At 69.4% G+C, this 115,343-nt stretch carries 100 protein-coding genes, 1 tRNA gene, 1 pseudogene and 1 riboswitch (2 of these 103 running past the window's edge); of the genes and pseudogenes, 34 read left to right on the top strand and 68 right to left on the bottom strand.

The annotated features are described in order from the left end of the window. The 20 genes from atpA to ACWGKS_RS03655 all read right to left on the bottom strand — a co-directional run. Positions 1-116: the 5' end (the start) of a F0F1 ATP synthase subunit alpha gene (gene atpA, locus ACWGKS_RS03750; RefSeq protein ID WP_358512216.1), read on the bottom strand. Its footprint begins 1,525 nt before the window's first position; the window shows 116 of its 1,641 coding nt (coding positions 1-116); the start codon lies at positions 114-116; its stop codon lies beyond the left edge, outside the window. A gap of 74 nt (positions 117-190) precedes the next feature. Further along, positions 191-1,012, bottom strand: coding sequence for a F0F1 ATP synthase subunit delta (locus ACWGKS_RS03745; protein ID WP_358512218.1), 822 nt, complete (start codon positions 1,010-1,012; stop codon positions 191-193). After that, entirely contained in the window at positions 1,012-1,557 is a 546-nt protein-coding gene (gene atpF, locus ACWGKS_RS03740) for a F0F1 ATP synthase subunit B (RefSeq protein ID WP_358512288.1), read from the bottom strand. Before atpF ends, ACWGKS_RS03745 begins: the two co-directional genes overlap by 1 nt. 55 nt (positions 1,558-1,612) lie before the next feature. Then, positions 1,613-1,840, bottom strand: a complete 228-nt coding sequence (gene atpE, locus ACWGKS_RS03735; protein ID WP_211714590.1) for an ATP synthase F0 subunit C — start codon at positions 1,838-1,840, stop codon at positions 1,613-1,615. Between the two features lie 125 nt (positions 1,841-1,965). Then, complete coding sequence (atpB, locus tag ACWGKS_RS03730) at positions 1,966-2,796, bottom strand: F0F1 ATP synthase subunit A (protein WP_358512291.1); 831 nt, start codon at positions 2,794-2,796, stop codon at positions 1,966-1,968. Between the two features lie 105 nt (positions 2,797-2,901). Next, complete coding sequence (locus tag ACWGKS_RS03725; RefSeq protein WP_358512222.1) at positions 2,902-3,132, bottom strand: AtpZ/AtpI family protein; 231 nt, start codon at positions 3,130-3,132, stop codon at positions 2,902-2,904. A 105-nt stretch (positions 3,133-3,237) separates the two neighbouring features. Continuing rightward, the gene (locus tag ACWGKS_RS03720; protein WP_358512225.1) at positions 3,238-3,660 is read right to left on the bottom strand and encodes a hypothetical protein; all 423 of its coding nucleotides are present in this window, start codon (positions 3,658-3,660) and stop codon (positions 3,238-3,240) included. 224 nt (positions 3,661-3,884) lie between these two features. Then, on the bottom strand, positions 3,885-5,051 hold the full coding sequence (locus ACWGKS_RS03715) for an MraY family glycosyltransferase (RefSeq protein WP_358512228.1): 1,167 nt from the start codon (positions 5,049-5,051) through the stop codon (positions 3,885-3,887). 11 nt (positions 5,052-5,062) lie between these two features. Continuing rightward, complete coding sequence (locus ACWGKS_RS03710) at positions 5,063-5,896, bottom strand: L-threonylcarbamoyladenylate synthase (RefSeq protein WP_358512231.1); 834 nt, start codon at positions 5,894-5,896, stop codon at positions 5,063-5,065. 83 nt (positions 5,897-5,979) lie between these two features. After that, on the bottom strand, positions 5,980-6,843 hold the full coding sequence (gene prmC, locus ACWGKS_RS03705; protein ID WP_358512233.1) for a peptide chain release factor N(5)-glutamine methyltransferase: 864 nt from the start codon (positions 6,841-6,843) through the stop codon (positions 5,980-5,982). Further along, a complete protein-coding gene (gene prfA / locus ACWGKS_RS03700) occupies positions 6,840-7,910 on the bottom strand; it encodes a peptide chain release factor 1 (protein WP_358512236.1) in 1,071 nt (356 codons plus the stop codon). Before prfA ends, prmC begins: the two co-directional genes overlap by 4 nt. A 114-nt stretch (positions 7,911-8,024) precedes the next feature. Beyond that, complete coding sequence (gene rpmE, locus ACWGKS_RS03695) at positions 8,025-8,234, bottom strand: 50S ribosomal protein L31 (RefSeq protein WP_358512239.1); 210 nt, start codon at positions 8,232-8,234, stop codon at positions 8,025-8,027. A gap of 197 nt (positions 8,235-8,431) precedes the next feature. Then, entirely contained in the window at positions 8,432-10,252 is a 1,821-nt protein-coding gene (locus ACWGKS_RS03690; RefSeq protein ID WP_452521642.1) for an L-lactate permease, read from the bottom strand. A gap of 200 nt (positions 10,253-10,452) precedes the next feature. Next, positions 10,453-12,474 carry a transcription termination factor Rho gene (rho, locus tag ACWGKS_RS03685; protein ID WP_452521640.1) on the bottom strand — a complete coding sequence of 674 codons (2,022 nt, stop codon included), beginning with the start codon at positions 12,472-12,474 and terminating at the stop codon, positions 10,453-10,455. Positions 12,475-12,912: 438 nt separating this feature from the next. Then, positions 12,913-13,851: a homoserine kinase gene (thrB, locus tag ACWGKS_RS03680; RefSeq protein WP_452455834.1), complete on the bottom strand. Its 939-nt coding sequence runs from the start codon at positions 13,849-13,851 to the stop codon at positions 12,913-12,915. Between the two features lie 51 nt (positions 13,852-13,902). Beyond that, positions 13,903-14,961: a threonine synthase gene (gene thrC / locus ACWGKS_RS03675; RefSeq protein ID WP_358512294.1), complete on the bottom strand. Its 1,059-nt coding sequence runs from the start codon at positions 14,959-14,961 to the stop codon at positions 13,903-13,905. 233 nt (positions 14,962-15,194) lie between these two features. Then, positions 15,195-16,481 carry a homoserine dehydrogenase gene (locus ACWGKS_RS03670; RefSeq protein ID WP_358512250.1) on the bottom strand — a complete coding sequence of 429 codons (1,287 nt, stop codon included), beginning with the start codon at positions 16,479-16,481 and terminating at the stop codon, positions 15,195-15,197. Positions 16,482-16,552: 71 nt separating this feature from the next. Beyond that, positions 16,553-17,938 carry a diaminopimelate decarboxylase gene (lysA, locus tag ACWGKS_RS03665; RefSeq protein WP_358512253.1) on the bottom strand — a complete coding sequence of 462 codons (1,386 nt, stop codon included), beginning with the start codon at positions 17,936-17,938 and terminating at the stop codon, positions 16,553-16,555. A gap of 121 nt (positions 17,939-18,059) precedes the next feature. Next, positions 18,060-19,166, bottom strand: coding sequence for a DALR anticodon-binding domain-containing protein (locus ACWGKS_RS03660; protein WP_358512256.1), 1,107 nt, complete (start codon positions 19,164-19,166; stop codon positions 18,060-18,062). Beyond that, complete coding sequence (locus tag ACWGKS_RS03655; protein WP_358512259.1) at positions 19,163-19,561, bottom strand: response regulator transcription factor; 399 nt, start codon at positions 19,559-19,561, stop codon at positions 19,163-19,165. The genes ACWGKS_RS03660 and ACWGKS_RS03655 overlap by 4 nt, the downstream gene beginning before the upstream one ends. Before the next feature lie 119 nt (positions 19,562-19,680). Here ACWGKS_RS03655 and ACWGKS_RS03650 point away from each other — a divergent pair. Both ACWGKS_RS03650 and ACWGKS_RS03645 read left to right on the top strand, forming a co-directional pair. Further along, positions 19,681-19,752 (top strand) — tRNA-Arg (locus ACWGKS_RS03650). Positions 19,753-19,840: 88 nt separating this feature from the next. Further along, the gene (locus ACWGKS_RS03645) at positions 19,841-20,302 is read left to right on the top strand and encodes an SgcJ/EcaC family oxidoreductase (protein WP_358512262.1); all 462 of its coding nucleotides are present in this window, start codon (positions 19,841-19,843) and stop codon (positions 20,300-20,302) included. 19 nt (positions 20,303-20,321) lie between these two features. Here the strand turns inward: ACWGKS_RS03645 and ACWGKS_RS03640 are convergent, their stop codons facing one another. Continuing rightward, the gene (locus ACWGKS_RS03640) at positions 20,322-21,023 is read right to left on the bottom strand and encodes an exonuclease domain-containing protein (protein ID WP_358512264.1); all 702 of its coding nucleotides are present in this window, start codon (positions 21,021-21,023) and stop codon (positions 20,322-20,324) included. Between the two features lie 159 nt (positions 21,024-21,182). Here ACWGKS_RS03640 and ACWGKS_RS03635 point away from each other — a divergent pair, with 159 nt between their 5' ends. After that, entirely contained in the window at positions 21,183-21,626 is a 444-nt protein-coding gene (locus tag ACWGKS_RS03635; protein WP_358512266.1) for a hypothetical protein, read from the top strand. 9 nt (positions 21,627-21,635) lie between these two features. Further along, a complete protein-coding gene (locus ACWGKS_RS03630) occupies positions 21,636-22,133 on the top strand; it encodes an LURP-one-related/scramblase family protein (RefSeq protein WP_358512268.1) in 498 nt (165 codons plus the stop codon). Positions 22,134-22,375: 242 nt separating this feature from the next. Here the strand turns inward: ACWGKS_RS03630 and ACWGKS_RS03625 are convergent, their stop codons facing one another. The 4 genes from ACWGKS_RS03625 to ACWGKS_RS03610 all read right to left on the bottom strand — a co-directional run bounded on the left by ACWGKS_RS03625 (position 22,376) and on the right by ACWGKS_RS03610 (position 26,361). Then, positions 22,376-23,275 carry a bile acid:sodium symporter family protein gene (locus ACWGKS_RS03625; RefSeq protein ID WP_358512271.1) on the bottom strand — a complete coding sequence of 300 codons (900 nt, stop codon included), beginning with the start codon at positions 23,273-23,275 and terminating at the stop codon, positions 22,376-22,378. Positions 23,276-23,463: 188 nt separating this feature from the next. Further along, positions 23,464-24,015 carry an ATP-binding protein gene (locus ACWGKS_RS03620; protein ID WP_452455816.1) on the bottom strand — a complete coding sequence of 184 codons (552 nt, stop codon included), beginning with the start codon at positions 24,013-24,015 and terminating at the stop codon, positions 23,464-23,466. A 217-nt stretch (positions 24,016-24,232) separates the two neighbouring features. After that, complete coding sequence (locus ACWGKS_RS03615) at positions 24,233-25,756, bottom strand: glycerol-3-phosphate dehydrogenase/oxidase (protein WP_358512276.1); 1,524 nt, start codon at positions 25,754-25,756, stop codon at positions 24,233-24,235. Further along, entirely contained in the window at positions 25,753-26,361 is a 609-nt protein-coding gene (locus tag ACWGKS_RS03610; RefSeq protein ID WP_452521635.1) for a TetR/AcrR family transcriptional regulator, read from the bottom strand. The genes ACWGKS_RS03615 and ACWGKS_RS03610 overlap by 4 nt, the downstream gene beginning before the upstream one ends. 17 nt (positions 26,362-26,378) lie before the next feature. Between ACWGKS_RS03610 and ACWGKS_RS03605 the strand changes: the two genes are divergently transcribed. After that, a complete protein-coding gene (locus tag ACWGKS_RS03605) occupies positions 26,379-28,025 on the top strand; it encodes an FAD-binding oxidoreductase (RefSeq protein ID WP_358513292.1) in 1,647 nt (548 codons plus the stop codon). A gap of 54 nt (positions 28,026-28,079) precedes the next feature. Here ACWGKS_RS03605 and ACWGKS_RS03600 read toward each other — a convergent pair whose 3' ends face one another. Together ACWGKS_RS03600 and ACWGKS_RS03595 are read right to left on the bottom strand one after the other, a co-directional pair. After that, positions 28,080-28,754: a hypothetical protein gene (locus ACWGKS_RS03600; protein ID WP_358513294.1), complete on the bottom strand. Its 675-nt coding sequence runs from the start codon at positions 28,752-28,754 to the stop codon at positions 28,080-28,082. 91 nt (positions 28,755-28,845) lie between these two features. Continuing rightward, the gene (locus ACWGKS_RS03595; protein ID WP_358513296.1) at positions 28,846-29,754 is read right to left on the bottom strand and encodes a hypothetical protein; all 909 of its coding nucleotides are present in this window, start codon (positions 29,752-29,754) and stop codon (positions 28,846-28,848) included. 242 nt (positions 29,755-29,996) lie between these two features. Between ACWGKS_RS03595 and ACWGKS_RS03590 the strand changes: the two genes are divergently transcribed. Both ACWGKS_RS03590 and ACWGKS_RS03585 read left to right on the top strand, forming a co-directional pair. Beyond that, positions 29,997-32,540, top strand: coding sequence for an ATP-binding protein (locus ACWGKS_RS03590; RefSeq protein WP_358513298.1), 2,544 nt, complete (start codon positions 29,997-29,999; stop codon positions 32,538-32,540). Then, positions 32,521-33,198 carry a response regulator transcription factor gene (locus ACWGKS_RS03585; protein ID WP_358513300.1) on the top strand — a complete coding sequence of 226 codons (678 nt, stop codon included), beginning with the start codon at positions 32,521-32,523 and terminating at the stop codon, positions 33,196-33,198. The genes ACWGKS_RS03590 and ACWGKS_RS03585 overlap by 20 nt, the downstream gene beginning before the upstream one ends. A 44-nt stretch (positions 33,199-33,242) precedes the next feature. Here ACWGKS_RS03585 and ACWGKS_RS03580 read toward each other — a convergent pair whose 3' ends face one another. Then, a complete protein-coding gene (locus ACWGKS_RS03580) occupies positions 33,243-34,163 on the bottom strand; it encodes an aminoglycoside phosphotransferase family protein (protein WP_358513302.1) in 921 nt (306 codons plus the stop codon). 253 nt (positions 34,164-34,416) lie between these two features. After that, a complete protein-coding gene (locus tag ACWGKS_RS03575; RefSeq protein ID WP_358513304.1) occupies positions 34,417-35,094 on the bottom strand; it encodes a sirohydrochlorin chelatase in 678 nt (225 codons plus the stop codon). 844 nt (positions 35,095-35,938) lie between these two features. Between ACWGKS_RS03575 and ACWGKS_RS03570 the strand changes: the two genes are divergently transcribed. The 3 genes from ACWGKS_RS03570 to ACWGKS_RS03560 all read left to right on the top strand — a co-directional run bounded on the left by ACWGKS_RS03570 (position 35,939) and on the right by ACWGKS_RS03560 (position 38,609). Then, a complete protein-coding gene (locus ACWGKS_RS03570; RefSeq protein ID WP_358513306.1) occupies positions 35,939-36,751 on the top strand; it encodes an aminoglycoside adenylyltransferase domain-containing protein in 813 nt (270 codons plus the stop codon). Between the two features lie 86 nt (positions 36,752-36,837). After that, entirely contained in the window at positions 36,838-37,395 is a 558-nt protein-coding gene (def, locus tag ACWGKS_RS03565; RefSeq protein WP_358513308.1) for a peptide deformylase, read from the top strand. A gap of 257 nt (positions 37,396-37,652) precedes the next feature. Further along, positions 37,653-38,609: a coiled-coil domain-containing protein gene (locus tag ACWGKS_RS03560; protein WP_358513310.1), complete on the top strand. Its 957-nt coding sequence runs from the start codon at positions 37,653-37,655 to the stop codon at positions 38,607-38,609. A gap of 77 nt (positions 38,610-38,686) precedes the next feature. Here ACWGKS_RS03560 and ACWGKS_RS03555 read toward each other — a convergent pair whose 3' ends face one another. Genes ACWGKS_RS03555 through ACWGKS_RS03545 form a run of 3 tightly spaced genes read right to left on the bottom strand, consistent with a single transcriptional unit; the run spans position 38,687 to position 42,194 of the window. After that, positions 38,687-39,934: an MFS transporter gene (locus ACWGKS_RS03555; RefSeq protein ID WP_358513312.1), complete on the bottom strand. Its 1,248-nt coding sequence runs from the start codon at positions 39,932-39,934 to the stop codon at positions 38,687-38,689. Positions 39,935-39,966: 32 nt separating this feature from the next. After that, positions 39,967-40,785 carry an alpha/beta hydrolase gene (locus ACWGKS_RS03550; RefSeq protein ID WP_358513314.1) on the bottom strand — a complete coding sequence of 273 codons (819 nt, stop codon included), beginning with the start codon at positions 40,783-40,785 and terminating at the stop codon, positions 39,967-39,969. Between the two features lie 20 nt (positions 40,786-40,805). After that, positions 40,806-42,194 (bottom strand): CPBP family intramembrane glutamic endopeptidase, encoded by a 1,389-nt coding sequence (locus ACWGKS_RS03545; RefSeq protein WP_358513316.1) that lies wholly within the window; start codon positions 42,192-42,194, stop codon positions 40,806-40,808. A 182-nt stretch (positions 42,195-42,376) separates the two neighbouring features. Between ACWGKS_RS03545 and ACWGKS_RS03540 the strand changes: the two genes are divergently transcribed. After that, positions 42,377-44,524, top strand: coding sequence for an elongation factor G-like protein EF-G2 (locus ACWGKS_RS03540; RefSeq protein WP_358513318.1), 2,148 nt, complete (start codon positions 42,377-42,379; stop codon positions 44,522-44,524). A gap of 6 nt (positions 44,525-44,530) precedes the next feature. Here ACWGKS_RS03540 and ACWGKS_RS03535 read toward each other — a convergent pair whose 3' ends face one another. Both ACWGKS_RS03535 and ACWGKS_RS03530 read right to left on the bottom strand, forming a co-directional pair. Further along, positions 44,531-45,250: a M48 family metallopeptidase gene (locus ACWGKS_RS03535; RefSeq protein ID WP_358513320.1), complete on the bottom strand. Its 720-nt coding sequence runs from the start codon at positions 45,248-45,250 to the stop codon at positions 44,531-44,533. A gap of 84 nt (positions 45,251-45,334) precedes the next feature. Beyond that, positions 45,335-47,263 carry an amidohydrolase gene (locus ACWGKS_RS03530; RefSeq protein WP_358513322.1) on the bottom strand — a complete coding sequence of 643 codons (1,929 nt, stop codon included), beginning with the start codon at positions 47,261-47,263 and terminating at the stop codon, positions 45,335-45,337. A gap of 481 nt (positions 47,264-47,744) precedes the next feature. On the opposite strand from ACWGKS_RS03530, the gene ACWGKS_RS03525 reads away from it, so the two are divergent. Then, positions 47,745-48,911: an acyltransferase family protein gene (locus tag ACWGKS_RS03525; RefSeq protein WP_358513324.1), complete on the top strand. Its 1,167-nt coding sequence runs from the start codon at positions 47,745-47,747 to the stop codon at positions 48,909-48,911. A 60-nt stretch (positions 48,912-48,971) separates the two neighbouring features. On the opposite strand, the gene ACWGKS_RS03520 is transcribed toward ACWGKS_RS03525, so the two are convergent. Continuing rightward, entirely contained in the window at positions 48,972-49,895 is a 924-nt protein-coding gene (locus tag ACWGKS_RS03520) for a CDP-alcohol phosphatidyltransferase family protein (protein ID WP_358513326.1), read from the bottom strand. A 244-nt stretch (positions 49,896-50,139) separates the two neighbouring features. Between ACWGKS_RS03520 and ACWGKS_RS03515 the strand changes: the two genes are divergently transcribed. Next, positions 50,140-51,579, top strand: coding sequence for a GuaB1 family IMP dehydrogenase-related protein (locus ACWGKS_RS03515; RefSeq protein ID WP_358513328.1), 1,440 nt, complete (start codon positions 50,140-50,142; stop codon positions 51,577-51,579). Positions 51,580-51,642: 63 nt separating this feature from the next. Here ACWGKS_RS03515 and ACWGKS_RS03510 read toward each other — a convergent pair whose 3' ends face one another. Together ACWGKS_RS03510 and ACWGKS_RS03505 are read right to left on the bottom strand one after the other, a co-directional pair. Continuing rightward, entirely contained in the window at positions 51,643-52,419 is a 777-nt protein-coding gene (locus tag ACWGKS_RS03510) for an endonuclease V (protein ID WP_452521627.1), read from the bottom strand. Positions 52,420-52,506: 87 nt separating this feature from the next. Beyond that, positions 52,507-53,343 carry a M23 family metallopeptidase gene (locus tag ACWGKS_RS03505; RefSeq protein WP_358513333.1) on the bottom strand — a complete coding sequence of 279 codons (837 nt, stop codon included), beginning with the start codon at positions 53,341-53,343 and terminating at the stop codon, positions 52,507-52,509. 191 nt (positions 53,344-53,534) lie between these two features. Here ACWGKS_RS03505 and ACWGKS_RS03500 point away from each other — a divergent pair, with 191 nt between their 5' ends. The 4 genes from ACWGKS_RS03500 to ACWGKS_RS03485 are packed head-to-tail and all read left to right on the top strand — an operon-like array spanning position 53,535 to position 57,433. Further along, positions 53,535-54,233 (top strand): ATP-binding cassette domain-containing protein, encoded by a 699-nt coding sequence (locus tag ACWGKS_RS03500; protein ID WP_358513335.1) that lies wholly within the window; start codon positions 53,535-53,537, stop codon positions 54,231-54,233. Between the two features lie 52 nt (positions 54,234-54,285). Then, on the top strand, positions 54,286-56,328 hold the full coding sequence (locus ACWGKS_RS03495; RefSeq protein ID WP_358513365.1) for a YhgE/Pip domain-containing protein: 2,043 nt from the start codon (positions 54,286-54,288) through the stop codon (positions 56,326-56,328). A gap of 12 nt (positions 56,329-56,340) precedes the next feature. Continuing rightward, positions 56,341-56,985 (top strand): TetR/AcrR family transcriptional regulator, encoded by a 645-nt coding sequence (locus ACWGKS_RS03490; RefSeq protein ID WP_358513337.1) that lies wholly within the window; start codon positions 56,341-56,343, stop codon positions 56,983-56,985. Positions 56,986-57,028: 43 nt separating this feature from the next. Next, positions 57,029-57,433, top strand: coding sequence for a DUF3592 domain-containing protein (locus ACWGKS_RS03485; RefSeq protein ID WP_358513339.1), 405 nt, complete (start codon positions 57,029-57,031; stop codon positions 57,431-57,433). Between the two features lie 3 nt (positions 57,434-57,436). Here the strand turns inward: ACWGKS_RS03485 and ACWGKS_RS03480 are convergent, their stop codons facing one another. After that, positions 57,437-58,537: an antibiotic resistance protein VanZ gene (locus tag ACWGKS_RS03480; RefSeq protein WP_358513341.1), complete on the bottom strand. Its 1,101-nt coding sequence runs from the start codon at positions 58,535-58,537 to the stop codon at positions 57,437-57,439. A 458-nt stretch (positions 58,538-58,995) separates the two neighbouring features. Here ACWGKS_RS03480 and ACWGKS_RS03475 point away from each other — a divergent pair, with 458 nt between their 5' ends. From ACWGKS_RS03475 to ACWGKS_RS03455, 5 genes are all read left to right on the top strand, one after another. Further along, positions 58,996-61,545 (top strand): sensor histidine kinase, encoded by a 2,550-nt coding sequence (locus tag ACWGKS_RS03475; protein WP_358513343.1) that lies wholly within the window; start codon positions 58,996-58,998, stop codon positions 61,543-61,545. A gap of 2 nt (positions 61,546-61,547) precedes the next feature. Next, positions 61,548-61,988, top strand: a complete 441-nt coding sequence (locus ACWGKS_RS03470; RefSeq protein WP_358513345.1) for a roadblock/LC7 domain-containing protein — start codon at positions 61,548-61,550, stop codon at positions 61,986-61,988. A gap of 8 nt (positions 61,989-61,996) precedes the next feature. Next, positions 61,997-62,431: a DUF742 domain-containing protein gene (locus tag ACWGKS_RS03465; protein ID WP_358513347.1), complete on the top strand. Its 435-nt coding sequence runs from the start codon at positions 61,997-61,999 to the stop codon at positions 62,429-62,431. Then, complete coding sequence (locus tag ACWGKS_RS03460) at positions 62,412-62,996, top strand: GTP-binding protein (RefSeq protein WP_358513349.1); 585 nt, start codon at positions 62,412-62,414, stop codon at positions 62,994-62,996. Before ACWGKS_RS03465 ends, ACWGKS_RS03460 begins: the two co-directional genes overlap by 20 nt. Positions 62,997-63,149: 153 nt before the next feature. After that, positions 63,150-64,097, top strand: coding sequence for an oxygenase MpaB family protein (locus ACWGKS_RS03455; protein ID WP_358513351.1), 948 nt, complete (start codon positions 63,150-63,152; stop codon positions 64,095-64,097). Positions 64,098-64,164: 67 nt separating this feature from the next. On the opposite strand, the gene ACWGKS_RS03450 is transcribed toward ACWGKS_RS03455, so the two are convergent. Then, on the bottom strand, positions 64,165-64,875 hold the full coding sequence (locus tag ACWGKS_RS03450) for a TetR/AcrR family transcriptional regulator (protein WP_358513353.1): 711 nt from the start codon (positions 64,873-64,875) through the stop codon (positions 64,165-64,167). Between the two features lie 110 nt (positions 64,876-64,985). Between ACWGKS_RS03450 and ACWGKS_RS03445 the strand changes: the two genes are divergently transcribed. Further along, on the top strand, positions 64,986-66,416 hold the full coding sequence (locus ACWGKS_RS03445) for a DHA2 family efflux MFS transporter permease subunit (protein ID WP_358513355.1): 1,431 nt from the start codon (positions 64,986-64,988) through the stop codon (positions 66,414-66,416). A 3-nt stretch (positions 66,417-66,419) separates the two neighbouring features. Here ACWGKS_RS03445 and ACWGKS_RS03440 read toward each other — a convergent pair whose 3' ends face one another. From ACWGKS_RS03440 to ACWGKS_RS03425, 4 genes are all read right to left on the bottom strand, one after another. Continuing rightward, positions 66,420-67,172 (bottom strand): decaprenylphospho-beta-D-erythro-pentofuranosid-2-ulose 2-reductase, encoded by a 753-nt coding sequence (locus ACWGKS_RS03440; protein ID WP_358513357.1) that lies wholly within the window; start codon positions 67,170-67,172, stop codon positions 66,420-66,422. Between the two features lie 29 nt (positions 67,173-67,201). Then, the gene (locus tag ACWGKS_RS03435; protein ID WP_358513359.1) at positions 67,202-68,560 is read right to left on the bottom strand and encodes an FAD-binding oxidoreductase; all 1,359 of its coding nucleotides are present in this window, start codon (positions 68,558-68,560) and stop codon (positions 67,202-67,204) included. Further along, positions 68,557-69,483 carry a decaprenyl-phosphate phosphoribosyltransferase gene (locus tag ACWGKS_RS03430; protein WP_452521621.1) on the bottom strand — a complete coding sequence of 309 codons (927 nt, stop codon included), beginning with the start codon at positions 69,481-69,483 and terminating at the stop codon, positions 68,557-68,559. The genes ACWGKS_RS03435 and ACWGKS_RS03430 overlap by 4 nt, the downstream gene beginning before the upstream one ends. 127 nt (positions 69,484-69,610) lie before the next feature. Continuing rightward, complete coding sequence (locus tag ACWGKS_RS03425) at positions 69,611-70,525, bottom strand: DUF3068 domain-containing protein (RefSeq protein ID WP_358513361.1); 915 nt, start codon at positions 70,523-70,525, stop codon at positions 69,611-69,613. A gap of 159 nt (positions 70,526-70,684) precedes the next feature. Between ACWGKS_RS03425 and ACWGKS_RS03420 the strand changes: the two genes are divergently transcribed. Next, the gene (locus ACWGKS_RS03420) at positions 70,685-72,031 is read left to right on the top strand and encodes an acyltransferase family protein (RefSeq protein WP_452521618.1); all 1,347 of its coding nucleotides are present in this window, start codon (positions 70,685-70,687) and stop codon (positions 72,029-72,031) included. A 4-nt stretch (positions 72,032-72,035) separates the two neighbouring features. Here the strand turns inward: ACWGKS_RS03420 and ACWGKS_RS03415 are convergent, their stop codons facing one another. Beyond that, positions 72,036-74,039, bottom strand: coding sequence for a hypothetical protein (locus tag ACWGKS_RS03415; protein ID WP_358515954.1), 2,004 nt, complete (start codon positions 74,037-74,039; stop codon positions 72,036-72,038). Positions 74,040-74,209: 170 nt separating this feature from the next. Here ACWGKS_RS03415 and ACWGKS_RS03410 point away from each other — a divergent pair, with 170 nt between their 5' ends. Continuing rightward, entirely contained in the window at positions 74,210-74,950 is a 741-nt protein-coding gene (locus ACWGKS_RS03410) for a class I SAM-dependent methyltransferase (protein ID WP_358515957.1), read from the top strand. Further along, a complete protein-coding gene (locus tag ACWGKS_RS03405) occupies positions 74,947-75,726 on the top strand; it encodes a class I SAM-dependent methyltransferase (RefSeq protein WP_358515960.1) in 780 nt (259 codons plus the stop codon). The genes ACWGKS_RS03410 and ACWGKS_RS03405 overlap by 4 nt, the downstream gene beginning before the upstream one ends. Before the next feature lie 7 nt (positions 75,727-75,733). Here the strand turns inward: ACWGKS_RS03405 and ACWGKS_RS03400 are convergent, their stop codons facing one another. Further along, positions 75,734-77,020 (bottom strand): hemolysin family protein, encoded by a 1,287-nt coding sequence (locus tag ACWGKS_RS03400; RefSeq protein ID WP_358515975.1) that lies wholly within the window; start codon positions 77,018-77,020, stop codon positions 75,734-75,736. A 477-nt stretch (positions 77,021-77,497) separates the two neighbouring features. Beyond that, the gene (ligD, locus tag ACWGKS_RS03395) at positions 77,498-78,412 is read right to left on the bottom strand and encodes a non-homologous end-joining DNA ligase (protein WP_358515963.1); all 915 of its coding nucleotides are present in this window, start codon (positions 78,410-78,412) and stop codon (positions 77,498-77,500) included. Positions 78,413-78,760: 348 nt separating this feature from the next. Between ligD and ACWGKS_RS03390 the strand changes: the two genes are divergently transcribed. Next, entirely contained in the window at positions 78,761-79,888 is a 1,128-nt protein-coding gene (locus ACWGKS_RS03390) for an outer membrane protein assembly factor BamB family protein (RefSeq protein WP_358515966.1), read from the top strand. A gap of 100 nt (positions 79,889-79,988) precedes the next feature. Here ACWGKS_RS03390 and ACWGKS_RS03385 read toward each other — a convergent pair whose 3' ends face one another. The 8 genes from ACWGKS_RS03385 to ACWGKS_RS03350 form a co-directional block, all read right to left on the bottom strand. Beyond that, positions 79,989-80,933 (bottom strand): electron transfer flavoprotein subunit alpha/FixB family protein, encoded by a 945-nt coding sequence (locus ACWGKS_RS03385; protein WP_358515969.1) that lies wholly within the window; start codon positions 80,931-80,933, stop codon positions 79,989-79,991. Positions 80,934-80,966: 33 nt separating this feature from the next. Further along, a complete protein-coding gene (locus ACWGKS_RS03380) occupies positions 80,967-81,746 on the bottom strand; it encodes an electron transfer flavoprotein subunit beta/FixA family protein (RefSeq protein ID WP_358515972.1) in 780 nt (259 codons plus the stop codon). A gap of 434 nt (positions 81,747-82,180) precedes the next feature. Beyond that, positions 82,181-84,436, bottom strand: coding sequence for a protein kinase domain-containing protein (locus ACWGKS_RS03375; RefSeq protein ID WP_358514355.1), 2,256 nt, complete (start codon positions 84,434-84,436; stop codon positions 82,181-82,183). Positions 84,437-84,826: 390 nt separating this feature from the next. Then, positions 84,827-85,627 carry an enoyl-CoA hydratase/isomerase family protein gene (locus ACWGKS_RS03370; RefSeq protein WP_358514357.1) on the bottom strand — a complete coding sequence of 267 codons (801 nt, stop codon included), beginning with the start codon at positions 85,625-85,627 and terminating at the stop codon, positions 84,827-84,829. 51 nt (positions 85,628-85,678) lie between these two features. Further along, the gene (locus ACWGKS_RS03365) at positions 85,679-86,404 is read right to left on the bottom strand and encodes an energy-coupling factor transporter transmembrane component T family protein (protein WP_358514359.1); all 726 of its coding nucleotides are present in this window, start codon (positions 86,402-86,404) and stop codon (positions 85,679-85,681) included. After that, positions 86,401-87,942, bottom strand: coding sequence for an ABC transporter ATP-binding protein (locus ACWGKS_RS03360; protein WP_358514361.1), 1,542 nt, complete (start codon positions 87,940-87,942; stop codon positions 86,401-86,403). The genes ACWGKS_RS03365 and ACWGKS_RS03360 overlap by 4 nt, the downstream gene beginning before the upstream one ends. Positions 87,943-87,944: 2 nt before the next feature. Beyond that, positions 87,945-88,586: an ECF transporter S component gene (locus ACWGKS_RS03355; RefSeq protein ID WP_358514362.1), complete on the bottom strand. Its 642-nt coding sequence runs from the start codon at positions 88,584-88,586 to the stop codon at positions 87,945-87,947. A 74-nt stretch (positions 88,587-88,660) separates the two neighbouring features. Continuing rightward, a riboswitch (TPP riboswitch) is annotated at positions 88,661-88,768 on the bottom strand. A 75-nt stretch (positions 88,769-88,843) separates the two neighbouring features. Next, positions 88,844-91,009: a transglycosylase domain-containing protein gene (locus tag ACWGKS_RS03350; RefSeq protein ID WP_358514364.1), complete on the bottom strand. Its 2,166-nt coding sequence runs from the start codon at positions 91,007-91,009 to the stop codon at positions 88,844-88,846. Positions 91,010-91,751: 742 nt separating this feature from the next. On the opposite strand from ACWGKS_RS03350, the gene ACWGKS_RS03345 reads away from it, so the two are divergent. From ACWGKS_RS03345 to glgB, 4 genes are all read left to right on the top strand, one after another. Continuing rightward, a complete protein-coding gene (locus ACWGKS_RS03345; RefSeq protein WP_358514365.1) occupies positions 91,752-93,719 on the top strand; it encodes an alpha-1,4-glucan--maltose-1-phosphate maltosyltransferase in 1,968 nt (655 codons plus the stop codon). Between the two features lie 99 nt (positions 93,720-93,818). Then, the gene (gene treS / locus ACWGKS_RS03340; RefSeq protein WP_358514366.1) at positions 93,819-95,735 is read left to right on the top strand and encodes a maltose alpha-D-glucosyltransferase; all 1,917 of its coding nucleotides are present in this window, start codon (positions 93,819-93,821) and stop codon (positions 95,733-95,735) included. A gap of 1 nt (position 95,736) precedes the next feature. Continuing rightward, complete coding sequence (locus ACWGKS_RS03335; protein WP_358514368.1) at positions 95,737-97,116, top strand: maltokinase N-terminal cap-like domain-containing protein; 1,380 nt, start codon at positions 95,737-95,739, stop codon at positions 97,114-97,116. Between the two features lie 331 nt (positions 97,117-97,447). Then, a complete protein-coding gene (glgB, locus tag ACWGKS_RS03330) occupies positions 97,448-99,589 on the top strand; it encodes a 1,4-alpha-glucan branching protein GlgB (protein WP_358514382.1) in 2,142 nt (713 codons plus the stop codon). A gap of 63 nt (positions 99,590-99,652) precedes the next feature. Here the strand turns inward: glgB and ACWGKS_RS03325 are convergent, their stop codons facing one another. Continuing rightward, positions 99,653-100,255 (bottom strand): TetR/AcrR family transcriptional regulator, encoded by a 603-nt coding sequence (locus tag ACWGKS_RS03325; protein ID WP_358514370.1) that lies wholly within the window; start codon positions 100,253-100,255, stop codon positions 99,653-99,655. Positions 100,256-100,326: 71 nt separating this feature from the next. Here ACWGKS_RS03325 and ACWGKS_RS03320 point away from each other — a divergent pair, with 71 nt between their 5' ends. Both ACWGKS_RS03320 and ACWGKS_RS03315 read left to right on the top strand, forming a co-directional pair. Then, on the top strand, positions 100,327-101,487 hold the full coding sequence (locus ACWGKS_RS03320; protein WP_358514372.1) for an alpha/beta hydrolase: 1,161 nt from the start codon (positions 100,327-100,329) through the stop codon (positions 101,485-101,487). A gap of 204 nt (positions 101,488-101,691) precedes the next feature. Then, positions 101,692-103,206: a methionine--tRNA ligase gene (locus ACWGKS_RS03315; RefSeq protein ID WP_358514374.1), complete on the top strand. Its 1,515-nt coding sequence runs from the start codon at positions 101,692-101,694 to the stop codon at positions 103,204-103,206. Here ACWGKS_RS03315 and ACWGKS_RS03310 read toward each other — a convergent pair. The 6 genes from ACWGKS_RS03310 to rpsB all read right to left on the bottom strand — a co-directional run bounded on the left by ACWGKS_RS03310 (position 103,178) and on the right by rpsB (position 108,945). Next, on the bottom strand, positions 103,178-104,335 hold the full coding sequence (locus ACWGKS_RS03310; RefSeq protein ID WP_358514384.1) for a pyridoxal phosphate-dependent aminotransferase: 1,158 nt from the start codon (positions 104,333-104,335) through the stop codon (positions 103,178-103,180). The genes ACWGKS_RS03315 and ACWGKS_RS03310 overlap by 29 nt on opposite strands. A gap of 161 nt (positions 104,336-104,496) precedes the next feature. Then, complete coding sequence (locus ACWGKS_RS03305) at positions 104,497-105,435, bottom strand: phosphatidate cytidylyltransferase (protein ID WP_358514376.1); 939 nt, start codon at positions 105,433-105,435, stop codon at positions 104,497-104,499. A gap of 3 nt (positions 105,436-105,438) precedes the next feature. Beyond that, positions 105,439-105,996, bottom strand: a complete 558-nt coding sequence (gene frr / locus ACWGKS_RS03300; protein ID WP_358514378.1) for a ribosome recycling factor — start codon at positions 105,994-105,996, stop codon at positions 105,439-105,441. An 86-nt stretch (positions 105,997-106,082) separates the two neighbouring features. Continuing rightward, a complete protein-coding gene (gene pyrH, locus ACWGKS_RS03295; protein ID WP_067601899.1) occupies positions 106,083-106,826 on the bottom strand; it encodes a UMP kinase in 744 nt (247 codons plus the stop codon). A 174-nt stretch (positions 106,827-107,000) separates the two neighbouring features. Beyond that, positions 107,001-107,837 carry a translation elongation factor Ts gene (gene tsf, locus ACWGKS_RS03290; protein WP_358514380.1) on the bottom strand — a complete coding sequence of 279 codons (837 nt, stop codon included), beginning with the start codon at positions 107,835-107,837 and terminating at the stop codon, positions 107,001-107,003. Between the two features lie 151 nt (positions 107,838-107,988). Further along, positions 107,989-108,945: a 30S ribosomal protein S2 gene (gene rpsB / locus ACWGKS_RS03285; protein ID WP_358514387.1), complete on the bottom strand. Its 957-nt coding sequence runs from the start codon at positions 108,943-108,945 to the stop codon at positions 107,989-107,991. 298 nt (positions 108,946-109,243) lie between these two features. Between rpsB and ACWGKS_RS03280 the strand changes: the two are divergent. After that, a pseudogene (locus tag ACWGKS_RS03280) lies at positions 109,244-109,639 on the top strand (peptidoglycan DD-metalloendopeptidase family protein); the annotation flags it as partial. A 190-nt stretch (positions 109,640-109,829) separates the two neighbouring features. Here the strand turns inward: ACWGKS_RS03280 and ACWGKS_RS03275 are convergent. From ACWGKS_RS03275 to lepB, 7 genes are all read right to left on the bottom strand, one after another. Continuing rightward, positions 109,830-110,714 (bottom strand): tyrosine recombinase XerC, encoded by an 885-nt coding sequence (locus ACWGKS_RS03275; RefSeq protein ID WP_358515212.1) that lies wholly within the window; start codon positions 110,712-110,714, stop codon positions 109,830-109,832. After that, positions 110,711-111,070: a RidA family protein gene (locus ACWGKS_RS03270; RefSeq protein ID WP_358515209.1), complete on the bottom strand. Its 360-nt coding sequence runs from the start codon at positions 111,068-111,070 to the stop codon at positions 110,711-110,713. Before ACWGKS_RS03270 ends, ACWGKS_RS03275 begins: the two co-directional genes overlap by 4 nt. Before the next feature lie 79 nt (positions 111,071-111,149). Further along, a complete protein-coding gene (gene dprA / locus ACWGKS_RS03265) occupies positions 111,150-112,265 on the bottom strand; it encodes a DNA-processing protein DprA (RefSeq protein WP_358515206.1) in 1,116 nt (371 codons plus the stop codon). A 109-nt stretch (positions 112,266-112,374) separates the two neighbouring features. Then, on the bottom strand, positions 112,375-113,892 hold the full coding sequence (locus tag ACWGKS_RS03260; RefSeq protein ID WP_358515203.1) for a YifB family Mg chelatase-like AAA ATPase: 1,518 nt from the start codon (positions 113,890-113,892) through the stop codon (positions 112,375-112,377). Further along, a complete protein-coding gene (locus ACWGKS_RS03255) occupies positions 113,892-114,266 on the bottom strand; it encodes a YraN family protein (protein WP_358515200.1) in 375 nt (124 codons plus the stop codon). The genes ACWGKS_RS03260 and ACWGKS_RS03255 overlap by 1 nt, the downstream gene beginning before the upstream one ends. 82 nt (positions 114,267-114,348) lie before the next feature. Beyond that, positions 114,349-114,681: a DUF2469 domain-containing protein gene (locus ACWGKS_RS03250; RefSeq protein WP_304072742.1), complete on the bottom strand. Its 333-nt coding sequence runs from the start codon at positions 114,679-114,681 to the stop codon at positions 114,349-114,351. Between the two features lie 248 nt (positions 114,682-114,929). After that, positions 114,930-115,343: the final stretch of a signal peptidase I gene (gene lepB, locus ACWGKS_RS03245; RefSeq protein ID WP_358515197.1), read on the bottom strand. It continues 456 nt past the right edge of the window; the window shows 414 of its 870 coding nt (coding positions 457-870); its start codon lies beyond the right edge, outside the window; it ends in the stop codon at positions 114,930-114,932.

The raw sequence follows: 115,343 nt of genomic DNA, 5'->3' as shown, positions 1-115,343 counted from the left end.
CCGGAGTAGGTGACGGTTCCGACCTCTTCCGCGCGGGTGGTGTCAGGCTCGTACGACTGGACGAAGCGCTGTAGCGCGTCCCGGATCTCATCCGGCCGGATCGTCAGCTCCGCCATCTCTACGTTGTCCTTGCTCTCAAATGGCGCCGGGCCGGCGCCGTGCGTGCTTGCCTTGCGTATATTCGCGTGTGTCAGCCGGCCAGACGGCGCTGAACCTCAGCGATGCGCCCGGCGATGGTGCCGTCGATGACCTCGTCGCCGACCTGGATGGAAAGTCCACCCACGATCTCGGGGGCGACCTCGGTGTTCAGGTGGATCTCACGGCCGTACTTGCGCCGCAGAAGCGTCCGGAGACGGTCCTGGTGAGCCTCGCTCAGCGGGACGGCGCTGCGCACCACCGCGATGTAGCGCTGGGCGCGCTCGGCGACCAGCTGCCCGAAGTTGTCGAGCGCCTGTTCCAGGGTACGTGCCCGAGGACGGGTGACCGCTTCGTCGACCAGAGCCAGCGTCGCGGAGTTCACCTTGCCCGAGAGCAGGTTCTCGATCAGGGTGTGCAGGTGCGAGGCGGCCACGCCCTCACGGGTGAGGGCCGCACGCAGCTCCGGCTCGGCGACGACGATCCGCTCGAACCGGAACAGCTCGTCCTCAAGCTCGTCCAGACGGGTGCCCTCCACGGAGGCGACGGTCGCGTAGACCGCCAGGCGCTCCAGAGCGTCCACCATGTCGCGGGGGCCGGCCCACGGCTGGGACACGACGTCGTTGACCACGATGACCGTGGACGGCGACACCTTGCCCTCAAGGATCTGACCGATCAGGCCGGTCTTCTTCTCCACCGGGTTGGCCTGGTCCGCGAGCCAGCGGCGCAGGGAGTGCTCGTTGCCGAGCAGGGCGACGACCTCGAAGAGCTCGCCACCGAGGGAGACCGCGTGCTGGGCGGCGTCCGCCGACGCCAGGACGTTCTCGTCCAGGCGTCGGGTCGCCTCAGCCAGGGAGTTACGGCTGATACCACGCATCAGCGCACCCCGGCTTGCTTCGCGCTCTCGTCCTGCTGCTCCAGGTCCGCGAGGAACCGGTCCACCACGCGGGTCTGCGCCGCGCCATCGCTGAGCGACTCCCCGACGATGCGGGTCGCGAGCTCAGTGGACAGGGCACCGATCTCACCGCGGAGCTGGGCCATGGCCTGCTGCCGGTCGGCTTCGATCTGGGCCTTGCCGGCCTCGATGATCCGCTGGGCCTCGACCTGGGCCTCTTCGCGAGCCTCGGCGATGATCGCCGCGCGCTGCTCCTTGGCCTTCTCGAGTTCCTGCGCGTACTCGCGGTGCGACTCTTCGAGCTTCTCGCGGTACTGCTGGCGGATCTCCTCGGCCTCGGCCTCGGCGCGCTTGGCCCGCTCGATGCCCCCCTCGATGGCGTCGTGACGCTCGTCGAGGACCGTCATGACCTTGGGGACCGCCTTGCGGGCCACAAAGAAGTAGACCACGGCGAGCGCGATCGCACCGAAGGTGAACTTCACCCAGTCGATCCGCAGAATGTTGTACTCGGCTGCCAACTCCACCAACATGGTCAGCCCTCCTTCGCGTCAGTTGCCATCAGAAAACGGTTGGCAAAACGCCTTAGGCGCCGGGGGCGGCGAAGGCGAGAACGAAGCCCAGGATGGCGAGGGCCTCGACCAGCGCGAAGCCGAGGTAGATGTTGGTCTGCAGCGGGCCGCGGGCCTCGGGCTGGCGGGCGATGGCCTGCATACCGAGACCGAACACGATACCGACACCGATACCGGCGCCGATGACGCTGATGCCGTAACCGATGGTGTTGATGTTGCCGGTGATCGCAGCGATGTCCATTGTGTTTCCCTTTACTCGACGTCCGGCGTTGCGGTACGCAATAGGTCAGTTCGCCGGTTTGGACGGGTCTTAAGCACTCCTCGTCCCTGTTCCGATCGGGGGACCGGGGGAACTCGGAGGGGGTCTTAGTGAGCCGCTTCGAGCGACTGGTTGAGGTACAGGCTCGCGAGCAGAGTGAACACGAAGGCCTGGATCAGCATGATCGCGATCTCGAAGAGGAAGAAGGCGACGTAACCGAGCAGCGCGGCGCCGGAGAAGACCACGGAGACCGCGGCGAGGACCGGCTCGGCCGAAAGGTTCAGCATGTACCAGCCGCCGTAGGCGAACACGGCCAGAAGCAGGCTGCCCGCGAACATGGTCGCGAACAGACGCAGGGCGTGCGTGACCGGGCGGATGAGGAAGACCGAGAGGATCTCGATCGGGGTGACCAGGACGTAGATCCACTTCGGCATCCCGGGCGGGAAGATCTGGTTACGGAAGTAACCCCAGCCGCCCTGGTTCTTGATACCGATCACGATGGTCATCACGTAGATGACCAGTGCGAACATCGCGGTGAAGGCGAGGTTGCTGTTGACCGGCAGCATGCCGGGGATCAACCCGGTGAAGTTCATGGCCAGGATGAGGGTGAAGACGCCCGTCATGAACGGGATGAAACTGTCGCCCTTGGCACCCATGGTGGGCCGGGTGATGTTGTCCCTGATGAACAGGACCAGCATCTCCCCGACACTCTGCCTGCGGCCGGGGACGAGGCTCAGCTTCTTGCTGAACCACGACCACAGGAGCAGGACGGCACCGACCGCGACGAGCAACAGAACCAGGTACAGGTCGATGCCCGTGCTGAGGGGGATATTGGCGAACCACGGTTCGGGGAAGAACATCCCGATGGTGGGGGCCTCGAACCCGCACCCGTTGTCACCGAAGAGATGGCAACCCGGTTCGGCCGCGAGAATGCGCACGTCAGCACTCACGGCGAATCCTTTCGTCGTGACGCAAGAAAGCCTCGTTGATGGTTGTTACTGCTAGCGTCGTCGCGGAACGGGCGACGCGGGACTGCGGGGTGCTCAGATGTGACGCGTCTTGGCGACGATCAGATAGATCGAGCCGGCCATACCGAGAACCGCCCCGATGGGCAGGAAGAGGGCCTGGAAATCCAGGAGCCTGTCCGCACCCCAGCCGATCGCGCTCCACACGAGAACACCCGAAAGCAGAGTGGAGAAGAGCGCCCAACCATCGGCCTCGCGTGGCGCGGGTAGCGCTTCGGGGCCCTTCTTCTCGGTTGGCTCGCTGCTCATCTCGCTCCGGAATATAGCATGTGGGGCGCGGCTGGAAGGTGGCCTTCCGCCTGCCGTGGAACAGGTTATAACGCCCGCTCCAACGGAACGCGGCGGGGCACCCCATCACGAGTTCTCCGAACTCTCACTGGGGTCCACGTGGAGGATCTTCGCCTGGGAGGTGGCCCAGGTCTGCCCACCAAGCCATGCCAGCACCACGACCAGCGCGCTGTAGACGAAGGCGTTGGTGCTGAGGTCGGCGATGAGAGGGCTTCCTCCGAGGGTCACCAGCAGGATGCCCAGCAGCGCCATCTTGACCACGAAGCCGATGAGGTTCGCGGCAAGGAACAGGTCCTTGTTGCGCCGGGTGACCAGGATGACCGCCCACTGCCCCAGACCGAAACAGGCGATGACGATGGCCACCGCCAGGGCCGAACCGAGAGCTCCCGCGGTACCTGCGAGCAGGGCCGAGATCGCAATGGCCAGGGCTCCGCACGCGGCGCTCGGAAGCGCGGCGCCGCGGAGGATCCGGGCGTCGTGTCCCTGCATGACGAAGCTCCGTGGGGTTAAGTGGTTACCTGCTCGTGAAAGCTATCACAAGGTTTTCGGTACGAAATCCAGGGACCCCTTAACGCACCCTTAACGCGGCGCGAAAGGCCCGTACCGGGGCCTCTTCGGACCTTGTGTCACCTTGAACACACTCGGCTCGACCTTCACAAGCAGGCACATTCGGACCGCCCGAGAGGACCTCCGTCCCGAACGTGATCGGCCTTTTATCCATCGGTTGACGAATGGTGATCTGTTCGCGATCGAGAAGCCTTCCGCCGGCTCCCGGGCAACAACCCACGACGGTGCAGACGCGGCAGGGCGATGAGACCGACCGCACAGGTGGCCACCAGCACGGTGACCGAGAGGACGATGAGCGCGGAGTCGAAGATCGACAGGGACACCGCGGCGAACGCGACGATGCCCGCCCACAGGTACATCAACAGCACCGCGCGGGTATGGGTGTGCCCCATGTCCAGTAGACGGTGGTGCAGATGCCCCCTGTCCGGGGCGAAGGGGGACTTGCCCGCGAGTGTGCGCCGCACGATCGCCAGCACCATGTCGGCGAGGGGCAGCGCGATCACCAACAGCGGCAACAGGATGGGAAGGAAGACGACCAGGCCGGAGGAGTTGAACTCCTCCCTGGCGGTGTTCGCGTCGAACTGACCCGTCACCGTGATGGTGATCGAGGTGAGCAACAGACCCAACAGCATCGAACCGGTGTCGCCCATGAACACCCTGGCCGGGTGGAAGTTGTGGCAGAGGAATCCCAGGCAGGTGCCCGCCAGGATGATCGCGATCATCGCCGGGTAGGACTGGCGCTCGAACCCCTGGTCCACCGCGACCACGTAGTAGTAGGCGAAGAACGCCAGCGAGGAGATCGCGACGATACCGGCTGCCAGGCCGTCCAGGCCGTCGGCGAAGTTGATCGCGTTGATGGTCGCCACGATGAGCAGGATCGACACCATCGCCCCGAGCCACGGGCCCAGGGACAACTGGGTGCCGGGCAGTGGCAGCCACAGCAACTGCACGCCCTGCCAGACCAGGATGCCCGCGGCGGCGGTCTGGCCCGCCAGCTTGCTCAGCGCGTCCATCCCCCATCGGTCGTCGATGACGCCGATGACGGTGATGAGCCCGCCGGCCAACAGCAGGCCGATCCAGGTCTTGGCCACGAACACGTTCTGCAGATGCGGTAGCTGCGCCGAGATGAGCAGCGCCGCGGCGAACCCGCCGTAGATGGCGAGTCCGCCCAACCGTGGAATGGGTTCGGTGTGCACGTCACGGTCGCGCACGGGGGGCGCCGCGCCGAAGGCGATCGCCAACCGACGTACCAACGGCACGAGCAGGTAGGTCACCGCGACGGCGATGACGAAGGTGAGCGCGTACTCCCGCACGGCCGGCCCCTCTAGTTCTTGTCGCTACCGGACGTGTCGGACTCGGTGCCGGTGGACGACGACTCGGCGGTGTCCTCGGTCTTGCCGGAACCGTCTGTCTCGCCGTCGTTGTCGGCGTCGTCGAGGGCCTCGGCGGCGGCGGTCTCCGCGTCGATCTCGGCGGCGTCGTCCTTCTTCGGTTTGGCCCGACCCTTGCGCAGCTCACCGATGACGGTGCCGCACACGGCCCGCAGCTCCTCGATGGAGATGGCGCCCGACCGCAGCACACGCGGTACCGCGTAGGTCAGGTCGACGATGGTGGAGGCCACCGGATTGTCGCTCTCACCACCGTCCAGGTAGACGGCCACGTCCTCGTCGCCGAGCTGCTCGATGGCCTCACCGGCGTTGGCGGCGGCCCGCTCCCCCGACTTGTTGGCGCTGCTGACCGCCATGGGGCCGGTCTCCTTGAGCAGCTCCAGGGCCACCGGGTCCATCGGCATGCGCACGGCCACGGTCCCCTTGGTGTCGCCCAGGTCCCAGGACAGGCTGGGGGTGGCGGTGCACACGAGGGTGAGCGGACCGGGCCAGAACTCCTCCATGAGGTCCCGGCCGTGGTTGCCCAGGTCGTCGATCAGGGCACTGGCGGCCCGGATGGAACCGACCAGCACGGGCGGTGGCATGTCCCTGCCGCGCCCCTTGGTCTCCAGCAGGCGCGCGACCGCCTTCGGACTGAAGGCGTCGGTACCGATGCCGTACACGGTGTCGGTGGGCAGTACCACCAGGTCGCCTCGGCGTACCGCGGACGCGGCGTCGGCGATGCCGTCCTTGCGGGCGGTCTCGTCCGCGCAGTCGTAGATGCGGCTCACCCTGGGTTCACCTCGATCTCGAACGGGTCGACCGGACAGATGTCGGTTCGACGGTGGGGTTGGGGGGTGAGGGCGAAGGGCGGCTAATCGTCCTCGTCGGCTCGGCGCATGACCACGAAGCGGTCGCGCCTCGCCATGTCCTTGCGGTTGAGGACGTCACGCCAGCCCTTGTCCTCGGGGAACAGCCGGGGAATGTCGATGCCCTGACCGTCATGGTGTTCGATGGCCATGGCCCCGCCCGGACGCAACAGCCTACGGCCGACCGCCTCCAGGTCGCGGATCATGTCCAGACCGTCCTCGCCCGACCACAACGCCGGGGCCGGGTCGTAGTCGCGTACCTCCGGCGGGATGACGTGCGCCTCCCGGGTCGGGACGTAGGGCGGGTTGCTGATGAGCAGGTCCACCCCGCCATCGAGCTCGGGCAGGGCGGTACGCATGTCACCCTCGTGGGCGGTCACCCGATCGGCGTGCCCGCTGGACTCCACGTTGCGGCGGGTCCAGCGCAGCGCTTCGGGATCGATCTCGACCGTGTGCACCCGTGAACGCGGCACCTCCTGGGCGATGGAGATGGCGATGGCCCCGGAACCGGAGCCCAGGTCCACGACCAGTGGGTCGGCCACGTCCATGGACCGCAGTGTCTCGATCGCCCAGTCCACCATGATCTCGGTCTCGGGTCGGGGCACGAAGACACCCGGCCCGACCTGGAGTTCGAGGTAGCGGAAGTAGGCGCGTCCGGTGATGTGCTGGAGGGGTTCGCGGGCCTCTCTGCGGGAGACGCACTCCCAGTAACGGGCGTCGAAGTCGGCGTCGGCGACCGAGTGCAGTTCCCCTCGACGGACACCATGCACGAACGCCGCGAGTTCCTCGGCGTCGGTGCGGGGTGAGGCCACGCCCGCCTCGGCCAGCCGGAGCGTGGCGCGGGCGACCTCGTCGAGTAGGAAGTTCATGATGTTTGGGCGGCTTCGAGCCTCTCCTTGGTGTCCGCGTCCACCAAGGCCTTGATGACCCCGCCCAGTTCCCCGTCGAGGACCTGGTCGAGGTTGTAGGCCTTGTAACCGACCCGGTGGTCGGAGATACGGTTCTCCGGGAAATTGTAGGTGCGCACGCGCTCGGAGCGGTCGACGGTACGGACCTGGCTCTTGCGTTCGGCGCTGGCCTCGGCGTCCGCGCTGGCCTGGGCCTCGGCGTAGATGCGGGCGCGCAGGATACGCAGGGCCTGCTCCTTGTTCTGGAGCTGGCTCTTCTCGTTCTGGCAGGAGGCGACGATGCCGGTCGGCAGGTGGGTGATGCGCACCGCGGAGTCGGTGGTGTTGACGCTCTGCCCGCCGGGGCCGGAGGAACGGTAGACGTCGACGCGAAGATCCTTCTCGTGGATCTCGATCTCGATCTCCTCGGCCTCGGGCACGACCAGGACACCGACGGCGGAGGTGTGGATACGCCCCTGGGACTCGGTGACGGGCACCCGCTGCACCCGGTGGACACCGCCCTCGAACTTGAGCATGGGCCACGCGCCCGAGCCGGGCTCGGGGTTGCCCTTGTTCTTGAAGGCGATGGTGATGTCCTTGTAACCGCCCAGGTCCGAGTGGGTGGCGTCGATGACCTCGGTCTTCAAGCCCTGCCGTTCGGCGTAGCGCAGGTACATGCGGACCAGGTCGCCGGCGAACAGGGCGGACTCGTCGCCGCCCTCACCGGCCTTGACCTCCATGATGAGGTTCTTGTCGTCGGCGGGGTCGCGCGGGATGAGGAGGAAGCTCAGGCGCTCGGTGAGCTGCTCGGCCTCCTCGGTCAGCCGGTCGGCCTCCTCGGCGAAGGAGGAGTCCTCGGCGGCCAGCTCACGGGCGGCCTCGATGTCGTTCTCGACCGCCTTGAGCTGCCGGTAGGCCTCGATGATCGGGGTGAGCTGGGAGTAGCGCTTGCCCAGCCTGCGCGCCTCGGCCGGGTTCGCGTGCACCTCGGGGTCGGCGAGCCGCTGTTCCAGCTCGTAGTACTCCCCGAGTAGGTCGTCCAGCTTCACTATCCCATTCCCGTCTTCTCGTCCGCCCTGGCTGTTCCCCCGGATGAGGGGGCTGCGACCGGTCCGGTGGCGCGCCCCGCGAACGGAGCGGTGCCACCGGGCCGAAGGGCAGCGCTACTTGCGCTTGCCGAAGCGCTTCTCGAAGCGGGCGACCCGACCACCGGTGTCCAGGATCTTCTGCTTGCCGGTGTAGAAGGGGTGGCACTCGGAGCACACGTCGGCGCGCAGCTTGCCCTCGGTGAGGGTGCTCCGGGTGACGAAGTGGGCGCCACAGGTGCAGGTCACCTCGGTGGCGACGTACTCCGGGTGGATGTCGGCCTGCATGTGTTCTCCTTGCTAGTGCGCGACCGCCGGACGCATGACCACGGCACCCACCTCACAGGTGGGGCCGTGTCGAAACCATGCGCGAACCGGTGCCGCGGCGATCCAGGTGATCGGGTGGCGTGCTCTCCCGGTGACAGGAGGACGAACCTACCCTCACTACCAGTTTGCCAGATCGACAACCATGCCGGGACCAGTACCTATTCCCGAGCCCCCTTCCGGGACTCGGCGTCGCGCATCGCGCTGGACGGTGGTTTGTTCGCGTCGGCCCGTCGCAGTAGCAGGACCAGGCCGACCAGCACGGCCAGGAGCAGGGCCAGCACGATCGTGCCCGCGTTCGCTCCGAGGCCGTAGATGAACACGTAGCTCACCGATCCGGCCAGGACCGCGTAGTAGGTCAACGGGATGAACGTCTGGCGGATGAGGTCACCCTCACGACCGACCAGGCCGACCACCGCTGAGGCGGCCACGATGTTGTGCACCGTGATCATGTTCCCGGCCGCGCCACCGACGGCCTGGGTGGCCACGACGGTCTCCGGTGGGACCCCGATCTGTTCGGCGGTGGAGAACTGGAAGAGGGAGAACATCAGGTTGGAGACGGTGTTGGAGCCGGCGACGAAGGCGCCGAGTGCGCCGATCCACGGGGCGTAGAGAGGCCAGGCGGTGTCGCCGAGCTCCGCGGCGCCGGTCGCCAGGGTCAACGGCATGCTGTCCAGGGTGGTTCCCCCGAAGTCCGCTCCGGTGTTGATGAAGACACGGACCAGCGGCACGGCGAACAGCAGGGCGACGGCCGCCCCCGCGAGATGGGAACCCGCCATCTTCCAGGAGGCGAGGATCTCCGAGCCCTTCATGCGGTGCAGTCCGTAGGTGATGAGGCAGACCAGGATGAAGGTCGCCCCGGGTGAGTAGAGGGGTTCGACGGCCTGAGCGATGGAGGTGCCGAGGATGTCGTCGGAACCGATGGTGATGCCGGACAACCATTCCTGGACGGGGGCGATGGTGCGGCTGCCCACCAGGATGGCGGCGACCAACAGGTAGGGAGCCCAGGCCTGGAGCAGCCCCATGCGACGACCGACGACCTCCTCCCCGTTGCCGGACTCGATCCGGCCGGTCCAGCGGGCGAGCCAGTCCTCCCGCGGCGGGAAGTCCCAGATCCTCTTCGGCATCAGGAAGCCCTTACGGGCGGCGAGGACGACGATGACCAGACCGGTCAGGCCGCCCAGGAGGCTGGTGAACTCGACCCCGAGGAAGTAGTTGTACAGGATCGACGGGATCGTCATGGCGAAGGCGCTGAACAGGGCGAACCTCCAAACGCCGAAGCCGTCGGAGAAACGCCTGTTCTCCCCGTAGAAGCCGCAGAGCATGCAACAGATGAAGAGGGGGATGAGGGTTCCCGCCACGGCGTGCAGGAGCACGGTCTGAAGGCCGATTTCGCTGACGAACCCGGGCAGGGTGAGGCCGAGGACGGAGGCGCGTTCGGCGACCTGCTCCGAGCCGTCCAGGCCACCGGCGACCCCGACGAGGATCGGGGTGCCGACCGCGCCGAAGCTGACCGGAGTGCTCTGGATGACCAGCCCCACCATGACGGCGGCCATGGCCGGGAAACCGAGGGCGAGCATGAGGGGCGCGACCACGGCCGCAGGGGTGCCGAACCCGGAGGCGCCCTCTATGAAGCTGCCGAACAGCCAGCCGATGATCACCGCCTGGATACGCCGGTCGGGGCTGATGTCGGTGAAGGTGGCCCGGATGGTGGCCACGGCGCCGCTCTTGGTGAGGGTGGAGAGCAGGAGCAACGCGCCGAAGATGATGTAGAGCAGGCCCGCGGCGAGGATCAGGCCTTGGAGGGTGGAGGCCGCGATGGCCATCCAGTCGGTCTGCCAGAACAGGACCGCGATGCCGACCACGACTACGTACCCGGCGGGCATCGCGTACATGGCGGGGAGGCGGAACCCGACGAGCAGGACTCCGACCACGAGGATCGGGGTGAGCGCGAGGAGACTGAGCAGGGCGAGGTTGTCCATTCCAGACGGCTCCCTGATACGGGGTGTGCACTCGGCTGGCGCGACACTAGATCCGCCGGAGCGCTCCCACCATCCCCCTTTTGTGATCTGCAACACAGTAGTGATATTCGAGTTCCGTATCCCGAAAAGAACTCGGTCGACCGGCCCCGGACACACGAAAGGCCCCCTCCCCGAACCCGGGAAGGGGGCCTGACGTTCGGTTACGAGCGCTCCGGCCCCACCGTGGTCTTCTGGATCTGCATGAGGAACTCGGCGTTGCTCTTGGACTCCTTCATCTTGTCCAGGAGCAGCTCGATCGCCTGTTGCGTGTCCAGGGCGTGCAGCACCCGGCGGAGCTTCCATACGACGTTCAGCTCTTCCGGCGACATCAGGATCTCCTCCTTACGGGTGCTGGAGGCGTCCACGTCCACGGCCGGGAAGATCCGCTTGTCCGCCAGGGACCGGTTGAGCTTGAGCTCCATGTTGCCGGTGCCCTTGAACTCCTCGAAGATCACCTCGTCGGCGCGCGAACCCGTCTCGACCAACGCGGTGGCCAGGATGGTCAGCGAACCGCCGCCCTCGATGTTGCGGGCCGCACCGAAGAACCTCTTCGGCGGGTACAGGGCGGTGGAGTCCACACCACCGGACATGATGCGTCCGCTGGCGGGAGCGGCCAGGTTGTAGGCGCGGCCCAGGCGGGTGATGGAGTCGAGCAGGACGACCACGTCCATGCCCATCTCCACGAGGCGCTTGGCGCGCTCGATCGCCAGGTCCGCGACGACCGTGTGGTCCTCGGCCGGACGGTCGAAGGTCGAGTGGATGACCTCGCCCTTGACCGTGCGCTGCATGTCGGTGACCTCCTCGGGACGTTCGTCCACGAGGATCACCATGAGGTAGCACTCCGGGTTGTTCTCGGTGATGGCGTTGGCGATCGCCTGCATCACCATCGTCTTACCGGCCTTGGGCGGAGAGACGATCAGACCGCGCTGGCCCTTACCGATCGGGGCGACCAGGTCGATGATCCGCGTGGTCAGCACGTTCGGCTCGGTCTCCAGTCGCAGGCGCTCCTGCGGGTAGAGCGGGACGAGCTTGGAGAACTCCTGGCGCCCCTTGGCCTGGTCCGAGGACATGTTGTTGACCGAGTCCAGGCGCACCAGGGCGTTGAACTTCTCGCGTCGCTCACCGTCGCGAGGCTGACGGACCGCACCGATGATGTGGTCGCCCTTGCGCAGGCCGTACTTGCGGACCTGGGCCAGGGACACGTACACGTCGCTCTGGCCGGGCAGGTAGCCGGTGGTACGAACGAAGGCGTAGTTGTCCAGGATGTCCAGGATGCCCGCGACCGGCAACAGGACGTCGTCCTCACCGATGACCGGCTCGGTCTCCGGACCGCTGCTACGACCCCGACGGTCCCGCCGGTCCCGACGCCGACCGCGCCGGCGGCCGCCGCCGAAGTCGTCGTCATTGCCGCTGTTGCTGTTGCTGTTACCGCTGTTGCTGTTACCGCTGCTACTGCGACCCTGGTTCTGGCCGTCGCCGCCGCCCTGCTGACGGTCGGTGTTGTTGGTGTTCTGGTCGTCACCGCCACGGTTGCGGTTGCGACGGTTGCGCTGGCGTTCGCGACCCTGCCCGGACCTGTTGTCACGGTCCTCGGAGTCGGGGCCGTTCTTCTGGGGGGTGCTGGATGTCTTGGTCACGCTGCTCGCGGAGGTTGAGGAGTCGGTGCCGTCCACCGAACGGGGCTGGTCACCGGATTCGTCACCGCGTTTGCGGGACGAGCGGCGGTTGCGGGAGGGCTTGTCGCCCCTCCCACCCTGGGACTCGGTCACGGCCTGGTCCGATGACCGAACACCCGAACCCTTGTTCCCCACCTCGTCGGAACCCGACGGGGTGGACGAGGCGGGTTCGGTCCGGTCGTCGGTTCCTTCGACCTTACCGGCCTCAGGGGCGGCGTCGGACTTCTTTGCCGACTTCGATTTGGCCGGGGCCACGGGACCGCCCTGCTTGGCTTCGATCGCGGCGATCACGTCGCTTTTGCGCATGCGCCCCGTACCGGTGATGCCCATGCTCGACGCGAGCTTTTGGAGCTCGGGGAGCTTCTGGGCGGCGAGACCGGTGCCGCGCGAGGCCGCACGCGACCTCGACGCGCCCGTTGGTGCGGCTTCGCCGGCCTCCGTGGAGGCGTCGGCGCCGTTCTTGCTGTCGACCGCCGCGTCCGTTCGGAGTTCGGTGGTGTCGCTCACTAAGGGTCCTTCCCAAGGAGCGGGCTTCGGCCGTCAGCGTTGTGCTTGATCGGCCGGCCCGATGGTGCGAACCGGCAGGGGCCGGGTAGGGCGTGCCCCACGTGGATGTCGGAAACCGGCGTTGTCGGTCCCCTACCCGATCGCGGCGGGCTCTGGGTACAGCCAGACGTCAGGGCGGATAGCTCGGAGGTGATGCCCGTCAACCGTCGTGGCACGCTCATCCGAGGAGGAGCGGACTTCGAAGACGTGGGCACAGTCGCGGGGAGACCGCTGACTCGACACATTGGCCGCCGCTTCCGACTGATCGTGAGATCGGACCGCCGGAGTATGGGATGCGGAAGCCGCTGTGGCGGATGAGCACACGCCCCGTGACGGGGCATCTGGTGCTTCACCAAGCCTAACATCACCTGAGGCCACGGCTATTCCTCGACACAGATGCTACGGATGGGGAGATGGGGTCCGCACCCCCGCCGGCTCAACGTGCAGGGGGCGTATGTCCCAATCATTACCCGCCCACCGAGCGATCGAATCAATCTGTCGGGCGATTTCCGGCGAATTCACCTCCGCGCGTCCCTCGGCGACCGTGCACAGCACCAGCGCCGTGGGCCCCGCACCGGAGACCACCGCGGCGAGTTTCTCGTGTTCTCGCAGGTCTTCGACGAGGGAGAGGGTGCGCGGCATGGCGGGCGAGCGATAGGACTCGTGCAGCCGATCCCGGGTGGCCGAGAACAAGGATTCCGGTTGGCCACATACGGCCGCGGTCATCAACGCGGCGCGTCCGGCGTTGAAGGCGGCGTCGGCGTGGGGAACCGTCTCCGGCAACAGCCCGCGGGCGCGTTCGGTGGACAGCTTCCAACCCGGCACGCACAGTACCGGCAGGATCCGTTCGTCCGGGGTGAGCCGGGCGACGCCCCAGGTGTCGTCGTCGCGATAGGCCACGGTGTAACCGCCGAAGACACAGGGGGCCACGTTGTCGGGGTGACCCTCCATGTCCGCGGCGATCTGGTAGATCCAGTCGCGGTCCGGGCCGCCGTCTGGCCCGGCCCTGCCGAGCAGTGCCGCCGCCGCCGCGACCCCGCCGACGATCGCCGAGGACGAGGAACCGAGTCCGCGCGCGTGCGGGATGTCGTTCTCACAGCGCAGGTCCAGGCCGGGAAGTTTCTCCCCGACCCGGTCGAAGGCCTCGGCCATGGCCCTGATGACGAGGTGACGCCGGTCGAGCGGCACCTCTCGGCAGCCCTGCCCCGCGGCGAAGACGTGGAGCTCGTCGTCCTCGCGCAAGGAGACGTCGAAGCGGTTGTACAACCGGACGGCCAACCCGAGGCTGTCGAACCCGGGCCCGAGGTTGGCGCTGGTGGCCGGGGCGTCGACGGACACCCGGCGCGGACGTGGTGAGGTCACTGGTGGCTACCTAGGTCGGTACGGAGCTCAGATCAGGTCCAGGGCCTTGGCGGCGGCCTGGGCGTCGACGGGGACGGTGATGGCGGAGGAGGCACCGGCCAGGGCCCAGTCGGGGTCCTTGAGGCCGTTTCCGGTGACGGTGCACACCACGCGGCTGCCCTTGGGGACCTCTCCGGCCTCGACGGCCTGTAGGAGGCCGGCGACGCTCGCGGCCGAGGCGAGCTCGACGAAGACGCCCTCTTGGGAGGCGAGGAGCTTGTAGGCGGCCATGATCTGCCGGTCGGTGACCTTGTCGATGGCGCCACCGGACTCGTCGCGCGCCTGTTCGGCGAGCTTCCAGGAGGCCGGGTTGCCGATGCGGATGGCGGTGGCGATGGTGTTGGGGTTGGTCACGGGCGCCCCGTCGACGATGGGCGCGGAGCCGCTGGCCTGGAAGCCGAGCATGCGAGGGGACCTGGTGGACATCCCGTCCTTGGCGTACTCGGTGTAGCCCATCCAGTAGGCGGTGATGTTGCCGGCGTTGCCGACGGGGATGCAGTGAACATCGGGGGCGTCGCCGAGGGCGTCGACGATCTCGAAGGCGGCGGTCTTCTGCCCTTGGAGACGGTAGGGGTTGACCGAGTTCACCAGGGCGACCGGGTAGTCGACGCTGAGCTTGCGGGCGAGTTCCAGACAGTCGTCGAAGTTGCCGTCGACCTGGAGCAGGCGGGCACCGTGCACGAGGGCCTGGGCGAGCTTGCCCATGGCGATCTTGCCCTGGGGCACCAGGACGGCGCAGGCCATGCCCGCGCGGATGGCGTAGGCGGCGGCGCTGGCGCTGGTGTTACCGGTGGAGGCACAGATGACGGCCTTGGCGCCGTCCTCGGCCGCCTTGGAGATCGCCATGGTCATGCCGCGGTCCTTGAAGGAGCCGGTGGGGTTGAGGCCCTCGACCTTGAGGAAGACCTCGCAGCCCGTGAGCTCGGACACGCGTGCGGCGGGCAACAGCGGGGTGTTGCCCTCCTGGAGGGTGACGACCGGGGTGTTCTCGTTGACGGGAAGGCGGTCGCGGTATTCCTCGACGAGGCCTCGCCAGGCCCGTGCCATGCTCACGACGGTGTCCCTTTCGGGTGGTTGCTGTTCGCTTGACGCGCGCCCTCGGCGGGCGCGCGGGAAAGTCGTCCCTCTAGGGAAGACGGGTGTGGGGGTCTCGCCGCGGCGGAGCGTCCCCACTGGTGACGAGTGTACGACCCGACCTGCGAGGTCTTGCGTCGCGGCACTGTGATCTCAGTATCCGGACACCGGGGGTCGCTTTCCGCCGAGCGACCCCCGGCCCTCGATCAGTCCTGGAAGTTCTCCACGCGCATCACGCTGGCCACCTCGCGGACCATCGGGTGCGTGCTGAGCCGTTCGACCGTGCTGCTGAGCGCGGAATCGGGTGCGGGGTGGCTGACCAGCACGAGCTGAGCGTCGTCCCCGCTGCCCTCCTGACGCACGTTCCTGATGGAGACACCGTGGTCGGCGAAGACCTCGGCGACCTGGGAGAGCACGCCCGGACGATCGGCCACGTCCAGCGCCACGTGGTAGCTGGTGATGGTGCGGCCCATGTCGTGCACCGGCAGGCCGGTGTCGTGGCCTCCCTCGGCCACGGACGTGCGGGCCATCCGGTTACGGGTCACGCCCACGATGTCGCCCAGGACCGCGCCCGCGGTGGGGGTGCCCCCCGCCCCGGCGCCGTAGAACATCAGCCGGCCGGCCGACTCGGCCTCCACGAAGACCGCGTTGTAGGCCTCCTTGACGCTCGCCAGCGGGTGCTCCAACGGCAGCATGACCGGGTGGACGCGTACGCCCACGGACTCGCCGTCCTCGGAACGCTGACAGATCGCCAGGAGCTTGACCACGCACCCCATGTCCCGGGCACTGGCGATGTCGCCGGCGGAGACTCCCGTGATGCCTTCGCGGTGCACGTCGGCGGCGGTGACGCGCTGGGTGTGGAAGGCCAGCCGGGCCAGGATCGCGGCCTTGGCCGCGGCGTCGAAGCCCTCCACGTCGGCGGTCGGGTCGGCCTCGGCGTAGCCCAGGCTCTGTGCTTCCGCCAAGGCCTCGGTGAAGGACGACCCGGCCGAGTCCATGCGATCCAGCACGTAGTTGGTCGTGCCGTTGACGATCCCCAGGACCCGGTTGACCTTGTCACCGGCCAGGGAGTCGCGCAGCGGGCGCAGCAGCGGGATGGCCCCGGCCACGGACGCCTCGTAGTACAGGTCGACCCCGGCCTCGCGGGCCGCGGCGTGCAGGGTCTGTCCATCCTCGGCCAGCAGCGCCTTGTTCGCGGTCACCACGGACTTGCCGGACTTGATCGCCGAGAGGATCAGCGAACGGGCCGGCTCGATCCCGCCGATGACCTCCACCACGACGTCGATGTCCGGGCGGGTGACCAGCGCCGTGGCGTCGGTGGTCAGCAGCGCCGGGTCGACCCCACGGTCGCGGTCGAGCCTGCGTACCGCGATCCCGCCGATCTCGATCGGCGTGCCGATCCGCGCGGCCAGTTCCTCGGACTGTTCGTTGACCAGGCGGACGACTTCCGAACCCACAACGCCGCATCCGAGCAGCGCCACCTTCATCGCCATTTGGGCGTGACTCCCACTTCTCTCGTGTCCGACCCCTCCGGACGCCGGTCGACGCCCGTGTGACGAACGTTTCAGCCTACGTCGAGGCGGAGGAGGTCCTCCTCGCTCTCCCTTCGCACGATGACCCGTGCGTTCGCGTCCCGAACCGCCACCATGGCGGGGCGGGGCAGGTGGTTGTAGTTACTCGCCATGGAGTAGCAGTAGGCGCCGGTGGCGGCGACCGCCACCAGGTCGCCCGGCCGCAGGTCGGCGGGCAGGTACAGGTCGTGCACGATGATGTCACCGCTCTCGCAGTGCTTGCCGACCAGACGGGAGAGCATGGCCTCGGCGTCGCTCTCGCGAGAGACCAGCCTGCCGGTGTACTCCGACCCGTACAGGGCGGTGCGGATGTTGTCGCTCATCCCACCGTCGACGCTCACGTAGGTGCGGATGCCCTCCACGTCCTTGACGGTGCCGACCTCGTAGAGGGTGACCCCGGCGGGACCCGCGATGGCACGGCCGGGCTCGACCGCGATACGCGGCATGGGCAGGCCCGCCTCGGCGCACTCGCGGCGCACGATCGCGGTGAGGCTCTCGGCGATGGTCTTGGGGTCGAGGGGGTCGTCGTCGGAGGTGTAGGCGATGCCCAGTCCGCCACCGAGGTCGAGTTCGGCGAGGGTGACGTCGAGTTCCTCATGGATCCGGGTGAGGAACCGGGTGACGCGGCGGGCCGCGACCTCGAACCCGGAGGTGTCGAAGATCTGCGAACCGATGTGCGAGTGCAGCCCGACCAGTTCCAGGTGGTCGGCGGCCAGGACCCGACGGACCGCCTCGGCGGCGGCGCCGGTGCTGAGCGCGAACCCGAACTTCTGGTCGTCGTGGGCGGTGGCCACGAACTCGTGGGTGTGCGCCTCCACGCCGGTGGTGACGCGGATCAGGACCTTGGGGCGGGCGCCGATCTCGGCGGCGACGGTCGCCAGACGGTCGATCTCGTCGAGGGAGTCGACGATGACGCGGCCGACTCCGACCTCGACGGCACGGCGCAACTCGGCCACCGACTTGTTGTTGCCGTGCATGGCGACGCGGTCGGTGGGAACGCCGGCGGCCAGGGCCACGGCCAACTCACCGCCGGAGCACACGTCGATCTTGAGCCCTTCCTCGATCACCCAACGGGCGACGGCCTTGGTCAGCAGGGCCTTGCCGGCGTAGTACACGTCGGCGTCGGTGAAGGCGGTGGAGTAGTCGCGGGCGCGGGAGCGGAAGTCCTCCTCGTCCATGACGAAGAGCGGCGTCCCGTACTCGGCGGCGAGGGCGCGCACGCCGATGCCACCGATGGTCAGTTCTCCGTCCAGACGGCGCGAGGTGGCGGGCCACACGCGTTCGTCGAGGGAGTTGAGGTCCTCGGGCGGCAGCGGTGGGTTGTCCTCCGGCAGGATCTCCGCGTGGCGGGATCCTGCGGGGTGGGCGTAGCGGCTCATGGCGGGTCTTTCGGCTGGACCTTCGTATTGCTGTTCAGGGGGGACCCTGCCCATTGTCCATCAAGAAGATCGGAACACAGGGGTTGGGATCTCCCCCTGGGACCCGCGGCGGACGAAGTGTCTACAGCCTTGTGGGCGCCGACACCCCGAGCAGGAAGAGTCCGGTGCGGAGCACACCGGCGACGGCCGCGGGCAGGGCCGGGTCCAGGGCGGCCCGCGTGGGTTCGTCCCCGCCGGCACCGACGGTGGAACCCGTCCGCCACTCATCGTAGGCACTGCTCAACGCTTCCAGGTATCTGACCAGGATATGGGGTTCCTCTCGGCGCGCGGCGGTGTCCAGGACACCGGGGCCGTCGAAGAGCAGCGCGCGCACCTTGGCGTTGGCGCCATGGCGGCATTCGGCCGCCGCGAGCCCGGTGTCGCGGGCCCATCTCAGGCTGGTCAGCGCGTGCGCGTGGGCGTAGCGCAGTCGGAAGGCCGGGTTGGCGTCGGTGAGGCGGGCCCAGGCCCCGGGGTGCTCGGCCGAGGGCAGCACCGGTAGGTCCCTACCCGTGGACTCGTTCTCCCTGGGTCTGTCGGGCACCGAGCGGCAGAACGCCACCCGGGCGCTGTCCTCGCCGATGCGTCCCAGGGTGCGGCCGGCGGGTGTGTACAGGTCGGTGCGATCGGTGTCCAGGTAGTGGTCGCGCCAGGACACCTCGCCGCTCGGTTCGGGGGGAGGGTCCTCGTCGCCCACGGCCATGGCGATGCGGGCGCGGGCGTCGGCACGGGCGAAGCGTCGCGCCTGCGCCACGGGGCCGGCCTCGTGCAGGTCGGTGCGGGGCCACTCCCCCGCCCCGGTCCAGGGGCGTCCGGTGAGGAAGCGCGGGCCGTCGGCCGCCGCACGCAGCAGGCTCTGGCGCTGGCGGCAGGTGAAGGTGATGTTGACGAAGCCGCGTTTGTCGCCGAGGACCTCGGCGAATCCGGCCTCGGGGTCATCGCCGTCGGACAGGGATTCGACCTGCTCGACGATACGAGCGGAAACCGTGAGGCGGTGGGTGTCGTCGCGCCCCTCGGGGAGCCGGTCGCGCACCCGGCTCACCAGCCGCGGGGCCAGGGCCACGGAAGCGTCGGCCGAACCCGCGGCCTGGTCCGCGCGCGGCCACACGAACGGGATGTCGGTGTCGTCCAGATCGAAGGCGCGCAGCGCGGCACGGCGCACCACGGCCTCCAGGGCGCGTGGGGTCACGCGAGTCCCCCCATGCCGTCGTCGCCGTCACCGTGCAGGGCACGGATGAGGTCGACGAGCTCGTCGGGGTCGAAGGGCTTGGTGATGTAGTCGTCGACGCCGATCCGTTCGCCCCGCCTGCGGTCGTCCGCCTGGGCGCGGGCGGTCACCATGACGATGCGCCGGTCGTAGCCGTCGGCTCGTAGGCGTTCGACGGTGCTCCAGCCGTCGAGGCGGGGCATCATCACGTCCATGGTGATGACGGCGGGTCGGACGTGACCGACCTGGTCCAGGCAGTCCTGTCCGTCCATGGCGGTGAACACCTCGAACCCCTCCAGTTCGAGGTTGAGGCGGATGAGTTCACGGATCACTTCGTCGTCCTCGACGACGAGAACCCGTACGGGAAGGGCGTTCACGATCGTGACACTACCTCCGCCGAGCGCGACGACACCACCGGATCGGAGCATTCGGACGACCCCCCGAAACGATTGGACGAACCTCCCTCAACCCCTGCTAGAGTTGACCTCGCAACAGCGCCCCCTTAGCTCAGGGGATAGAGCACCGGCCTCCGGAGCCGGTTGCGCAGGTTCGAATCCTGCAGGGGGCACAGTTCGAGAGGGAACACCGCGACGGTGTTCCCTTTTTCGTTTCCGCGCTTCGGGGACGTCGCCGCTCCAAAGCGCGAAGGGAGTGAGATGACGGTCGGCCTTGAGCGCCCGGAGGACGTTCCGACGGGTTTCGCCCGGGCGTGGAACCGAGGGGACGCGGAGGGCATCGCGAACCTGTTCGTTCCGGACGCGGACTTCGTCAACGTGGTCGGCCTGTGGTGGCGCGACCGCGAGAGCATCCACCGCGCCCACGACTACGGTCTGCGGGTGATCTTCCCCGGCTCCGCCCTTCGTGTGTCCGGTGTTCGGGTGCGCGAGTTGGGCGACGACGCCGCGGTGGTGCACTGCCGTTGGTCGATCACCGGTCAGACGAGCCTGGACGGTGGACCCGCGGGCCGCCGGTCCGGGGTCTTCACCTTCGTCGTCCAACGCGGGTTCGATGGTTGGCGGGCCGTGGCCGCGCACAACACCGACCGGGTCCCCGGCGCCGAGACCCACGTCTCCGGTGAGACGGGCCTGACCCCGACCGACTACCGCGAACGGCCTTAGGGCGTGCGGCCGGGCTCGGTCAGGGGGCGGGGGTGAGGGGCCAGGTGCCGTCGACCACGGCGTCGGGGTTGCGGCGGCGCAGGTACTCCTGGAAGCTCGCGGACTGCTCGGCCTTCCACTTGATCTGGGAGGAATGCAGGTCGTCGATGGACAGCTCCGCGATCTCCGGGTACCTGGCGGCGATCTGCCAGGCCAGACGGGCCGCGGCCAGGGCGTCGGCGGCGGCCCCGTGGGCCTCCTCCTGGGCGAGGGGCACCTGGTAGTGGGCGCACACGTCGACGAGTTTGCGCGAACCCCGCCGGAAGGTGTCGACCCGCTTGTCCAGTACCAGTGGGTCCACCACCAGCGGCGGCGCGGCCAGGGGTGGCCGGTGCCGGGCGATCTCGCGGTCGAGCAGGGTGAGGTCGTAGGGCGCGTTGTAGACCACCAGGGGTAGGCCCTCGGCCACGACGGCCTCTATGGCGGCGGCGATCTCGGTGACCACCTCGACGGTCGGGCGGCCCTCGGCCCGAGCCCGTTCGGTGGTGATGCCGTGGATCTCGGCGGCCTCCGCGGGGATCTCGATCCCCGGGTCGGCCAGCCAGGCGGTGACCTCCTTGGTGCCGCGCGCGGGGTCGATCCGCCACAGGGCGGCGGTGACGATCCGTTCGTTCTCGACGTCCAGGCCGGTGCTCTCGATGTCGAAGGCGGCCATGGGCTGGGTATGCCAGGAGGTGTGCACGTGGTTCCTCACGGTTCCGGTCGTCCGATTCCGAACACGCTAGTGACATTACAGATCACCGGTGACAAGCGGCGCCGAATCGTCCTCACGTGGGAATCCGCTTTACTCCGTATCACTCGGAATGCCAGGATCTCTCCAATCGAGACGAGTGGAGTGGTGATGGAGCGGAACGACCATGAGAAGACGCGAGAACGGGAGGTCGCCGCGGGCGACCCTCTCGGACTCGGTGTCACCCCTGAGATGAACGGGCTCGCCGAACGTGGATCGTCCGCCCGGATCGCGGGTGGGAACGATCGGGACGCCACCGCCTCGAACGCCGTTCGCGGATGGCTGGTCCACATCGCTCTCTCGTTGGTGCGCGTGGTCCTGGTCACCGTCGGCATGGTCGCTCTGGTCCCCCAGGGACTGATCCCGTTGGGGATGAACCTGGTGGGCGCGAACGATTCCCTGCGTCTGTGGCTCCTGGCCCGGTACCTACCCCCGGAGTGGCAGGTCCTGGCGGCGTTGGGCTTCGTGGTCTCCGGAGCGTTGACCATCTGGATCGGGCTGCTGCAACACCGCTGGTTGGGGACGCGTCTGGTCGGCGGGGGCATGGTGCAATAACGTCATCGCATGAAGTTTCTGGTACGCGAACGCGTTTTCGACATCGGCGATGATTTCTGGGTGACCGACGAACAGGGCAACAAGGTGTTCTGGGTCGACGGCAAGGCCCTGAAGATCCGCACCACCTTCGAGCTCAAGGACCCCCAGGGCAACGAGCTCATGGTGATCCGCAAGAAGCTCTTCAAGGTCCGGGACCAGATGCGGGTCGAACACGACGGCAAGACCGTGGCGACCGTCCGCAAGCGCCTGTTCAACCCCATCCGCGACAAGCTCAACGTCGAGGTCGAGGGTGCTCCGGACTGGGAGGTCGTGGGGAGCTTCCTGGACAAGGAGTACTCCATCAGCGACAAGGAGGGCACCGTCGCGGTGGTCTCCCGCAAGTGGTTCCGCGTGCGGGACACCTACGCGATCGACGTCAACACCCACCGCCGTGACGTCGCGGGGGACCCCGCGCTGGTGATCAGCGTCGCCGTCGCCGTGGACGCCCTGACCTCCGACGACGACTGATCGGCCCACGGCCCGGTGGCCGCCGCCACCCTTCGGATCGGGTAGCGGGCTGTGGTGACCGATCGATCGGTCTCCCGCCAGACTGTCGGTGTCAACGGCGAAGTCGACCGACGAGGAGCCGAGCATGAGGGACGTGTGGCGGGGGCCGCTTCGGGTGTGCGGATACCTCCTGGTCTCCGCGGCCGCCGGTCTGGCGGCTCTGATCCTGTTGCCGCTGGGCCTGGTGGTGGCGCCCCGGGTGATCAGTCCCCGCTCGCGGTGGCCTCGGCCCTCTCCTCCCGGGCGTCGCGACGGGTGAGCAGGGCACCGGCGACGGCGGCGGTGAAGAACATCAGCACCCCGTAGACCGCGGACGGGATGGCGATCTCGGTGCTGTTCAGGACGGTGATGGCGATGGTCATCGACAGCGTGGTGTTGTGCAGACCGATCTCCATGCAGGAGGCGATGGCCTCGGGACGCCCGGTACCGACGAGGCGGGGCGCCCAGTACCCGATGGTCAGGCTCACCACGTTGAAGACGAGCACCATGAGGCCGACCGAGACGATGTACTGCGGCAGGTTCGCCCACTCGGCGGCGATCGCGCCGATGATCACCGCGACCAGCACGATGCTGGAACCCAGCTTGACCGGCCGCTCCATGCGTTCGGCGAAGGCGGTCATCCTGGCCCGGACGAACATGCCGATCGCGACCGGGACGAGGATGACCGCGAACACCTGGATCATCTTTCCGGCCTGAAGACCGATGGACCCGCCCTCGGTGAAGTAGCCGAGTGAGAACCCGGTGATGAGCGGGAGGGTCACGATGGCGGTGACCGAGTTGATCGCGGTCAGCGAGATGTTGAGCGCGACGTTGCCCTTGAACAGGTAGCTGTACAGGCTCGCGGTGGTGCCGCCCGGGGAGGCCGCCATCATCATCATGCCCACCGCCAACAGCGGTGCCAGGTCGAAGTACTCGACGAAGACCAGCACGAGACCGAAGCAGAAGAGCGGCAGCAGGAGGATCTGGCAACCGAGGACGAGGAGGATCGTCCAGGGCATGGTGAGGAGTCGGGTGAAGTCCCGGACGGTCAGGCTGAGGCCGAGGCCGAGCATGATGACGCCGAGGGCGACCGGCAGGCCGACCGTGGTGAGGGCCGAGTCCATGGGGGACCCCTTGGGGGATGGGCCGGCGACGCGGCCGAGCTGTAGGGACGCGGGGACACGGGGGCGTACCGTTCAGTGACGCACGCCACAAGCTACCCGCAGGTAGAGATAGTGGCATGGGTCACCCCGCCTGGCAAGGGTCACGTGAGCTCGGCGGCGAGGCCTTCAGGGGCGGCCCTTACGCGGGATCAGGCCGCGGGCCAGGAGCTTCCGGTGAGGTCGTAGGCCAGGTGGAACCACACCTTGCGAATGCTCGGGTGGCCGTTGTCGCCCCAAGTGGTGGCGAAGCTGTCGATCAGGGCCAGCCCACGGCCGTCCTCCGCGGTGAGCCGGTCCTCCGGCGAGGCTGCGATCAGCAGCCCGCCCCGGCCCTCCACCGCGCTGGTGGGCATCCCGTTGTCGCGACAGGTCACGGTCATCCCGTTCGGGCCGCGATCCACCCGGATCACGAAGGTCTCGTCCGGTTCACCGGACCGGCTGTGCCGGATCGCGTTGGTGGCCAGCTCCGCGCCCAACAGGGTGAGCACGTACCGGTAGTCGGAGTCCCGACCGGCGGCGCAGGTCTCCAGGAAGGCCCTGACCAGGGGCACGCTCACCGGCTCACCGGCGAACTCCCAGTGGCGTTTGGTGAACGGTACGGGCACCCGACCGTTGAAGTAGTGCCGGTACTCGTCCGGGACCCCCGCGAAGACGTCTTCCTCGGTGCTGGTGAGGGTCGGCACGGCGACGAGCGTGGGCATGAATGACTCCTAGGGCGGGACGGCTCAACGGGCGTGCGCACCATAGCGGGGGTGGCCGCGGAGGCTTCGAGGGGGGAGGGGGCTCGAACCGGTATGACCATACGCGATCACATCGTGGCGGACCAGAGGCCCCCGGTGTGGTGAGTCCCCGAATTCCTCGGCCCCATCGGGCCATCGCCACGACTTCGGCCGGTTCTCTCCCGCTCCCCCACCTCCCCTACCCCACCGAGACCAGGGCCTCCTTGGCCGCGGCCTCGGCGCGGTCGCGGTCGGTGTCCACCAGTGCGATGCGGGTGCGCCGCTCCAACAGGTCGGCCTCGTCCATGGCCCCCTCGTGGCGCACCCCGAACCGCAGTTCGGCCGGGGTGACCCCGCAGGCCACCGGAACCAGCAGTTCGGGGTCGTCCTTCGCCTCGGCCATCACGGCCGGTGCCTCGGTCCCGTACCGGGAGACCAGGTGGCGCGGGGCGTCGAGGTCGTCGAGCTCCTCGTGGGAGGCCGCGCCCACCAGCGGCAGTTCCCGGGTGCGGCAGGGGCCCGCCTGGAGTCGGTGTTCGGCGACGGCCGCGTCCACGGCCTCCTCCGCCATCGCCCGGTAGGTGGTGAGTTTGCCGCCGACCACGGTGACGGAACCATTGGGCGCCACCGACACCAGGTGCTCACGGGACAGTTCCGCGGTGGAGCCGTCCCCGTGCAGCAGCGGGCGCAGCCCGGCGAACGAGCCGATGACGTCGTCCCGGGTCAGCTTGGTGGACAAGGCCCGGTTGAACTGGGCCAGGAGGAAGTCCACGTCCGAATCGGGCACCTCGGGCACCCGAAGGGCGGGACCCTCAAGGGGTTCGTCGGTGAGCCCGGCGTAGATCCGACCGTCGGTCTGGGGCAACGCGAACACGAACCGGCTGACGCTGCCGGGCAACGGCACGGTCAACGCGGCACGGGGGCCGCCCATCACCGCGCCGTCCAGGACCAGGTGGGTACCGCGGCTGGGGCTCAGTCGGATCCGCGGGTCGAGGTCGTCGGCGTGCACACCGGTGGCGTTGACGACCGCACGCGGACGCACCGGGACGAGCCGCCCGTCGGTCTCGTCGCGCAGGAGGACGCCGTCGGCGGTGATGCTCTCGGCGGAGCAGCGGGTGATGACACGAGCGCCCTCACCGGCGGCGGTGCGCGCGATCGCGATGACCAACCGGGCGTCGTCGACGAGTTGACCGTCGAAGGAGACGATCCCGCCGAGCAGACCGTCGGGGTCGACCGCGGGGAGCAGGCGTCGGGTCTGGCGGGCGTTGAGCATCCGGGGGCCGGGCAGGACCGAGGAGGGGGTGCCGGAGAGCATGCGCAGCAGGTCTCCGCCGCCCATCCCGGCGCGGACGGCGAAGGTCCGGGCCAGGCCGGTGTCCCAGTGCACGGGGATCACCATCGGCAGGGAACGGACCAGGTGGGGCGCGGTGACGCGCATGAGGACGTCGCGTTCGCGGGCGCTCTCGTAGGCGATGCCGACCTGCCCCTTGGCGAGGTAGCGCAGACCGCCGTGGACGAGTTTGGAACTCCACCTGCTGGTGCCGAAGGCGAGGTCCTCGCGTTCGACGAGGACCGTGGACAGCCCCCGGGAAGCGGCGTCCAGGGCCACTCCGGCTCCGGTGACGCCGCCACCGACCACCAGTAGGTCCACGTCGGGACGGGCCTCCAGCTCGGCGAGGTCGGTGGTGCGGCGGGTCGCGTTCAGGGATGTGGACCGGCTCATGGGCCTTCCTTCCGTTCTCGGGGTCGCAGGTAGCCGTCCAGCAGGACGGACAGTTCGGCGACCAGCCCGTCGGTGTCGAGGACCTCGGCGAACAGGCGATGGGAGGTGACGGTGTTCTGCACGGTCACCATGACCAGGTGGGCCAGGACCGCGGGGTCGCCGTCCCGGATGGAGCCATCGGCCTGGCCGTCCGCGATGGCGGGTTCGACCAGTTCGAGGGCGGCCTTGTGGCTACTACCGAGCCGGTGGAAGGTGTAGGTGGCCAGGAGTTCCGGTTCGGTGTCGATGATCCGGCCGACGAGGGGGTGGGCGAGCATCGCCCGGGCGGCCCCGGTGGCGTGTCGCACCAGGCCCGAGCGGACGCTCTCCTCGGCGACGTCGCTCCCGGCCGCCATCTCCTCGGCGATGAGGATGTGGCGGAGTTCGCGGGTGAGCAGGTCCGCGACGAGCGCGGTGACGTCGGGCCAGCGGCGGTACACGGTGGGCCGGCTGACCCCGGCGCGGCGGGCCACGTCGGTCAGGGTGGTGCGTCGTACACCGAACGACTCCACGCAGGCGCGGGCCGCGTCCAGGATCTCGTCCTCTACGTTACGTTTTGACGCCATGTGTAAAACTGTAGAGCATGACCCACGATGCGCAAGACTCCCCCGCCGGAACGACCGACGCCACCGGGAGCACCGACACCGCACCGGAGATGAGCTGGTTCGCCTGGGGCGACCCCGGGCGGGCCACCCGATTGGACCCCGGAACGCGCGACCTCATCACACAGGTCCTGCGCACCCGCACCGAGGACATGCCCCCGGTCCCGGAGGAGGACGTCGTCCTGCCCCCGACCCGCCTGGACGAACGTCTCCGTGACGCGTTCGCAGAGGTCGTCGGCGCCGAACACGTGCGAACCGACGGGCCCACCCGGCTGCGTCGCAGCGGCGGCAAGAGCACGCCCGACCTGCTCGCCCGCCGTTCCGGTCGGACCGACCTCGCGCCCGACGCGGTGCTGTCACCCGCCGACCACGAACAGGTGGAACGGCTCCTGGCGCTGTGCTCGGCCGAGCGCGTGGCGGTGGTCCCCTTCGGCGGTGGCACCAGCGTGGTCGGCGGCCTCACCCCGATCCGCGGTGACTTCCGGACGGTCGTCTCCCTGGACCTGCGACGGCTCGACCGGTTGGTGTCCCTGGACACCACCTCCCTGACCGCCGTGCTGAGCGCCGGTGTGCGCACCCCGCACGCCGAGGCGATGCTGGCCGAACACGGCCTGACCCTGGGACACATGCCGCAGAGCTACGAGTACGCCACCATCGGCGGGTACGCCGCGACCCGCTCCAGCGGCCAGGCCTCCTCCGGTTACGGCCGGTTCGAGGACATGGTCGTGGGCATGCGGGTGGCCACACCGCGCGGCACCCTGGAGTTGGGAGGGCCGCCCGCCTCCGCCGCCGGCCCCGACCTGCGTCGGCTCATGGTGGGTTCGGAGGGCACCCTGGGCGTGATCACGGAGGTCGCCGTGCGCGTGCGGCCCCGACCCGAACGCGTCCTGGACGAGGCCTGGTCCTTCCCCGATTACACGACCGGCGTGGCGGCGCTGCGCACGCTCGCCCAATCGGACGTGCGCCCCACCATGGCGCGGTTGTCCGACGAGACCGAGACGTTCGTGAACGCCGCGTTGGCCGGTCGTGAGGCCACGCCCGGCTGCCAGGCGGTGTTGGGCTTCGAGGGCACCGACTCCGACGTGACGGCGCGCGCGGCCGCCGTGCGCGAGGTCATGGTGGCGGCCGGTGGCACCCCGTTGGGGTCGGCCCCGGTGGCACACTGGCGCGAGACCCGGTTCACCACTCCGTACCTGCGCGACTCCCTGCTGTCCGCGGGCATCCTCGCCGAGACCCTGGAGACCGCGGCGACCTGGAGTGACCTGGAGACGCTCTACCGGGCCGTGGTGGACGCCCTGACGGGCGCGCTGGACGACGACGTGAGCGGCGTGGTGGTGCTGTGCCACGTCTCGCACACCTACCCGACCGGGGCGTCCCTGTACTTCACGGTGGCCACGGGTGCGGGCGAGGACCCGTCGGCGCGCTGGGCCGAGGCCAAGCGAGCGGCTTCGGACGCGATCGTCGCCAACGGCGGCACCATCACCCACCACCACGCGGTGGGCACCGACCACCGGCCCTGGATGACGGACGAGTTGGGCCCGCTCGGCGCCGACGTGCTCCGCGCGGTGAAGTCCGCGCTGGACCCGGAGGGCGTGCTCAACCCCGGCAAGCTCATCCCCGACGCCTGACCCCGCTCCCGCGGGACCGGTGAGCCCGGAGCGGGTGGGGCCCCTCGCGGGGCCCTACCCGCCCAGCCGTTCGGTGACCTCGACGGCCAGGTCCTCCAAGGCGTCCAGGTCCTCCACGGGATCCACCGGACCATCCGTGCGGTGGAAGAGGCTCACCCGCGCGTTGTCGAACGAGTACTCCAGGGAGGACCACAGCTCGTCGGTCCCTTCCTCGTCCACCGGTCCGGACGCCGTGGCGTATCCCCCGTCGCCCACCGACAGAGAACGCCACTCCACCGCGCGCATCGGCGGGTCACCGTACTCCGACTCGAAGTCGTCGTCCTCACGGGCCAGTCGTCCTTGGGCGACGGACTCCCGCATGCGGCGCACGCTCTCCTCCTCGGCGGGGTCGTACAGCACCACCTGGAGGCTGAAGTGCGCGGTGTCACCGTCGACGTCGTCGGCCGCCTCGCAGTGGGCGACCTTGAGCACGTCCTCTTCCTCCACCGTGTCCCGGATCTGGCCGCCCAACTCGATCTCCCCCGCCCCGGGCAGACGTTCGGCCAGATCCACCGGGAGCAGGTCGGCGCAGTCCCCGGGCAGGGAAACGCCCTCGTCCCGGGTGTCGTTCGACCACACGTACAGCCCGCCCAGGGCCAGTGCCACCGCCGCGCCGACGCCGGCCAGGGCGAACGGAAGGCGGCGGCTCCGCTCGGGTGAGCGGCCGGATTCCGGAAGGGGCGTGTTCACTCGTGGGTTCCGTCTGTCTCGGTGGTCGGTCGGGATACTCGTTCGGTGGGCCCGGAGTTCGAAGACCCTCGGACCCGCCGAACGGAGGGGGTCACTTCTCGGCGACCCTCGAAATACGGCTTTGCAGGTCGGACGCGCTGCTCTCGATGGTGGCGTACACGGTCTCGATGTCGACACCGCCACTGTTCGTGCCGATCACGACCGCGCCGGCCGCGTTGCCCGACAGGAACACGCTCGCGCCGAAGCCGCCGCCCTCACCGAACTCGCCACCGTCCATGATCGAGACCACGGTCATGCCGCGTTCACCGATGCTGCTCTCGTCCCACAGAACCTGCCCCTCGGGGCCGTAGTCCAGGTCGAGGTCGCTGACCACACCCGGTTCGGTGGCATCCGCTCCGAACTCCTCCGCCGGGTCGAACTCCTCCTCCAGGATCTCCTGGAGCTGTTCCTCGGTGTCGGGGTGCTCCATGTCGAAGAGCTCGACGTGGAAGGAGACCATCAGGTCACCGGACTCGCCCTCACACGACATCTCACCGTAGGAACCGTCGGACGAGCCGCCCTCCGGGTCGAAGCCACCGTCGAAGGAGGGCATCGGACCGAAGTCGGAGTCCTCCAGCGAGTTGCCCTCGAACACGAGTGCGCAGTCGTCGGGCATGGAGACGTACTCACCACCGGAGGCCGCCCACGCCGCGATCCCGCCGATCGCCGCGATCAGTACGACCGCGCCGATGGCGCCGCCGACGATCAGACCGGTCTTCTTCTTGGGCTGCTCCGGGCCGCCGGGACCCTGCGGCCCGTACCCGGGCGGCGGACCCTGCGGCGGGTACTGCCCGTGCCCGGAGGGCGGACCTTGTGGGGGCTGCTGCCCGTACCCGGGCGGCGGGCCCTGTGGCGGATACTGCCCGTATCCGGGCGGCGGACCCTGCGGCGGCTGTCCGGGTTGTCCGGGTTGTCCGGGGAATGGTCCCTGCGGACCGGGTTGGGGCGGGGGCTGACCCATGGGGGAACCTCGTCGTCCTCGTGTCGGCTGTCGTGATCCGGAATGTTCCGGGGGAACTCCAGTCTTATCCGACACGGGAGACAGCCGGCCCCATACCGACGGTGATCACCGTCATTGGCCGGAACAGGCCGATGTCCCGACCGAGCAGGCGCGCTCGCCCTCCAGGACGAGCCACCCGCCGCGGGTTCCCCGCACGCGGATCATGGCCGTTCCCGCACCCCGCGCCCCCGAACCCGTCGACAATGGGTGGCGTGAAAGGACGACTCCGCATCCACCTGGGTTCGGCACCCGGGGTGGGCACCACCCACCACGCCCTGACCGAAGCCCGTCGCCGGGCCGAACGCGGCACCGACATCGTGATCGGCGCGGTGCACACCCACCGCAGAGTCGACACGGCGGCCCTGCTGCGTGGGCTCGAAACCGTTCCCGAGCACACCTCGGGGGCCATGGACACCGCCGCCGTCATCACCCGCGCCCCCGAACTCGTCGTCGTCGACGACCTGGCCAGGCCCAACCCACCGGGGGCGCCCAACCCGACCCGCTGGCAGGACGTGGAGGAGCTGCTCGTCGCCGGAATCGACGTTCTCTCCACCGTCGGCATCCACCACCTGGAGTCGCTGTACGACGTCGTCCACCAGATCACCGGGGTGCGCCCCGAGCACACCGTGCCCGACCGGGTGGTGCGTTCGGCGGAGGAGATCGAACTGGTCGACGTCACCCCGCAGGAACTGCGCCGACGTATGGCCCGCGGCGACCTGCACCCCGCCGAACGAGTGGACGCCGCCCTCGCCGACTTCTATCGCGAGGGCAACCTGGCGGCGCTGCGGGAACTGGCGCTGCTGTGGACCGCGGACCGGGTGGAGGAAGGACTCTCCCGGTACCGGGGCGAGCACAAGATCCGGGACACCTGGGAGGCCCGGGAACGGGTCGTCGTGGCACTGACCGGCGGACCCGAGGGAGAGACGCTGATCCGACGGGCGGCACGGGTCGCCGACCGGTCCCGCGGCGGTCGTCCGCAACCCAGCGATCTGATCGCGGTGCACGTGATCCCGCCCAGCGGCCTGGGAGAACGACCCACCGGAGAACTCCTGCGCCAACGTCGACTGCTCGCGGAACTGGGCGGCACCTACCACCAGGTGGTGGGGACGGACGTGCCGTCGGCGCTGTTGGAGTTCGCCCGGGGCGCGCACGCCACCCAGATCGTCCTGGGTTCCTCCCGCAGGCGCGCCTGGCAGTACGTGTTCGGTCCGGGTGTGGGCGCGATAGTGGCCCGCGAGTCCGGCGACATCGACGTGCACATCGTCACACACGAGGAGGTGGGCGGCGGCCGGTGGCTGCTGCCCGCTCCGGGTCGGGGGCTGAACGAACACCGCCGCGTGTGGGGATGGACGCTTTCGTTGATGGCTCCGCCGCTGGTCACCCTCATCCTGGCGCTGCCGTTCTTCTCGGAGGTCGGCCCCGCCTCCGACCCGCTGTTCCTGCTGCTCATCACGGTGGTGACCGCCGCGGTGGGCGGTCTGCCTCCCGCGATCGCCTCCGCGTTGTGGAGCGCGGTGCTGCTCACCGTGCTGTTGTCACCGTTGCACGACAGACCCTCGGTGTCGGTCGACAACTTCCTGGCGATGACCGCGCTGCTCCTGGTCGGGTCCCTGGTGGCGGTGATGGTGGAGATGGCCGCCCGCCGCTCGGCGCAGGCGGTGCGCGCCCGCGCCGAGGCAGACGCCGTCGCGGTGCTGGCCGCGAGCGTACTGGCCGGGAACGAGCCCCTACAGGCGCTGCTGCGGCGGATCCGGGAGACCTTCGGACAACGTTCGGCGACCCTCCTGGAACGGTTGGACGACGACCGTTGGCATCCGGTGCACAGCGTGGGCGCCCCGGCGTGTGACTCACCGGAGGACTCGGACGCGTTGGTTCCGGTGTCCGACAGCATCGTTCTGGCGTTGCGGGGCCGGGTCCTGCCCGCCGCCGACCGCGGGGTGCTCGGCGCGTTCGCCACCCACGTGGGCATCGCCCTGGAACAGCAGCGCCTGGCCTGGGACGCGGCGGAGGCCCGCGCCCAGGCGGCCGGGAACCGGATGCGCACCGCGCTGCTCGCGGCGGTCTCGCACGACCTGCGCACCCCGTTGACCTCGATCAAGGCGAGTGTGTCCAGCCTGCGCGCCACCGACATCGAGTTGTCCGACGAGGATCGGTCCGAGCTGCTCGAAACCGTGGAGGAGTCGGCGGACCGGCTGAACCGGCTCATCGGGAACCTGCTGGACATGAGCCGGGTGCAGACCGAGAGTGTGATTCCGCGCCTGCGGCCGGAGAACCTGGACGACGTCCTGTCGGCGACCCTGCTGGGGATTCCGGGCGATTCGGTGGTGGTCGACGTGCCCCACGAACTGCCTCGGGTGCGGGTGGACGCGGGGCTGTTGGAGCGGGCGATGGCCAACGTGGTGACCAACGCGGTGCGCTACAACCCGGCCCCCGGCTCCCCGGTGCTGGTCTCGGCCAGCGCGCACGAGGGGTACGTGCAGTTGCGGGTGGTGGACCGGGGCCCGGGGGTGTCGGACGAGGCCAAGCAGCGGATGTTCGAGGCGTTCCAGCGGTTGGGCGACGCGCCCCAGGGCACGGGCGTGGGTCTGGGGTTGGCGGTCGCCCGTGGTTTCGTTGAGGCGATGCACGGCACCCTGGCCCCCGAGGACACGCCGGGCGGCGGATTGACGATGGTGATCACGTTGCGTGCGGTGACACCGGTTGACGAGGAAGACGAGAGGCGGGCCGATGCGGGTCCTGGTCGTTGACGACGACGTGCAGATCATCCGCGCGATGCGGATCAACCTGCGAGCCCGAGGTTATGACGTGGACACCGCCAAGGACGGGGCGAGCGCGCTTCGCCTGGTGGAGGACCACCTGCCCACGGTGGTGTTGCTGGACCTGGGACTACCGGACATGGAGGGTGTGGAGGTCATCCAACGGCTGCGCGGGTGGACACAGGTGCCGATCATCGTGCTGTCGGCCCGGCATTCGGCCGGTGAGAAGGTGCGCTGCCTGGACCTGGGCGCGGACGACTACGTGACCAAGCCGTTCGGGATGGACGAGCTGCTGGCCCGAATGCGCGCCGCCGAACGCCGTGCCGTTCAGGTGGAGGAGGCCCCGATCGTGCGGACCGAGGCCTTCGAGGTGGACCTGGGCGCCAAGCGGGTGCTGCGCGACGGCGCAGAGGTGCGCTTGACCCCCACGGAATGGCACATCCTGGAGATCCTGGCCCGCAACGTCGGCCGCCTGGTGAGCCAGCGCCATCTACTGCACGACGTGTGGGGACCCGCCTACCAGAACGAGACCAACTACCTGCGGGTGTACCTGGCCCAGCTGCGTCGCAAGCTCGAACCGGACCCCTCCCGCCCTCGCCACCTGATCACCGAGGCCGGCCGCGGCTACCGCCTCGAACGCGACACCTGACCGCCCCCTGGACGCGCGTCCCCGAGTCCGGTGCGGCGGGGGTGTCAGGCGGGCACGTGGCACAGGTTCATGAGCAGCTCGAACTCGGGTGTTCCGACCTGACCGCGGTTGGCCTTGGCGACCGCCATGCACGGAGCGAACGCGCGCGCCCACTCCAGCAACCGGTCGCCGTCCACCTCCATGGTCTGGGAGAGCACGCTCACGCGGCGCTCCACCTCGGCCATGTCGGTGGCCTTCCACAGGGTCCAGTCGACGGCGTCCACGGCACCGTCGCCCAGGCAGGCGTGCGGGTCCAGGACCACCAGTCCCCGTGGGCCGCCGTCGATGACGTTGCCCGGGTGCAGGTCACCGTGGAGGGGGACGACGTCGACGTCACCGTTGGCGAGGTCACGGCCCTGGGCACTGGCTCGGTGCATCAGGGCGGCGGGCACGATCTCGGCCGCCGGTCCCTGCAGGCGCTCTCGGCTCCACCGGTCGAAGAGGAACTGCACGCGCGCGGTGAGCGGGCGCAGCTCCGCGCGCTGGTCCGGGCTCACCTCCACGCCGTGCAGCCGCGCGATGAGACCACCGATGGTCTCCATGGGCGGGACCACGCCGCCGGCGGCGACCGTGTCGCCCTCCACACGTTCCATCAGGATGGCACCGTGACCGGCGTCGAGCGCCCACACGTCGGGCACCCTCCGAGAAGCACCCCACATGCGCAGCAGACCCGCCTCGGCCACGGCCAGACCGCTGTCCGGGGAGAGCTTCAGGACGCCCTCGGTGTCGTCGGCGCGACGAACGTAGAGGACGACGGAGGTACGGCCGTGCGGAGCCGGTCCCTCCACCGTGAGTCGCCACTCCGCCGCCAGTCTCTCGACGACCGAGGGCAGCCCGGCCAGCCAGTCGACGACGTGGCCGCCGAAGCGCCGTATCAGCCGACGGCGTTGCCGTTCGTCGACGAACCGCGCTGTGACGTCGTTCATGGATCCACCTTAGATTCGGCCCCCTCGACACTTGTCGAGGTCCGAGCGCCGAGCCGCCGCGTCCGCCCTGCTTCAGGAAGGGAGCCGCCCGGACCGTCGCCGCACCGCGTGGGTGTCGACACGGCGGCGGGGAGCATGCCGCGGGCACGGGGAGTTCCCGCCCCTGAGGCATATACCCATCTCGACGGTCCGGGTAACGGAAATCTCGACGCTTCGTATTCTTTTCGTCATCGAGGGTGTTCGTCCGTGCACGTCAGGTGAGGCGGCCCTTGGCGGCCCGGTGCTGGGCCAGCAGGGTGTCCACGACCAGGTCGGACGGCCACAGCGGCGCGGTGAGGGCGGTGACGTCGAGCTCGCGGAGCAGGTCGAAGTCCGGTCCCTCCACCAGGTGCCAGGCGGCGACGGCGACGCGGTCGCGCCCGTCACGACGCAGTCGGTCGACGGCGTCGTGGACCGACGGCGCCCAGGTGCGCAGGTAACCGACCTGGACCGGGGAATCGAGGCGCCTGCTCAACATCCGGGCCACGTCCATGACCACCTGGCGTTCCTCGGCACCGGTGGTGCCGTCCGCGGCCAGGACCACACCGTCCTCGGCTCGCCGACCGGACTCGGCGAGGCGGCCGGCCAGGTCGGCGACGATCGAAGGGACCGCACCGAGTGGCGTGGTCCGGCAGGAGTCCTCCAGCCGGGTGAGGTCGAGCCGGGAGAACATGTGGGAGCTGGCGACGTCCCCACCGGCGACGAAGGCGGGGACCACCACCTTGGGTCCGCTCACGGAGCGGATCCTCTCGTCGACCTCGGCGGGACTTCCGAAGGCCGCCGTGACGGGCACCTCACCTCTTTCGGCGACCGCTTCGGCCAGCCCGCGCAGGGCCTCCCGGCGCTGCGCGTCACTCGAATCATCGGCTACGAGGACCATCGTGGGGACCATCCATGGCTCCTTGGAATCGCTTCATGAACCGCCGTTGCCCACCGAACGTAATGAGGTGTGGTTTCAGGGAGGTTCTCCGGTGTTACGCCGCGAAGAACAGTGAGCAATGGCTGCTATGGTTATCACCAGGGGATTCATTGGTGAACCATAACAATCCTCTAAAACCGACGCCCTGTCCACTTCCGGGAAAGTGACGCCGGTCGCCCCCTCTCCACCCGGGCGACCCACGGATCACCCATCCGAACCCCTGACAACAGGGATGATCTGCGGCAACACCTTTGTTCCGGGAAAAACCCGTCGATCCGCCAATCGCCGGAAGTTGTCGAACACCACACCCCCTCACCCACGGGCGACGGCGAACACAACTTCAGTGGGGACTTCTCCAGAGAAATCACCACATGTCCGCGCAAATGCAAATGCACGGCACATTTGCACGTGCCAGGGAATGCTCGGGGAAATTCCATCGGCCCGGGGACCTGCGATCACGCTCGGTGCGCACGCCGCCGGCACCCCGTACCCCCCCGAGAACCGCCACGCGCCCGCCCGAGACGAGCCAACTTCGACTACCACGCGTGAAAGAGCCGTGTCAAGGGTGCGAACTCCCCCACACCCCCATACCCGCACACCACTTGACGTGGGGAGACAGGGTGCGAGTCCGGTGTCATCACTTGCCAACCCGCCCCGACGCCGGCCACACTTGAACTCGACGGGGTGACTCCCCAGGGCCTCGATCGCCCCCGGTCCACCTCCGTCGCCGCGAGCCGGCGCCGCCGACAGGTGTACCGTCGCATCCCCCACATCCGTAACGCCTCGCGTCCGCAGAGCCGTCCAGACTGGAGTGAGCATGGCCGTCCACCCTCGGGTGCAGACGCTGACCCAGGCCTTTCTCGCCAATGCCGACCAAGAGGCCCCCGGTCTCGTCCAGGGCCTGTACCTGACCGGCTCGGTCGCTCTCGGCGATTTCCGCCCGCACACCAGCGACGTCGACTTCGTCATCGTCACCGAACGCCACCCGGTGGGGGAGGAACTCGACGCGCTGCGCCGCATCCACCACCGGACCAGACACCAGGTGTCCGCTCCGCAGTTCAACGGAATCCACGTCACCTGGGGCGAGCTGGGACGCGACCCCTCCGAGTGCGGCCCCGTCCCCTCCGTCATCAACGGTCGTTTCCGCACCCGCGCGAGCGCCGACGTCAACCCGGTGACCTGGCACGTCCTGGCCGAGCGCGGCGTCACCGTCCGCGGACCCCACCCGGCCGAACTGGACGTTTGGGACGAACCCGAGAGCCTGCGCACCTGGTCCCTGGGGTCGTTGGACGAGCAGTGGCGCCGCTGGCGGGAGAAGGCCGGGCGCCTGGTCACCCCCCGCGGATTGGCCGTCCTCGGCTCCCTCGCCCCGTCCTGGAGCGTGCTCAGCGTGAGCCGCCTGCACTTCACCCTCAAGACCGGCGAGATCACCTCCAAGTCCGGCGCGGGCGCCTACGCACTGCACGCCTTCCCCGAGCGCTGGCAGCGCATCGTCAACGAGTGCCTACGGGTGCGTCGCGGCGCCCGGTCGCCCTCCCTGTACGAGAGCGCGCTGGCCCGTCGTCGCGCCGCCCTGGACTACATCGAGATGGTCCTGGACGAGTCCTTGCGCCCCGGTCTGGTCACCTGAGCCAGGGCGCCCCTTGAGGCACCTTCCACGCCGTGGTCCTCTCCCTCGGTACCCCTCGGTCATGCCCCACGACTATTCTGGGTCGTATGACCATGCGCCCCATCGTCCGATTCGGCGATCCAGTCCTCGTCACCAAGACCACCCCCGTCACCACCTTCGACCAGCGCACGGAGAAGCTGGTGCGGGACCTGCTCGACACCGTCGACGCTCCCGGACGGGCCGGGGTGGCCGCCACCCAGATCGGCGTGGGCTCGCGGGTGTTCAGCTACGCCGTCGAGGATCGCATCGGGTACGTGATCAACCCCGAGATCGTGGAACTGTCCGAGGAACTCCAGGACTGCGACGAGGGCTGCCTGTCCATCCCCCGCCTCTGGTACCGCACCGAGCGCGCCCAGAGGGCCGTGGTCAAGGGCGTGGACCTGCGCAACGAGCCGATCACCGTGGAGGGCACCGGGCTCATGGCCCAGTGCCTACAGCACGAGACCGACCACTTGGACGGCATGCTCTACATCGACCGGCTCTCCCCCGAGGACCGCAAGCGGGCGCTGCGCGACATCCGTCATTCGGATTGGTTCCTGCCCGCGGAGAAGCCCGCGCCGACCACCGCGGTGCGCCTGCCCAGCGCCTTCGGCGGCAATTCCTGACCCTCGCTTGACCCGCCTCGGGGCCACTCCGGCCCCGGGGCCGCTCCCCTACCGGCCGGTACGTGCCGTTGTGGTCGTACTCCCCGGGTATCTTCGGACAGACCCCGCTCTCTCCTCCTCATCCTCACGAGTCAACTCACAGTGCACATAACACCACGATCTCGTATGGTCGGCTGAGGCACCTCTGCCCCTCCCGTGACGGAAGACGGACCGTCCTCGGGCATGGCCGACGCCCTCAGACCATCGCCGGAGCCCACATGACTTCCACTCCTCGCAACGCCTCACGACGCGCCCTGCCACTGGCCGCCGCCACCGTCGGCGCCGCGACCCTCCTGAGCCTGTCCGGGGTGGCCCACGCCGACCCCGACGACGTGGACATCGACGAACTGACCGAGCGCGCCGAAGAGCTGGAGGAGTCCTACGACGGCGAACTGCTCCAGTTCACCGAGATCAAGGACCGGGTGGACGAGGCCGAGGAGACCCTCGAAGAACTCGAAGGGCGCCTGGAAGGCTCGCGGACCGGGGTGTCCGCCATCGCCGCCGCCCAGTACAAGAGCGACGGCTTCGACCCGACTCTGCAGATCGTGTTCTCCAGCGAGCCGGAGGAGATGTTCGCCGACGCCGCGACCGTCAGCTACCTGGGCGAGAGCCAGGCCGAGGAGATCACCGACCTCATCGACCTGCGCGACGACCAGGCCACGGTCACCGAGGAGCTCCAGGGCGAGCTGGCGGAGGCCTCCGACCTCATCGACACCCTTGAGGAGGAGCGCGAGGAGGTCACCGAGCGCATCGCCGAGTACGAGGCGGAGCAGGTTCCCGAGACCCCCGGCGACGGCACCATCCCCGACAGCGCCCGCGGCGGCGGTTGGGACCAGACCCAGCCCCGGATGGCGGCCATCCGCGACGAGATCATCATGGAGTTCGGCGCGCCCTTCCCCGTGGGCTGTTTCCGCCCCAGCGCCGACGACCACGGTGATGGCCGGGCCTGCGACTTCATGATGAGCGCCAACGGCGCCTCCCCCTCCGAGGCCAACCGTCAGCTGGGAACCCAGATCGCCGACTACGGCATCGCCAACGCCGACCGACTGGGCATCAAGTACATCATCTGGGAACAGCAGATCTGGCAGTCGACCTCACGCCAGTGGACGTTCATGAACGACCGCGGCGACCTGACCCAGAACCACTACGACCACGTGCACATCAGCTCATACTGATCATTTCTTAGCGGCGCAGACCCCCGGCTTCAGCCGTGGGGAGGAAGTCAACGGATCGTTCGCACGCCCCATGCCGGTCAGCGGGATCGGCGAAGGGCCAAGGGGACGACGGCGGCGAGGGCGACGGTGACCACCGCGAACGCCGGCCCGTAGCCGAGCAGCTGGATCACCAGACCCAACCCGACGGAGCCCGCGCCGGTGCCGGCGTCGTATCCGATGTTCCACACCGCGCTGGCCCGGCCGTGTCCGGTGGGACCGGCCCGCTCCAGCATCACGGTGACGGTCTCGTTCTGTACCGCGCCGAAGCCCAGACCGAACAGGGCGGCGCCCGACAGCACCAGCGCGGCCGTCATCACGCCGGGGGCCGCGTCGCCGTTGCTCCACAGACCCGCCGCGAGCAGCCCCATGCCCAGCACCGCGACGATCGCTCCGGGCAGCAGCAGGATCGTGCGGCCGTGCCGGTCGAACAGCACCCCGGCGGTCCAACGCCCGGTCACCAACAACAGCGCGTACCCGGCCAGCAGGGCGCTGACCAGCCAGGCCGACTCCTCCAAGGGGATGGCGAGGAAGGTGACGATCCCACTGGCCGCCGAGGACAGCACCAGCATCAGGACCAGCGGCGCGGCCAGGGCGGCGAACAGGGGCAGGCCACGGGGTGCCGGCCGCGCGTCCTGGGGGGCCTCCCCCGCGTAGCGGAGCACGGCCCGGTTGCGGCCGCCGTCGGCGAACAGGATCCCCGAGGACAGCGCGGCGGCCACCACTCCGCAGATCCCGGTGAGCCAGAACGCGGTGTCGAAGCCGAACTGCAGGGCGAGCGCCACCCCACCGGGCAGGATGACGACCTGTGGCAGTCCCACGGCCAGACCGTAGTAGCCGGTGGCCCTGCCGACCTGGGCCGGGGGCACCAGGCGGGCGGCCAACGCGGTGCCGGCCACGCTCACCATGCCGAACCCGACACCCCGAACCGCCGACACGGCGATGAGCGGGCCGAGGTCGGTGGTGAGGGCGAACAACGGCGTTGGCAGGCCCATGATGAGCGCGCCGACCGGGAACGCCCACTGGTAACCGGCGGCCCGATCCAGCAGCCAGGGCATGCCCAACTGGGTCAGGACCGTGGTGAGCATGAAGACGGCCGTGGTGGCCCCGGCGCCGAACTCGCCGGCGCCACCACGGGAGGCCCACAGGGGTACCAGCGGTAGCACCGCCGCGAAGCCGCACAGGCCCACCGCCGTGGCCAGGATGAGGAGCGTGAATCCGCGGCCCCTCAGCCCAGGGATGTCAGCGGAGGAGGTGACGCTCCCAGAGGGAGAACCGGATCGGATCATCCCCCCTTTGTACCGGGGTCGACACGTACTGTCTAAACACCCTCTTCGTCCCGGTTCGCTCCGTCGCTCCGTTCGTGGAGCCGTTCGTCGAGCCATTCGCGCAGACGGGACACGAGGTCGGGATCGACCGCCCGTTCGGCGTGCCCCATGCCGGGGATGATCCACAGGTCCTTGGGGTGGCGCGCCGCGTCGTAGATGGCCGTGGCGTGGGTGACGGGGAAGTAGGCGTCGGAGTCGCCGTGCACCACCAGCAGGGGCGCGGGCGCGACCTGGCCGGCGATCTCTCGCGGTTCGGCCGGGATGGGGTTCCAGTGCCGGTCGGTGACCCTGACCTTGCGGAAGCGTCGGAGGATGGCCCTGCCCAGCGTTTTCTCGATGGCCAGGTGAAGCAGGCGCATGGCCCGGGTGCCCCGGTAGTACCAGCGACTGGGGCCGCTGACCGAGACCACCGCGGTGCTTCCGCCGTAGATGGCGGCGTGGCGGATGGCCACGGCCGCGCCCATGGAGAACCCGACGGTGGCGATCCGGTGGTAGCCGAGCTCGCGCAGTCGACCCACGACGGCCTCCAGGTCGTGGATCTCGGCGTTGCCGACGGTGCTGTGTCCCCCGGAGCCGTGATGCCCTCGGAAGTCGAAGGTCATGACGTCGCCGACGGACATCAGTCCCTCGGCGATGCCCCGGGTGGGCGGGCTCTGATGGCTGCCGGTGAAGCCGTTGGCCAGGACGACGGCGGTGGTGCGGGGTTCGATGCCGCGCAGCAGCACGGCGTCGATTCCCACCCCGTCGGAGGTGGTGAGTCGGTAACGGTGCTCCCGCGAACGTGCGGTGTGATGGTCGGTGGTGTCGGACACCGTTCCATCGTGCCCGATCATCACCGGCCGGTCGGTCCCGACCCCGGTGTGTCGTCCCCGGGCCGATAGCGCCGATCGATCCACTCGTCCGGGTGGAGTCGGCGTCCGTCCTGGTCACGACCGGCCCCCGGATAGGGGGTCGGGTCGTCGGAGAGGAAGTCGCCGGGGACGTGCCCGGGCGGGGGTGGAGGGGCGCCGTAGGGAGTGCTCGGTGGCGGGCCCTGCCGGTAGGGCGGTTGGGGCTGTTGTGGCTGTTGGGGCGGCAGAGGCGGCTGCGGGGGTCCGGGCCTCCCGGGCCAAGGCTCCTGATGGGACGGCGCGCCATAGGGGTTGCCTGGAACACCGGGAGGCGGACCCTGCGGAGCGGGCGCTCCGAGAGGCCCGGGGTTCCCGAACGGCGGGGTACCCGCGGGCGGACCCTGTCCCGGCGTCACCCCGGTGGCCTCCTGGGGTTCCGCCGCGCCCTCGACCGCCTCGAACTCGCCGGTGTACCCCTCCTCGCACTCGTCGTCGTAGTAGTCGTCCTCGTAGGCGGCGTACTCGTCGGCCTTGGCCAACTCCGAGGCCGGTGGGAAGACGATCGAGCGCAGGTTGAGGGCGACGTGTACGAGGATCGGCACGACCAGACTGCCCGTGCCCAGGTACAGGATGGTGAAGAGCGTGCCGGAGAAACCGGCACTGACCAGCCCCCACCAGCCCTGGTAGAGGTGGGCCAGGGAGAACAGCACCACCGACAGGACCGCGGCGATCCACAGCGGTACGTCCATGCTCGCCACCAGGACGATGAACAGTCCGCGGTAGAGCAGTTCGGCGAACACACCACCGGTGACGGCCATGCCCGCGGCCAGGGCGCGTTCCTTGGTGGTGCGCGGCAGCAGCAGGTACTGGCGACGACCCGGGTCGGGCAACGTCATGGGCTTGGCGGGCGCCCGGCGGCCGCGGTGACCACGGTGGCCCCTGCGCCCGCGCGACTCCTCCGAGGCGTCGTCGCCGCTCCCCTTCTTCCTGTTCCTCTTGCCGAGCGCCGGCAGCTTCCCAAGGGCCGGGAACCGCTCCTTGGTGGGCATGCCGTTGACCAGTAGCCAGAAGGCGAGCAACGCCACCAGGCCACCGAGGGCACCACCCACGATCGGACCCCACGCGTCGGGGAAGCGAAGCCCGAGGTCCACCGGGTGCAGCTCCGGCGAGGTGAGCACCACCGCGAGCACGAGCACGCCCCACAGGATGTGGACGCCCATCGTGACGGCGTACAGCAGTTCCAGGGCGCGGCCGTCGCCCTCGCGGCGGGACAGCCACGAGAACGCGCGTCTCCCGAGAAGCGGCTCACCGACCGCAGCGAAGAACAGGAGCAGGACCGTCAACAGGGTCCCGGTGAGACTGAACTGGGGAAGGATCTCCGACCAAGGCACGGGGCATAGCCTAGAAGACCATCTCGGGTCATAGCGCCCCGAAGTCTCCATCCGTGGATGATCATCGGTCCTCCCCTTGTGATCAGGCCGGTGAACCGCGACCGTAGAGAGTGTCACAGGTCACACTTTCGGTGGTGGCTCTGGAGACCACCACCCGGACCCCGAAGGGCTGGGTAGCAGGGATGGTAGATCGAGCCGTAGCAGCACCGAGGGCCGACCGGCCCCAGAACATCCGCAACGTCGCCCTCGTCGGCCCGACCGGGGCCGGCAAGACGAGCCTGGTCGAGGCGCTCCTCCTCACCGCCGGGGAGATTCGACGCCCCGGCAGCGTGGAAGAGGGCACGACCGTCAGCGATCACGACGACGTCGAGATCCGCCGCCACCGGTCCGTGCACCTCACGGTGAGCCCGGTGATGGTGGACGGGGTCAAGGTGAACCTGCTGGACACCCCCGGATACGCCGACTTCATCGGGGCGATGCGCGCCGGCCTGCGCGGCGCCGACGCCGCCCTGTTCGTGATCTCCGCCCTGGACGGGGTGGACGGCCGCACCCGACTGTTGTGGCGCGAGTGCGCCGCCGTGGGCATGCCGCGAGCGGTGGCCGTCACCAAGATCGACCACCCGCGCGCCGACTTCGAGGGCGTGGTCGCCCAGTGTCGAGAGTCCTTCGGTTCGGGGGTGCACGCCGCCTACGTCCCCGCGTTCGAGGGCGATGGTGACCGACGCTCGCTCGTGGGCCTGTGGGGACTGGTCTCCGAGCGTTACTACGACTACTCCGATGGGGGCGGGCCCGGGTCCGCCCCCATCTCGCGTCTCGCGCCGGACCGGTTGGTCGAGGCCGCGGGGCCGCTCCGCGAGACCCTCGTCGAGGAGGTCATCACCGAGAGCGAGGACGAGGCGCTCATGGAGCGCTACATGGAAGGGGGAACCCTCGACCCGGACCTGCTCATCGCGGACCTGAAGCAGGCGGTGGCGGCGGGCGGGTTCCATCCGGTGCTGGCGCTCAGTCCCACCCGTGGCGTGGGGGTCCGGGAGCTGCTGCGCGAACTTCCGCTGTCCTGCCCCGATCCACTCCGGCGTCCCTTTCCGACGGTGGTCCGGCCGGACGGGCGCCCCGTGGAGGGGTTGTCCTGCGACCCGGACGGCCCTCTGGTGGCGGAGGTCCTGAGCACCACCGGCGACCCGTACGTGGGCCGGATGAGCCTGGTCCGGGTGTTCTCCGGCACCCTGACCCCGGATTCCGCAGTGCACCTGCACGGCCACGGAATGGGTTCGAGCCTGGGCCGCTCTGACGAGCTCGACCGCACCGGCGACGACGCGCGGATCGGCGCATTGTCGGTTCCGTTGGGCCGCGAGGCCCGCCCCGTCGACGCGGTGATCGCCGGTGACCTGGGCACGGTCGCCAAGTTACCGGCCGCGCGCACCGGCGACACCCTCTCCTCGCCGGAACTCCCGCTGCGGGTGTCCCCGTGGGCGTTCCCGGATCCGATGATGCCGGTGGCGCTCACCGCCGCCTCCTCTTCGGACGAGGACAAGCTCTCCCGGGCGGTGTCCCGACTGGTGGCCGAGGACCCCTCGCTGCGGGTGGAGGTCGACCCCGAGACCCACCAGATGGTCCTGTGGAGCCTGGGGGAAGCGCACCTCGACGCGGCCCTCGATCGGTTGGAACACCGGGACGGCGTGCGGGTCCGCACCGACGACATCCGCGTCCCGCTCCGGGAGACGTTCTCCATGCCCGCCCAGGGCACCGGCCGCAACGTGAAGCAGAGCGGTGGCCACGGTGAGTTCGGGGTCTGCCGGATCCGGGTGGAGCCGCTGGAGTCCGGTGCGGGGTTGGAGTTCGTCGACCGGATCGTGGGCGGTGTGGTGCCGCGCCAGTTCATCCCATCAGTGGAGAAGGGCGTGCGCGCACAGATGGCCGAGGGGGTGGATGACGGCCACCCGCTGGTGGACCTGCGGGTCACGTTGTACGACGGCAAGGCCCACTCGGTGGACTCCTCCGACATGGCCTTCCAGAAGGCTGGGCGTCTGGCCCTTCGCGACGCCGCCTCGACCTGTGACCGCACGGTGCTGGAACCGGTGGACAGCGTGACCGTGGAGGTGGACGAGGCCCATCTGGGAGCGGTGCTCAGCGACCTGTCGGCCCGGCGTGGCCGGGTGGTGGGCACCGAGGCGGTCGACGGCGGCCGGGTGAGCGTCCGGGCGCAGGTCCCGGAGTTGGAGATCGTGCGCTACGCGGTGGAACTGCGGTCGGTCTCGCACGGCACCGGCGAGTTCACCCGCGACTACCTCCGCCACGAACGTCTGCCCGATCACATACGCCGTCGTTAGGGCGTGTCAAAGGACGCGGCCGGGTCGGGTGCGGTCGGCCAGGGCGTCGAAGCGGAACGTGTTGACCGGGTGGCTGGAGAGCAGGTTGACCAGCATGACGAAGAACCCGGTGTCGGTGTGCGCGCGTGCGGCGATGTCGTCGAAGTCCACGTCCCGGTACAGGTACTTGCCCGCGGCCAGGATCCGCAGCCCTTGGACCCCTTCGGGGCAGTACTCGTAGGCGTGGTTGTCGGCGGTGTACTCCTGGGCGCGTCCCAGGGTGCTGCCCACCCCGGGGATGATGTTGGCGACCGAAACCCCGAACTGCCGCCAGAACGACGTGTGTCCGGCGGCGATGTGGCCCACCTCGTGACCGATCACGAAGCGCAGCGCGTCCGGGTCACGGGCGCCCACCTCGAACAGGTCGCTGTTGACGGCGACGTAGCGGCGGAACCCGTGGCCGGACGCGAACGCGTTGACGACGCCGTTGCCGAGCACCACGTAGGCGTCGGGCACCTGGTGCATGCCGAAGCGTTCGGCGGCCTCGGTCACCATCCGGTACGCCTCGGGGAACTGTTCCTCGGTGATGCGCACCCCGTTGACCCGCTGGCGGGCGTAGAGCTGGCCCCGCACGAAGTACACCAGCGCGGGGATGCTCAGCAGCAGCAACGGCTCGTTGGGGTCACCGGACAGGGCACGGCTGACCGCGCCCGCGATGGTGAACAGCGTGACCAGGACACATCCCATCAGAATGGGTGTTTCCCGGTGATGTCGCAGGGACCGGCGCACACGGGGGTCACCCCATCGCCACGGGATGGCCCCCACGCGCGGTCAGTACCGGTACTGGGAGCCGGGCCGATCGTCGTCGACCCCGGGGGGCGGGGGTGCGTCGTGTGCTCCGCCCGCCGGAGGCGGACCGCCGTAGGCCGGACCGGCCGGGGGACCGGAGGGCGGCGGAGGCGCCCCCTCCTCGTCCATGAGGGCGGCCATGTCCGCGGACAGGGTCGACTCCTCTCCCCTGCCACCGTGCCACTCGTCGCGCGGCTCCCGATCCTGTTCGCCCATGACCGCGCCCATGTCGGCGTCGGCGGTGGACTCCACGGCGGGCTCGTCGGGCGCCGGCCAGGACGAGGCGAGGAACGCGCTGTCGTAGGCGTCGTTGCTCTCACCGAACGGCGATCCCGTGGGGGGCGGTCCGGTGAGCGGGTCCGACCCGCTCTCGGAGGGCGGCGGGAAACCCGCATAGGCGTCCTGCGGCCCCGAGGGCACAGCCATGTATCCGTCCGCCACAGGGTCCGGGGCGGCGTAGCCCCCGGAGGAGGCCATGCTCTCGCCGCCGCCGGTGTGGGCGCGCGGGTCCGCCGCCTCGGTGGGAGCGGGTCCGGCGAAGGCCGGTCCGGCCGGAACCTCGGTCGGCGGCAGGCTCGGCGTCGACGGGTTCTGGTTGTCGCTGCCCAGGTAGGACAGGGCGGCCACGGTCATCGCGGCGAGCCCGGCACGCAGCGTGGGTTCGCGGGCCGGCGAGAAGAACGGCGAGTGGTTGCTCGGGACGTTGCCCATCTTCTCGTAGGGCGTGTCACCGGGGGCCGCCTCCCACACGTCGTGCGGGGTGGCGCCCACGAACCAGAACACGTACGGGATGGGCTGCGGGTCCTCGGGCAGACCGAAGCGGCAGAAGTCCTCGGTGGCCGGGGAGGGATCCGGCAGGTGGATGACGTACTCCTCGCCGAAGTAGGCGAGGTGCGCGGAGGCGACGTCGGAGGTGCTCGTCGGGTCGTTGTGGGTGACCCCACTGCCCTGGAAGCGCTCGACCCGGGGTTCGCGGCCGGCGCCGGAGGCCGCGGCCTCGGCGCGCACGATCCGCTCGATCGCCTGTTCCAGCTGCTCGGTGACGTTCTCGTTCAGCGCCCGGGTGCTGATCTCCAGGTACGCCTCGTCGGGGATGATGTTGGCCTTGGTGCCGGCCTGGATCCTGCCGACGGTGAGGACCGCCATCTCGCTGGGGCTGATCTCTCGGGAGACCACGCCCTGGAGGCGGCTGACGATGTTGGCCGCGATGAGCACCGGATCGACGGTGGTGTGCGGTTGGGAGGCGTGTCCGCCCTCGCCGAAAACGCGCACCCGGTAGGCGTTGGCGGCGCCGAGGATGATGCCGGCGCGGTGGGAGATGAGTCCTGCGGGCTGCGGGCCGAGGTGCTGGCCGAGGATGACGTCGGGGCGCCCGAACCGGTCGTACAGACCGTCGTCGATCATGCCCTGGGCGCCGTCGAGGGTCTCCTCACCCGGCTGGGCCACGATCATGAGGGTGCCGGCCCACTCCTGGCGGGTCTCCGACAGCAGGTCCGCGACACCGACCAGGCAGGCGGTGTGCGCGTCGTGGCCGCAGGCGTGCATGACGGGCACCTCGACGCCCTCGTCGTCCACAGCCTTGGCCGTACTGGCGTAGGGCAGCCCGGTCTTCTCCTCCAGGGGAAGCGCGTCCATGTCGGCCCGCAGCATCACCGTTGGCCCGGGGCCGTTGCGCAGGATGCCGACCACACCGGTTCCGCCGACGCCCTTGTGGACCTCGTAGCCGGTTCGGGTCAGCCATTCCGCGACGACACTGGCGGTGCGCTGTTCGGAGTGTGAGAGCTCCGGGTTCTTGTGCAGATCGACGTAGACCCCCTCCACGAGCGGGAAGATCTCGTCGAGGAGTCTCATGACCACGCTTCCGTGCTGAGCGGCACGGTTGGGGTCCACCGCGTGCGGCACGGTTTCCACCGCCTTCTTCGTTCTCGTCCTGGCAGAGGCTGCAAGGGGAACAGCCGCCTTCCTGCACCTTATCTTTGGGAGGGTCGCGGATTCACACCGGCGCGTCCCGTCCATAGGTCCGATGATGGGCACCTTGGGTGCACCGGTAAGTGCCATGGGTTAGGGTCTGCACACGGTAAGCCATCTCCGGTCCGCCTCCGCGCGGGCCCGTCGGGGCCCGCCCCACACCGCTTTCGGGGGATGCGACCGGCTCTGTGAACTTTTGCCGGATTCGTGCGAACCACTGGCGGACATGTGCATGTCTCAGTAAGGTAACGGATCATGTTCGCCGACACTCCTTCGGTGCCCCCGACGCGCGCCACGCGGCACCGGACCGGCCGGTCTCCCGCAACACCTGGCAGGTCGGTGCCCTCCCCCCGACCGACGAGTCCGGGGCGACGAAGAACAAACCCCACATCCCCGTACGACGGAGTCCCTAGTGGCCTCATCCTTGACCAGTCCGACGACCCCGCGAGCGAAGGGGGACCGGCGCGGCGCGAGCTCTGGTTCACCGAACGCCCGTCCACCGGAGAACGCGCCCGGTCGTGACGCCCGTCTGGACAACGCCAAGTTCATCCTGATCGCCCTGGTCGTCATCGGCCACGCGATCGAACCGCTCAGCGACTACAGGCCCTCCAGTGCCCTCTACTACTGGATCTACTTCTTCCACATGCCCGCGTTCATCATGATCAGCGGCTACCTCTCGCGGTCCTTCGACGCGTCGTCGAAGCGAGTGGAGAAGCTGTTCCTGTCGTTGGCGGTGCCCTATCTCATCTTCTGGACCCTGCACCAGACGTTCTACGCGGTCGAGCGCGGTGGTCTTCCCGACACCCTGTCGATCCTCAAGCCCACCTGGACCCTCTGGTTCCTGGTGGCGCTCTTCGTGTGGCGGCTGACCGTTCCGGTGTGGCAGCGGTTGCGTTGGCCCGTGGCCATCTCCCTGGCCATCTCGCTCTTCGCCACGACGACGGACCTGGGCACCACCCTGTCCGTGGGTCGTGTGCTCAGCCTGCTGCCCTTCTTCGTGCTGGGACTCAGCCTGCGCCGTGAGCACTTCGCCCATCTGGACCGGCTCTGGGTACGAATCTGCTCCGTGGTGGTCATGTTGGTGACGGCCGTCCTCGCCGTGCCGGTCTCCGACCGCTTCAGCCGGGACTGGCTGTTCTGGCGGGACAGCCTCACCGACCGCGACATCGATCCCCTCATGCCGAGCATCCTCATCCGGATGATCTTCATGGCCATCGCACTGGCCATGACGTTCGCGATGCTCGCGCTCACCCCCAAGCGGCGCACCTGGTTCACGTCGCTGGGCGCCTACACCCTGTTCGTGTACCTGGGTCACTCCGTGATCCTGCTCGTGCTCAAGGCGTCCCCCTGGCACGACGTGATGTCCGGAGCCGTGGGCCTGGCCACCACCGTCGCGCTCGGCGCCGGGATCACCCTGCTGTTGTGCACCCCTTGGGTACGCAAGGCCATGGGGTGGGCGGTCGAACCCCAACTCACCTGGCTGCTCCGTCAGGACGACAAGGGGCTCGCCGGAGCGAAGGCCGACGCCGCCCGCGCGGCACCTGAACCCGGACCCGAGGAGAAGAACCCGGCCCCCAAGACCTCGGTCTAAAAGATACGAAAGAAGGGGCGGTGCGCACCGCCCCTTCTTTCATGCCGGAAGGTCCCGGGCTCAGTCCTCGGTTCCGGCCGAAGGAGCCGCGGTGAGTTCGCGACGACGCACCTCGAAGCGGCGCGTCTCCTTCCACAGCCGCAGTACCAGGACCACCTCGAAGAGGGCCAGAGCCAGGACGGAGAAGACCGCCACCGGGATGATGAGGCTGTTCAGCGGAGTGAAGAACGCCACGATCACGGTGATCGGGGCGACCACGCACAGGAACATCTCGAACTCGATGCCGCTGAACAGGTGCGGACGCACGCGGTGCCGCATCAGCAGGCCGCGGGCCCGCGGGTACAGGCCCTTGGACGACGCGGAGGTCGCCTTGCTCTCGGACTCGGCGGACTCGTCGTCCTCGGGATCGGCGGCCTGGGAGGAGGTCGCGTAGTCGTGCACCCGGTCGGCGTCACCGGAGGCGATCGCCAGGGCCTGCCTCATGGACTTGCGGGTCTTGGCGACCTGGGAACCGTTGAGGTAGCGCAGCAGGTCGAAGAAGACCACCACGGGCGCGACGATCAGGTAGGCGGGGTCGTCGGTGATCAACCACTGCCCGATGAGCAGCGTCATCACGCAACCGAAGAAGCGGATGCGGTCGAAGACGAAGTCGACCCACGCCCCGAAGATCGAACCGTTGCCCTTCAACCGGGCGATCTTGCCGTCCATGCAGTCCAGCACGAAGCTCAGGTGGAACAGCAGGGCGCCGGCCACCAGCCAGATCCACCCGGTGTCACCGGCCCAGATCGGAGCGAGGAAGCACAGGGCGGAGAACAACCCCAGTACCCCGGCGCCCAGTGTGAGCTGGTTGGGGGTGATGTTCGTGCGGTTCGCCGTCCACACCACCAGCCGGCCGGCCAACGGGTCGACCAGGAAGACGGTCCACCAGGCATCCTTGGCCTTGTAGGTCTCTTCCTTGACTTGCGCGAGAGTGAAACGCGACATGCTGGATTTCTCCTGAAGGGATCTGGTGTCCCCTGCGCCCACCGGCGGCGGCGTCGTGTCACCGGCTCCGGGCATGGGTCAGGCACCGAGTCGAGGTGGGAATCGAGTCATCATTACAGACGGAGGTACCTCCAAGGTAGTCGGTCACGGCATACTTGAGTCGTAAGAGGGGGATCAACAGGGTGCCGCCGGCGCCTAACGGCGGAGTGGTCCACCCCCTTCGGTCTCGACCGAGGTAGAGGCATTGCGTTTTCTCAACGACCAGGTTCCCGATCAGGACCTGACGTACAGCGACGTGTTCATGGTCCCGGGCCGCAGCGCCGTGGGTTCCCGTCTCAGCGTGGACCTTTCGTCGCCGGACGGTACGGGGACCACCATCCCGTTGGTCGTGTCGAACATGACCGCGGTGGCCGGTCGGCGCATGGCGGAGACCATCGCCCGACGCGGCGGGATCGCCGTCATCCCACAGGACATCCCCATCGAGGTGGTGTCCGATGTCATCTCTTGGACCAAGCAGCGGAACCTGGTCTACGACACCGCCATCACCCTCAACCCGACGAGCACCGTCGGCGAGGCCCTCAACCTGCTGCCCAAGCGGGCGCACAACGCGGTGATCGTCGTCGACGACGACCGGCGTCCGCTCGGTGTGGTCACCGAGGCCGACTGCGCGGGCGTGGACCGCTTCGCACAGCTGCGCGACGTGATGTCCGACGAGTTGCTGACCATCCCCGCGGGCACCGAGCCCCGTGAGGCGTTCGGCATACTGCACGACTTCCGCCACCGGTTGGCCCCGGTCGTGGACGAACAGGGCGCCCTGGTGGGTGTGCTCACCCGCACCGGCGCGCTGCGCTCCACGCTGTACACGCCGGCCGTGGACTCGGAGAACCGGCTCCGCGTGGCCGCCGCCGTGGGCATCAACGGCGACGTGGCGGGCAAGGCCGCCGAGTTGCTGGCGGCGGGCGCGGACACGCTGGTGATCGACACCGCGCACGGCCACCAGGAGAAGATGATCGCCGCGATCGAGAAGGTCCGCGCGCTCTCTCCGAACGTGCCGATCGTGGCGGGCAACATCGTCACCGCACAGGGCACCCGCGACCTCATCGAGGCCGGCGCCGACATCGTGAAGGTCGGCGTGGGCCCGGGTGCGATGTGCACCACCCGGATGATGACCGCGGTGGGCAGGCCGCAGTTCTCCGCCGTGCTGGAGTGCGCGGCCGCCGCCCGTGACATGGGCGGACACGTGTGGGCCGACGGCGGTGTGCGCCACCCGCGCGACGTCGCGCTCGCCCTGGCCGCCGGCGCCTCCAACGTCATGGTGGGCTCGTGGTTCGCGGGCACCTATGAGTCTCCGGGCGACGTCCTGCGCGACGCGCAGGGCCGCCAGTACAAGGAGAGCTTCGGGATGGCCTCGGCCCGCGCGGTGAAGCTGCGCACCGCCGAGGACTCGCCGTTCGAGCGGGCCCGCAAGGCCCTGTTCGAGGAGGGCATCTCGACGGGTCGGATGTACCTGGACTCCGAGCGTCCGGGTGTGGAGGACCTCGTCGACCAGATCATCGCGGGTGTGCGCAGCTCCATGACGTACGCGGGCGCCACCTCGCCGGCCGAGTTCCACGAGCGTGCCGTGGTGGGCGTGCAGAGCGCCGCCGGCTACAACGAGGGGCGCCCCGTGGAGAACGGCTGGTAGACCCCGGCCACGGCGGACGACGAAGGGGGGAGGGGCTTCGGGCCCCTCCCCCGCTTCTCGTGTTCAGGCGCCCGTCGTCCCGCCCTTGGCCTTGTACTCCTTCCGGTACGCCCCGCACATGCGGTCGGCGTGCCGGATGGGTTCGGGGATGCGGTACTTGGGTGACATCCGCAGGATGAGGTCGGCGGCTCCGGCCAGGTCCACCCGGTGGCCCACGGACACGTACACCGGCTTGGTGCGGCTCCGGGTGCGCAGGGTGCGGCCGATCACCTCGCCGCCTTGTTCGGCGAGGGTCTCGGTGTCCTCGACGAGTTCGGAGCGTCCGGCCACCATGGGGGTCCAGGAACCACGTTCCTCGCCGGGCAGGGAGTTCCGTCCGTAGAGCACCGTCTTGGCGGAGCCGACCACGCGGGCGTCGAGGAGGACGCCGAGGTGGCTGGCGATCCCGAAGCGGCGGGGGTGGGCCAGGCCGAAGCCGTCGCTGACGAAGACGTCGGGGGTGACGTTCAACCCCTCGATGGCCTTGAGGACCGGCGGCAGCTCACGGAAGGCGAACAACCCGGAGATGTAGGGGAAGGAAGGGGTGTCGGCGACCAGGGAGGTGTCGACGACCTCCAGGGTGCGTGCGTCGAGGACCACCGCGGCGGCGGCGAGTTCGGTGTCGCCCACCCCGTAGCTGACGTCCAGGCCACAGACCAGTTCCACCGCGTCGGCGTCGAGTGGTTCGGAGCGCACGCGGTCGGCGAGCGACCGTTGGCGGGCCACCGCCTCCTTGGGGTCCATCGGCCAGTTCTCCGGGTCGTCCAGTGCCTTGGCCGCCCGTTCGGCGATCTCCGTCATCGGTCCCCCACCATCTTCCGCCTGTCTGCCAGGCGCAGTCTAGGCCGTACACCTCGGGCCATGCCCCCGTACACGGCCCGAGGTGGATCAGTGCGCGGCGCGTTCCACGGTGAACGGCTCTCCGTTCGCAGGGACCCCCACCCCGGCCCAGGTGAAGGGGAGACCGCCGGCCCGGTCCGGGTCGGCGTGGTCCATCAGTTGGAAGTGCAGGTGCGGTTCGGAGGAGTTGCCGGAGTTCCCGCACTCGCCGATCTTGTGGCCCGCGACGACGTGGTCGCCCTCCCGCACGGCGACGGAACCCTGCCGAATGTGGGCGTAGGCGGCGTACACACCGTCGCCCAGGTCGAGGATCACGTGGTTGCCGAGGATGCGACCTGGTCCGCCCAGGGCTCGGACGAAACCTTCCAGGAAGAGGTAGAGCAACCCCGGATAGGAGTTGCGGCTGAGGTGGTCGCGCTGTCCGTCCGAGGTGTGCACGACCGTGGCGTCGGCGACGGCGAACAGGGGCGCCCCGAAGGACGGGAAGTCGGCGGCCGGGCGCATGACCGGCCGCCAACCGTCGACGATCGGGCGACCGGAGTCGATGAGGATGTCGATCGCGAAGGTCTGCCCGAGGCCGTGGGTGCCGTGGCTGGGCACCTTGTCGGAGGGTCCGTTGAGTCCGGTCCACTCGCCCTCCACCGGTGGCGCGACCTCGATGGGGGGCAGGTCGATGCGGCGCGAGGTCCGTCGTCCGGCGAGCGCCCCGCACGCCATCGCGGCGAGGTAGAGGGCGAGCGCCGGCACGGCGACCAGGAAGCCCGCGTAGCCGGGGATGGGCGCGCCCAGGTTCGACGCGATGACCAGCACGAACACCACGGCCGTCAGCACGAAGAAGATCCGTGTCAGCACGGCACCCGTCTTGCGCAGCCTCACTTCGTTCATGGCCCCTCCTTGTCTCGTCCGCCCTGTCCACAGGATTACGCAATTACGTATCTATTGCAATAGATACGGGAAAACGAGTGAACCTGTGCGGGAGACCACAGTCCCGGGCGATCGCGGCGCGGGTTCGACACAGTACGGTGGAACCCGAATTTGTACTGACTGGTCAGTTCAAAAATAGGAGGACACCAGGAATGCGTCGGGCCACCGGAGCACGCGTGCACGCCGAGGACGTCACGCTCACCACCCGTGAGGGCCCCGTCTACACGGGGGTCGACCTCACCGCCCGGCCGGGAACGCTCACCGTCTTCCAGGCGGACTCCGGCGGAGGCCGCAGCTCCCTGCTCCTCACCCTCACCGGGCGTATGCGCCCCACCGGGGGCGAACTGCACGTCGACGGCCACCCGCTGCCCGAACAGGCGCGCAAGGTCCGCCGCATCAGTGCCCTCGGCCTCATGGACGACGTCAACGTGCTCGACGAACGCCTGCGTGTACGCGAACACCTCTCCGAGGCCCGCCTGCTGCGACTACGCCCCGCCGCGAGCACCGTCGCCGACGAGGCCATGGCGGCGGTCGGCCTGTCCGACCTGGACCGGAGCACCCTCATCAAGGAACTACCGATGCCCGAACGCCGACGCCTGGGCATGGCCCTGGGACTGGTGCACGAGCCCCGCCTACTGGCGGTGGACGACGTCGACGGCGGGCTGAGCCCCCAGAACCAGGCCGCCATGTGGCGCACCCTCAAGGACCTGTCCGACGAAGGACTCACCGTCATCGCCACCTGCGCCGACGCCCGGGAACTGGCCACGGTGGCCGATCACGACACCCAAGGACCGATCCCCATCCGGCAGCGCGACCGCCGCGAGGGAGGCGCCCACCGTGTCCAGGACTGACCGGACCCCGCGCCCGCGCCCGCTGGCCGTCCCCCGCCTCGGGCTGCTCACCATGCGGTCCTTCCTGCGGTCGCCCCTTCCCACCGCCGCGCTGGCCGCCCTGACGCTCATCCCCCTGCTCTACTCGGGGATGTACCTGTGGTCCTTCTGGGACCCCTTCGACCGCATGGAACACCTGCCCGTCGCCCTCGTCGTCGAGGACGAGGGGGCCGAGGTGGACGGTGAGCGGATCAACGCCGGCGAGGAACTCTCCGACACCCTCCTGGAACGCGGTGACCTCGACTGGCGCCTCGTCGACGCCGACGACGCCGCCCGAGGCCTCGCCGGTGGCGACTACTACGTCACCCTCACCGTCCCCGACCACTTCAGCGAGTCCCTCACCTCGCCCTCGCGCGAGCGGGAGGACCCCACCACCGCCCTGCTCGTCGCGAACTACAACGACTCCAACAGCTACATCGTCCGCCAGCTGGCCGGCAGCGCCTTCAACGAGATCCGCCAGGCCGCCGCCTCCTCCGCGATCAGCGACTACCTCGACCAGATCTTCCTCGGCTTCAACGAGATCCACGACAAGACCGAGGAGGCCGCCGACGGGGCCGACCGGCTCTCCGAGGGCGCGGGCGACGCCGAGAGCGGTTCCGGTGAACTCTCCGACGGCATCGACGACGCGCACACCGGAGCGGGCTCCCTCGACGAGGGGATCGGCGACCTGTACGAGGGTTCCAAGACGCTGGCGAGCGGCGCCGGCGACGCCTCCGAGCAGGTCTCCGCCAAGGTCGACGAGCTGGACACATTGGCCGACGACGTCCTCCCCCGGGTCGAGGAGGACATCCCCGACATCCAGGAGCGCGCCGAGCTGATCGCCGACGTGGCCGCCGGGGTGAACGACGCCCTCGACGAACTACCCGAGGAGATCGACGTCTCCGGCATGGAGGAGGTCGACGGCCGCCTCACCGCCTACCTGGAGGAGAACCCCGAGCTGGAACGGGAACAGCCCGAACTGCACGTGCTGCTGACCGACCTCCAGGACGCCATGGACACCGCCCTGGACGTGGCCGGGTTCGTCGACGACAACCGCGCGCAGATCGACGCGACCGCCGACGACGCCGCCGCGCTGAGCGAGCGCGCCACCGAGATCGCCGACGACCTGCCCGACATCGTGGGCCAGGCCGAGGACGCCCGCGATCAGATCGACGAACTGGACGAGGGATTGGCCGACCTGGCCGAAGGCGCCGGGAAGCTCCGCGACGGGCTGTCCACCGCGTCCGAGGGCGCGGGTGAGCTCAACACCGGTCTGGGCACCATCGGCGACGGCGCGGGCGACCTGCACGACGGGCTCGGGGAACTGTCGTCGGGCTCCGACGAGCTCGCCTCCGGCCTGGCCGATGGGGTGGAGGAGATGCCCACCTACTCCGACGACGGGCGGACCACCGCCGCCGAGATGATGAGCGACCCCGTCCGGCTGGACAGCGAGGTCGACAACGAAGTGCCCGACTACGGCACCGGATTCGCCCCGTTCTTCGTACCCCTGTCCCTGTGGGTGGGCGCGATGGTCGTGTTCATGGTGTTGCCGGCCCTGTCCGACCGCGCCCTGGCCTCGTCCGCGCCGTCCTGGCGGGTGGCGTGGGCCGGTCGGGTGGCGCCCATGGTGCTCGGCTGGGCGCAGGTGGCGGTCATGATGGCCGTCCTGCACCTGGGGTTGGGCCTGGAATCGGTGAACTGGCCGCTGATGCTGGCGTTCCTGTTGCTCACCGCGTCCGCGTTCGCCGCCACCGTGCAGTTCCTGACCGTTCGGCTCAAGGCGGCCGGTCGTGTGGTGGCGCTGGGGCTGCTGGTGCTCCAGTTGACCTCCGCCGGTGGCACCTATCCGATCGAGACCAGCCCGGGCTTCTTCCAGGCCATCGGGCCCTACCTACCGTTGTACTGGGGTGTGACCGCGATGCGGCACCTGATCGGTGGCGGTGACATGGCGTTGGTCGCACAGGCCTTCGGGGTGATGTCCCTGTGGTTGGTGATACCCCTGTTGTTGACGTGGCTCGCCGTGGCCCGCAAGCGCTCATGGACGATGTCCACGCTCCATCCGGCCTTGAGGATTTGACCGGCGGGCACAATGGAGGCGATGAACGTGCAGACCCCGGGCCCGGCCCGACGTGTGGGAGGCCGCCGCGAGGCGACCCGACGCAAGCTCTTCGAGGCCGCCGTGACCCTGGTGTCCGAACAGGGATACGGCGCCACCACGGTGGACGAGATCGCCGAACGGGCGGGAGTCGCCAAGGGCACCGTCTACTACAACTTCGGGGGCAAGGACGAGTTGTACGCCGCCCTGCTGGAATGGGGCGTGACCCGGCTGGCCGACACCCTGCGGCAGGCCGTCCCAGGTCCCGAGGTCGAGCCCCGCCAGGCGCTGACCGAAGTGCTGCGGGCCGGTGTGGTGTTCATCGGCGCCCACGAGGCGCTGGCCCGGCTGCTCATGGCGGAGACCTGGCGCACCAACCGCTCCTGGTACACCACCGTCCGACAGATCCGCACCCAGGCGATCGGGGTCATCACCGAACAGCTCGACGCGATGGTCGAACGTGGTCTGACCCGGCCGGACCTGGACACTTCACTTGCGGGATCCGCCCTGTTCGGCATGGTGGTGACCGTGGCACTCGACTGGCGGACGCTCCAACCCGAACGTCCCGTGGAGGAGATCCACACCACCCTTGCGCACGTGGCCGACGGATTGATCGGCTCCCCCACCCCGACGCGCTGAGCGTCACCCCCACCCCGCGCGAACCCGGAAGGACTCCCCCGACATGGCCGACCTCTATCCCCTGTTGCCGGCTCTGGCCGGAGCGATCATCCTGTTGGTCGTCGCCCGGGACACCCGAATGGAGCTACGCCTGATCAGACACGGCGTGCGGGCCAAGGCCCGGGTCATCGGCTACCACGAGACCTCGGTCGCGTCCCGGATGATCGTGCAGTTCCAGACCGAGGACGGCAAGGAGGTCCACGCCGAGCACGAGAACACGGGGTGGACCGCCTCCCGCGCGGGGGAGATCGTCACCGTCTCCTACGACCCGGACAGCCCCGAGCGGGCCCGGATCGTCTCCGCCCCCTGGTTGAGCCACTACGTGCGGGCGCTGTTCGGCACCCTGGGTCTGATCCTGGTACTGGCCGGGATGTTCCTCGGTTATCTGAACTGGAACGAGACCCCCTGAGGCTCATACGGGGGTGGGCCGCCGCTCCGGTGGGCCGGGGTGTTCGGTGTCGGGCGCCGAGTAGCGCACCAGACGTCCGGGCAGCCCGCCGTCCAGGGTGGCGCGGGTACGGACCCGGGTCCCGCAGACCAGGTCGACCAGTCCCGTGCCGTCGGAGCGCACCAGCGCGGTGCAGGCGTGCAGGGCGACCACGATCAGTGACCACCACCCCAGGCCGAGGGCGATGAGCGCCACGATGGGCGCGTGCAACAGGAGTGTGCGCGCCAGGACGCGGTGCCGGGCGGCCGGGCGGGCCGCCGTGGGTTCGGTCAGCGCGAGACGGACGGCGGAGCACCCCGGGGTGGACCGATCGCGACGCAGCAGGGGCAGGAAGAGCGAGAACACCACCGCCAGGCCGAGGAGCATGGCGGCGCGCACCTCGTTCTCGGCTCCGGGTTCGACCACTCCATAGGCGTGCGCCAGCGCGACGACGAGGGCCGATCCGTACCACCACGACCCCAGGTCCAGCAGGACGCCGAGAACCCGGCGGGTGAGGTCGGGGAGGCCGCGGTCGGGCACCGCGCCCGGCCAGGAGCGATGCGGACCCCACGGCCACAGCGCCGGCACCAGGCGGGCCAGGAGCCACCCGAGGAGGACCCCGGCCACGGCGATCCCCGTGAGCGCGCTCGCGTCGTCGGCGTAGGAACAGGGGTAGAGGCCCAACACTCCGGTCGCCCGGATCGCGGTCACCGCCAACGCCAGTGCCGTTCCCAGGGCGATGGTGACCAGGAGACCTCGACGGAAGCGGGCGCGGGCCAGGATTCCGACCGGGAGGAACACCCCGAGGGCGAGCAGGGCCGAGCCCACGTCCAGGGCGGGTGCCGGTCGAGGCACTACCGGGCACAACCCGTCGATGGAGGTCGGCAGGGGCCAGACCGCGTAGGCGGCCAGACCGATTCCGCTGAGCAGCGCGGCCAGTGTGAGCTGTCCGGGCCAGCCGACCAGGCGACCGTAGCGCCGGTGTTGTCCGCGTAGGTAGAGGGCGGACCCGATCACCATCAGCAGTGGCAGGCCGACCACCGCCACGTCGATGGCGGCCTGTCCCCCGCCGAACGCCTGCCCCATGGTGTCCCTCTCCCCGTTCCCGCGCCTCCGGGCCGCAACGCTAGTACGGACGAGGGCGAGGTGGGCGCGGTACCGAGTTTTTGGAACCCCATACCCATTGGTACGACGGTCGTATGTACCGGTGAATAACTGTTGTCGTACCCCTATGGCCGCATGTGACCTTTGTCCTATAGTCGTGCGCAACATCAGCACCATACTCACCAGTAGGTGGCAGACCAGCACTTGTATGAACATTTCACCGGTTCATGGCAGACTGCCTCCACCCCCGGATAATCCGGCGTTTCCCAGCCGAGATACGATCCCCAAAGCCGAAAACCCCCATATGTGGTTACTCTGCGGCAAGACCGTGTCACCCACACCCCAGGAGGGGCACGGCGTCTGGGCGGGAGGCGGTGTGCACACGCCGGTCGCGAAGAGCGACGAGGCGGACACGCCCCCGAGCCCGAATGACTCACCCCATGACGCGGAGCGACAGGAGCATCGTGCAGGCAGTACCGAGAAAACGTGGGCGTACGATCACCGCCCGTATCCGCGCCATGGTCATGATCCCCACGACCGCCCTGCTCGTGCTGTGGCTGGCCCTCACCATCGTTCTCAGTGGTGACGCGGCCTACCAGATCATCCGGGCCAAGGGCACCGAGGATCTGCTCACCCCTGCCGCGGTCGGCCTCGTGGACGCCATGACCGAACGCTCGGCCACGATCGCCTATCTGGAGAACCCCGACGACGCCGACCTCTCCCAGAGGATGGCCGAGGCCCGGCAGAGCACCGACGAGTCCCTCGGTGTGATCGTCGAGGACCTCATGGGCTTCGCCGACCTGGCCCCCGGTGACGGCGGCATGCACATCGAGATGCTGTACGGCATGTACCAGGACATCGACCAGACGCGCGAGGCCATCGACTCCGGTGACGCGGGCCGCGACGACGTCCTGGACTACTACAACGAGCTCATCCAACACGGCTCCGACAGCTTCGACAGCCAGGGCCGCACCGGTAACGACGGCGACGCGGTCAACCCCGGCTTCAGCGCGGTGTACATGTTCCGCACCGTGGACATCCTCGCCCAGGCCGACGCCCAGATCGCCCGAGGCTTCGCCACCGACGAACTCAGCGTCGAGGACCAACGCGAGTTCACCGCCATGATGGGCTCCTACGAGGCGTTTCTGCACGCCAACGCCCCCTACCTGGGGGGTCCCGGCCAGCAGGAGCGCTACGAGGCCGTCCTGGAAAGTCCCGAGTACGCGGCCCTGCAACAGATGCGGGCCGAGATCTCCGGTCGTGAGGTCGAGACCGAGACCACCACCGACCCGGTCACCCTCGCCCCGGAGACCGTCGACGACCTGTCCATGCCGGTGGACGAGGCCGCGTGGGACCAGGCCTACGGGCACGTCCTGACCGAACTCACCGCCCTGGGCGCCGACGAGGCCGACTACACGGCCACCGTGATCCGCAGGGACGCCAACCGAGCCGTGATGCTCGCGGTCGGCGGCAGCCTCAGTGTGGCCGCCGTGGCCGGTGCCGCCTTCTACCTGGCACGGCGTTCCTCCCGCAACCTCACCGAACGCCTGCTGACGCTGCGAGACGAGTCGCAGTCGCTGGCCGAGGAGCGTCTCCCCTCCATCATGGGGCGCCTGCACCGCGGCGATCGGGTCGACACCACCACCGAACTCCCCGAGCTGCGTGTCGAGGACGACGAGATCGGTGACGTCGCCAAGGCCTTCAACACCGCCCAGCGCGCCGCTGTCGATGAGGCCGTGCAGCAGACCGAACTGCGTCACGGCATCAACCGCGTCTTCCTCAACATCGCGCACCGCAGCCAGACCCTGGTCCACCGCCAGCTGCGCCTGCTGGACAAGATGGAGCGCGAGCAGGAGGACCCGGAGCAGCTCTCCCAGCTGTTCAAGCTGGACCACCTGGCGACCCGTTCGCGTCGTAACGCCGAGAACCTGCTGATCCTCGGCGGTGAGGCCCCCGGTCGCACCTGGCACCGCCCGATGCCACTGATCGACGTCCTGCGCGGCGCGATCTCCGAATCCGGTGACTACACCCGGGTCAAGCGCGAGCGCATCGCCCGGGTCGACCTCAACGGCCCCGCCGTCGCCGACGTCATCCACCTCGTCGCCGAGCTGGTCGACAACGCCGCCATGTTCTCGCCCCCGCACACGAACGTCCGGCTGAGCAGCGATGACGTGCCCAACGGCGTGACGGTCGAGATCGAGGACCGCGGCCTGGGCATGACCGAGAGCGAGCTGGAGTCGGCCAACTCCCTGTTGGCCGAGCCGCCCGAGTTCGACGTCATGCGGCTCAACGAGAAGATGCGTCTGGGTCTGTTCGTGGTCTCGCACCTGGCCCACCGCCACGGCATCCGTGTGCACCTGCGTCCCTCGCCCTATGGCGGTGTGCAGGCCATCGTCCTGCTGCCGCAGGAGATCATCTCCGGTGACCGCACCCCGCTGACCTCCTCCCAGGACTCCAAGGAGGACATCTGGGAGGTGCGCGAGATCGTCGATCGCACCCCCGAGGCCGCCCTGGAGTCAGGTCGGACCGACGGTGAGGGAGACACCGACAAGCCGTTGCTGACCTCGGTCGCCACTCCGGTCGAACCGAGCACGGGTGAGGACGTCCTGGCCGGGCCCGGGGACGAGCGTCCTCCGCTGCCCACCCGCGGCTCCCGGATCAGCGCCGTGCCCGACACCTCGACCGAGGCCAAGGCGCCATCGACCCCGTCTGCTCCTTCGGCCCCGGAGACGGTGCCGTCCGGCGGTGGCCGACCGGCGCTGCCCAAACGACGCCCACAGGAGAACCTCGCACCCCAGTTGGCCGACGACCCCTCCTCCGAGGGCTCGGGCGGACCCGCCTCCGGCTCACGGGACGTGACCCCGCACGCGCTCGACAGCTCGGAACGGCTGGAACGTCTGCGCAAGAACATGTCCGCGTTCCAGAGGGGGACGGACCGTGGACGACGTGAGGGCCGGCAGAACACCAACGACACCGACAAGGACTCGTAACCGTGACCAGTATCGAAAGCGCAGGCGGGACCGCCGGCAAGAAGGACATCGACTGGCTGCTCGACGAGCTGCTGGACCGCGCGGTCGGTTCCCGGCACGCGATCGTCCTCTCGGCCGACGGCCTGCTCATCGGCCGTTCCCGTGACCTGGTCAAGGAGGACGCCGAGCACCTGTCCGCCGTGGCCTCCGCGTTCCAGAGTCTGGCCCGGGGCACCGGCCGCCACTTCGGCGGCGGCGAGGTACTCCAGACGGTCGTCGAAATGGAGCAGGCCTACCTGTTCGTCACCGGTGCGGGACGTGGCGCCTGCCTCGCCGTCCTGGCCGAGGAGAGCGCCGACGTGGGACTCATCGCCTACGAGATGAACGTCCTGGTCGAGCAGGTGGGCCGTTACATGGACGCCGCGCCTCGCCACGAGGGCGCTACTCCCGAAGCCAACCGATAGGGGTCGGTATGCAAGCGCATGACGAGTTCCCGGGCGGTATACGTCCCGTCCCACCCCAGCGTGACGTGGTGGGCGACTACGGCGAGGATTCCGCCCCCGAGGAGGCCGGCCCGCTCGTACGCCCCTACGTGATCGCGCAGGGCCGCGACCACGCGGACACCGTCCAGTTGGACATGATCAGCGTGGTGATCGCGGCCAAGCGGGCCGAGGTCGACGAACTGGCCCTCGAACCGGAACAGCTGCGCATCCTGGAGCTGTGCCGAAGGCCGCAGTCGGTGGCCGAGGTCTCCGCTCACCTGGACATCCCGGTCGCCGTGGTCAAGGTGCTGATCAGCGACCTGCTCAACCGGGGCCTCGCCCTGGCCAGAGCCCCCTACAAAGCAAAGAGCCCGGTGAGCCGGGACGTACTCCAGGCGGTACTCGATGGCATCCACAGACTCTGACCCTGGCACCGAGGCCCCGGTTCCCTCGGCCCTGAAGATCCTGGTCGCCGGTGGCTTCGGCGCCGGAAAGACCACCTTGGTCGGTGCGGTCAGCGAGATCGCCCCGCTCAGCACCGAGGAGGTGATGACCGAGGCCAGCTACGGGGTCGACGACCTGTCCGGGGTGGAGTCCAAGTCGACCACCACGGTGGCGCTGGACTTCGGCCGCATCACCATCAACGAGAGCCTGGTGCTGTACCTGTTCGGCACACCCGGCCAGGAGCGTTTCTGGTTCATGTGGGAGGAGCTGTCGGAGGGCGCCCTCGGCGCCATCGTCATCGCCGACACCCGTCGCCTGGAGACGTGCTTCGCCGCGGTGGACTTCTTCGAGCGTCGCGGCGTGCCTTTCGTGGTCGCGGTGAACTGCTTCGAGGGAGCCCACCTGTACGAACCGGAAGAGGTCCGCGAGGCGTTGAGCCTGAACCCGGAGATCCCGGTCGTCCTGTGCGACGCCCGCGACCGGAAGTCCGCCAAGGATGTGCTGCTGACCCTGGTCAACCGCGTCGCCGAGAGCGTCAGCGCCTGACGGCCCCGGATCGTTAGGCGGTGGACACCCCCCACTTCCCCTGTACACGCGGGCCTTCCGGGTAAAGTCGGGGCGACGAAACGGAGTGACGTTTCGTGTACCCGACGACCCTGGATCCGTCTCGGGCGGGCCAGGACGAAGGTGGGAGTTCCCATGAGACGTTTCGACCTGCACGACAAGATCCAGAAACTGGACGCCGAAGCGGACTGCGAGGAGATCGTCCGCCTCCTGGGAACGCGGGAGTTCCCCTGGGACATCGAACAGGCTCTGGGCCTGGCGCTGTACCGCACCTACGCCATGCCCAGCGTCGGACAACTGCTCGGTGACACCCATGAGTTCACCGAACGCACCCAGCACCGCTACGACGACACCGCGCTGATCCTGAACGACATCATGGAGCACGGTTTCGGCCCCGGCCGCGGCCGTGACGCGCTGCGTCGGATGAACCAGATGCACCGCTCCTACGAGATCAGCAACGAGGACTACCTCTACGTCCTGAGCACCTTCGTCGTCATGCCGGTCCGCTGGCTCAACGACTACGGTTACGGATGGCGCCGCCTCACCGACCACGAGATCGCCGCGAGCACCAACTACTACCGCAAGCTCGGCAAGCACATGGCGATCAAGGACATCCCGGAGACCTACGAAGAGTTCCGCCGGCTCATGGACTCCATGGAGGCGGAGCACTTCGCCTACACCGAGGGCGGCCGCGCGGTCTCCGACGCCACCCTCGAACTGATGGTGAACTTCTACCCGTCCTGGCAGCGCCCGCTGGTCCGTCCCTTCACCAAGGCCCTGTTGGAGGACGGCCTGATCAAGGCGTTCGACTACCCGGAACCGTCCGCCTTCTGGCGCAAGGCCAGTGACCTGGCGATGAAGGGCCGGGCCAAGGTGGTGCGGCGGATGAAGCCGCGCGAGGAACCGCGTTGGGCCCGGATGAGCCCCAACATCCGCATGTACCCCGACGGCTACGACCCCTCCCGCATCGGCACCTTCCCCAAGGGTTGCCCGGTCCCCCACGACATGCTCACCCAGGAGGTCGCCGCCACCGGAGCGAAGGTCCCCGCTCCCGGCCAGGCCATCGCCCCCGAACGGCGTTGACACCCCTCCCCGGAGGACCCCTGAGACATGAGCCGGGCCCTGGGCCGGGCATCGCCTCGCACCGGACCTACGCGGTCCCCGGCCTCGGTGAACTCCTCGATCGGACCGATGGGTTCACCGAGGCCTGAGCGACCGCCGCCGCGTGGATGCGCAGGAAGGCGTCCACTCCCGACCGGACCACCGCGCGCACCTCTTCCTCCGGCAGCGGCAGCGCCCCGAAGAACGCCCGGTTGTTGACGGGACTGCGCACCAGGGCCATGTAGTGGCCCGCCGCCTCGTCCTCCTCATCGGGTTCGAGTGCCAACAGGCCGCGGTCGGCCATGCCCCTCAGGTACGTGGCCAGGGTCCGCAGCGAAAGGCCGGGGCCGCGCGCCGTCCACACCCTGGCGGCGTCCGGGAAGTGCGCGGCCTCGGAGATGAGCAACCGGACCAGGGCGCCGTGGTCGGGTCGGCGTCCGTTCGGGGAGAGCCACTCGTCCCCGAAGGCGATCAGCGCGGTCCGGGCGTCCTCGGCGTCGGCGAGGTGGCGTTCGGCGATGCGGGCGTGGTCGGCCGCCAACGCGGCGCTGCTGCGCTCCACGATCGTGACGAACAGTTCCCGTTTGTCGGCGAAGTGGTTGTAGATGGTGCGTTTGGAGACCCCGGCGTCGGCGGCGATGGCGTCCACCGAGGCTCGGGTGTAGCCCTCATGGAGGAACACACGCAGCGCCGCCTCCACGATCGCCTCGCGTTTGACCTCGGAACGGCGTGCGCGCGCCTCATCACAGGGGTCCGTCATCGCCCACCTCCACCGTGGCCGCACCGATCCGTCTACCCCCACCAGTCTGGCGCACCTTCGGTGGTCCCCGACCGTCTCCTCGGGAAACTGCACCGTGTAGTTTCCTTGTGATGGCCGAGCACGATACCTCCCAGACCACGCCGGACCCCTCCCTGGCTCCCGCCCCCATGCCCGCTCCCACCCGACTCGACCCCGCGTTGTGGAAACTCGCCGGGGTCCTCCTCGTCGGGGCGATGGCCGCGCTACTCGACACCACCATCGTCAACGTGGCGGTCGACCACCTGTCCCACGCCCTGGACGCCCCCGTGTCCACCGCCCAATGGGTGGCCAGTGCCTACCTGCTCTCCACCGCCTCCGTCATCCCGGTGACCGGTTGGGCCGTGGACCGGTTCGGACAACGCGCCACCTGGATGATGGCGCTGGGCCTGTTCGGTCTGGGGTCGTTGCTGTGCGCGACGGCCTGGTCGATCGAGAGCCTCATCGCGTTCCGCGTGATCACCGGGTTGGGCAGCGGCATGGTCCTGCCCCTGGTCATGACGGTGCTGGTGCAGGCCGCCGGACCGCAGCGCCTGGGGCGGGCCATCGGGCTACTGAGCGTGCCGATCCAGATCGCGCCCGCCATGGGCCCGGTCCTGGGCGGTCTGGTCCTGGACTCGCTGGGGTGGCGCTGGATCTTCCTGGTGTCGATCCCCCTGGTGGTGCTCGCCATGATCCTGGGCGTGCGCGGTGTGGAGCGCGGTGATCCGCGGTCGAGTGAGCGGCTGGACGTGCTGGGGTTGGCGTTGCTCTCCCCCGGGATCGCGACCATGCTCTACGGGTTGTCGGTGCTGGGCGACGTCCGGTTCGCGCCGGTGTTCGTCGCCGTGGGGCTGCTCCTCATCGCGGGTTTCGCGGTGCACTCCCTGCGTCGTCGCTCCGGCGGCCCCGCCCCCGTGATCGACCTGCGGCTCTTCGGTGACGTGCTGTTCCGGTTGGGCGCGATGCTCATGTTCGTGTTCGGGCTGTGCATCTGGGCGGGCATGTTCCTACTGCCGTTGTTCTTCCAGCAGGTGCAGGGGACCACGGCGTTGACGGCGGGGCTGTTGATGGCCCCGATGGCGGCCGGGGTGGCTCTGGTCAACCTGTTCGTCGGCCCGATCGCCGACCGCAGCGGCCCCCGCTACCTGGTCGTGGGCGGGTTGCTGGTGGGCGCCGTGGCCACCGCGCCGTTCGCCGTGGCGGGACCGGACACCTCGCAGGCGCTGCTCGCCTCGGCGATGTTCGTACGCGGTCTGGGTCTGGGTACCGCGATGGTCCCGATGTTGGCCACCGCCTACCGCGGGTTGCCCTCCGACCAGGTGCCCCGTGCCAGCAGCGCCCTGAACGTGACCCAGCGGATCGGCGCCGCGGTGGGCACGGCCGCGCTCGCCCTGTTGCTGTCATCGCTGCTCGCCGGCGGCACCGTCCCCACCTTGGCGTTCCAGGCCACCTTCTGGTGGATGACCGGGCTGACGGCGCTGGCGCTGATCCCGGCGATGTTCCTTCCCAAGGCCCGCCCCTGACCTTCAGCGCCCCAATCTGCGCCAGATCGGCCGCGGCATCAGCCGCATTCCCGTGAACACCGGCCGCAGAACGCTCGGCGCCCACACGGTGGTCGCCCTGCCCCGCAACCCCTTGGCCACGGCATCGGCGACCTGGCCCGGCGTGGCGGGGAAGGGCGCCGGGTCCACGTGCGCGGACATGCGGGTGGCCACGTACCCCGGGCGCACCACCAGAACGCGTGCGCCGCTGCCGTGCAGAGAGTCCGCCAGCCCTTGCGCGAACCCGTCCAGGCCGGCCTTCGCGGACCCGTAGACGAAGTTGGCGCGGCGCACCCGGACCCCCGCCACGGACGACAGCACCACGAGCGTGCCGTGGCCCTGTTCGCGCAGCCTGGCGGCGACGGCCAGGTCGACCGACACGTGTCCGGTGAAGTTCACCGCCGCCGAACGGGCGGCGGCGTGCGGGTCCCCGTCGTACTCGGCCTGCTCCCCCAACACACCGAACGCGTCCACCACCACGTCCAGGTCGCCGACCAGCTCCACGGCGGCGGCCACCGTGTCGGCGTGGGTGTCGGTCGCCTCGGCCTCGAACTCCAAGGAATGGACGGTGGCGCCCAACGCCTTCAGGACGCTCGGCGGTTCGGCGACCCCGCCACGGGCGGCCAGGACCACCTCGCGGGCGCCCTCGCGCACCAGTCGTTCGACCACGGCGAGGCCGATCTCGCTGCGCCCGCCGAGCAACAGCACGGTGCGCACCTTTCCCAGCGAGTCGCGCATGGGGTTTCCTTCCGGTCCGGGTGGGTGGTTCAGAGGAGCCGCAGCCGGCGGGCCAGGTCGGAGACGAGGACCCCGTCGGGGTCGACCCGTTCGCGCACCTTCCGCCAGGCGGGCAGGTCGGGGTACATGGCGTGCACGGCCTCGGCGTCCGCCCGGCTGTCCTTGGCCAGGTACAGACGTCCGCCGGCGGCGAGCACCCGTTCGTCGAAACCTCGCAGCAGCCCGGCCAGACCGGGGAACTCGGCGGGCAGGTCCAGGGCGAGCGTCCACCCGGGTCGGGGGAACGAGAGCGGCCCCGGGGTGGGCGCGCCCATGCGTTTGAGGACCGCCAGGAACGAGGGCGCGCCGGCCTTCGACAACCCCTCCACGACGTGGCGCAGGGTGCCCTCCTCCCCGAAGGGCACCACGAACTGGTACTGCACGAACCCGTGCGGACCGTACATGCGGTTCCAGCCCCGCACCTTGTCCAGCGGGTGGAAGAACCCGCCCAGCGGTCGGGCCTGCCCCCGCCTGCGCTCGGGCGCAGCGTGGTGGTAGGCGGTGTTGAAGGCGCCGACGGTCGCCCGGTTGAGCAGGCGCGGCGGCGCCCACGGCGGTGCGCTCAGTGGAGCACTCGGGCGGTACCGGAGGGGTTCGCGGCGCAGCGGCGCGGGCAGGTCGGTGACGCGGGCGTGGTGGGCCCGGGTCAGCACCCCGCGACCGGTGGCGGCCCCCCGGGCGAGCAGGTCCACCCAGCACACCGTGTACCGGTAGTCCTGGTCGGTGCGCTCCATCAGGTCCAGCGTGGAGTCGAGGTCGCCGGTCCGGTCGGTGTCCACCCGCATGTGCGCGGTCTCCACGGGGATCACCCCCAGACGCACGGAGGTGATGACCCCGGTCAGGCCCATCCCGCCGACGGTGGCCCAGAACAGTTCGGTGTCACCGTGGTCGGGACCGATCTCCAGGGCCTCGCCTCGGGGCGTGAGGAGGGTCAGGGAACGCACGTGGGCGCCGATGGAGGAGTCGACGTGATGGTTCTTACCGTGGACGTCGGCGGCGATCGCCCCGCCCAGGGTCACGTGTCCGGTCCCGGGGGTGACGGGTGGGAAGTACCCGCGCCGCAGCAGGTGCGCCATGAGTCGGCGCAGACTCGTACCGGCCGGCGCGGTGACCTCGCCGAGGTCGGGATCGAGCCGGGGCGGTCCGGTGAGTTCGGTGCAGTCCAGGACGAGTCCTCCGGCGGCCTGCGCGGCGTCGCCGTAGGAACGGCCCAGTCCACGGGCCAGTGCGCCGCGCGGCCCGGCCTGGGCCAACGCCTCCGCGGCCTGTTCGGCGGTGCGCGGGCGCACCACGGTGGCGGCGGTGGGGGCGGTGCGGCCCCACCCGGTGAGGAGGGTCGGTCGACTCACAGGTAGATCCCCAGTCCGACCAGGAGGACGAGGGCCACGAGGACGAGCTGCAGGGGGCGGTCCCGCAACGCGATCTCCTCGGGTTCCTCGCCCGCGCCCCGGTCCACGAGCAGGTTGTAGCGGAGCACGAACATGATGAACGGAACGATACTGGCCGCGTGGAACGGGGACTGCGGTCCCGCGGACTGTTCCAGGGCCCAGAGACAGTAGGTGACGATCATGGCGCCGGAGGCGATCGTGCGCATCTGGGCCAGGTAGCCGGGCGTGTAGCCGAGCAGGGCGGCCCGGGTGGGGCGGGTCTCCTCGGGGGCCTCCGCGAGACCCCGCAGTTCCGCCTCTCGTTTGCCGACCACCACGAGCAGGGCGGCCAGCGACACCACGATCACGAACCACGAGGTCAGCGGCACCCCGACCACGTAACCGCCGGCCATGGCGCGCAGCACGTGACAGCCCGCCACCGCCACCAGGTCGACGATGACCATGTCCTTCAGAAACCAGGTGTAGGTCAGGGTGAGGACCACGTACACGCCGAGGACCACGCTCAGCCCCGGGCTCCCCAGCGCGAGGGAGGCCAGGGGCGCCACGGTCACGAACAGGACCCCGGCCACGACGGCCACGGGCACCGGGAGGGCTCCGGAGGCGATCGGGCGGTGACGCTTGCGCGGATGCCGCCGGTCACCGTCCACGTCACGGACGTCGTTGAGCAGGTAGGTGCCGCCGGCGGCCACACAGAACAGGGCGAAGGTCGCCGCGCACAACAGCAGGGAACGAGGATCGGTGAGCGCGCCGGCGGCGGCCGGGGCGGCGAAGACCAACAGGTTCTTGAGCCACTGTCGCGGGCGACAGGCCCGCAGCAGGGCCGAGGGCAGTCCCACGACGTCACTCCGCCCGGGTCGGTTCTCGGTCTCGGGGGCCGTGGTCACGCGTTCCCCCTCTGGGTCCGGCGATGGTACGTGGATGCGGGAACCGGACCGCCCACGGGGGTGGCGGGCGGTCCGGTGGGATGGTCCGGCTCGGGGCAGTGGCCGGGGGGATGGGGGGCGGTGGGGTCTACTGGGCGGCGCGGCGTCCGGTGACGAGCAGGACGACGGCGATGCCGATGAAGCCGACGCCGGCCACGAGCGAGACGATCGGCAGCGTGGTGTTCAGCAGCGGCAGGACCGCACGGGCCTGGTCGGTGTTCTCGATGGCGGCGGCGCGGGTGGCGTCGTCGTAGACGAGTTCACCGCTCATCATGGTCAGCACCTCTTCCCCGTCCACGACGACGACCTGGTGGTGGTCCTCGCTGACGTTGATCGGCGAACCACTGACCGGTTCGATCCAGTAGGTGCGGGTGATGGAGAAGGTCACGTCACCGACGACGTCGCCCTCACCGTCGAGACCGGCGACCTCACGCGGGATCTCCCGCTCACCGATGACGGTCGGGTCGACGGTCTGGACGAACTTGTAGGCCTCGACCCCGTCGACGTCCTCGACGCCCTGGAACTCCATGGGGACGACTTCCTCGACGGTCGTCTCGAAGAAGTCGTAGTCCCGCTGTTCGGTGTTGAACGGGAACTTCCAGGCCTGGCCGCTCTGGGTGACGCGCTCTTCGTTCACCATGGCGTCGCAGCAGTCGACCGCTTCACCCGTGACACGGTCGTGCCCGGTGCGCCGGCTACTGGAGCTGATCCCGAAGTCCGTGTCGGAGTCCTTGATCCAGGTGAACTGGTCCCACACCACCACGTCGTCGGTGCTGGAGGCCACGTCGGCACGCAGGGTGGAGTGCGCCTCGACCTGGGCGTTCTCCACCTGCTCGACGTCTTCGATGTTGAAGTAGGTGGCCTCGCCATTGAGGACGGTGGCGTTGTAGTAGTCCAGTGGAGTCTTCATCAGGGAAGTGGCCATCCACATGCGCATCATGGGTGCCAAAGCGAGACAGAAGACCCCCAGCGCGATGAGAACGACCGCAACGGTACGGCGCATGTGTGCCCTCCTGGGCGGATGAGAGTCCGGATCTGGAACTAGGTTCAGTTCCGGGTAGAGTACTGCCCAGTAGTGAACGACGTCACCTGGGCGTGTCTGAATTTTTATAACACGTTCTAGTGAAACGTGTTCTGGCTCCCTCCCGCCCAGGAAGGCCCCATGGCGCCCACGCCCACCGCGCCCGAGGACCCCACCTCCGGCAGCCCCCGGACCGACGCGGCCGACCCCGAGCGCACGCTCCCCCAGGTGAGCGGGCGCCACCACGCCCTCGACGGGATCCGCGCCCTCGCCTGCCTGATGGTCCTCATCGTGCACGTGTCGACCGAGACCGGGGACGCTCTCGCGCCCGGGATCCTCGGCGGGGTGCTCAGCGCGACGGCGCTCGCCGTCCCCCTGTTCTTCGCCCTGTCCGGAGTGCTGCTGTACCGCCCGTGGGCCCGCGCCGCCCTGGACGGCACCCGTGGCCCGAACGTGCCCTCCTACCTGTGGCGACGCGTGATGCGCGTCTTCCCCGCCTACTGGGTGGTGGCGACCACCGCGCTGGTGCTGTGGGCCGGGGAGCACCGCGATTCGGTGGTGCACTGGATCGAGGTCCTGACGCTGTCCTTCCCGTTCAACACCAGCCCCCACTGGGCGGGACCGGGACCCTACGGACTCGGACAGATGTGGAGCCTTTCGGTCGAGGTGTCCTTCTACCTCACGCTTCCGCTGTTCGCCGCGGTGCTGCACCTGTGGGCGCGCGGCGGCGCGACGGTGAACGCGCGCGGGAAACGGCTGCTCATCGGCCTGGCCACGATGACGGCGCTGTCGTTCCTCGCGTTGATCCCGCAGTACTTTCCCGAACCCAGCGAGCACATGCACTCCTGGCTGCCGCGCTGCATGGGCATGTTCGCGGTGGGCATGGGGTTGGCCGTCCTGTCGGAGTGGGCCTGGCGCGAACCCGGCGCGGACGGTCCGGTTCGCAGGCTCTGCCGCACCATCGCCGCCTCCCCCGGCCTGTGCTGGCTGGTGGCGGCCGCGTTCTTCCTGTTGGAGGCGACCCCCGCCGCGGGCGGCCGCTTCTTCGAGCCGGGCAACCTGTGGATCTCCGCGGTCGAGAACCTCACCAACATCGGCTTCGCGCTGTTCATGGTCGCCCCCGCGGCTCTGGCGCCCCGACCGAAGGAGGGGCCACCGCCGGCCCTGCGCACCGCCCAGGCGTGGCGGGACGGCGCGTGGCTGGACGCCGTCATGCGACACCGGGTGATGGTGTTCTTCGCACCGATCAGCTACGGGGTGTTCCTGTGGCAGTTCGTGGTGCTGTACCTGTGGCGCGACTTCACCGGGCAGGAGATCTTCGCCGGGTCGTTCTGGCTGGACATCATTCCGGTCCTGATCTTCACCACGTTGCTCGCCAAGCTCACCTTCCACTTCGTGGAGGAGCCCTCCCGGAAGTGGTCTCGACGCTTCCTCTCGGAGGGGCGGAGGGGACGGCGCCCGGTACCGGCGGGCCCGCCCCCACGCTGAGGGTTCAGCCCTCGTCGTCCTCCGCCTCCTCATCCTCCGCTTCCTCCAGGTCACTCGCGGGGGCCAACGGGCCCAGGGAGGACCAGGTCACGCAGGTCTTGTCCGGGTCGGTGTACAGGGTGAACGTGTCGCCGCGCTCGCTCACCGGCACGTACCAGAACCCGCCCTCGGGCGCCGCCGGAAGTTCGGTCTGCACCTCCTCGTCGCCCACCACCACGACCAGGTTGGCCTCCTCCTGGGAGGTGTAGCCGATCGTGGCCACCTGCTCGATCCCGCCGAACTCCCACACCGACCAGGACATCAGGCCATCCCAGTTGTCCATGCAGTCCTCGTCCTCGGCGGGGACGAACGAGTTCACCTGCGACGGCGGACCCGCCACCACCAGGTTCCCCTCGTCGTCGAACACGTGGGCGGTGGGCGCGGGTTCGGGTTCGTACATCCGCTCGGCGAGTTCGCGGTCGGCCAACGGTGTCAGCACGTACGAACTGAGCCGGCGCGGACCGTTCCATTCCAGGACGATGTCGTCGGGCACCGGCCTGCTGTAGATCCCGGCGTCCTCGGGCACCTCGGCCAGGGACGTGCGCGCGTTGTCCATGTAGGACCGCAACCGGTCCCCGCTCAGCGTCCCGGCGTAGGTGTAGGTGGAGTAGCCGGCCGAGCCCGCGTAGATCAGCGTGACGACCAGGGCGAGCGTCCCGGTGACGCGTCCGGGATGTACCAGGCGGAGCCGGCGGCGCGGGTCGCGCTCCTCCCCCGTGTTGCCCGTGTACTCCCTGGCCCGCTCCTCCTTCGTGACGAGGAAGGCGAGCGCGAGGACCAGCGCGAAGATCAGCGCGGCGTCGGCCACGTATCGGGGGTCCGAACCGACCTCGCCGTAGACGTCACCGCGGGCGATGACGGTCGGGATCGCGTCGGCGAACACCAGGTAGCCCAGCAGCAGCGCCCACGCCCGCCAGGCGCCCCGACGCACACGCAGGCTCGCCACGACGATGAGGGCGAGCACGACCCACGCGCCGATGAGCACGAAGCCGATCGGGTCGAGCAGACCTCCGGTGGGGGTGATCGGGCTCCACTCGAACGGACCACCCAGGACACCCACCGGGAACACCTCGGTGAGCATGCGACGCATCAGCTCGGCGGCGGTGTCCCACACCGGCACAGAAGCGCCCTCCTCCCCGGTGCCGGCGTTCTGCCGGACCAGGTAGAGCACCAGGTAGCCCAGGGTGAGGCCGACCATGCCCGTCCAGAACCTGCGGTCCATCCAGAACGCGTACCGGACCGCCCGGATCGGCCCACCCGGGTACAGGAAGGCCACCGCGAACGCCAGGAGCAGCGGTGGCAGCAGCATGGCCTTGACCGAGAACAACATCCCGAACACGACCGCGGCCACGACCCACCACACGTACCGGGTCACGCCGGTGCGCAGGTAGCGGACGGTGAACAGCAGCGCCAGGGCGACCGAAAGCTGAAACGGCACCGCGTTGAGCGCCGCCGCCCACCAGCCCAGCACCGGGATGGTGAGCGGGGCCAGGGCGTACACGGTGAGGGGCACCAGCAGGGCCCAACGGCGACCGAACAGCTCCCACAGCAGCCGGAAGAAGACCAGGATCGCGGCGACCTGCAGGAGCAGCATGGTGCCCGCCGCCGACACCCAGTGGTAGGCACCGAAGGCGTTCTGCAGGTAGATCAGGAACATGGCCCCCGGCATGAAGTGGCCCTTGTGCAACTCCAGCAGGAACTCGGGGGTGAGGTCGCTGGAGTTGGCCGCCGCGAAGAACAGGAAGTCGTCCTCCACGAAGTACGACTCACCGAGCACGTAGACCTTCAGTATCGTCGCCACGGCGACGATGAGCATTCCGAGCTGGAAGACCCGGTCGCTTCGCACCCGGCCCAGCGCGGCGAACGCCTCCCGTGTGATCTCCCCGAAGGTAGGACCCTGCTCCTCGGCCTCCTCGACCTGTCTGCGTACTCTTGTGGTCCCGCCCTCATCGGGGGAAACAGGCGGCATAGGTACTCTCCCCGCCGTAGGTTGGCCAACCCGGAAAATGGGTGCCAGAATACAACACGTTCCACTTTTATTCCTGACCGTTGCCGCAGGTCTCGCAGACCCAGGCATCCAGAACAGGAACAGGCTTCATTCAGCCCTGTTCCGGGGCGGTCTCCAGCACCGTGGGGGTGATGCCGGTGGGGCTCGAACAGGTCCGCCGAGACTGGACCCGACTGGGATCCACCGAGCCGCTGTGGGCGGTCTGCGTGGACCCGGACAAACGTGACGGCGGGTGGGACGACGACGAGTTCCTCGCCTCCGGCCGTTCCGACATCGACCCGGCCGTGCACCGCCTGGACGAGCTCGGGCTCGCCGAGGCCCGCGGCCGCGTACTCGACTTCGGCTGCGGCGCCGGGCGTCTGTCCAACGCCCTGGCCGCCCACTTCGAGCGGGTGATCGGCGTGGACATCTCGGCCCCGATGCTGGAGGAGGCCCGTCGCCTGGACCGGGCCGAGGGCCGGATCGAGTTCGTGCTCAACGAACGCCCCGACCTGTCCCGGTTCGAGGACGACTCCTTCGACGTCGTCTACACCGACCTGGTCCTGCAACACCTGCCCACCGACCTCGCCGAGGGGTACGTGCGCGAGTTCGCCCGCGTGGTGCGCCCCGGCGGCGCCCTGGTGCTGGGCGTGCCGGACAGCGAGCGGCGGACCTTCAAGGGGCTGGTGTTCAAGTACGTGCCGTGGCCGCTGGTGGCCCTGGCTCAGAGGGTGATCCTGCGTTACCCGGCACCGATGCGCATGCACACCCTGAGCACCGAACGCCTCGCCGAACTACTGCCCGGCTCCGAGATCGTCGCCTCCGACGAGTACTGGGGCGGCGACCACTGGCGGCACCTGCGGCACTACGTCCGGGTGGGGGGCCGGGTGTGACCTCGACCGACAGCGACAGCGGTACCGGAACGCGACCGGACGGGACCATCCCGTTCCGCGCGACCCTCGGCCGATCCGTGGGACTGTTCGCGGCCTTCCGCAAGGAGCAGACGGACCCGGAGTTCTTCTACGGCAAGCTCGCCCACGACACCGTCGACCAGCTGCGTTCCTACACGCCGCTGGACGGCCGGCTGGTGGTGGACGTGGGCGGCGGTCCCGGTTACTTCGCCGACGCGCTACGAGCCGAGGGCGCCCGGTGTCTGTGTGTGGACTCCGACGCCCACGAGATGACGCTGCACGGGCGGGACGCGGACGCGAACGCCGTCCAGGGCAGCGCCTTGGACCTGCCGTTGCGTTCGGGGAGCGTGGACGTGTGTTTCTCGTCCAACGTGCTGGAGCACGTGCCGGACCGGATCCGCATGGCGGACGAGATGGTGCGGGTGACCCGACCGGGCGGACTCGTGTACCTGTCGTACACGCTATGGCTGTCGCCGTGGGGCGGGCACGAGACCTCACCCTGGCACTACCTGGGCGGTTCCTACGCGGCCGAGCGGTTCACGCGCAAGAACGGTCGGCGACCCAAGAACGACTTCGGGCACAGCATGTACGCCGCGTACGCCAAGGAGACACTGCGCTGGGTGCGCGGACGCGACGACGTGGACGTGGTGGACATCCGGCCGCGGTACCTGCCCACCTGGATGAAGCCGATCGTGCACGTGCCGCTGCTGCGCGAGATCATCACCTGGAACCTGCTGATCGTGCTGCGCAAGCGGTGAGTCCCGGTCATTCGGTCGGCGCGCGCCCGGCCGGGTTCGGACTCAGTTGGATCTCGTCGATCCTGCGGCCGTCCGCGTCGGTGACCGTGGCGGTCCACCCGCCCAGGTCCACCCGGTCCCCCGGCCCGTCCGGGATGTGGCCGAGCCGGACCAACACCATCCCCGCCATGGTGACGTAGGCGCCCTCGGGACGGTCGGTGAGGTCCACGCCCAGGTCCAGCAGTTCGTGCACGGGATAGGTACCGGGCAACCGGAGCACGCCCCCGGCCAACCTGTCGACCTCCGGCGGGTCCGGGTCGGTCTCGTCGGTGATGTCACCGACCAACTCCTCCAGCAGGTCCTCCAGGGAAACGATGCCACCGACCGCGCCGGTCTCCCCGATCACCATCGCGAGTTGTTGGCGGCCCTCCGTCATCCGGCGCAGCGTCACCGACAAGGAGAGCGTGTCCGGTAGCTGGGTGATCTCCCGCGCCAGGTCGGCGACGTCGTCGTCCCGCCCGATCAGGTCCGACCAGTGCACCACCCCGATCACGTCGTCCATGTCTCCGGATCGGACCACCGGCGCTCGTGAGTGGCCCCACTCGACCAGCAGGGCGAGGGCCTCGCCCGCGCCGGTGCCCGCCACCACGAAGTCCACGTCCCGGCGGGGCACCAGGACCTCGCGCAGGCGGCGCTCCCGAATCGCGAAGGCACCGTCCAGGATCTGCCGTTGTTCCGGGGTGATGTCCCCGCGCGAGGTGATCATCTCGCGCAGTTCCTCCTCGGTGACCTCCTCGCGTTCGGCCTGCGGGTCCCCGCCGAACAGGCGTACCACCAGGTCCGTGGAGACCCCCAGCAGCCACACCACCGGCCTGGTCAGCGTGGCCAGCAGGTCCAGCGGGCGGGAGACCATCAACGCCCACCCCTCCGCCCGCTGCATGGCGATGCGTTTGGGAGCCAGTTCCCCAAGGACCAGGGTGATGAAGCTCAGCACCACGGTGACCAGCACGATCGAGACGGGGCCGGCGTAACGGCCGAGGAAGCCCAACGGTTCCACCAGCGGCTGGGCCAACGCGACGGCGGCGGTCGCGGAGGCGAGGAAACCCGCGAGCGTGATGCCGATCTGGATGGTCGCGAGGAACCGGTTCGGATCCCGGGCGAGTTTGGCGACGGTGCGACCGCCGGGGCCCCAGGTCTCCAGGCGCCGGATCTGTCCCTCTCGGAGGGTCACCAGGGCGATCTCGCTGCCCGCGAACACGGCGTTCAACACGACCAAGACCAGCACGAGGCCGATCTGGGCCCCATAACCCTCCATGGGCGCTCCCACCATCGGCGTCTCGTCGGATCCGGGGTTCTTCCCCACCATCCCCCACGATCACACGTGCACCCCGGGCCCCGGACGGAAACCGGAACGGAGCCAAGATTCGGGGAGGCCCCTCGGTGCCACACTCACCTTTCACCGGGTTTGAACTGCTGTTCGAGGGTGGGGCGGGGTAGGTGGGGGCGGCGGGGCAGATGGAGCGGGGTAAGTGGGGGTGGGAGGGGGCGCCTCGGATCGGGAATCTTGGGATTGTTGGGCGTTGTGTGGTGTTGGTGGGGCGCCCGAGTAACGCCCCACCAACACCAAGAGCCAGAAACCTGAGGCGCCCCACCCCGCCCACCCCCAGGCGGCACGAAACCGGCGAAACCAACGGCTCCCCCAAGATCAATGGGATCACGAGATCGGTTTCTTCCACCAGGTCAAGGTCTCGGGCTTGTGGATAACCCACCACAAGCACACCTCCACCGGCTCCTAACCGCCCTCCGCGCGGGGACGGGGCACGACTCCGCCCTCTCGTTCGTCCAACAGACCCAGCGCCTTGCGCGGGGACCTGGCGTGCCTGCGCATCCCCGCGAACGGGCACTCGTCACGGTCCATGTCGATGGTGAAGTCCTGGGAGGACCTGAGGTCGTCCAGTTGCTCCCAGGTGATCGGGGTGGCGACGGGCGCCCCCGGCCGGGCCCGCACGCTGTAGGGCGCCACGGCCAACTGGCCCTTCCCATTGCGCAGGTAGTCGACGAACATGCGGCCATGGCGGGCGGCCTTGCGCACCCGGGTGGTCCACTCGGCGGGGGCACGGGCGGCCACCCGGTCCGCGACCGCCTTGGCCAGCTTCCTCACATCGGCGTCGTCCAGCTCCGGCCTCAAGGGCGAGTGGACGTGCAGTCCCCGGGATCCGGTGGTCATCACGTAGGCGCTCAGCCCGAGTTCGGCCAGGACCTCGCGGACGCTCCAGGCGGCCTGCCTGCACGTATCGAACGCGTCGGGCCCCTCCCCCACCGGGTCGAGGTCGAGGACCATCCGGTCGGGCACGCCCAGGCGCGGAGTGCGGGAGGACCAGTTGTGCAGGGTGATGGCGGCCTGATCGGCGCACCACACCAGAGCGGCGGCGTCCTGGCACTCCATCATGCGACCTGAGGAGGTCCACACGGTGCGGATCCACCGGGGATGGGAGGGATGCTGGACAAGGAAGCCGGAGCCGTCGATTCCCTCAGGGAAACGTTGGAGCACGACGGGTCGGCCCTTGGTCTGCGGCAGCATGAGCGGGGCGATCCTGGCGTAGTAGTCGGCCAGATCGGCCTTGGTGGCCCCGTCGGACCCGAAGAGGGGTTTGTCGGCGTTCTTGACCTCCACCTTGCGCCGTCCCGCTCGCACCGTGGTTCGCATCGCACCTACCCCTTCCCTACCGCCTCCGCGCGGTCGTTCGCCGGGTCTACCCGGGGCCCTACCCTGAAAACCACACAGAACATTTCATATCGGACAAACAGCCTCAGATCACCACAAAGCACCTGCCGTCATCTCGGGCCGGCCCTACCCATTCGACGGAGGTGCCGGCCATGCCCGCCTTCGGAACCTGGTGCCCAGGGGTCGAGGAGAGTCGGCTCGACGACACCAGGATGACGCCTCGGCCGGAACCCTCCCCCTGTTCCGAACCTCTGCGGTAGGCCACCGCCGTGGGGACGAGGACGGGGACGGTAAATTCGAGGTTCCCGCCCCCAGCACGGCAAGGACGTCATGCCCAAGGCTCCCGAACGCGCGCGCCGGTCCCGTCCCCTGCTCTGGTCCGCCGCCGGACTGGGACTCATCGTGGTCGCCGCCTCGGCCCTCCCGCTCTACCTGGAGTGGACCGGACTCACCTGTGCGGGATTGAGCGACCACCAGGGCGTCGGGGGCGGTCACCACGACGCCGAGCCCGCGCCCGGCTCGGGGCACCCCTTTCTGGAACCGGGCGCTTGGGCCGTAGGGGACGACTCCCATCTGGTCGGCGGCTTCGACGACACCGTCACCCTGGTGGCCGACGACGGCCCGGTGGTGCGCGCCGGCGACGACGGGCGGGTGCTGTGGTGGGTCGATACCGACGGGCGCACGGCCACCGCGGGCCAGGCCGAGGGGATCGTGCTGGTCGCGGCCGGGGGTGTTCTGGCCGGGTTCGACGCGCGTTCCGGTGACCGGTCCTGGTGTCAGAACGGGCCCACCGACCCGGTCCTGGACGCCGGGGCCGGCGATCGTGTCCTGGTCCGCGCCGACGAGACCTGGACGCTGCTCGACACCTCGAACGGTTCCGTGGTCGCGGACCTGCCCGGTGACGTCGAGGAGCACGCGCTGCTGTCCGAGGGCCGGGTGAGCACGTGGACCGAAGAGGGGTTCCGTGGCCACGACGCCGACACCGGTGAACGGCTCCACGAGGTGGCCGTGAGGGGGATCCAGGACCTCGCGCACGTCGACGACGGGACCGTGGTCGACCTCGGCGGCGAATTGGTGGCCTTCGACTCCGGTGGAGAACGCGCCTGGCACGCTCCGGGGTTCGGTCTCGGCGGCTGTGACGACGCCCACGGCGCGGTGCGCGGGTTCGAGGGGTTGTTCCTGGCCGTGGAGGATCCCGGGGGCGAGCCGGTACCGGTGGCGCTGACCGGCGCGGACGGCACCGAGGTCTGGCGCGACGGCCCCGAGGTGAACCTTTGCGGGGTGGGTCAAGGCGTGGTCGGCGACCGGTTGTTCCTCACCACCGGTTCGGTGGTGGCCCCCGACGGCCCGGTCGCCCACCCTGAGCCGGCCGACGTGGACCTGCGCCTGGAGTTCGCCCCCAACGGGGTCCTGTCCGGCATGGGCTCCACCCGCACCTTCCACCCGACCCCCGGCTGAGCCCTCCCCGGTCCCGGTCCTCGGAGTGAGCGGGAAAAGCCGACGCCCGGCCGGGGGTTCCCGGTCGGGCGTCGGCTTGATCGCTCAGCGCACGGTAGTGCTACTTGCGCTTGTTGATCTCCTCGGTGAGCTGCGGGGCGACCGTGTGCAGGTCACCCACGACGCCGAAGTCGGCGAGCTCGAAGATCGGAGCCTCGGGGTCCTTGTTGACCGCGACGATGTTCTTCGAGGTCTGCATGCCCGCGCGGTGCTGGATCGCGCCGGAGATGCCCAGAGCCACGTACAGGTTCGGGCTGACCGTCCTACCGGTCTGGCCGACCTGGAACTGGTTCGGGTACCAGCCGGAGTCGACGACGGCGCGGGAAGCACCCACGGCCGCGCCCAGCGAGTCGGCCAGGTTCTCGACGACGGTGAAGTCGTCGGAGCCCACGCCACGACCGCCAGAGACCACGATGGCGGCCTCTTCCAGCTCGGGGCGCTCGCCCTTCGCCTGAACGACGCGCTCGACGACCTTGGCGCCCTTGGCTGCCTCGGAGATGTCGACCGAGACGGCCTCCTCGGCGGCGGCACCGGCGGTGGCCTCCGGGACAACGGAGTTCGGACGGACCGCGATGACCGGAACACCGGTCTTGACGCGGGCGTGGGTGACGGTGGCGCCACCGAAGATGCTGTGTTCGGTGACCAGCTCGGCGTTGACGTCGACGACGTCGGTGAGCACCCCGGAGCCCAGCTTCACGGCGGTACGACCGGCGATCTCCTTGTTCTCGGCGGTGGCCGAGACGAGGATGGCGGCGGCGCCCTTGTCCTGGGCGAGCTTGGCGAGCAGCTCGGCCTTGGGGGCGACGACGTAGTCGTTCACCTCGACCGGAGCCACGTACACCTTCTCGGCGCCGAACTCGGCCAGGGTGGCCTTGCCCGACTCCGCACCGTCGCCGACCCAGACCGCGGCGGGCTCGCCGATGCGGCGCGCGGCGGTGAGCAGCTCGGTGGTGACCTTCTTGACCTGTCCGTCGACGTGGTCGACGAGGACGAGGACCTCAGCCATAATCCTTGAACCTTCCCTGAGTCTCTCGTCTACCTACACGAACTTCTTCTCGGCGAGGAAGTCGGCGGCCTTGACGCCACCGTCGCCCTCGTCCTTGACGATCGTGCCCGCGGCGCGCGGCGGCGCGGCGGCGAAGTCGACGGTCTCGGTGGTGGCGTTGGCCAGACCGACCTTGCCGGTGTCGATGCCCGCGTCGGCCGCGGACTTCTTGTCGACCGGCTTCTTCTTCGCCTGCATGATCAGCTTGAAGGACGGGTACCGGGGCTCATTGATCTTCTCGACGACGGAGACGACCGCCGGGAGCCGAGCCTCGACCACGTCGTAGCCGTAGTCGGTCTGACGCTGGATCTTGATGGCGCCGCCGTCGATGTCGACCTTGCCGGCCAGCGTGAGCTGGGGCAGGCCGAGGTACTCGGCGAGCGCGGCGCCGATGACGCCGGTGCGGGCGTCGGTGGACTCCGAGCCGAGCACGACCAGGTCGAACTCGAAGGTGCCCAGGGCCTGCGCGAGGGCGTAGGCGCTCTGGATGGCGTCGGATCCGTGCAGCGCGTCGTCGTTGACGAAGACGGCCTTGTCGGCGCCCATGGACAGGGCCTTGCGGATCGAGTCCGTGGCCTGGTCCGGGCCCATCGTCAGGATGGTGACCTCGCCGCCGTGCTTCTCCTTGAGGAGGAGCGCCTCCTCGATGGCGTACTCGTCGAGCTCGTTGATGACACCGTCGGACGCTGCGCGGTCCAGCGTCTTGTCATCGGCGTTGAGCTTCCGTTCGGTCGCCGTGTCCGGGACCTGCTTGACCAAAACGACAATATTCATGGCCGGTGGCCGACCTCCCTGCACTCCCATATCCGCCGTCAGGCGGGTGGACGCTGGCGCGCCCCGATACTGCCAACAATGCCGAATGCCGTTCGGTCATCCGACGGCGGGTCCCGTGTTCACGTCAACATGGCCCGCCATGTGCTCATACACCAGATGTTACTGGCTAGTAGCTTGAAGGCCAACCCCTGACGTCCGGGTTCAACTTAGGAAACCCTGACCGAACGCCGGACCGAAGTCGCCCTGGCCCCTCCAAAACGCCGCCCACCAGGGACGACGGGCGAAAGGGCGGTGGCTTCACCCTCCACTCTAGTGACCGGCCCCACTCCCCCGGCGGGCGCACCACCGTCGAAGTGCCGTCGCGGCACCGGTAAAGGACGAACGCCCCTCCTCCGAAAGGAGGAAGGGCGTCCCCACGAACCGGGCCGACCGAACTAGCCGAACCAGTCGGCCGGGCCGGTGAGCGGTCCCATCTTCCAGATCGGAGCCGAACCCAGACCGATCGACAGGATCAGCAGGGTCAGCAGCAGGATGCCGACGATCACACCGATGTACAGGTACAGGTTGTGGAAGCGGACCCGTTCCACCAACCACACCGCCTGGTGCCTGGCCTCGCGCCCGCTCGGCATGATGTAGCTGAGCAGGATCATCACGAACACGGCGAACGCGCCCGTGTAGTTGGCGCCATCGTTGCCGGTCTCCATCATCGTGGCGTAGACCATCCCGACCAGGATGCCCGCCACCAGATAGATCAGACCGAAACCGACCGTGCGCAACACCATGCGCCCGAAGGCCCAGGGGAAGCTGAGCGCCACCACCATGCCGTCGGAGTTGCGCCGCCCCCGGGTCTGCAGACGTCGGGCGTGCTCGGCCTTGACCACGTCCAGGGCGCCCAGGCCGGCGATGACGACGACGCCGAGGATGATCCCGAACCACGGGAACCACAGCGCCACACCCGCCAACGACAGCATGATCGGGATGAGCACCAACGGGTGCATCCGCCAGGCCTGGTCGTAGTACTCGTCCTCGCCCTCGTCGTCGGCGTTGTGGCCGCGGAAGTAGTCGCCGAGACGATCGCCGCCGCCTCGCTTGAAGCGGCTCAGCAGCCCGCCGCGCTCGTTGTAGTCCTCTTCGTCGAACTCCTGGGTGGTGTTCCTACGGCCCTGCTGCTCGACCGGCGTCAGGATGTCCTCGAAGGCGCTGGGGTCCAGCGGCGAGTTGAAGAACTGGGTCTGCTGGATGCCCTCGGACCCGCGCGGCGGAGGCTCCGCCCGTCCCATCATCATGGTGCCCTGCGGGTCCTCCTGCTGCCGCGCCAACTCGCCCGGGTCGAACCGTTGGGTGCCCAGGACGTCGTCCTGCCCGGTCTGGATCCGTTGGGTGCCCTGCGGGTCGTGCAGGTCCTGGGAGGAGGACGGGGCGATGCGCTCGGTGCCCGCCATGGCGCCCAGGTCGTCGGTGGCCTCATCGTCCGCGCCCCAACCCGAGCGCCCACCACCCAGATCGTTCGTGGCCTCGTCGTCCACGCCCCAACCCGAGCGCGCACCGCCGAGGTCGTTCGTGGCCTCGTCGTCGACCGGATGACCACCCGAGTGGGCGTGGCTCGTCTGCGGCGCGGAAGGGCTGGACCACGCGCTGTCCGTCGAGGTCGGAGCGCCGCGGGTGTGCGGAGGTCCCCAACCCTCGCTGGCGCTCTTGCCGAGCAGGTAGCCCGCGGCGCCGCCGGCGGCCGCACCACCCAGTGCCGAACCCATGCCTCCGCGACCGCCCGTGTCTCCACCCGCGCCCGGGCCGGGCGTGTGGCTGCGCACGGTGTGCCCACCGGTCTGGTCGATCGGGCCGATCTGTGGTTCCTGCCACGGCAGGTCCAGGTTGAGCCGGCCCGTCTCGGCGACCAGCTCGGCCGCGGTCGGACGCGCCCGCATGTCACGGGAGACCGCCCGGTTGACCAGGGGCCGCAGCGCCTCGTGCATCCCGTCCAGGTCGATCTCGCCGTTGAGGATCCGGAAGAAGATGACCTCGAAAGAACCCGCGCCGTAGGGCGGGCGACCGGTCGAGGCGAACGCCACCGTGCCACCCCAGGCGTGCACGTCGGTGGCCGGGCCCAGGTCGGTGCCCTCGATGACCTCCGGGGACAGGTAGCTGGGCGTGCCGACGAACGTGCCGGTCTGGGTGAGCTTGGCCCCGTCCACCGCGTGCGCGATGCCGAAGTCGATGACGATCGGCTCACCGTTGGAGATGATCACGTTGCCGGGCTTGAGGTCGCGATGGATCACGTCCACCGCGTGGATGTCCTTGATCGCCCGGGCCATACCGGCGACGAAGCGGGTCAGAGCGCGGCCGCGCAGGGGACCGTGGTCGGTGACCGTGGCGTCCAGGGTGGGGCCGGGGATGTACTCGGTGACCACCCAGGGCAGTTCGGCCTGGGTGTCCGCGTCGATGACCTCGGCCACGTTGGGGCTCTGCACGCGGCGCATCGTCTCGACCTCTCGGGCGAGCCGCGCGCGTGCGATGTGGTCTCCTGCGACCTCCGGCTTGAGAACCTTCACCGCGACGAACTGGTCGGTCCGGGGGTCCTCGGCCTGGTACACCACGCCCATGCCGCCCGCACCGATGCGGCGGCGGATGACGTAGTGGCCGATGCGCTCCGGCAGCTCCTCACCCGTGGGGAAACCTGCCGACATTGCCATCGAGAACTCATCCCCTCAAAAGACCGCATACCACCACGTCCAGCTTATCGGCCGGGGGGATGGGTCACCATTGGCTTGTTCGACCCCGGAGGGGCCTCGTATGGTCTTTTGGTGTCGTCGGAGAGCAGGCGCTGACCGCGCCCCGGGGACTCCGGACGAACCGTCCGTCGTGGGACGACCAATGACGAGTATGACGGAAAAACAGCGTGCGCGGTTCCCCCGCCCCCGTCCCGTCTGGCCGGATCCGGACGACCGGGCCGACCCCCGTGACGCCACTGAATATGACGAAGGTCCATTGTCGTGGCAAAACGTGGCAAAGGGAAGTTCAAGCGTGGGACGGGGCGCCGGTCCGAACGCCGTGGCACCCCGTCCGAAACGGGTTCAGATCCTTCAGCGACCGCTGAACCTCGCCTTGCCCGGCCCCTGCTCGATGAAGCTGCGCATGCCGGTCTTCTGGTCCTCCGTGGCGAAGAGCCCGGAGAACTGCAGGCGCTCGATCTCCAGTCCGGTGTCGAGGTCGGTCTCCAGCCCGCGGTCGATGGCCTCCTTGGCCGCCGCCAGGGCGATCGCCGGACCTTCGGCGTACTCGGCGACCAGCGCGACGGCGGCCGAGTAGACCTCCTCGTCGGCGACGACCCGGTCCACCAGACCGATCCGCTCGGCCTCCTCCGCGCGCACGTGACGGCCGCTGAAGGTCAGGTCCTTGGCCTTGGCCGGGCCGATCAGGCGCGGCAGGCGCTGGGTCCCGCCGGCGCCGGGGATCACGCCGAGCTGGATCTCGGGCTGCCCGAACCTGGCCTTGGTCCCGGCGACCCGGAAGTCGGCGCACAACGCCAGCTCGCAGCCGCCGCCGAGCGCGAAGCCGCTGACCGCGGCCACGACGGGCTTGGGGATCCGAGCCACGGCGGTCAGCGCGTTCTGCAGCGCGCGCGAGTAGTTCAGCATCTGCGCGTGGCCGAGGTCGGCCATCTCCTTGATGTCGGCCCCCGCCACGAAGGCGCGCTCACCGCCGTACAGCACGACGGCGCGCACGGAGTCGTCGGTCGACACCCGGGCCGCGGCCTCGGCGATCTCCTTGGTGACCTGTCCGTTCAGCGCGTTCAGCGCCTTGGGTCGGTCGATGCGGATGACGGCGACCGCGGGGTTCTCCGGGTCGGCCTCCACGCGAACGAACTCGCCCACGTTGTCCACCTCTTCGTCTCGGTGTCGGTGTCGGTTTCGATGGCAACCCAACCACGCGGGTCAGGAGAAGAGCAGCACCAGGGTCCCGAGCCGGGCCGAGACCGTGTAGGCGACGGCCAGGAGCAGGGCGGCGCCCACGAGCAGGAGCGTGTCGGCGACACGCCAGCGGCTGACTCGTGCGTGGGTGCGCGGCCCGGTCCCGAAGGCCCGCGCGTCCATGGCGGTGGCCAGCAGGGTACCGATTCGGATGGCGCGGACCAGCAGCGCGAACAGTCGGCCGAAGAACAGTCGGACCACGTTCAGCGGGTTGTATCCGGCCTCCAGTCCTCGGGCCCTACGGGCCAGGGTGATGGTGCGCCACTGGTCGGCCAACAGCGGGATGAGGCGCAGCGCCGCGAGCACGCCCATGGCGGGGCGCTCGGGCACCTTGAGTCTTTGCACGAGCCCGTCGGCCATGTCGGTGGGGTCGCTGGTGATGGCGGCGAGGAGTCCGGGCAGGGCGATGGCCAACAGACGCACCGCCACCCCGATGGCTCCTTCGAGGCCCTGTTCGCCGTACAGGTAGTTGACCGCGGCGCTGCTCAGACCCATGAGCACGAAGGGGCCGGCCAGGATCAGCAGGGTGCGGCGGTCCACCCCGCTGAAGGGCACGCACAGCAGGACGGCGGCCAGCACGATGCCGCCGGTGACCACGTCCACGGCGGGGACGAGTCCGATGCCGATGCCGAGGGCGGCGATCAGTTTGGCTGCGGGATTGAGTCCGGTGAGCCGGGGGACCTCGCTCACTCGGCCTCCTCGGCCACGGCGCGCCCGTCCGCCACACGCACCCGCACGTCCGCCACACGCACCCGCACGTCCGTCAGATGACGCAGGAGCAGCCCGTCGTGGGTGGCCACGGTGATGGCCCGGCCCTCGGCTCGCAGATCCGCGAGGAGCTCCACGAGCTCGGTCCAGGTGCGGGTGTCCTGGCCGAAGGTGGGCTCGTCCAGGGCCAGGACGTCGGGGGCGTGCAGGGGGCCGGAACTGAGCGCGGTGGCCACCGACAGACGGCGTTTCTCCCCGCCCGAAAGCGTGTACGGGTGCACGTTCGCCAGATGGGTCAGCCGCAGCCGTTCCATGAGTTCACCGACCCGGCCCTCGGTCTCCGTATCGCTCAGACCGGCCCGCAGCGGGGCGAACCGGAGTTCGTCGCGGACCTCGGTGGTCACGAACTGGTCCTCGGCGTGCTGGAAGACGGTGCCCACGTGGCGGGCCAGCCGTCGGGCCGGCCAGCGGACCAGTGGACGCCGGTCGATCTCCGCCAGGGTCCCGCGCGGCACCACCCGACCACGGTGCGGTTTGGTCAGGCCCGCCAGCAGGGTCAGGAGGGTGGACTTGCCCGCTCCGTTGGGCCCGGTCAGCGCGGTGACGGCCCCCGCGGGCACGGTCAGGTCCACGTCTTCGAGGACGGTGCGCGGGGCGGCCGCCCGCACGCCCAGTTGGAAGGGGGTCCGCGCCGTCACACCCCGCGCCGCCAACATGGGCGCTCCCCCGGGGGCCGAGGGTAGGTCCGGTGAGGGTTCCTCTCCGGGTACCCACACCCCCTGTTCGGCCAGGGACCTCCCGTGCTCGGCGAAGACCTTCGCCGGCGCCCCGTCGGCGATCACGCCACCGCCGGGTTCGACCACCACCACACGGTCCACCAGGTCCATGACCTCGGCGACGCGGTGTTCGACCAGAACGAGGGTCGCCTCGCTCTCGGTGAGCAGGCGGGCCAACAGGTCCCGGACCAGCGCGCCCCCGACCGGATCGAGGTTGGCGGTGGGCTCGTCCAACAGCAGCAGACGCGGTCGCATGGCCAGTGCCCCGGCGATGACCAGGCGCTGCTTCTCCCCACCGGACAGGGCACCGGTGGAGTGGCCGATCCCATAGGGGAACCCGACCTCGACCAGGGCACGTTCGACCCGCGACCAGATCTCGTCCGGTGCCACCCCCAGGTTCTCCGGGCCGAACGCCACGTCGTCGCCGGCGCGCGCCATCACCAGCTGGGCCTCGGGATCCTGCGCGACCAGACCCACACCGCCGCGCCCCCGGGAGGCGGGCTCGCCGTCCACCCGGAGCAGGCCCTCCTGGTCGCCACCGATGGCGCTGTCGGGCCCGGTGAGACCGGCCAGGGCGTGCAACAGGGTGGACTTGCCCGCGCCGGAGGCGCCCAGCAACAGGACCCGCTCCCCGGGTTCGATGAGCAGGTCGACGCCGCGCAGGGCGTGGGCGGCGCGGCCCGCGTGCTTCCATCCCCAGCCGGAGAGTTCCACACGCGCGCCGCGCGCGTTCGTGCCGGCCATGGTCAGCCCTTGGCCGAGGGGAAGGGTGCCAAGGCCCCGGACCGGGCCAGGGCGGTGGTGAGCAGGCGTCCGCCGACCCCCGCGATCAACGCGCCGCTCACCAGGACCAGGCCGCCGTAGACGAGCTGGTGCGACAGCGGCCAGGTGGCGTAGTAGACGACGGCGTCACGGATGGCCGGGGAGATCCCGGCGAGGGCACCGGCCAGCGCGGCCACGCCCATGCCCCAACGGCGGTAGAGGAAGAGCAGGAAGACCAGCTCGGGCAGCAGCCCCTGCATGGCGCCCTCCAGGACCACCGTGACGCCCCATTGGGAGCCCAGCAGCGCGGAGACCGAGGCCGCGGTGATGGAGGTGAGCACGGCCGCGCCGGACCGTCGGATGATCAGCCCGCCGAGGACTCCCGGAAGCAGCCAGACCCCGTAGAGGATCGCCTGTGCCGGGGGGAAGAGCACGAACAGCGGTCCGGTGATCGTCCAGACCACGCCCCACAGCCAGAACACCACCCCCACCGCGGCGCCGAGTACGGCGGCCACCACGATGTCCACGGTGCGCCAGGCCCCGAACTCGGCGCGGATCCAGTCCTTGATCCGGCCGAGAAGTCCACGACTCGTACCGGCGTGCCCGGCTCCGGTGTCGATACCCATCGAAATGAGGTCCCTTCGTCGAGGTCGACGAGGGGAATGCGGCCGAGAGCGTCTCCCGCGCCGGCGGCACGGAGATGACGGATTCCACGACTTCCTTCGCCGGCATGACCCGGATCAGGTGTGTAAGGGTCTGCGGTCCGATGCCGCACTCTCAGCGCTCACGCGCTCCCCTGTCGGTTCTCCTCCATTATGCGTCAACAAGGAGGGCCGTGGGATGTTTCCATCCCACGGCCCGATTCTTCCGACTCCATCGCAGGTCAGGCCTCGGTGTCGGATTCGTCGTCCTTGGACTTCGGTGGCTCGGCGTCCGGGTTGCCGAAGGCCCCGGGCGAGCCCGCGAAGTCCTCGGCCTCCAGTTCGGCGGTACCGCCCCGCATGCTCTCCTGCCAGATCGGGCCGGGCAGGCTGCCCCCGTAGACGATGCCGTAGTAGCGGCCACCGATGGTCACGCCCTGCAGCGGGTTCGCCTCGCCGCCGCGCACGTCGCCGACGACCACGGCCGAGGAGAGGTTCGGGGTGTACCCGGCGAACCAGGCGTAGGCCGCGCCGTCGGTGGTGCCGGTCTTGCCCGCGACCGGTCGCCCGAGGTCCAGACCATTGGCGGTGCCGCCCTTGAAGGGCTGCTGTAGCAGGTGGTTGACCCCGTCCGCGGTCTGCTTCTTCACCGCTCGTTCGCAGTGGGAGTCGGCGGTGACCCGTTCACCGGTGCCGTCGTCCCGGATCGCCCGGACCGGGCGCGGCTCGCAGCGGGTGCCACGAGCGGCGAAGGTCGCGTAGGCGTTGGCCACGTTCAGCGGGGACACCTCCTGGTCGCCCAGGGTGAAGGAGCTCCACACCCCGAGGTCGCCACCGTCGGCGCGGTGTATCCCGACCGCCTCGGCGGTCTCGGAGGTCTCGCACAGGCCGACCCGACGCTGCAGCTGGGCGAAGTAGGTGTTCACCGACCCCTTGGTCCCGCTGAGCATGTTGTGGCCGCCCTCGTCGCTCTCACCGGCGTTGCGGACGTTCCAGGACGACATGGTGCCGCCCTCGCAGTTGACCATGCCGCCGACCGACATGCTCTTGGGCGAGTTGAAGCTGGTGCCGTACCCCAGGCCCTTCTCCAGGGCCGCGGCCAGGGTGAAGGCCTTGAAAGTCGACCCGGCCTGGAATCCGCTGGAACCGCCGTCGGCCTGGTCCACGGCCAGGTTGATCGAGGTGGTGCCGACCTTTTCGTCGTCGAACCCGTAGCGCAGGTTCTGGGCCAGGGCTCGCACGCGGCCCGAACCGGGCTCGACCATGGCCTGGGCGGAGAACTTGGTGGAGTCCTCGTGCGGGACCCGGCGGTCGATGGCCTCTTGGGCGGAGTCCTGCGCCGCTCGAAGCAGACTGGTCTGGACGGTGAAGCCGCCCCGGGAGATGCGCTGTTCGCGCTCGGCCTTGGTGTCGCCCAGCAGGTCGGATTCGAGGAGCCAGCGCATCGTGTAGTCGCAGAAGAACGGGTACTCGCTCTCGGCGCAGCTGCCCCCGCGCGGCGTGGCGTCCACTCCCAGGCCCTTCTCCTTGTGCGCGGCGGCCTCTTCGGCGTCGAGGTGTCCGGTGGCGACCATCCGGTCCAGCACGAGATCGCGGCGTTCCCTGGTCTCATCGGGGTTGTTGATCGGGTCGTAGTACGAGGGCGCTCGAACCAGACCGGCCAGTGTCGCGGCCTGCCCGGGGTCCAGTTCGGCGGCGGAGGTCGAGAAGTACCGTTCGGCGGCGACCTCGACTCCGTGCGCGCCGGCCCCGAAGTAGGCCAGGTTGAGGTAGCCCTGCAGGATCTCGTCCTTGGTGTAGCGGTCCTCGATGTCGATCGCGTAGCGCAACTCGGTGAGTTTGCGGGTGATCGTCCGGGCGCTGGCCTGGTCGACCTCTTCCTCGGTTTCGGCGGTCTCGATGAGGAGATTCTTGACGTACTGCTGGGTGATGGTCGAACCACCCTGTGTGTTCCCCTGGGCGGTGCGGATGGCGGCGCGGAGGACACCGCGCAGATCGAGGCCGTTGTGCTCGTAGAAACGGTCGTCCTCGATCGCCATCAGGGCCGTGCCCATCCAGGGGCTCATCTCGTCGAGGTCGACGACATCGCGTTCGCGTTGGGCGACCTCGCCGAAGGGCTCCCCCGAGTCGTCGGTGAGCAGGACGCGCGACGACGGGTACGGAACGTCGAGGTGGTTCGGCAGGGACATGAACCCCGCGGCGGCGTCCCTGGCCACGATCCCGGCACCGCCGACCAAGGGTATGACCAGGGCCGCCGACAATAGCCCGGCGATGAGGCCGAGTCCGGACAGACGCAGGATCGCCTCGCGTCGTTCCTTGCCGCCGCCCCCTTCCAACTTCGCGGTTCCGCCCTCCACCAGGGCTCGGGCTCTGTCCCCGAACCGACCAATACGGCTGGACTCCGTCACGTCGCCCCCTACGGCCGTGTGCGGCCCGGTGCCACGTGGCACCGGGCACTGCGTCGACCACACTCGCAGTCGGCCCGCAAAGGGAACTCCGTCAAATCGGGCGTGTCACCGAAAAGCTTCCTCAATCCCCGGCAAAGCACCCAGAAACGCCACAGCACGGCCACAGTGGACTGTTCACGAGGAACCAGTCGCAATTAATCTCGACATCAAGACGAGAGTCCCGACGAATCAGCCGGCGCGAGAAGCGCTTCCCCCGAATACGTGACAATTGATCCCTGTGGGTCACAACGGACACATGGGGATGTCCGGAATACGCCTCGCCCTGCCCGGCGCACATTCGTTCATCCCTACCCGCATGGACCTCGTGCACAACATGGGAGAAGAATTTACCGACTTTTCACGAAGAGGCACGGGAAAGCGACTACAGAAACCCCAGAATCCACAGTGGCGAACTGCCCGGTTTGCGAGGTTTCCCAGGGTGAAACCCGACAAATACCAGGTCCATCCCACCGAGGCCAGTGTGATGAGGATCACATTAATTATCCGGCCCCGACACTCTTCCAAACCCCACTAGAGGACCGACGATAGACAGCGGAGGGCACCGAAGCCGCAATCTGGACAGTTTCCGATCCAGCACTTCGTTGACCCCGTTCTTCGTTGGATTAAATTCCGATTAATTCCGCACGCGAGTCGCCGCGTGCTGCCCCATAACGCCCGAACCACGACAATGACGGTGTAGCCAGTGATCGGACGACTGCCCATCCTCGATATCTCTCCAGAGAACGTTCTCGGCCCGGTGAAGGCGGTGCCCGAAGAACGTTTCACCGTCGGCGCGACGGTGATCCGCGAAGGGCACGATTCCCTCGCCGCGGGCGTCGTCGTCCACTCACCCGAAGGGCGCCGACGGCCCCTTGTCCCGATGCGGGAGAAATCCCCCGGAACCGACCGCTACGAAGCCGAGATCAGCCTGCCCGCCGAGGGACAGTGGTCCTTCTCCATCGAGTCGTGGAGCGACCCCTTCACCACCTGGCTGCACGTCGCCCGCGTGAAACTCCCCCTCGACACCGACACGGACCTCGTCCTGGAGGAGGGCGCCCGCCTACTGGCCAAGGCCGGCCGCCGCGTCCCCCGCAACCGCGACCTGGCCAGGGCCGCCAAGGTTCTGCGTGACACCTCCCTGACCCCCATGGAAGCCTTCGAGGCCGCCGTCACCGACGACGTCGTCTCCGCAATGGAGCACGACCCCGTCCGTGAGCTCGTCACCAGGTCCAAGCGGACCAAGGTCGTCGTACACCGCGAACGCGCCCTGTTCGGTTCCTGGTACGAGTTCTTCCCCCGCTCGGAGGGCGCCCAGGTCGACACCGCGCCCGGCCAGGAGCTCTCCGGCACCTTCGCCACCGCCGCCAAACGGCTGCCGGCCATCGCCGACATGGGCTTCGACGTGGTGTACCTGCCACCGATCCACCCGGTCGGCGCCGCCCACCGCAAGGGTCGGAACAACACCCTGCACGCGCGCGCCGGCGACCCCGGGTCCGTGTGGGCCATCGGTTCGGCCGACGGAGGCCACGACGCGGTCCACCCGGACCTGGGCACCATCGCCGACTTCGACGCGTTCGTGGCCGAGGCCGCCGAGCACGGCCTGGAGATCGCCCTGGACCTGGCCCTGCAGTGCTCCCCCGACCACCCCTGGGTCACCGAGCACCCCGAGTGGTTCACCACCCGGGTCGACGGTTCCATCGCCTACGCGGAGAACCCGCCGAAGAAGTACCAGGACATCTACCCGCTCTGCTTCGACAACGACTTCGAGGGCCTGTACACCGAGGTCCTTCGGGTGGTCCGGCACTGGATGGACCACGGGGTGCGGATCTTCCGGGTGGACAACCCGCACACCAAGCCCGTCGCGTTCTGGGAGCGTCTGCTCGCCGACGTCGCGCGCACCGACCCCGACGTGCTCTTCCTGGCCGAGGCCTTCACGCGCCCCGCCATGATGCGCACCCTGGCCAGGGTCGGCTTCCACCAGTCCTACACCTACTTCACCTGGCGCAACGGCAAGGACGAGCTCACCGACTACCTCACCGAGCTCAGCCGGGAGACCGCGCACTACCTGCGCCCCAACCTGTTCGCCAACACCCCCGACATCCTCAACGCCTACCTCCAGGACGGCGGCCGCCCCGCCTTCGAGGCGCGCGCGGTGCTGGCCGCGACGCTCTCCCCGACCTGGGGGATCTACTCGGGCTTCGAGCTGTGCGAGAACACCCCCGCCGCACCCGGCAGCGAGGAGTACCTGCACTCGGAGAAGTACGAGTACCGCCCTCGCGACTGGGCCGGGGCGGACGCCTCCGGTACGACCATCGCCCCGCTCATCACCCGGCTCAACGAGCTCCGCCGGGCCCACCCCGCCCTGCGCGAGCTGCGAAACCTGAGGTTCCACCACGTGGACAGGCCGGAGATCGTCTGCTTCTCCAAGCACCGACCCGGCGCCTGTGGTGAACCCGACGACGCCGTCATCGTCGTCGTCAACCTCGACCCGCACCGGACCCATGAGGCCACGGTGCATCTCGACCTGCCGTCGATCGGCCACACGTGGGAGGAGGACATCAAGGTGACCGACGGGCTGACCGGCCACTCCTACACATGGCGAGCCGACAACTACGTCCGGCTCGACCCGGCGACCGGGCCCGCGCACGTGTTCACCGTCAGCGGCAGATAGCGGGTCGGGGCACCGGAACGCGGCGGTCACAGCACCGCCGCCGCCCGGCTCCCGCACGCCTGTTGATCCGATGTCGAACATTTTGGTGGGGAGCAGTAGATGAGCAACGACGAGTCCGGACCCGGCGCACACGAGCACGCCGAACATGGTCCGCTCGCGCCGGCCACCGGGGCCGCGACCGGCCCGCTCATGTCCTCGGGAGGTACCGGTGAACCCCACTGGTACAAGCACGCCGTCTTCTACGAGGTACTGGCCCGGGGGTTCTTCGACTCCAACGGGGACGGCACCGGTGACCTCACCGGACTGGTCCGGAAGTTGGACTATCTCCAGTGGCTCGGAATCGACTGCGTCTGGTTGCTTCCGATGTACGAGTCCCCTTTGCGGGACGGTGGATACGACATCTCGGACTACTTCAAGATCCTCCCGGAGTTCGGCAACACCGCCGACTTCGTGGAGCTTCTCGACGAGTCGCATCGGCGCGGCATCCGTGTCATCACCGACCTGGTCATGAACCACACCAGCGACCAGCACCCGTGGTTCAAGGCCTCCCGTGAGGACCCGGACGGTCCCTACGGCGACTTCTACGTGTGGTCGGACACCGATGACCGCTACGACGAGGCGCGCATCATCTTCGTCGACACCGAGACCTCCAACTGGTCCTACGACGAGGTGCGCGGCCAGTACTACTGGCACCGCTTCTTCTCACACCAGCCAGACCTCAACTTCGAGAACCCGGCGGTCCAGGAGGCGATCCTGGAGGTACTTCGCTACTGGCTGGACCTGGGGATCGACGGTTTCCGGCTGGACGCGGTGCCCTACCTGTACGAGCGCGAGGGCACCAACTGCGAGAACCTCAAGGAGACGCACGAATTCCTCAAGCGGGTGCGCGCGGAGGTCGACCGTCTCTACCCGGACCGGGTGCTGCTGAGCGAGGCCAATCAGTGGCCCTCGGAGGTGGTCGACTACTTCGGCGACTTCGAGTCCGGTGGCGACGAGTGTCACATGAACTTCCACTTCCCGCTGATGCCGCGCATGTTCATGGCGGTCCGGCAGGAGCAGCGCTTCCCGATCTCGGAGATCCTCGCCCAGACCCCGCCGATCCCCCGCAACTGCCAGTGGGCGATCTTCCTGCGCAACCACGACGAGCTGACCCTGGAGATGGTCACCGACGAGGAACGCGACTACATGTACGCGGAGTACGCCAAGGAACCCCGCATGCGAGCGAACGTGGGGATCCGGCGGCGGCTCGCGCCCCTGTTGGACAACGACCGCAACCAGATCCAGCTGTTCACCGCGCTGCTGTTGTCGCTGCCGGGCTCCCCGGTGCTGTACTACGGCGACGAGATCGGCATGGGCGACAACATCTGGTTGGGCGACCGTGACGCCGTGCGCACGCCGATGCAGTGGAACTCCGATCTCAACGCCGGGTTCTCGCGCAGCGACCCCGCCCGCCTCTACCTGCCACCGATCATGGACCCGGTCTACGGCTACCAGGCGATCAACGTGGAGTCCCAGCGGGAGAACCCCGGTTCGCTGCTGCACTGGACCCGTCGGATGATCCAGATCCGTAAGCGGCACCCCGTGTTCGGCACCGGGGAGTTCACCGAACTGAACGCCACCAACCCGAGCGTGTTGGCCTACATCCGCGAGCACGGCGACGACCGGATGCTGTGCGTCAACAACCTGTCCAAGCACCCGCAACCGGTGGAGCTGGACCTGTCGCGCTACGCGGGTGTGAGCCCGGTGGAGTGCGTGGGCGGGGTCCGTTTCCCGGAGGTCGGTGAGCTGCCTTACCTGCTCACCCTCCCCGGCCACGGCTTCTACTGGTTCCAACTGCCTCCGGAGCGCACGTCCGACACCGGGTCCAAGGACGGCGAGGGCGTGCCCTCGTACGGACTCCCCGCGGCGGGACTGAGCACCCCGGACTCCTTCGACACCGGCCACCGCAGCACAGCCACCGACCGGCCCGCCGGCGCGAGCCGGGACCGTGGTGGGAAGGGAACCAGGCCTCTCTGACATGTCGCAGCTAGAAGAACTCCTGGCAGTCTGGCTACCTCGACAACGATGGTTCTCCGGCAAGGGGATCCCGATCCGTCGGGTCCGGGTCGAGAGCAGGTACACCCTGGTCTCGGCCGGACCCGGTGGTCCCGACCTGAACGTGCTCGTGGTCCAGGCGGGCCAACGCGGCACGAGTTCCCGTTACCAGGTGCTGCTCGGGTCGCGTCCGCCCCGGTCACTGCCGCCCCACCTGGCCCGCTCCGCCATCGGCGTGTGCCCGGTGGCCGGCGGTCGGCCCCGGGTGGTCTACGACGCGGCGCACGATCCGCAGCTGACGTCGTTGCTGCTGGAGCGATTCAACTGCGCCGAGGACGGCGAGCGTCGGGGGCGGGTGCGTTTCCGTACCCTTCCCGGCGCCGAGGTCAAGGCGTGCGGCTCGGGCCGTCTGCTGACCGGTGAGCAGTCCAACACCTCGCTGGTGTACGGGCGCGACTACGTCCTCAAGACCTTCCGCAGGCTCTGGCCGGGGCGCAACCCGGACCTGGAGCTGAACATGGCGCTGTCGGGTTCGCCGTACGTGGCACGCCCGTGCGGGTGGATCGAGGCGGACCTGTCCGGTCACACCACGCCCACCACCTTGGCGCTGTTGCAGACGTTCGTCCCGGACGCCACCGACGGCTGGGTGCTGGCCACCGAGAACGTGCGCACGCTGTTGGACGGCGAGGACGCCGACTTCAGTGCGGAGTCCGCGCGGTTGGGGCACACCACGGCGCAGGTGCACAGTTCGCTGGCACGGGCGCTGCCCACCGACGTGCTCTCCCCCGTCTCGGCGGCCGAAGTGGCCGACGCGATGGTGGAGCGGCTGGCGATGGCCAGCGGTGAGGTGCCCGAACTGGCCGAACACGCGCCGAGGGTGATGGAGGCCTACTCCGACTTCGCCCGGGTGGACGAACCGCTGCCGATACAGCGCATCCACGGCGACTACCACCTGGGGCAGGTCATCCGGCCGAAGTCCGGGTGGGTGCTGCTGGACTTCGAGGGCGAGCCGACGGTGTCGGTGCGCGAACGCCAACGTCTGTCCAGTCCGCTGCGGGACGTGGCGGGGATGCTGCGTTCCTTCGACTACGCGGCCGGTTACCTGTTGGTCGGGCATCCGGACGACCAGGAGTTGGCGTGGGCCGCTCGGGAGTGGTCGCGCCGCAACCGGGAGGCGTTCTGCCGCGGTTACGCCGACGGTGGGGGCGCCGATCCGGAGAAACACCTGACCGTGCTGCGCGCCTTCGAGTTCGACAAGGCGGTCTACGAGGTCCTGTACGAGGCGCGCAACCGCCCCGACTGGCTTCGGGTTCCGCTCGATTCCATCGCCACAGCGGCCGGGGCACCTCCGGTGCCCGGCTGATTCCCCGGCGGCCGCCGTTCGCGCACGGCGGCCGCCCCTCGTTCCCCCCGCTGAACCATCGCCTCGTCATCCGAACACCACAAGTCATCACGGAGTCGAATTGTCACCGCGTACGTCCAAAAAGGCCGCCACAGCCGACCAACAGCCGGCGGCGGAGCCCGAGGCGGCGAAGAAGGTGCCCGGCAAGAAGAAGGCCACGAAGACGACCGAGCCCGAGAAGACGGTCAAGACCACGAAGGCCGCGGCCCCGAAGAAGGCCGCACCCAAGAAGAGCAGCACGGGGAAGACCGCACCGAAGAAGACCCGCGTCCCCGCCGCGCTCGCGGAGGACCTGCTCGTCGAACTCGACCGGGTGGTCGACGGCCACCATCACGACCCGCACTCGGTCCTGGGCCTGCACGGACGCGACCTGAGGGTCCTGCGCCCGGGCGCGGTCGAGGTGCACGCCGTGCTGCCCGACCAGACCCGGGTGGCGCTGCCGCACCGCCACCGTGGCGTGTTCGCGGCCCGTCTGCCCAAGAAGGTCGACGACTACCGCGTCGCGGTCCGCTACGAGGACGGACCCGAACTCCTACAGGCGGACGCCTACCGCTTCGAGCCCACGTTGGGCGAACTCGACCTGCACCTGATCGGTGAGGGTCGGCACGAAGAGCTGTGGAGCGCCCTGGGCGCCCACGTCATCGAGCGGGACGGCCCCATGGGCGAGGTGGCCGGGACACGTTTCACGGTCTGGGCGCCCGACGCTCGCGGGGTCCGGGTCATCGGCGACTTCGACCACTGGAGCGGGCTCGCCCACCCGATGCGCAGCCTCGGTTCGACCGGGGTATGGGAGCTGTTCCTGCCCGGGCTCGGGGACGGCGACCTGTACAAGTTCCAGCTCCTGGGCGCGGACGGGCACTGGCGGGACAAGGCCGACCCCATGGCCCGCCGGACCCAGATGCCGCCGGCCACCGCCTCGGTCGTCACGGTCTCCGACCACGTGTGGACCGACCAAGAGTGGATGGCCGAGCGCAAGGGCGTGGAACCGTACCGGGCGCCGATGAGCGTCTACGAGGTGCACCTGGGTTCCTGGCGGCCGGGGCTTTCCTACACCGAACTGGCCGACGAACTGGTGTCCTACGTGGCCGAGATGGGCTTCACGCACGTGGAGCTCCTGCCGGTGGCCGGGCACCCGTTCGACGGGTCCTGGGGTTACCAGGTCACGTCCTACTACGCGCCCACGCCGCGGTTCGGCTCCCCGGACGAGTTCCGCCACCTGGTGGACTCCCTGCACCGGGCGGGTGTGGGCGTGTTCCTGGACTGGGTGCCGGCGCACTTCCCCAAGGACGAGTGGGCGCTGGCCCGGTTCGACGGCAGTGCCCTGTACGAGCACCCGGACCCGCGCCGTGGCGAACACCCCGACTGGGGCACGCTCATCTTCAACTACGGGCGGACCGAGGTGCGCAACTTCCTCGTCGCCAACGCCCTGTACTGGTTGGAGGAGTTCCACGTCGACGGGCTGCGGGTGGACGCGGTCGCCTCGATGATCTACCTCGACTACTCGCGCGACTCCGGTGCCTGGGAGCCGAACGTGTTCGGTGGCCGCGAGAACCTGGAGGCCATCGACTTCGTCAAGGAACTCAACACCACGGTCTACCGCCGTAACCCCGACGTGGCGATGATCGCGGAGGAGTCGACGGCCTACACGGGGGTGACCACCCCGGTGGACCACGGCGGGCTCGGCTTCGGGCTGAAGTGGAACATGGGGTGGATGCACGACACCCTGGAGTACGTCAAGAAGGAGCCGATCCACCGCGAGTACCACCACAACGACATCACGTTCTCCATGGTCTACGCCTACAGTGAGAACTACGTGCTGCCGCTGTCGCACGACGAGGTGGTGCACGGCAAGGCCTCGCTGTTCAACAAGGCGCCTGGGGACGAGTGGCAGCGTGCGGCGACGCTGCGGGCGCTGCTGTCGTTCATGTGGTCCCACCCGGGCAAGCAACTGCTGTTCATGGGCGGGGAGATCGCCCAGGGCGAGGAGTGGTCGCACGAGGAGGGCGTGCCGTGGTGGCTGCTTCAGTACGACCACCACGCGGGCACGCAGCAGCTGGTCAAGGCGCTCAACGATGCCTACCGGCCGCGGCCCGCGCTGTGGTCGTTGGACACCGACCCGGCCGGGTTCACCTGGTTGGACGGCGGCGACCGCCAGGGCAACACCCTGAGCCACCTGCGCCACGGCGAGGACGGTTCGGTGTTGGCGTGCGCGGTGAACTTCTCTCCGGTGCCCCGCGCCGACTGGCGGATCGGTCTGCCGGTCGGGGGCCGGTGGAACACGGTGGTCAACTCCGACGACCCGCGCTTCGGCGGTTCGGGGTACGAGGCGCCGGCCACCGTTGAAGCGCGAGCCCAGGAGTGGCACGGTCAGCCGTTCTCCGCGGAGATCACCCTGCCTCCGCTCGGCGCCGTCTGGTTCGAACCCGCGCCCTAAGGCGCGCTCGCAGCCAGGGCCCTGGACGTTCCCCCGGAACGCCCAGGGCCCTTCCTCGTCCGTTCAGTGCCCGGTGACCAGGTCGACGGCGGCGTCGATGGCGGCCCGGAGGCCGTCCAGGGAGTCCTCGTCGGGCAGGCGGGCGCAGGTGAGCCAGAGTCCGTCGATCATCACCAGGAGCAGTTCGGCGAGGGCTTCGGGATCCCGGCCGGGCGCGAGTTCCTCCTGTTCACGGGCGTAACCCAGAGCGGCGGCCAGGTTGGCGCGCGCTCGCGTGTCCAATTCGGCGAGCACCTCGGCGAACCCGGGGTCGACGGCGGCGCGGGCGTAGAAGGCGGCCCAGATGCGGGCCTGGGCGCGGCGGCGGTCGTCGGTGGGCAACAGATCCACGAGGACGGCCCGCATCCCCTCGGCGAAGGTCAGCGACTCGGGGCCGATCCGGATTCGGGAGAAGCGGTCGGCGACCTCGGCGATGGAGAAGTCCAGGGCGAAGCGGAGCAGCTCGTCCTTGGTGCGGAACTCGCGTTGGACGGCGCCGACGGACAGCCCCGACTCGGCGGCGACCACCCGGACACTGACCCCTTCGAGCCCCTCACGGGCGGCGATGCGATGGATCGCCTCACCCACGCTCCGGCGACGATTTTGACTGTTCACGACCTTCGGCACACGTTCATTCTGGCACATCCACACAGACTGATACGGTTGTATCGATACAATCGTATCGGAAGGATGTCGTCATGTCCCGTCCCCTGATCCGCCGAACCCTCCTGTCCCTCTCCCTCCTGCTCGCCCTGCCAGGGGCCGCCGCCCTGGCCCTGGTCCTGTTCCCGCCCCTGTCCTGGGCGGGATGGCAGTTCGCGCTGCTCGCCCTGGAGTTCTCGCTGTTCGCGTCCCTTCCCGCGCTGTGCGGGCTCGCCCTGGCCCTACTCGTCCGGAGCCGATGGGGATGGTCCCTCGCGGGGGTCAACGCACTGCTGCTGGTCCTGGCCCTGGTGCCGTCGGCGGCGCTGTGGAACACCGCCCGGACCGAAGACGCGCCGTTGAGCCTGGGCGCCTACGCCGCCGGTCTGGCCACCGACACCGACCGGGAGCCTCTCACCACGACCTACCACCGGGTGGACGGCGAGCCCCTTGAACTGGACGTGTGGGAGCCGGCCGAACCCTCCGGCGATCCCCTGCCGATCGTGGTCAACGTCCACGGCGGGGCCGACGACCTCCCACAGAGTCTGCTGCCGCGCTGGGACACCTGGTTGGCGGACGGGGACCGGGTGGTGTTCGAGGTCGACTACCGCTTCTTTCCCGACGGCGCCTGGCGGGAATCGGTGGCGGACGTGCGATGCGCCCTGGGATGGGTCCGTGAGAACGCCGCCGAGTACGGCGGCGACCCCGACCGGATCGCCGTCACCGGCCAGTCCGCCGGCGGCCTGTTGGCGCTGCTGTCGACCTACACCGACCAGGTCGAACCGTCGTGCGACACCGAGGTCCCGGACGTGTCCGCCGTGGTCGCCTGGTACTCGGTCACCGACGGGACCGCCGACGCCCCGATCCCCTGGCGCCAACGCCACTCCCCCATCGGCGACGAGTTGCTGGAATCCAGCGAGCGCATGGTCGGCGGCGCCCCCGAGGACCTGCCGAAGGAGTACGAGGACATGTCGGCGATCCACCAGGTCACGGCGGACACCCCACCGACCCTGGTGATCACCGCCGGGCACGACCTGTTCCTCGACCCCGAGGACAACCGCAGGTTCGTCGCCCGGCTCGACGAGGCGGACGTCCCTCACGAGCACCTGGAACTGCCTTGGACCGAGCACATGTTCGACCTCAACTGGGGCGGCTTCGCGAGCCAGATCACCCGCCACTCCATCGACGGTTTCCTCGACGAACACCTGACCCCCTGAACGCCCCGACCGGGTGAATTCACTGGCCCGGCCAGGAGCGGGTCGATAACATGCGGGGCATGACGCGGGTGTGCTCCACCACCATGACGGGCCGGACGATGATGTCGTCCGGCCTTCCCCGCGTGCCCTGAACCCCTGTCCGCGGCAAGGCCCCAACGGGTCTTGCCCACGGCGGGCGCCCGGCGGGGCCGGAGAGGACCCACCTTGGGTCGTTACCACGTGACCACCGCCATCCCGTACGTCAACGGGAGACCGCACATCGGCCACGCCCTGGAACTGGTGCAGGCCGACACGCTCGCCAGGTCCCACCGTGACCGTGGCGACGAGGTCCGCGCCCAGACCGGCACCGACGACAACTCGCTGAAGAACGTGCTCAGCGCCCGGGCGTCCGGGTTGCGAACCGCCACCTACGTCGACCGGGCCTCCAGGGGCTTCCTCGACCTGGCGGGCCCGCTCTCGCTCTCCTTCGATGACACTGTGCGCACCGCTTTCGATCCAAGGCACCGGCCCGGGGTGGAGCGGCTGTGGCGGGCCTGCCTTGCGCGCGGTGACCTGTATCGCCGTGGTTATACCGGGCTCTACTGCACCGGATGCGAACAGTTCTACGGGGCCGACGAACTCCCCGAGGGCCTGTGTTCGGAGCACGGGACCGTACCGGAGGAGGTCGCCGAAGAGAACTGGTTCTTCCGTCTCTCCCGCTACCAGGATCGGTTGCACGAGCTGGTGTCCTCGGGCGAGGTCCTGGTCGAACCCGACTTCCGCCGGCGCGAGGTGCTGTCTTTCATCGCGTCGGGTCTGGTGGACTTCAGCGTCTCCCGGAGCGTGGAACGCGCACACGGCTGGGGTATCCCGGTCCCCGACGACCCGGGCCAGGTGATCTACGTGTGGTTCGACGCCCTGGCCAACTACGTCACCGGGGCCGGCTACGGCACCGACGACCACGACCACTGGTGGACCCTTGCCGATCAGCGTGTGCACGTCATCGGCAAGGGCATCCTGCGCTTCCACGCCGTGTACTGGCCCGCCATCCTGCTCTCGGCGGGGCTTTCACCGCCCACCACACTCCTGGTGCACGAGTACCTGACCGCCGACGGTGACAAGATCGGCAAGTCCACCGGCAACACCATCGACCCCGTCGCGATCACCGAACGGTTCGGGACCGATGCCCTGCGCTGGTGGTTGCTGCGCGATGTCGGGCGCTCCGGTGACACCGACTACACCGAGGCCCGTTTGATCGCCCGGCACGACGAGGACCTCGCCAACACCATCGGCAACCTGGTGAACCGGACCGTGTCCATGGTCGCGAAGTACCGTGGCGGCACGGTCCCCGGTGTCGGTTCTGCGGAGCTGTCCGAGGCGTGTGCCCGAGCGGAGTCCTCGGTGAACGAGGCGATCGACGCCTTCGACCTGCGTGCGGCCACCGGTGCCATCGTGGAGCTGGCCGACGCCGGAAATCGGTATGTGGCCGAGCGGGAGCCGTGGCTCGTCGCCCGGTCCGAACGTCGCGGGGACATCGCACCGGCCGCCCTGGACTCGATTCTGGCCGAGCTGGTGGCCACCGGGCGAACGTTGGCCCGGTTGCTGCGCCCTTTCCTGCCCGACGCCGCGGAACGGCTCACCGCGCAGCTGACGGAACGGCCGGGGCCCGACGGTGATCGGCTACCGCCGGTCTCCCCGGTGTTCGGTCGGATCAGCTCCCGTTCCTCCCCCACCGGCTGAGTCGGGCCACCGCCTCGTCGAGCACCTCGTCCTTCTTGCAGAAGGCGAAGCGCACCAGGTGGCGGCCCTCGTCCTGGTGGTCGTAGAACACCTTGGCGGGCACGGCCGCAACACCGGCCTCGCGAGGCAGCGCCCGGGCGACGTCCTCGCCGTCGAGGTAGCCCAACGGTCGAACGTCGGCCATCAGGAAGTAGGTGCCCTCGGACACGTTCACGTCGAACCCGGCGCCGCTGAGGCCCTCGGCGAGGCGGTCGCGCTTGGTCTGCATGGCCAGGCGCTGCCGCTCGACCCAGGCACCCTCGTTGTCGATGGCGTCGGCGATGGCCAACTGCAGGGCTCCGTTGGCGGAGAAGGTGAGGAACTGGTTGACCGTGCGCACCGCCCGGACCAGGGGCTCGGGGCCGCTCACCCAGCCGGTCTTCCACGCGGTGACGGCGAACATCTTGCCGACCGAGGAGATCGACAGGGTGCGCTCGCCCATACCCGGCAGGGTGGCCAGGGGGACGTGGGGACGTTCGTCGAAGGTGAGGAACTCGTACACCTCGTCGGTGATCGCGATGAGGTCGTTTTCCCGGCATAGCGCGGCGATCTCCGCCGACTCCTCGGCGGTGAACACCGTGCCGGTCGGGTTGTGCGGGGTGTTGACCATGATGAGCCGGGTGCGCGGGGTGACGGCGGCGCGCAGCTCGGCGGGGTCGAAGGTGAACCTGCCGGTCGCGTCGTCGCGACGCAACGCCACGGGGCGGCGCACCCCGCCGGCCAGCGAGATCATCGCGGCGTAGGAGTCGTACATCGGCTCGAAGACGATGACCTCGTCACCGCGTTCCACCAGCGCCAGCAGCGAGGCGGCGATGCCGGCGGTCGCACCGACGGTGACGTAGACCTCCGTTTCGGGGTCCAGGTCCAACCCGTAGTGACGGGAGCGGTAACGGCTCACCGCCTGGCGCAGCTCCGGACGTCCCGGGCCGGGCGGGTACTGGTTCACCCCTTCGAGGATGTGTCGCGAGGCGTTCTCCAGCAGACTTCGCGGCCCGTCGGTGTCGGGGAAACCCTGCCCCAGGTTGACGGAGTCGGTCTCGACGGCCAGACGCGTCATCTCGGCGAAGATCGTCTCACCATAGGTACGCATGCGTTCGATCAGCGGTTCATCCACCCTTCGAGCGTATCGACCCGGTCCGGGCACGGGCACAACCGGGCGGTCCCCCGAACACGAGAGGGCCCCCGGTCTCGTGGTGCCCGGTGCCTCACCGGATCCCACGAGGCCAGGGGCCCCTACGAGCGCGACCGCCTTTACGGAAGCAGCAGGCTGAGCACGATCCAGACCACCGGACCCGCGATCAACAGGGAGTCGATGCGGTCCATCAGACCGCCGTGGCCCGGCATGAACCGGCCCATGTCCTTGACCCCGAGGTCGCGCTTGAACAACGACTCGATGAGGTCGCCGACCGTGGCGGCCAGCACCACGGCCAGACCCAGGACCACGCCGACCCACCAGGGGCCGTCCAGCATGAGGGTGACGCACAGCGCCCCCGCCACCGCACAGCCGATCACGGAGCCGCCGAAGCCCTCCCAGGTCTTGTTCGGGCTGATCACCGGCGCCATCTTGTGCCGTCCCAACAGGATCCCGGCGAAGTAACCGCCGATGTCACTGGAGATCGTCACCACGATGAACACCACCAGGCGGTACTGTCCATCCTCCGGGTGCGCGATGAGCAGCATCCAGGTGGCCAACAGCAGCGGCAGGTACACGAGGGTGAACAGGTTCGCCGACGCGTCGGCGACGAACCCCTCCGCCCCACCGCGCAACCGCCAGACCAGGCAGGCGATCGCGGTGACGGCCGCGATGCCCACCAACCATTCGGCGCCGCCGAAGTAGGCTCCGGCCTGCATCGCCACACCGCCCACGGCCAACGGGACCACGGCCAGGGTCATGCCCTTGCCGCCGAACGCCCGGTTGAGTTCGCGGAGACCGATCAGCGTCCCGAGGGACGTGATGATCGTGAACAGCTGAGGCCAGGGGAAGACCGAGAAGAAGACGAGCGCGCCGAGGACGCACCCGCTGGCGATGGCCACCGGGAGGTTGCGACCGGTCTTGACCGGGGCACCTCCCGGCTTGTGCAGCACGAAGCGCTGCCCGGCGGACGTGTCCGTCTCCGAACGGGGACGGTCGTCGGGTCTGTGCTCCGGCGAGTGGTCATCGCCTCCGGAGCCGTTCGAAGGGTGGTTCACCGACTAGACCTCGAGAAGTTCCGTTTCCTTGTGCTTGAGCAGCTCGTCGACGGTGCCGACATGCTTGTGCGCGAGCTCGTCCAGTTCGGACTGGGCACGGTGGGCCTCGTCCTCACCCAGGTCACCGGACTTGACGGCCTTCTCGAAACCGTCCTTGGCGCGACGTCGGACGTTGCGGATGGCGACCTTGCCGTCCTCGGCCTTGGTGCGCGCGACCTTCACGTACTCCTTGCGACGCTCCTCGGACAGCTCCGGGAAGACCACGCGGATGACCTGTCCATCGTCGGAGGGGTTGACGCCCAGGTCACTGTTGCGGATCGCGTTGATGATCTCGGTGCGCGCGTTGATGTCGAACGGCGAGATGACGACCATGCGCGGCTCGGGCACCGAGAAGGAGGCCAGCTGGTTGATCGGCGTGCGAGCACCGTAGTAGTCGACGGTGATCTTGTTGAAGGTGGCCGGGGTGGGCCGACCGGTACGGATCGTCGCGAAGTCCTCCTTCGCCACGGTCACGGCCTTCTCCATCTTCTCCTCGGCCTCAAGGAGGGTTTCTTCGATCATTGTGGGCGCTCCCGGATTGTCGGCTGGGTGTTCGTGGCTTGGAGTGCGTGGCCTCGGCCACGCCGCAGGACGGTCTCCCGCCCTCGTCAGTCGGAGGTCGGACCGACGATGGTGCCGATCTTCTCACCGCGGACGGCGCGCAGGATGTTGCCCTGGCTCATCAGGTCGAAAACGACGATGGGCAGCCCGTTGTCCATGCACAGGCTGACCGCGGTGGCGTCCATGACCTTGAGGCCGCGGGTGAGGACCTCGTTGTAGTTGAGCTTGTCGAACTTGACCGCGTCCGGGTTGCGCTGCGGGTCGGAGTCGTAGACCCCGTCGACCTGGGTGCCCTTGAGGACCGCCTGGGCGCCGATCTCCAGGGCGCGCTGGGCGGCGGTGGTGTCCGTGGAGAAGAAGGGCGCACCGAGACCGGCACCGAAGATGACCACTCGGCCCTTCTCCAGGTGACGAACGGCCCGACGCGGGATGTAGGCCTCGGCGACCTGGCTCATGTGGATCGCGGTCTGCACACGCGTGTCCACGCCGAGGCGCTCAAGGAAGTCCTGGAGGGCGAGGCAGTTGATGACGGTGCCGAGCATGCCCATGTAGTCGGCGCGACCGCGCTCGATGCCGCCCTCGGTGAGCTGGGCGCCGCGGAACATGTTGCCGCCGCCGACGACCACGGCGACCTGGATGCCCTCGGACACCGCTTCGGCGATGGACTCCGCCACGTACTGGACGACCTCGGGTTCGATGCCCAGACCGCCACCGCCGGCGAACGCCTCCCCCGAGAGCTTGAGCATGACACGCTTCCAACCGGAATCGTGCATGGGCGTTTCGGTGGTCATGGCTTCGTTCTCCGACACGGCCTGCGGCCTCCCTTGTTGTTCCCGAGTGGCACAGGGTCCCCCGAGTGCTCCTGCTGCGGACGGTCCGAACAAGATCTGCCCGAAACCCGCCCATATCCACCGAAAGTGCCGGGGAGATTCCGTCTCCCCGGCACTTCCATCATGTCAAAGCCCCTAGGCCTGGCCGACCTTGAAGCGAACGAAGCCCTTGACCTTCACACCGGCCTCGTCGACGACCTTCTGGACGGTCTTCTTGTTCTCCTTGACGAACGGCTGTCCGAGGAGGGTGACCTCCTTGAAGAAGCCGTTGAGACGACCCTCGACGATCTTGGGGATGGCCTGCTCGGGCTTCCCCTCACCGCGGGTGGTCTCCTCGGCGATACGACGCTCGTTGGCGACGACGTCCTCGGGGACCTGGTCCTTGTCGACGTACTGGGGGGCCAGCGCGGCGATCTGCTGAGCGAGGTCCTTGCCGACCTCCTCGTCCACCTTGTCCAGCTCGACCAGGACGCCCATGGTCGGGGGCAGGTCCGGGTCGGACTTGTGCAGGTAGGAGGCGACGTAGGCACCGTCGAACTTGGCGATGCGACGGAGTTCGAGCTTCTCACCGATGACGGCGCTCTTGCCCTCGATGAAGGACTGCAGGGTCTTGCCCGACTCGATCTCGGCGGCGGCGATGGTCGCGAGGTCATCGCCGTCCTGGGCGGCGACGAAGTCGGCGACCTGGTCGGCCAGAGCGATGAACTGGTCGTTCTTGGCGACGAAGTCGGTCTCGCAGTTGAGCTCGATCAGGGTGGCATTGCCCTCGCCCTGGCTGCGCACGACGACGGTGCCCTGAGCGGCGGTGCGGTCCGCGCGCTTGTCCACGGACTTGGCACCCTTGATGCGCAGGGCCTCGACGGCCTTGTCGAAGTCGCCGTCGGCCTCGGTCAGCGCCTTCTTGCAGTCCATCATGCCCGCGCCGGTGAGGTCGCGCAGCTTCTTGACGTCCGCGGCGGTGGAGTTCGCCATGACTGTTCTCGGATTCCCTAGTGAAGTCTGGTCTGGAAATGGAGCGGTCCGGCGAACACCCCGCGGGCCGCCCCGCCGACGAAGGGCGGGGCGGCGCTCAGGCGTCGGTGCGCACCGGAAAGGTACTCAGCGGCGAACCGCTGATTCCCTACTAGGCCTCGGGGGCCTTCTCCGGGGCGTCGACCGGGGAGTCGGCGGCGGTGGCCTCGGCCGGAGCCTCGGCGGCGACCTCGTCGGCCGGGGCCTCGGTCACGGTCTCGGCCGGAGCCTCGGCCGCGGCCTCGTTCTTCTCCTCGGCGACGGTCTCGACCGGGGCCTCGGCGGCCTCGGTCTCGCCCTTGCCTTCGAGCAGCTCGCGCTCCCACTCGGGCATGGGCTCCTCGGCCGCCTTCTCCTCGGTCGCGCCGGAGGCACCGGAGCGGACCAGGAGACCGTCGGCGACGGCGTCGGCGACGACGCGAGTGAGGAGGCTGACGCTTCGGATGGCGTCGTCGTTACCCGGGATCGGGTAGTCGACCTCGTCCGGGTCACAGTTGGTGTCGAGGATGGCGACGACCGGGATGTTCAGCTTGCGAGCCTCGCTGATCGCGATGTGCTCCTTCTTGGTGTCCACGATCCACACGGCGCTGGGCACGCGGGACATGTCGCGGATACCGCCGAGGGTGCGCTCGAGCTTGTCCTTCTCACGACGAAGGTTCAGCAGTTCCTTCTTGGTGAGCGTGGAACCGGCGACGTCGTCGAAGTCGATCTCCTCCAGCTCCTTGAGGCGCTGGAGCCTCTTGTGCACGGTGGAGAAGTTGGTGAGCATGCCGCCCAGCCAACGCTGGTTGACGAAGGGCATGCCGACACGACGAGCCTGCTCGTCGATGGCCTCCTGCGCCTGCTTCTTGGTACCGACGAACAGGATGGTGCCACCGTGGGCGACCGTCTGCTTGACGAACTCGTAGGCGCGGTCGATGTACGCCAGCGACTTCTGGAGGTCGATGATGTAGATGCCGTTGCGCTCGGTGAAGATGAAGCGCTTCATCTTGGGGTTCCAGCGACGGGTCTGGTGCCCGAAGTGGACGCCGCTCTCCAGGAGCTGGCGAATTGTCACGACTGTGGCCATGACCTGGTCCTCCTTGCGGTGGCGGAACGCGGGTTCCGCCGTCGGTTGTACCTGACGCCCCGCCCGCACCACCACACCGCGCGAGGCGGCGTGGACCGTGGGCACAGGCCCTCCCCCGAGGGAGGCAGGTGGGCGTGCGAATTATGGTTCGACCCTGGTGGGCCGAGAACGATTCTATCCTCCGCCGAGCACACCCCGGAACGGCTCCGTGTCCAGGGACGTCATCGACGTGGCGAAGGTTGTCCACAGACTCGGATCGGCTCTGGCGGAACACGTCCGCCGCACGCATCCTGGAAACATGACAGACCCCCGACTCTGGGTACTCCCGCTGTTCCTCACGCTCCTGCTGTTCCCCGTTCACCCGCTCCGAACCACACCGGCCGTCGCGTCCGTCCAGGGACCATGGCGGTGGCCGTTGGATCCTCCCGTGGAGGTGCTGCGCGGCTTCGATCCACCCGAGGAGCGCTGGCTGCCGGGACACCTGGGCGTGGACCTGGCCGCCGGGCCGGGGCAGAGCGTGTACCCGGCGGGGCCGGGCCGGGTACGGTTCGCCGGCAGTGTCGCCGGGGTGGGTGTGGTGAGCGTGACCCACGGAGAGACGCACACCACCTATTCACCGGTGGAGGCCTCCGTCTCCCGCGGCGATCCGGTCGCCACCGAGCCGATCGGCGCGGTGGCGGACGAACCACGTCACTGCGCGGAACGGACCTGCCTGCACTGGGGTCTGCTGCGCGGCCGTGCCTACCTGGACCCGCTCTCCCTGCTGGGACGTGGTGAGGTCCGTCTCCTGCCCGTCCCGGCGACGGCGACGGCGGCCCGGACCGTGTCCGTACGGGGCCGGTACGGACACGGGGCCGAGGGCGGGCGCGGGCACGACCACAGGGTCAGGCGCGCGGGTGGGCCTGTCGGTAGGCGTCACGCAGCCGATCCACCGAGACGTGCGTGTAGATCTGGGTGCTGCGCGGGCTGGCGTGGCCCAGGAACTCCTGCACGCTGCGCAGGTCGGCACCGCCGTTGAGCAGGTGGGTGGCGGCGCTGTGCCGCAGCCCGTGCGGGCCTCCCTCCACCCCGGCCGCGCGCAGGTGTGCGTACACGTCCTCTCTGGCCTGGCGTACGCCCAGACGTCCGCCGCGGGCACCGAGGAAGAGCGCGTCGGCGCTGCGGGGGTCGGCCATGTCGGGTCGACCACGGGAGATCCAGGCGTCGACCGCGTCCAGGGCGGGCCCACCGACCGGGACGGTGCGTTCCTTGTCGCCCTTGCCCAGCACCCGGACGGTGTCACGGGTTCGATCGAGGTCGGCCCGGTCCAGGGCGCACAGTTCGGCGACCCGGATCCCGGTGGCGTAGAGCAGTTCGACGACGGCGTGGCGGCGCAGTTCCACGGGGGTCTCCGGGGCGGGCCCGGACAGCGCGGAGCGCGCCTGTTCCTCGTCCAGGACCGCCGGCAGGTGGCGCTGCTGGGCAGGAGCGGACAACCGAGGCCCCGGGTCCACCGCCAGGACCCCCTCGCGGTGCAGGTACCGGGTGAGGGCACGCACGGCCGCCACTCGACGGGCGATGGTGGAGCGGCCCGCTCCCGCCTCTCGTGCCTTGGACAGCCAGGCCCGGATCAGGGGGACGTCGAGGTCGGCCGGGCCGGCGTCGTGCTCGTCCAGGTGTGCGAGGAGGGAGCGCAGGTCGGACAGATAACCGCGGACGGTGTGGGGCGAGCGCCCCAGTTCTCCGGTCAGGTGCCCGGCCAGCCGTTCCAGCGCCTGCGGACCGGTCAACCGCGGTCCCGGGGCAGGCAGGCGACGGCGTCGATCTCCACCAGGTAGCGGGGGTGGACCAGGCCGCTCACCTCCACCAGGGTCGCCGCGGGCAGGTGACCGTCGGGCAGGCATTCCAGCAGCGCGGCACGGAAGTCTTCGAGGTCGGTGATGTGGCGCAGGTAGTACGTCAACTTGACCAGGTGGCCCGGCCCCGCCCCGTGCCTGTCGAGGATCTCGGTGAGGTTCTGGAAGATCTGCCGGGTCTGCCCGGTGATGTCGAGGGCGATCTCGCCGTCGGAGGCCTCCGGGATCTGTCCGGAGACGAACAGGAGCGGCCCGTCGGCCAAGAGAGCGTCGCTGTACAGTTCTGCCATGTCGAAACCGTACCCGGGCGGATGTCCGGGTACCCGTCGGGTCGGGGTTCGGCCACGGCGCGGCTTCGGGCCCGGTGACTCATCCGCCCTCCTTTCCGCCGGGCAGGCGCCAGCCGTCGGGGCAGCGTTCGACCATCCCGGCGGCGGCGAGCATCCCCAGGGAGCGCATCGCCCCTTCCAGGCCCTCCCCGCAACGTCTGGCGACCTCGGCGGTGCCCACTCCGCGTCGGTCCACCACCGCGAGCACCCGGGCCGTCTCCGGATCGAGGTCCGCCGGGCCCGGCAGGGAGGTCTCCCCCACGGGAACGATCTGCTCCACCACGTCACCGACCCCGGTGACACAGGTGGCCCGCCCCTCCTTCAGGAGCCGGTGACAGCCCACGGAGGTCGCCGACGTGATCGGCCCCGGCACCGCCATCAGGATCCGGTGCAGATCGTTGGCGTGCGTGGCGGTGTTGAGCGCCCCGCTGCGCCGACCCGCCTCCACCACCACGGTTCCCGGCGTGAGCGCCGCGATGAGCCGGTTGCGGATCAGGAAGTCCTGCGCACGCGGGGAGCGACCGATCGGACGTTCGCTCACCAGTGCCCCCGCCCGGGTCACGTCGGCGAACAGGCCGGCGTGCCCGCGCGGGTAGTCCACGTCCAACCCGCCGGCCAACACCGCGACGGTGTGTCCGGCCGCCAGCGCGGACCGGTGCGCGGCCCCGTCGATGCCGTAGGCGCCCCCGGAGACCACGGTGAAGCCGCGTTCGGCCAACCCGTAGGCGAGTTCGGAGGCCACGTGCTCCCCGTAGGCACTGGCCGCCCTCGCACCGACGATCGCCACCGAACGCAGGCACAGGTTGCGCAGGTCCCCGTGGCCACGGACCCAGAGCCCATAGCAGTCCCGGTCCCCGGGCAGGTTGTCCAGCCGCCCCGGCCATTCGGGGTCTCCTGGAGCGACGAACCGCACCCCGGCCTCCGCCGAGTCCGCGAGCAGGCGATCGACGTCCACACGGACCGCCCGCCGGGCCCAGATCGCCCATCGGGGCGGTGGTTCGCCGTCCCATCCCGGCGGCGGCGCCCCGGCCACCAACTCCGCCCACACCCGCTCCGCCCCGTGCTCAACCAGCAACCGTGCCAGCCAGAGGTCACCGGGCCGCGCCACCGCCGTCAGTCCGGCCCGTGCCCGAGCCGCCTCCTCGTCCCCGCTCACCCCACACCCCTCCCGTCTTGGTCCGTCCCTCGTCCCATATCCGTTTCCGCCGCTCTCCGCCCTTCCGTCGCTCCCCGGTCTTCGCTTCGGTCGCCCGTGGCCGAGTCGATCACCAGGCGCGACCGGACCAGAGGGCGTACGCGTAGGCGGTCTCCTCCTCGCCTGGCCGGTCGCGTCCGGCCAGGTCGGCGAGGGTCCAGGCGACTCTCAGCGCGCGATCGACACCTCGGGCGCTGATCTGTCCGCGGTCCATGGCCAGGCCCAGCACCCGCAGGGCGTTGGGGGCCACCGGGAAGTCGCGGCGCAGTCGGGCGCCCGGGATGGCCGCGTTGGTGTTCCACGGGGTGTCGGCCAGGCGGACGCGAGCGCGGGCGCGGGCCGAGGCGACCCGTTCGGCCACCACCTCGGAGGACTCGGCGAAGGCCCGGTCGGCCAGCAGTTCGGCCCGGGCCACCGGTTGGAGTTCCACCTTGAGGTCGACCCGGTCCAGCAGGGGGCCCGAGACCCGGGAGAAGTACCTCCTGCGCTCCCCCGCCGGGCAGGTGCACAGGTTGCCCGGTTTGGCGCAGGGGCAGGGGTTGGCCGCCATGACCAACTGGAATCGGGCGGGGAAGGCGACGGTGGCGGAGGCCCGGGCGATCACCACCTCGCCTCGTTCGAGGGGTTCGCGCAGGGAGTCCAACACCCCACGACCGAACTGTGGCGCCTCATCGACGAACAGGACGCCCCGATGGGCCTTGGACACCCAACCCGGTCCCGGGTTACCACTACCACCACCGATGATGGCCGCGCGGCTGGAGGTGTGGTGCGGCGCCGCGAAGGGCGCTCGGATGATCATCGGGGCGCCGGACGGAAGCAGGCCGGCCACCGAATGGATGGCGGTGGCCTCCAGCGCCTCGTTCCGGTCGAGCCGAGGCAGCACCGTGGGCAGCCGTTCGGCCAGCAGGCTCTTCCCCGTTCCCGGTGGTCCGAGCATCATCATGTTGTGCCCGCCCGCGGCGGCGATCTCCACCGCCCGGCGAGCCACCGGCTGGCCCAGCACGTCGGACAGGTCCGGACCGTGGTCCTCGACGGCGGGCCCGGTCTCCGCCGGTTCCTCGGGTGGGTCCAGAACCTCACCGCGCAACCAGGAACACACCCCGGCGAGGTCGGCGACGGCGATCACCTCCACACCGGGGACCAGCCGAGCCTCAGCGGCGTTGCCGGTGGCCACCACGAACCGGGTGAATCCCTGCCCGGCGGCGGAGACCACCGCGGGCAGGACCCCGCGGACCGGGCGGGCTCGACCGTCCAGACCGAGTTCGGCGATGAGCACCGTGTCTTCGAGCCGGCCCGCGGGCACCTCACCGGCCGCGGACAACACCGCGCCGGCGATGGCCAGATCGAACAGACTGCCGGACTTGGGCAGGCTGGCCGGGGACAGGCTGATGGTGATCTGGCCGCTGGGCCAGTTCTCGGAACTGTTGGCGACGGCCGCGCGGATGCGATCCCTGGCCTCGCGCAACGCCGCGTCGGGCAGACCGACCAGGGTCACCCCGGGGTCGCCGCCGCCCAGGTGGACCTCCACCTCGACGATGTGCCCCTGCACGCCCAGCAGGGTGACGCAGTGGGTACGGGAGAGCGTCATCAGCGCAGCCCCCGCTCGTGCGACAGGAGCACCCGGCCCCGGTCGAACAGGACGCACACGCCGTCGACCCTGAGCGGGCCCGGGTGACGGCGGTGTGTCAAGGCCCAGGAACGCCCCAACGCCCGCAATCGGCGACGTTTGCGTTCGTCGATGGCCTCCAGCGGGTGGCCGTGGTGGAGGGAACCCCGGGTCTTGACCTCGGCGACCACCAGCACGGGCCCTTCCCGGGCCACGATGTCGATCTCCCCGGCGCCGTTCGGAGCCCGCCAGTTGCGGTCCAAGAGACGCATCCCGGCCCGCTCCAGGTACCGGGCGGCGAGCTCCTCACCGCTCCGGCCCAGGGTGTGCCGGTACTCGGCCCACTGTCGTAGCAAAGCGACCACCTCCCGTTACCACGGTCGGTGATCGCTTCGCTTCGCACCAGAGGGAATTTCCCGCCTGTGGACAACCCCGGGCTCACTCGCCGGGAGGCGGCCCCTCGGTCGGTGGCATCTCCAGGTCGGACTTGGTGATCTCCTCGACGTTGACGTCCTTGAACGTCACCACGCGCACGTTGCGGACGAACCGGGCCGGACGGTACATGTCCCAGACCCAGGCGTCCTCCATCACGACCTCGAAGTACATCTCCCCGTTCTCCGTGGAGCGGGGTTGCAGGTCCACGTGATTGGTGAGGTAGAAACGACGCTCGGTCTCCACCACGTAGCCGAAGAGGCCTACCACATCGCGGTACTCCCGGTAGAGCTGCAGCTCCATCTCGGCCTCGTACTTCTCCAGGTCCTCAGAACTCATCCGCTCGCTCGCTTTCGTCAGCACTCTCCGGTCGTGATGTGCCGGTCCTCCGACCGTGGACACCGCCGCCACCCGACTTCGTTCCCGTCGGGGAGGCGGACCACGCGTTCGGAGAACGCCGATACGATCCCAGATCCATCATGCGTCACGGAACGCGCTTTTGCGCACCGTCGAACGGATTTCCTTCGACTCTTCGGTCACCCGACCCCGTCCGAAGGTCCTCTGACGTCGAGCCGGTGGGCCCACCCCTACTCGGATTCGAGTTCCTCGAAGGCCGGCGGAACGCTCAGCGCACCGGCCTGGCCGAACGGCCAGATGATGACGAACGCCCGCCCCACCACGTGGTCGATCGGGACGGCGCCGCCACCTGGGTTGTTCTGGTTGGCGCGCGAGTCGTGCGAGATGGCACGGTGATCGCCCATCAGCCACAGGTGGTCCTCGGGGACCTCGATGGGCCCGAACTCGGTGTGACTCTCCACGCTGCCCGGGTAGAGGTAGGCCTCCTCGTCGAGGGGCTCGCCGTTGACCAGCAGACGGTTCTGCTCGTCACAGCACTCCACCGTGTCCCCCGGCAGGCCGATGACCCGCTTGATGTACTCCTTGCCGGAGGGCGCGGCACCGAGTTGCTGCTGCACCCAGGTGAACGCGCCGCTGACCGGGTT

It is taken from the genome of Nocardiopsis sp. NPDC055879, from assembly GCF_053615935.1.
Note: the sequence above shows the minus strand (reverse complement) of the source record. Positions and strands in the feature narration are given on the sequence as shown.

Coding starts and splice junctions, on each gene's coding strand:
- ACWGKS_RS03460 (WP_358513349.1), top strand. CDS start 62,412: ATGGCATCCACAGACTCTGACCCTGGCACCGAGGCCCCGGTTCCCTCG.
- ACWGKS_RS03690 (WP_452521642.1), bottom strand. CDS start 10,252: ATGGACAACCTCGCCCTGCTCAGTCTCCTCGCGCTCACCCCGATCCTC.
- ACWGKS_RS03520 (WP_358513326.1), bottom strand. CDS start 49,895: ATGTCGCGTTTCACTCTCGCGCAAGTCAAGGAAGAGACCTACAAGGCC.
- ACWGKS_RS03500 (WP_358513335.1), top strand. CDS start 53,535: ATGCGTCGGGCCACCGGAGCACGCGTGCACGCCGAGGACGTCACGCTC.
- ACWGKS_RS03510 (WP_452521627.1), bottom strand. CDS start 52,419: ATGACGGAGATCGCCGAACGGGCGGCCAAGGCACTGGACGACCCGGAG.
- ACWGKS_RS03415 (WP_358515954.1), bottom strand. CDS start 74,039: ATGCCGCCTGTTTCCCCCGATGAGGGCGGGACCACAAGAGTACGCAGA.
- ACWGKS_RS03670 (WP_358512250.1), bottom strand. CDS start 16,481: ATGGCGATGAAGGTGGCGCTGCTCGGATGCGGCGTTGTGGGTTCGGAA.
- ACWGKS_RS03490 (WP_358513337.1), top strand. CDS start 56,341: ATGGAGGCGATGAACGTGCAGACCCCGGGCCCGGCCCGACGTGTGGGA.
- ACWGKS_RS03425 (WP_358513361.1), bottom strand. CDS start 70,525: ATGCGCCGTACCGTTGCGGTCGTTCTCATCGCGCTGGGGGTCTTCTGT.
- ACWGKS_RS03645 (WP_358512262.1), top strand. CDS start 19,841: ATGACGGTCGGCCTTGAGCGCCCGGAGGACGTTCCGACGGGTTTCGCC.
- pyrH (WP_067601899.1), bottom strand. CDS start 106,826: ATGACCACCGAAACGCCCATGCACGATTCCGGTTGGAAGCGTGTCATG.
- ACWGKS_RS03450 (WP_358513353.1), bottom strand. CDS start 64,875: ATGACGGACCCCTGTGATGAGGCGCGCGCACGCCGTTCCGAGGTCAAA.
- ACWGKS_RS03485 (WP_358513339.1), top strand. CDS start 57,029: ATGGCCGACCTCTATCCCCTGTTGCCGGCTCTGGCCGGAGCGATCATC.
- ACWGKS_RS03360 (WP_358514361.1), bottom strand. CDS start 87,942: ATGGCCGGCACGAACGCGCGCGGCGCGCGTGTGGAACTCTCCGGCTGG.
- ACWGKS_RS03270 (WP_358515209.1), bottom strand. CDS start 111,070: ATGGCAGAACTGTACAGCGACGCTCTCTTGGCCGACGGGCCGCTCCTG.
- thrC (WP_358512294.1), bottom strand. CDS start 14,961: ATGGCACGGGCCTGGCGAGGCCTCGTCGAGGAATACCGCGACCGCCTT.
- ACWGKS_RS03400 (WP_358515975.1), bottom strand. CDS start 77,020: ATGGAGGGTTATGGGGCCCAGATCGGCCTCGTGCTGGTCTTGGTCGTG.
- def (WP_358513308.1), top strand. CDS start 36,838: ATGACCATGCGCCCCATCGTCCGATTCGGCGATCCAGTCCTCGTCACC.
- ACWGKS_RS03725 (WP_358512222.1), bottom strand. CDS start 3,132: ATGAGCAGCGAGCCAACCGAGAAGAAGGGCCCCGAAGCGCTACCCGCG.
- ACWGKS_RS03555 (WP_358513312.1), bottom strand. CDS start 39,934: ATGATCCGATCCGGTTCTCCCTCTGGGAGCGTCACCTCCTCCGCTGAC.
- ACWGKS_RS03335 (WP_358514368.1), top strand. CDS start 95,737: ATGTCGCAGCTAGAAGAACTCCTGGCAGTCTGGCTACCTCGACAACGA.
- atpE (WP_211714590.1), bottom strand. CDS start 1,840: ATGGACATCGCTGCGATCACCGGCAACATCAACACCATCGGTTACGGC.
- ligD (WP_358515963.1), bottom strand. CDS start 78,412: ATGCGAACCACGGTGCGAGCGGGACGGCGCAAGGTGGAGGTCAAGAAC.
- ACWGKS_RS03320 (WP_358514372.1), top strand. CDS start 100,327: ATGTCCCGTCCCCTGATCCGCCGAACCCTCCTGTCCCTCTCCCTCCTG.
- ACWGKS_RS03575 (WP_358513304.1), bottom strand. CDS start 35,094: ATGGTCCCCACGATGGTCCTCGTAGCCGATGATTCGAGTGACGCGCAG.
- ACWGKS_RS03480 (WP_358513341.1), bottom strand. CDS start 58,537: ATGGGGCAGGCGTTCGGCGGGGGACAGGCCGCCATCGACGTGGCGGTG.
- ACWGKS_RS03630 (WP_358512268.1), top strand. CDS start 21,636: ATGAAGTTTCTGGTACGCGAACGCGTTTTCGACATCGGCGATGATTTC.
- ACWGKS_RS03495 (WP_358513365.1), top strand. CDS start 54,286: ATGCGGTCCTTCCTGCGGTCGCCCCTTCCCACCGCCGCGCTGGCCGCC.
- ACWGKS_RS03745 (WP_358512218.1), bottom strand. CDS start 1,012: ATGCGTGGTATCAGCCGTAACTCCCTGGCTGAGGCGACCCGACGCCTG.
- frr (WP_358514378.1), bottom strand. CDS start 105,996: ATGATCGAAGAAACCCTCCTTGAGGCCGAGGAGAAGATGGAGAAGGCC.
- ACWGKS_RS03440 (WP_358513357.1), bottom strand. CDS start 67,172: ATGCGCGACTCGCTGGGAAAGGTGCGCACCGTGCTGTTGCTCGGCGGG.
- ACWGKS_RS03595 (WP_358513296.1), bottom strand. CDS start 29,754: ATGGGTCAGCCCCCGCCCCAACCCGGTCCGCAGGGACCATTCCCCGGA.
- ACWGKS_RS03615 (WP_358512276.1), bottom strand. CDS start 25,756: ATGAGCCGGTCCACATCCCTGAACGCGACCCGCCGCACCACCGACCTC.
- ACWGKS_RS03720 (WP_358512225.1), bottom strand. CDS start 3,660: ATGCAGGGACACGACGCCCGGATCCTCCGCGGCGCCGCGCTTCCGAGC.
- ACWGKS_RS03420 (WP_452521618.1), top strand. CDS start 70,685: ATGGCGCCCACGCCCACCGCGCCCGAGGACCCCACCTCCGGCAGCCCC.
- ACWGKS_RS03390 (WP_358515966.1), top strand. CDS start 78,761: ATGCCCAAGGCTCCCGAACGCGCGCGCCGGTCCCGTCCCCTGCTCTGG.
- ACWGKS_RS03385 (WP_358515969.1), bottom strand. CDS start 80,933: ATGGCTGAGGTCCTCGTCCTCGTCGACCACGTCGACGGACAGGTCAAG.
- ACWGKS_RS03355 (WP_358514362.1), bottom strand. CDS start 88,586: ATGGGTATCGACACCGGAGCCGGGCACGCCGGTACGAGTCGTGGACTT.
- ACWGKS_RS03310 (WP_358514384.1), bottom strand. CDS start 104,335: ATGCGTACCTATGGTGAGACGATCTTCGCCGAGATGACGCGTCTGGCC.
- ACWGKS_RS03635 (WP_358512266.1), top strand. CDS start 21,183: ATGGAGCGGAACGACCATGAGAAGACGCGAGAACGGGAGGTCGCCGCG.
- ACWGKS_RS03455 (WP_358513351.1), top strand. CDS start 63,150: ATGAGACGTTTCGACCTGCACGACAAGATCCAGAAACTGGACGCCGAA.
- ACWGKS_RS03625 (WP_358512271.1), bottom strand. CDS start 23,275: ATGGACTCGGCCCTCACCACGGTCGGCCTGCCGGTCGCCCTCGGCGTC.
- ACWGKS_RS03445 (WP_358513355.1), top strand. CDS start 64,986: ATGGCCGAGCACGATACCTCCCAGACCACGCCGGACCCCTCCCTGGCT.
- ACWGKS_RS03620 (WP_452455816.1), bottom strand. CDS start 24,015: ATGCCCACGCTCGTCGCCGTGCCGACCCTCACCAGCACCGAGGAAGAC.
- rpsB (WP_358514387.1), bottom strand. CDS start 108,945: ATGGCCACAGTCGTGACAATTCGCCAGCTCCTGGAGAGCGGCGTCCAC.
- ACWGKS_RS03505 (WP_358513333.1), bottom strand. CDS start 53,343: ATGAACGAAGTGAGGCTGCGCAAGACGGGTGCCGTGCTGACACGGATC.
- ACWGKS_RS03610 (WP_452521635.1), bottom strand. CDS start 26,361: ATGGCGTCAAAACGTAACGTAGAGGACGAGATCCTGGACGCGGCCCGC.
- ACWGKS_RS03580 (WP_358513302.1), bottom strand. CDS start 34,163: ATGAACGACGTCACAGCGCGGTTCGTCGACGAACGGCAACGCCGTCGG.
- ACWGKS_RS03475 (WP_358513343.1), top strand. CDS start 58,996: ATGACGCGGAGCGACAGGAGCATCGTGCAGGCAGTACCGAGAAAACGT.
- ACWGKS_RS03540 (WP_358513318.1), top strand. CDS start 42,377: ATGGTAGATCGAGCCGTAGCAGCACCGAGGGCCGACCGGCCCCAGAAC.
- ACWGKS_RS03410 (WP_358515957.1), top strand. CDS start 74,210: ATGCCGGTGGGGCTCGAACAGGTCCGCCGAGACTGGACCCGACTGGGA.
- ACWGKS_RS03250 (WP_304072742.1), bottom strand. CDS start 114,681: ATGAGTTCTGAGGACCTGGAGAAGTACGAGGCCGAGATGGAGCTGCAG.
- ACWGKS_RS03380 (WP_358515972.1), bottom strand. CDS start 81,746: ATGAATATTGTCGTTTTGGTCAAGCAGGTCCCGGACACGGCGACCGAA.
- tsf (WP_358514380.1), bottom strand. CDS start 107,837: ATGGCGAACTCCACCGCCGCGGACGTCAAGAAGCTGCGCGACCTCACC.
- rpmE (WP_358512239.1), bottom strand. CDS start 8,234: ATGCAGGCCGACATCCACCCGGAGTACGTCGCCACCGAGGTGACCTGC.
- ACWGKS_RS03570 (WP_358513306.1), top strand. CDS start 35,939: ATGGCCGTCCACCCTCGGGTGCAGACGCTGACCCAGGCCTTTCTCGCC.
- ACWGKS_RS03560 (WP_358513310.1), top strand. CDS start 37,653: ATGACTTCCACTCCTCGCAACGCCTCACGACGCGCCCTGCCACTGGCC.
- ACWGKS_RS03375 (WP_358514355.1), bottom strand. CDS start 84,436: ATGGCAATGTCGGCAGGTTTCCCCACGGGTGAGGAGCTGCCGGAGCGC.
- ACWGKS_RS03260 (WP_358515203.1), bottom strand. CDS start 113,892: ATGACGCTCTCCCGTACCCACTGCGTCACCCTGCTGGGCGTGCAGGGG.
- treS (WP_358514366.1), top strand. CDS start 93,819: ATGAGCAACGACGAGTCCGGACCCGGCGCACACGAGCACGCCGAACAT.
- lysA (WP_358512253.1), bottom strand. CDS start 17,938: ATGAGCCGCTACGCCCACCCCGCAGGATCCCGCCACGCGGAGATCCTG.
- prmC (WP_358512233.1), bottom strand. CDS start 6,843: ATGAACTTCCTACTCGACGAGGTCGCCCGCGCCACGCTCCGGCTGGCC.
- ACWGKS_RS03465 (WP_358513347.1), top strand. CDS start 61,997: ATGCAAGCGCATGACGAGTTCCCGGGCGGTATACGTCCCGTCCCACCC.
- ACWGKS_RS03585 (WP_358513300.1), top strand. CDS start 32,521: ATGCGGGTCCTGGTCGTTGACGACGACGTGCAGATCATCCGCGCGATG.
- ACWGKS_RS03605 (WP_358513292.1), top strand. CDS start 26,379: ATGACCCACGATGCGCAAGACTCCCCCGCCGGAACGACCGACGCCACC.
- ACWGKS_RS03535 (WP_358513320.1), bottom strand. CDS start 45,250: ATGGGATGTGTCCTGGTCACGCTGTTCACCATCGCGGGCGCGGTCAGC.
- ACWGKS_RS03590 (WP_358513298.1), top strand. CDS start 29,997: ATGGGTGGCGTGAAAGGACGACTCCGCATCCACCTGGGTTCGGCACCC.